Source organism: Rufibacter roseus, from assembly GCF_001647285.1.
Taxonomy (GTDB): Bacteria; Bacteroidota; Bacteroidia; order Cytophagales; family Hymenobacteraceae; genus Nibribacter; species Nibribacter roseus.
In genome coordinates this window covers 1-115,072 of record NZ_LRML01000009.1, presented here as the reverse complement: position 1 = coordinate 115,072, position 115,072 = coordinate 1, and the positions used below count along the sequence as shown (strand labels likewise).

The 115,072-nt window shown below is 46.9% G+C and carries 105 protein-coding genes, 3 tRNA genes and 1 pseudogene (1 of these 109 cut by a window edge); 66 read left to right on the top strand and 43 right to left on the bottom strand.

What is annotated here, in order from left to right; all coding sequences use genetic code 11:
* A protein-coding gene (locus A8O23_RS14435; protein ID WP_066622453.1) for a tetratricopeptide repeat protein crosses the window boundary here: on the top strand, positions 1-601 show its final stretch. 1,223 nt of this gene lie to the left of the window's left edge; the window shows 601 of its 1,824 coding nt (coding positions 1,224-1,824); the start codon falls outside the window, past its left edge; its stop codon occupies positions 599-601.
* 1 nt (position 602) lies between these two features.
* Here A8O23_RS14435 and A8O23_RS14430 read toward each other — a convergent pair whose 3' ends face one another.
* Positions 603-2,150, bottom strand: coding sequence for a PrsW family intramembrane metalloprotease (locus A8O23_RS14430; protein WP_161486745.1), 1,548 nt, complete (start codon positions 2,148-2,150; stop codon positions 603-605).
* Positions 2,151-2,324: 174 nt separating this feature from the next.
* Entirely contained in the window at positions 2,325-2,759 is a 435-nt protein-coding gene (locus A8O23_RS14425) for a PH domain-containing protein (protein ID WP_066622449.1), read from the bottom strand.
* Between the two features lie 352 nt (positions 2,760-3,111).
* On the opposite strand from A8O23_RS14425, the gene recJ reads away from it, so the two are divergent.
* The 3 genes from recJ (at position 3,112) to A8O23_RS14410 (ending at position 8,467) form a co-directional block, all read left to right on the top strand.
* Positions 3,112-4,824, top strand: coding sequence for a single-stranded-DNA-specific exonuclease RecJ (recJ, locus tag A8O23_RS14420; protein ID WP_066622447.1), 1,713 nt, complete (start codon positions 3,112-3,114; stop codon positions 4,822-4,824).
* A gap of 146 nt (positions 4,825-4,970) precedes the next feature.
* Positions 4,971-7,874, top strand: coding sequence for an alpha/beta hydrolase family protein (locus A8O23_RS14415; RefSeq protein WP_066622445.1), 2,904 nt, complete (start codon positions 4,971-4,973; stop codon positions 7,872-7,874).
* A gap of 257 nt (positions 7,875-8,131) precedes the next feature.
* Positions 8,132-8,467 carry a DUF805 domain-containing protein gene (locus A8O23_RS14410; RefSeq protein ID WP_066622444.1) on the top strand — a complete coding sequence of 112 codons (336 nt, stop codon included), beginning with the start codon at positions 8,132-8,134 and terminating at the stop codon, positions 8,465-8,467.
* Between the two features lie 99 nt (positions 8,468-8,566).
* Here the strand turns inward: A8O23_RS14410 and A8O23_RS14405 are convergent, their stop codons facing one another.
* Positions 8,567-9,241 carry a glycoside hydrolase family 25 protein gene (locus A8O23_RS14405; protein ID WP_066622632.1) on the bottom strand — a complete coding sequence of 225 codons (675 nt, stop codon included), beginning with the start codon at positions 9,239-9,241 and terminating at the stop codon, positions 8,567-8,569.
* 339 nt (positions 9,242-9,580) lie between these two features.
* Between A8O23_RS14405 and lptB the strand changes: the two genes are divergently transcribed.
* The 3 genes from lptB to A8O23_RS14390 all read left to right on the top strand — a co-directional run bounded on the left by lptB (position 9,581) and on the right by A8O23_RS14390 (position 12,435).
* Positions 9,581-10,312 (top strand): LPS export ABC transporter ATP-binding protein, encoded by a 732-nt coding sequence (gene lptB, locus A8O23_RS14400; protein WP_066622443.1) that lies wholly within the window; start codon positions 9,581-9,583, stop codon positions 10,310-10,312.
* Between the two features lie 163 nt (positions 10,313-10,475).
* The gene (locus A8O23_RS14395) at positions 10,476-10,829 is read left to right on the top strand and encodes a four helix bundle protein (protein WP_066622442.1); all 354 of its coding nucleotides are present in this window, start codon (positions 10,476-10,478) and stop codon (positions 10,827-10,829) included.
* Between the two features lie 121 nt (positions 10,830-10,950).
* Positions 10,951-12,435: a GH3 auxin-responsive promoter family protein gene (locus A8O23_RS14390; protein WP_066622441.1), complete on the top strand. Its 1,485-nt coding sequence runs from the start codon at positions 10,951-10,953 to the stop codon at positions 12,433-12,435.
* Positions 12,436-12,472: 37 nt separating this feature from the next.
* Here A8O23_RS14390 and A8O23_RS14385 read toward each other — a convergent pair whose 3' ends face one another.
* The 7 genes from A8O23_RS14385 to gltX form a co-directional block, all read right to left on the bottom strand.
* The gene (locus tag A8O23_RS14385) at positions 12,473-13,837 is read right to left on the bottom strand and encodes a GH1 family beta-glucosidase (protein WP_082883075.1); all 1,365 of its coding nucleotides are present in this window, start codon (positions 13,835-13,837) and stop codon (positions 12,473-12,475) included.
* The gene (locus A8O23_RS14380) at positions 13,827-14,882 is read right to left on the bottom strand and encodes a glycosyltransferase family protein (RefSeq protein ID WP_066622439.1); all 1,056 of its coding nucleotides are present in this window, start codon (positions 14,880-14,882) and stop codon (positions 13,827-13,829) included. The genes A8O23_RS14385 and A8O23_RS14380 overlap by 11 nt, the downstream gene beginning before the upstream one ends.
* A complete protein-coding gene (locus A8O23_RS21915) occupies positions 14,879-15,127 on the bottom strand; it encodes a hypothetical protein (protein ID WP_239693411.1) in 249 nt (82 codons plus the stop codon). The genes A8O23_RS14380 and A8O23_RS21915 overlap by 4 nt, the downstream gene beginning before the upstream one ends.
* Positions 15,103-15,774, bottom strand: a complete 672-nt coding sequence (locus A8O23_RS14375; RefSeq protein WP_239693410.1) for a UDP-2,3-diacylglucosamine diphosphatase — start codon at positions 15,772-15,774, stop codon at positions 15,103-15,105. Before A8O23_RS14375 ends, A8O23_RS21915 begins: the two co-directional genes overlap by 25 nt.
* A 302-nt stretch (positions 15,775-16,076) precedes the next feature.
* Positions 16,077-16,838 (bottom strand): TIGR00266 family protein, encoded by a 762-nt coding sequence (locus tag A8O23_RS14370; protein WP_066622437.1) that lies wholly within the window; start codon positions 16,836-16,838, stop codon positions 16,077-16,079.
* A 9-nt stretch (positions 16,839-16,847) separates the two neighbouring features.
* Positions 16,848-17,213 carry a hypothetical protein gene (locus tag A8O23_RS14365; protein ID WP_066622628.1) on the bottom strand — a complete coding sequence of 122 codons (366 nt, stop codon included), beginning with the start codon at positions 17,211-17,213 and terminating at the stop codon, positions 16,848-16,850.
* A gap of 211 nt (positions 17,214-17,424) precedes the next feature.
* Positions 17,425-18,960, bottom strand: coding sequence for a glutamate--tRNA ligase (gene gltX, locus A8O23_RS14360; protein ID WP_066622435.1), 1,536 nt, complete (start codon positions 18,958-18,960; stop codon positions 17,425-17,427).
* Positions 18,961-19,148: 188 nt separating this feature from the next.
* Between gltX and A8O23_RS14355 the strand changes: the two genes are divergently transcribed.
* Positions 19,149-20,108, top strand: coding sequence for a YihY/virulence factor BrkB family protein (locus tag A8O23_RS14355; RefSeq protein ID WP_066622433.1), 960 nt, complete (start codon positions 19,149-19,151; stop codon positions 20,106-20,108).
* A gap of 173 nt (positions 20,109-20,281) precedes the next feature.
* Here A8O23_RS14355 and A8O23_RS14350 read toward each other — a convergent pair whose 3' ends face one another.
* Entirely contained in the window at positions 20,282-20,665 is a 384-nt protein-coding gene (locus A8O23_RS14350) for a RidA family protein (protein WP_066622429.1), read from the bottom strand.
* A gap of 47 nt (positions 20,666-20,712) precedes the next feature.
* Here A8O23_RS14350 and A8O23_RS14345 point away from each other — a divergent pair, with 47 nt between their 5' ends.
* Entirely contained in the window at positions 20,713-21,390 is a 678-nt protein-coding gene (locus A8O23_RS14345; protein ID WP_066622427.1) for a 3-hydroxyacyl-CoA dehydrogenase family protein, read from the top strand.
* 110 nt (positions 21,391-21,500) lie between these two features.
* On the opposite strand, the gene glmS is transcribed toward A8O23_RS14345, so the two are convergent.
* From glmS to A8O23_RS14330, 3 genes are all read right to left on the bottom strand, one after another.
* Positions 21,501-23,339, bottom strand: a complete 1,839-nt coding sequence (gene glmS / locus A8O23_RS14340) for a glutamine--fructose-6-phosphate transaminase (isomerizing) (protein WP_066622426.1) — start codon at positions 23,337-23,339, stop codon at positions 21,501-21,503.
* 361 nt (positions 23,340-23,700) lie between these two features.
* Positions 23,701-25,134: a DUF4270 family protein gene (locus A8O23_RS14335; RefSeq protein WP_066622423.1), complete on the bottom strand. Its 1,434-nt coding sequence runs from the start codon at positions 25,132-25,134 to the stop codon at positions 23,701-23,703.
* Complete coding sequence (locus tag A8O23_RS14330) at positions 25,118-25,921, bottom strand: glycogen/starch synthase (RefSeq protein ID WP_066622421.1); 804 nt, start codon at positions 25,919-25,921, stop codon at positions 25,118-25,120. Before A8O23_RS14330 ends, A8O23_RS14335 begins: the two co-directional genes overlap by 17 nt.
* A gap of 143 nt (positions 25,922-26,064) precedes the next feature.
* On the opposite strand from A8O23_RS14330, the gene panC reads away from it, so the two are divergent.
* The 7 genes from panC (at position 26,065) to A8O23_RS14295 (ending at position 32,311) form a co-directional block, all read left to right on the top strand.
* Positions 26,065-26,922: a pantoate--beta-alanine ligase gene (gene panC, locus A8O23_RS14325; RefSeq protein WP_066622419.1), complete on the top strand. Its 858-nt coding sequence runs from the start codon at positions 26,065-26,067 to the stop codon at positions 26,920-26,922.
* Positions 26,923-27,101: 179 nt separating this feature from the next.
* Complete coding sequence (gene panD, locus A8O23_RS14320) at positions 27,102-27,449, top strand: aspartate 1-decarboxylase (protein ID WP_066622417.1); 348 nt, start codon at positions 27,102-27,104, stop codon at positions 27,447-27,449.
* Between the two features lie 18 nt (positions 27,450-27,467).
* Positions 27,468-28,487: a lysylphosphatidylglycerol synthase transmembrane domain-containing protein gene (locus A8O23_RS14315; RefSeq protein ID WP_066622416.1), complete on the top strand. Its 1,020-nt coding sequence runs from the start codon at positions 27,468-27,470 to the stop codon at positions 28,485-28,487.
* Between the two features lie 198 nt (positions 28,488-28,685).
* Positions 28,686-29,171, top strand: a complete 486-nt coding sequence (gene rfaE2, locus A8O23_RS14310; protein WP_074988388.1) for a D-glycero-beta-D-manno-heptose 1-phosphate adenylyltransferase — start codon at positions 28,686-28,688, stop codon at positions 29,169-29,171.
* Positions 29,172-29,187: 16 nt separating this feature from the next.
* A complete protein-coding gene (locus A8O23_RS14305) occupies positions 29,188-29,862 on the top strand; it encodes a zinc metallopeptidase (protein WP_066622415.1) in 675 nt (224 codons plus the stop codon).
* 221 nt (positions 29,863-30,083) lie between these two features.
* Positions 30,084-31,223 carry an acyl-CoA dehydrogenase gene (locus A8O23_RS14300; protein ID WP_066622414.1) on the top strand — a complete coding sequence of 380 codons (1,140 nt, stop codon included), beginning with the start codon at positions 30,084-30,086 and terminating at the stop codon, positions 31,221-31,223.
* 167 nt (positions 31,224-31,390) lie between these two features.
* Positions 31,391-32,311 (top strand): helix-turn-helix domain-containing protein, encoded by a 921-nt coding sequence (locus A8O23_RS14295; protein WP_066622413.1) that lies wholly within the window; start codon positions 31,391-31,393, stop codon positions 32,309-32,311.
* Positions 32,312-32,727: 416 nt separating this feature from the next.
* On the opposite strand, the gene A8O23_RS14290 is transcribed toward A8O23_RS14295, so the two are convergent.
* From A8O23_RS14290 to A8O23_RS14280, 3 genes are read right to left on the bottom strand one after another with little or no spacing between them, the layout of a single operon-like run.
* Positions 32,728-33,507: a phosphoglycerol geranylgeranyltransferase gene (locus tag A8O23_RS14290; protein ID WP_082883074.1), complete on the bottom strand. Its 780-nt coding sequence runs from the start codon at positions 33,505-33,507 to the stop codon at positions 32,728-32,730.
* The gene (locus A8O23_RS14285) at positions 33,485-34,105 is read right to left on the bottom strand and encodes a hypothetical protein (protein ID WP_066622411.1); all 621 of its coding nucleotides are present in this window, start codon (positions 34,103-34,105) and stop codon (positions 33,485-33,487) included. Before A8O23_RS14285 ends, A8O23_RS14290 begins: the two co-directional genes overlap by 23 nt.
* Before the next feature lie 14 nt (positions 34,106-34,119).
* Entirely contained in the window at positions 34,120-34,491 is a 372-nt protein-coding gene (locus A8O23_RS14280) for a phage holin family protein (protein ID WP_066622406.1), read from the bottom strand.
* A gap of 464 nt (positions 34,492-34,955) precedes the next feature.
* Between A8O23_RS14280 and A8O23_RS14275 the strand changes: the two genes are divergently transcribed.
* From A8O23_RS14275 to A8O23_RS14260, 4 genes are all read left to right on the top strand, one after another.
* A complete protein-coding gene (locus tag A8O23_RS14275; RefSeq protein ID WP_066622404.1) occupies positions 34,956-36,047 on the top strand; it encodes a tetratricopeptide repeat protein in 1,092 nt (363 codons plus the stop codon).
* Between the two features lie 371 nt (positions 36,048-36,418).
* Entirely contained in the window at positions 36,419-37,237 is an 819-nt protein-coding gene (locus tag A8O23_RS14270) for a metallophosphoesterase family protein (RefSeq protein WP_066622402.1), read from the top strand.
* A 1-nt stretch (position 37,238) separates the two neighbouring features.
* Positions 37,239-37,835 (top strand): hypothetical protein, encoded by a 597-nt coding sequence (locus A8O23_RS14265; RefSeq protein WP_066622394.1) that lies wholly within the window; start codon positions 37,239-37,241, stop codon positions 37,833-37,835.
* 121 nt (positions 37,836-37,956) lie between these two features.
* On the top strand, positions 37,957-38,304 hold the full coding sequence (locus A8O23_RS14260) for a hypothetical protein (RefSeq protein WP_082883073.1): 348 nt from the start codon (positions 37,957-37,959) through the stop codon (positions 38,302-38,304).
* 191 nt (positions 38,305-38,495) lie between these two features.
* Here A8O23_RS14260 and A8O23_RS21995 read toward each other — a convergent pair whose 3' ends face one another.
* Entirely contained in the window at positions 38,496-38,627 is a 132-nt protein-coding gene (locus A8O23_RS21995) for a hypothetical protein (RefSeq protein ID WP_262506451.1), read from the bottom strand.
* Positions 38,628-38,856: 229 nt separating this feature from the next.
* Between A8O23_RS21995 and A8O23_RS14255 the strand changes: the two genes are divergently transcribed.
* Complete coding sequence (locus A8O23_RS14255) at positions 38,857-39,999, top strand: putative sensor domain DACNV-containing protein (protein WP_066622392.1); 1,143 nt, start codon at positions 38,857-38,859, stop codon at positions 39,997-39,999.
* A 229-nt stretch (positions 40,000-40,228) separates the two neighbouring features.
* On the opposite strand, the gene A8O23_RS14250 is transcribed toward A8O23_RS14255, so the two are convergent.
* On the bottom strand, positions 40,229-40,636 hold the full coding sequence (locus A8O23_RS14250; RefSeq protein ID WP_153042216.1) for a hypothetical protein: 408 nt from the start codon (positions 40,634-40,636) through the stop codon (positions 40,229-40,231).
* 293 nt (positions 40,637-40,929) lie between these two features.
* Between A8O23_RS14250 and A8O23_RS14245 the strand changes: the two genes are divergently transcribed.
* Entirely contained in the window at positions 40,930-42,234 is a 1,305-nt protein-coding gene (locus tag A8O23_RS14245) for a polysaccharide deacetylase family protein (protein ID WP_066622389.1), read from the top strand.
* 396 nt (positions 42,235-42,630) lie between these two features.
* Positions 42,631-43,389, top strand: a complete 759-nt coding sequence (locus A8O23_RS14240) for a LuxR C-terminal-related transcriptional regulator (protein ID WP_153042215.1) — start codon at positions 42,631-42,633, stop codon at positions 43,387-43,389.
* A 126-nt stretch (positions 43,390-43,515) separates the two neighbouring features.
* Here A8O23_RS14240 and A8O23_RS14235 read toward each other — a convergent pair whose 3' ends face one another.
* A complete protein-coding gene (locus A8O23_RS14235) occupies positions 43,516-44,286 on the bottom strand; it encodes a T9SS type A sorting domain-containing protein (RefSeq protein WP_082883072.1) in 771 nt (256 codons plus the stop codon).
* A gap of 89 nt (positions 44,287-44,375) precedes the next feature.
* Positions 44,376-44,451 (bottom strand) — tRNA-Phe (locus A8O23_RS14230).
* Between the two features lie 182 nt (positions 44,452-44,633).
* On the opposite strand from A8O23_RS14230, the gene A8O23_RS14225 reads away from it, so the two are divergent.
* The 4 genes from A8O23_RS14225 (at position 44,634) to A8O23_RS14210 (ending at position 49,618) form a co-directional block, all read left to right on the top strand.
* Positions 44,634-45,986 (top strand): (Fe-S)-binding protein, encoded by a 1,353-nt coding sequence (locus A8O23_RS14225; protein ID WP_066622379.1) that lies wholly within the window; start codon positions 44,634-44,636, stop codon positions 45,984-45,986.
* 129 nt (positions 45,987-46,115) lie between these two features.
* On the top strand, positions 46,116-46,889 hold the full coding sequence (locus tag A8O23_RS14220) for a (Fe-S)-binding protein (RefSeq protein ID WP_082883086.1): 774 nt from the start codon (positions 46,116-46,118) through the stop codon (positions 46,887-46,889).
* Between the two features lie 277 nt (positions 46,890-47,166).
* Complete coding sequence (locus A8O23_RS14215; RefSeq protein ID WP_066622375.1) at positions 47,167-47,649, top strand: hypothetical protein; 483 nt, start codon at positions 47,167-47,169, stop codon at positions 47,647-47,649.
* 31 nt (positions 47,650-47,680) lie between these two features.
* A complete protein-coding gene (locus tag A8O23_RS14210) occupies positions 47,681-49,618 on the top strand; it encodes an OmpA family protein (RefSeq protein ID WP_066622373.1) in 1,938 nt (645 codons plus the stop codon).
* 184 nt (positions 49,619-49,802) lie between these two features.
* Here the strand turns inward: A8O23_RS14210 and A8O23_RS14205 are convergent, their stop codons facing one another.
* Positions 49,803-50,006: a hypothetical protein gene (locus tag A8O23_RS14205; protein ID WP_066622371.1), complete on the bottom strand. Its 204-nt coding sequence runs from the start codon at positions 50,004-50,006 to the stop codon at positions 49,803-49,805.
* A gap of 340 nt (positions 50,007-50,346) precedes the next feature.
* Here A8O23_RS14205 and A8O23_RS14200 point away from each other — a divergent pair, with 340 nt between their 5' ends.
* The 3 genes from A8O23_RS14200 to A8O23_RS14190 all read left to right on the top strand — a co-directional run bounded on the left by A8O23_RS14200 (position 50,347) and on the right by A8O23_RS14190 (position 52,717).
* Entirely contained in the window at positions 50,347-50,550 is a 204-nt protein-coding gene (locus tag A8O23_RS14200; protein WP_153042214.1) for a hypothetical protein, read from the top strand.
* Positions 50,551-50,698: 148 nt separating this feature from the next.
* A complete protein-coding gene (locus A8O23_RS14195) occupies positions 50,699-51,868 on the top strand; it encodes an AIR synthase related protein (protein ID WP_066622369.1) in 1,170 nt (389 codons plus the stop codon).
* Between the two features lie 153 nt (positions 51,869-52,021).
* Positions 52,022-52,717 (top strand): DUF4476 domain-containing protein, encoded by a 696-nt coding sequence (locus A8O23_RS14190; RefSeq protein WP_066622365.1) that lies wholly within the window; start codon positions 52,022-52,024, stop codon positions 52,715-52,717.
* A gap of 223 nt (positions 52,718-52,940) precedes the next feature.
* On the opposite strand, the gene A8O23_RS14185 is transcribed toward A8O23_RS14190, so the two are convergent.
* Positions 52,941-53,417 (bottom strand): DUF4293 domain-containing protein, encoded by a 477-nt coding sequence (locus A8O23_RS14185; protein WP_066622364.1) that lies wholly within the window; start codon positions 53,415-53,417, stop codon positions 52,941-52,943.
* Positions 53,418-53,486: 69 nt separating this feature from the next.
* On the opposite strand from A8O23_RS14185, the pseudogene A8O23_RS14180 reads away from it, so the two are divergent.
* The 5 genes and pseudogenes from A8O23_RS14180 (at position 53,487) to A8O23_RS14160 (ending at position 59,100) form a co-directional block, all read left to right on the top strand.
* Positions 53,487-54,693: pseudogene (locus A8O23_RS14180) on the top strand (acetyl-CoA C-acyltransferase).
* A gap of 215 nt (positions 54,694-54,908) precedes the next feature.
* The gene (locus tag A8O23_RS14175; RefSeq protein ID WP_066622363.1) at positions 54,909-55,352 is read left to right on the top strand and encodes a hypothetical protein; all 444 of its coding nucleotides are present in this window, start codon (positions 54,909-54,911) and stop codon (positions 55,350-55,352) included.
* A gap of 105 nt (positions 55,353-55,457) precedes the next feature.
* A complete protein-coding gene (truA, locus tag A8O23_RS14170; RefSeq protein ID WP_066622362.1) occupies positions 55,458-56,261 on the top strand; it encodes a tRNA pseudouridine(38-40) synthase TruA in 804 nt (267 codons plus the stop codon).
* A 445-nt stretch (positions 56,262-56,706) separates the two neighbouring features.
* A complete protein-coding gene (locus A8O23_RS14165; RefSeq protein WP_066622361.1) occupies positions 56,707-58,473 on the top strand; it encodes an ABC transporter ATP-binding protein in 1,767 nt (588 codons plus the stop codon).
* A gap of 105 nt (positions 58,474-58,578) precedes the next feature.
* Complete coding sequence (locus tag A8O23_RS14160; protein ID WP_066622359.1) at positions 58,579-59,100, top strand: hypothetical protein; 522 nt, start codon at positions 58,579-58,581, stop codon at positions 59,098-59,100.
* Between the two features lies 1 nt (position 59,101).
* Here A8O23_RS14160 and A8O23_RS14155 read toward each other — a convergent pair whose 3' ends face one another.
* Positions 59,102-60,175, bottom strand: coding sequence for an alkaline phosphatase D family protein (locus A8O23_RS14155; RefSeq protein ID WP_066622357.1), 1,074 nt, complete (start codon positions 60,173-60,175; stop codon positions 59,102-59,104).
* A 101-nt stretch (positions 60,176-60,276) separates the two neighbouring features.
* A complete protein-coding gene (locus A8O23_RS14150) occupies positions 60,277-61,341 on the bottom strand; it encodes an alkaline phosphatase D family protein (RefSeq protein WP_066622355.1) in 1,065 nt (354 codons plus the stop codon).
* 705 nt (positions 61,342-62,046) lie between these two features.
* Here A8O23_RS14150 and A8O23_RS14140 point away from each other — a divergent pair.
* The gene (locus A8O23_RS14140) at positions 62,047-62,562 is read left to right on the top strand and encodes a hypothetical protein (protein WP_066622353.1); all 516 of its coding nucleotides are present in this window, start codon (positions 62,047-62,049) and stop codon (positions 62,560-62,562) included.
* Between the two features lie 138 nt (positions 62,563-62,700).
* On the opposite strand, the gene A8O23_RS21625 is transcribed toward A8O23_RS14140, so the two are convergent.
* Positions 62,701-62,871: a hypothetical protein gene (locus A8O23_RS21625; RefSeq protein ID WP_161486744.1), complete on the bottom strand. Its 171-nt coding sequence runs from the start codon at positions 62,869-62,871 to the stop codon at positions 62,701-62,703.
* A 457-nt stretch (positions 62,872-63,328) separates the two neighbouring features.
* Positions 63,329-63,727 (bottom strand): hypothetical protein, encoded by a 399-nt coding sequence (locus tag A8O23_RS14130; protein ID WP_066622349.1) that lies wholly within the window; start codon positions 63,725-63,727, stop codon positions 63,329-63,331.
* A gap of 470 nt (positions 63,728-64,197) precedes the next feature.
* On the opposite strand from A8O23_RS14130, the gene A8O23_RS14125 reads away from it, so the two are divergent.
* On the top strand, positions 64,198-64,623 hold the full coding sequence (locus A8O23_RS14125) for a response regulator (protein ID WP_066622348.1): 426 nt from the start codon (positions 64,198-64,200) through the stop codon (positions 64,621-64,623).
* Between the two features lie 96 nt (positions 64,624-64,719).
* Here A8O23_RS14125 and A8O23_RS14120 read toward each other — a convergent pair whose 3' ends face one another.
* The 8 genes from A8O23_RS14120 to A8O23_RS14085 form a co-directional block, all read right to left on the bottom strand.
* Positions 64,720-66,060, bottom strand: coding sequence for a sensor histidine kinase (locus tag A8O23_RS14120; protein ID WP_239693409.1), 1,341 nt, complete (start codon positions 66,058-66,060; stop codon positions 64,720-64,722).
* Positions 66,047-67,090 (bottom strand): ATP-binding protein, encoded by a 1,044-nt coding sequence (locus A8O23_RS14115; protein ID WP_066622342.1) that lies wholly within the window; start codon positions 67,088-67,090, stop codon positions 66,047-66,049. The genes A8O23_RS14120 and A8O23_RS14115 overlap by 14 nt, the downstream gene beginning before the upstream one ends.
* Positions 67,080-67,493 (bottom strand): anti-sigma regulatory factor, encoded by a 414-nt coding sequence (locus A8O23_RS14110; protein WP_066622618.1) that lies wholly within the window; start codon positions 67,491-67,493, stop codon positions 67,080-67,082. Before A8O23_RS14110 ends, A8O23_RS14115 begins: the two co-directional genes overlap by 11 nt.
* Positions 67,477-67,875, bottom strand: coding sequence for an STAS domain-containing protein (locus A8O23_RS14105; RefSeq protein ID WP_066622340.1), 399 nt, complete (start codon positions 67,873-67,875; stop codon positions 67,477-67,479). Before A8O23_RS14105 ends, A8O23_RS14110 begins: the two co-directional genes overlap by 17 nt.
* 11 nt (positions 67,876-67,886) lie before the next feature.
* On the bottom strand, positions 67,887-68,771 hold the full coding sequence (locus A8O23_RS14100) for an STAS domain-containing protein (protein WP_066622338.1): 885 nt from the start codon (positions 68,769-68,771) through the stop codon (positions 67,887-67,889).
* 277 nt (positions 68,772-69,048) lie between these two features.
* The gene (locus tag A8O23_RS14095; RefSeq protein WP_066622337.1) at positions 69,049-71,460 is read right to left on the bottom strand and encodes an ABC transporter permease; all 2,412 of its coding nucleotides are present in this window, start codon (positions 71,458-71,460) and stop codon (positions 69,049-69,051) included.
* Between the two features lie 12 nt (positions 71,461-71,472).
* Positions 71,473-72,162, bottom strand: coding sequence for an ABC transporter ATP-binding protein (locus tag A8O23_RS14090; RefSeq protein WP_066622336.1), 690 nt, complete (start codon positions 72,160-72,162; stop codon positions 71,473-71,475).
* A gap of 220 nt (positions 72,163-72,382) precedes the next feature.
* The gene (locus tag A8O23_RS14085; protein ID WP_066622335.1) at positions 72,383-73,633 is read right to left on the bottom strand and encodes an efflux RND transporter periplasmic adaptor subunit; all 1,251 of its coding nucleotides are present in this window, start codon (positions 73,631-73,633) and stop codon (positions 72,383-72,385) included.
* A 771-nt stretch (positions 73,634-74,404) separates the two neighbouring features.
* Between A8O23_RS14085 and A8O23_RS14080 the strand changes: the two genes are divergently transcribed.
* The 13 genes from A8O23_RS14080 to A8O23_RS14025 all read left to right on the top strand — a co-directional run bounded on the left by A8O23_RS14080 (position 74,405) and on the right by A8O23_RS14025 (position 93,068).
* Positions 74,405-75,115, top strand: coding sequence for a pirin family protein (locus tag A8O23_RS14080; protein ID WP_066622334.1), 711 nt, complete (start codon positions 74,405-74,407; stop codon positions 75,113-75,115).
* Between the two features lie 7 nt (positions 75,116-75,122).
* Positions 75,123-76,058, top strand: coding sequence for a ring-cleaving dioxygenase (locus A8O23_RS14075; protein WP_066622332.1), 936 nt, complete (start codon positions 75,123-75,125; stop codon positions 76,056-76,058).
* Between the two features lie 12 nt (positions 76,059-76,070).
* The gene (locus tag A8O23_RS14070; RefSeq protein WP_066622330.1) at positions 76,071-76,697 is read left to right on the top strand and encodes an alpha/beta hydrolase; all 627 of its coding nucleotides are present in this window, start codon (positions 76,071-76,073) and stop codon (positions 76,695-76,697) included.
* Between the two features lie 547 nt (positions 76,698-77,244).
* Positions 77,245-78,624 carry a sigma-54-dependent transcriptional regulator gene (locus tag A8O23_RS14065; RefSeq protein WP_066622616.1) on the top strand — a complete coding sequence of 460 codons (1,380 nt, stop codon included), beginning with the start codon at positions 77,245-77,247 and terminating at the stop codon, positions 78,622-78,624.
* Entirely contained in the window at positions 78,614-79,972 is a 1,359-nt protein-coding gene (locus A8O23_RS14060) for a sensor histidine kinase (RefSeq protein ID WP_066622328.1), read from the top strand. Before A8O23_RS14065 ends, A8O23_RS14060 begins: the two co-directional genes overlap by 11 nt.
* A gap of 88 nt (positions 79,973-80,060) precedes the next feature.
* Entirely contained in the window at positions 80,061-81,335 is a 1,275-nt protein-coding gene (locus tag A8O23_RS14055; protein WP_082883069.1) for a carboxypeptidase-like regulatory domain-containing protein, read from the top strand.
* Positions 81,336-81,893: 558 nt separating this feature from the next.
* Complete coding sequence (locus tag A8O23_RS14050) at positions 81,894-83,864, top strand: DUF3857 domain-containing protein (RefSeq protein WP_066622326.1); 1,971 nt, start codon at positions 81,894-81,896, stop codon at positions 83,862-83,864.
* Positions 83,865-83,894: 30 nt separating this feature from the next.
* Entirely contained in the window at positions 83,895-85,808 is a 1,914-nt protein-coding gene (locus A8O23_RS14045) for a DUF3857 domain-containing protein (protein ID WP_082883068.1), read from the top strand.
* 124 nt (positions 85,809-85,932) lie between these two features.
* Positions 85,933-86,166: a hypothetical protein gene (locus A8O23_RS21620; RefSeq protein WP_161486743.1), complete on the top strand. Its 234-nt coding sequence runs from the start codon at positions 85,933-85,935 to the stop codon at positions 86,164-86,166.
* Entirely contained in the window at positions 86,076-87,938 is a 1,863-nt protein-coding gene (locus tag A8O23_RS14040) for a DUF3857 domain-containing protein (protein WP_066622324.1), read from the top strand. Before A8O23_RS21620 ends, A8O23_RS14040 begins: the two co-directional genes overlap by 91 nt.
* A gap of 100 nt (positions 87,939-88,038) precedes the next feature.
* Complete coding sequence (locus tag A8O23_RS14035; protein ID WP_066622322.1) at positions 88,039-90,072, top strand: DUF3857 domain-containing protein; 2,034 nt, start codon at positions 88,039-88,041, stop codon at positions 90,070-90,072.
* A gap of 112 nt (positions 90,073-90,184) precedes the next feature.
* Entirely contained in the window at positions 90,185-92,191 is a 2,007-nt protein-coding gene (locus A8O23_RS14030; protein WP_066622321.1) for a DUF3858 domain-containing protein, read from the top strand.
* 187 nt (positions 92,192-92,378) lie between these two features.
* The gene (locus A8O23_RS14025) at positions 92,379-93,068 is read left to right on the top strand and encodes a DUF2490 domain-containing protein (protein WP_082883065.1); all 690 of its coding nucleotides are present in this window, start codon (positions 92,379-92,381) and stop codon (positions 93,066-93,068) included.
* A 158-nt stretch (positions 93,069-93,226) separates the two neighbouring features.
* On the opposite strand, the gene A8O23_RS14020 is transcribed toward A8O23_RS14025, so the two are convergent.
* Positions 93,227-93,300 (bottom strand) — tRNA-Pro (locus A8O23_RS14020).
* A gap of 100 nt (positions 93,301-93,400) precedes the next feature.
* Entirely contained in the window at positions 93,401-95,188 is a 1,788-nt protein-coding gene (locus A8O23_RS14015) for an ABC transporter ATP-binding protein (protein WP_066622312.1), read from the bottom strand.
* A gap of 149 nt (positions 95,189-95,337) precedes the next feature.
* On the opposite strand from A8O23_RS14015, the gene A8O23_RS14010 reads away from it, so the two are divergent.
* From A8O23_RS14010 to coaE, 8 genes are all read left to right on the top strand, one after another.
* Positions 95,338-96,438, top strand: coding sequence for a Glu/Leu/Phe/Val dehydrogenase dimerization domain-containing protein (locus tag A8O23_RS14010; RefSeq protein WP_066622310.1), 1,101 nt, complete (start codon positions 95,338-95,340; stop codon positions 96,436-96,438).
* Positions 96,439-97,526: 1,088 nt separating this feature from the next.
* Entirely contained in the window at positions 97,527-98,699 is a 1,173-nt protein-coding gene (gene nusB, locus A8O23_RS14000; protein WP_066622306.1) for a transcription antitermination factor NusB, read from the top strand.
* Between the two features lie 121 nt (positions 98,700-98,820).
* A complete protein-coding gene (locus A8O23_RS13995; RefSeq protein WP_066622304.1) occupies positions 98,821-99,126 on the top strand; it encodes a YtxH domain-containing protein in 306 nt (101 codons plus the stop codon).
* A gap of 11 nt (positions 99,127-99,137) precedes the next feature.
* Entirely contained in the window at positions 99,138-100,136 is a 999-nt protein-coding gene (locus A8O23_RS13990) for an isocitrate/isopropylmalate dehydrogenase family protein (protein ID WP_066622302.1), read from the top strand.
* A 28-nt stretch (positions 100,137-100,164) separates the two neighbouring features.
* Positions 100,165-100,713: a DUF1573 domain-containing protein gene (locus A8O23_RS13985; protein WP_066622614.1), complete on the top strand. Its 549-nt coding sequence runs from the start codon at positions 100,165-100,167 to the stop codon at positions 100,711-100,713.
* A gap of 7 nt (positions 100,714-100,720) precedes the next feature.
* A complete protein-coding gene (gene yajC, locus A8O23_RS13980) occupies positions 100,721-101,056 on the top strand; it encodes a preprotein translocase subunit YajC (protein WP_066622300.1) in 336 nt (111 codons plus the stop codon).
* A gap of 44 nt (positions 101,057-101,100) precedes the next feature.
* Positions 101,101-102,045 carry a YbbR-like domain-containing protein gene (locus A8O23_RS13975; protein ID WP_082883063.1) on the top strand — a complete coding sequence of 315 codons (945 nt, stop codon included), beginning with the start codon at positions 101,101-101,103 and terminating at the stop codon, positions 102,043-102,045.
* Between the two features lie 6 nt (positions 102,046-102,051).
* Positions 102,052-102,660, top strand: coding sequence for a dephospho-CoA kinase (gene coaE, locus A8O23_RS13970; protein ID WP_066622298.1), 609 nt, complete (start codon positions 102,052-102,054; stop codon positions 102,658-102,660).
* Positions 102,661-102,711: 51 nt separating this feature from the next.
* On the opposite strand, the gene A8O23_RS13965 is transcribed toward coaE, so the two are convergent.
* The 4 genes from A8O23_RS13965 to A8O23_RS13950 all read right to left on the bottom strand — a co-directional run bounded on the left by A8O23_RS13965 (position 102,712) and on the right by A8O23_RS13950 (position 104,990).
* Positions 102,712-103,227, bottom strand: a complete 516-nt coding sequence (locus A8O23_RS13965) for a hypothetical protein (RefSeq protein WP_066622296.1) — start codon at positions 103,225-103,227, stop codon at positions 102,712-102,714.
* A gap of 71 nt (positions 103,228-103,298) precedes the next feature.
* A complete protein-coding gene (locus A8O23_RS13960) occupies positions 103,299-104,465 on the bottom strand; it encodes a hypothetical protein (protein ID WP_066622295.1) in 1,167 nt (388 codons plus the stop codon).
* 83 nt (positions 104,466-104,548) lie between these two features.
* Positions 104,549-104,755 carry a hypothetical protein gene (locus A8O23_RS13955; protein WP_066622294.1) on the bottom strand — a complete coding sequence of 69 codons (207 nt, stop codon included), beginning with the start codon at positions 104,753-104,755 and terminating at the stop codon, positions 104,549-104,551.
* A gap of 160 nt (positions 104,756-104,915) precedes the next feature.
* Positions 104,916-104,990, bottom strand: a tRNA-Val gene (locus tag A8O23_RS13950).
* 236 nt (positions 104,991-105,226) lie between these two features.
* Here A8O23_RS13950 and A8O23_RS13945 point away from each other — a divergent pair.
* The 6 genes from A8O23_RS13945 (at position 105,227) to A8O23_RS13920 (ending at position 112,026) form a co-directional block, all read left to right on the top strand.
* The gene (locus tag A8O23_RS13945; RefSeq protein ID WP_161486742.1) at positions 105,227-107,677 is read left to right on the top strand and encodes an AsmA family protein; all 2,451 of its coding nucleotides are present in this window, start codon (positions 105,227-105,229) and stop codon (positions 107,675-107,677) included.
* Between the two features lie 63 nt (positions 107,678-107,740).
* Entirely contained in the window at positions 107,741-108,574 is an 834-nt protein-coding gene (locus A8O23_RS13940; protein ID WP_066622293.1) for a hypothetical protein, read from the top strand.
* A gap of 95 nt (positions 108,575-108,669) precedes the next feature.
* A complete protein-coding gene (gene creD, locus A8O23_RS13935; protein WP_066622291.1) occupies positions 108,670-110,004 on the top strand; it encodes a cell envelope integrity protein CreD in 1,335 nt (444 codons plus the stop codon).
* Between the two features lie 144 nt (positions 110,005-110,148).
* Entirely contained in the window at positions 110,149-110,538 is a 390-nt protein-coding gene (locus tag A8O23_RS13930) for a DoxX-like family protein (protein WP_066622290.1), read from the top strand.
* Between the two features lies 1 nt (position 110,539).
* Positions 110,540-111,280 carry a DUF2071 domain-containing protein gene (locus A8O23_RS13925; RefSeq protein ID WP_066622288.1) on the top strand — a complete coding sequence of 247 codons (741 nt, stop codon included), beginning with the start codon at positions 110,540-110,542 and terminating at the stop codon, positions 111,278-111,280.
* Positions 111,268-112,026: a class I SAM-dependent methyltransferase gene (locus tag A8O23_RS13920; RefSeq protein ID WP_066622287.1), complete on the top strand. Its 759-nt coding sequence runs from the start codon at positions 111,268-111,270 to the stop codon at positions 112,024-112,026. Before A8O23_RS13925 ends, A8O23_RS13920 begins: the two co-directional genes overlap by 13 nt.
* An 85-nt stretch (positions 112,027-112,111) precedes the next feature.
* Here the strand turns inward: A8O23_RS13920 and A8O23_RS21615 are convergent, their stop codons facing one another.
* A complete protein-coding gene (locus A8O23_RS21615; RefSeq protein WP_161486741.1) occupies positions 112,112-112,342 on the bottom strand; it encodes a hypothetical protein in 231 nt (76 codons plus the stop codon).
* A gap of 198 nt (positions 112,343-112,540) precedes the next feature.
* On the opposite strand from A8O23_RS21615, the gene A8O23_RS13910 reads away from it, so the two are divergent.
* Complete coding sequence (locus A8O23_RS13910) at positions 112,541-113,266, top strand: tellurite resistance TerB family protein (protein WP_066622283.1); 726 nt, start codon at positions 112,541-112,543, stop codon at positions 113,264-113,266.
* Between the two features lie 60 nt (positions 113,267-113,326).
* Here the strand turns inward: A8O23_RS13910 and A8O23_RS13905 are convergent, their stop codons facing one another.
* Positions 113,327-114,439: a mechanosensitive ion channel family protein gene (locus A8O23_RS13905; RefSeq protein ID WP_066622282.1), complete on the bottom strand. Its 1,113-nt coding sequence runs from the start codon at positions 114,437-114,439 to the stop codon at positions 113,327-113,329.
* 69 nt (positions 114,440-114,508) lie between these two features.
* On the opposite strand from A8O23_RS13905, the gene A8O23_RS13900 reads away from it, so the two are divergent.
* Positions 114,509-114,877, top strand: coding sequence for a hypothetical protein (locus tag A8O23_RS13900; protein WP_066622280.1), 369 nt, complete (start codon positions 114,509-114,511; stop codon positions 114,875-114,877).
* The last annotated feature ends 195 nt before the right edge of the window (positions 114,878-115,072 follow it).

Here is a 115,072-nt window from a genome sequence, read left to right as displayed (position 1 = left end):
GCTCTACAGTCAGGTTGAGAAATCGCACAAAGAGCAGCCGCTGGGGCACGAGGCGAAATTGCGCAACGCCAAGCTTAGTTACTACAAAGGCGACTTTGAGTTGGCCCAAGCCCACCTTGACATCCTGAAGCTGGCCACCAGCCGTGAAATTGCCAATGATGCCTTAGATTTGAGCCTGCTCATTATTGATAATACCGGACTTGATACTTCTGCTACGGCGTTAAAAGAATACGCGGCCATTGATTTTCTGGTGTTCCAGCACAAAGAAGAAGAAGCCCTTTCTGCCCTAGATAAACTGCTGACCAAATACCCCGGCCACGCCCTCACAGATGAGATCTACTTTCAGAAAGCAGAAATTTTGCAGAAGCTGGGCCGCTTTGAAGAGGCCGCTAAAAACCTCCAGCTAATTATAGACAACCCCAAGTACGACATTCTTTCAGATGATGCTTTGTTCCTGCTGGCCAAATTAAACGAAGAGAACCTGAAGCAGCCCCAAAAAGCACAGGACCTTTATAACCAGCTGCTGGTAAAGCACCCTGGCAGTGTGTTTGTGGCCGAAGCCAGAAAGAGACTGCGGAAGCTGCGGGGAGATAAAGTGTAACTTATACATGAACAAAGGCTGGTAGAGTGGCCAAGCTTAACCGTACATCACCGCAAGATTTACACTGACTATAATCTATTCTATTTCCGTTCATGCTATAGTTCTGCCGGAGGAGCTTTAACTGACACTCTACGTACTCTTCATGAAGCAGTGATTCTGATTTATTTTTCAGCTTCACCAGCACCAGATGCGGGTGATAGTCCGTTGTGTTGATAGCGCCAGCCAATTCTACTAGAAACCAGTCTGGATCTACTTCATAGCCTTCATCTTCTGGCTGCCTAATGCAAATACGATCTATGATTTTCCCCTCAGTTTGAAAAAGACATTGTAGCAGCCAATCATTATAGGGAGAAGCCTTTAAGTTTACATGGTAGTCTACTATGTTCTGGGCTGCCAGAAAATTCATTTTCAATAGTAGTAGGGGGCTATGCTCTCCCGAACCGTACATATCTGAGGGAGGTGGCTCATTGTAATAGTCAAGTTTAATAGGGCGCCAGTAGCCTTTCACTAGGTCAAAATTCATAAGGCTGCTTACATAAAAAAATGCAAAACCTAAGCCTAAGAAAAAGGAAGGAATAAACTCAATGGTAGCGTTGTGCTTGCCCAACTGTACCACGTCAATCAGGTAGTTCAAAACAATCATGGCGCTCAGCATAATAGCTAAAAAATACCGCTGCTTTTCAGTTTGCCACACCACCTGATAAGAGAAGAAAGGACTATTGTTTATAGCGTTATTCACTATAATGGTCCAAGCCAGCACATAGAAAAAGAAGAGAAGGTAAGGAAAAGGCAATAACTCAATAAAGGTTAGAAAATCAAAAAGACCATGTGCCAAGGCGGCTGCCAGATAAGTAAGAACAAAATAACCTGCTACATGATTTCCTGTTTTGTATTTGCCCAACACATAGCCATAGACGGCAAAAGAGGAAAACATAATGTGTCCAAAAACTGACAGCAAAGCCCTGTTTTGGATTACCTGATCTTCTAAGGTGCTGAAATAGGCCAAGTTCTCTATAAAAGCGAAGCCTAAGGCAGAGGCAGCGGCATAGTAAATAATATCATATGGCTCATCTATCTCTCTGGTGAAAGCCAAAATCAAAATAACGGGAAAGAGTTTTACCCCTTCCTCAATCAAGCCAATTCGGGCAAAGCAAAAGACAAAGAAGTCATAGAAGGGCTCATTTCTGTAAGAAATATCAAAAACGAAGGTGGCTGCATCAGCAAAAAAGATACTTAAAAAAGAAAAGGCCATTCCCAGTACCAGAGTGAGAATTGTTATGCTTAGCTTTTCTTTATGAAAAATATCCAGCTTTATGATATACAGGAACCACATAGCTAATATAAGGAAAGCGGCTATGAATGCGACGGTGGAAACATTCTCTAAAAAGACTCTAATAATCAACTTAAAATAGAGATAGAAATTGCCGCTCCAGAGCAGTTCTTTTAAATTGTTAGGCTCGGCAACGTAATGGGTAGAATGGGTGAGTTGGAGAGATACATCCGGTAGTAGAAAATAAATGGCTGCAGGTACCACTACTAAAATGGCCATAACTGCAGAGAAGGCTCTATAGTTGCCCGTTTTAAAGAACAGTTCCTTGCGGGCACATTGTTTATACTTGTGCCAGATATAGTAACAGAATGCGTAAATAATTAAGAAGACGAAGAAGCCTACAATAACCATGTTCCAACAATAAGACAGGAGCAGCTGGTAAGTTACATAAAATTACTCCACCACAATCTTAGGGTTTACCTGTATCAGCAGCTGCACAAAACGCTCTTTTTCTGTAGGGGAAAAGTAGATTTCATCCCACTTGTTGTAATACAAAATGAGTCCGGCTGTGCCCAGTGCAGGCCGCAGCCCCACCCACAGGTATTTGTTCAGCTGGATTTTTCTGATGCTGTTAATGGGAATGGATCCTCTGAGCGGGCCGCTACGGTAGTGGAGTGTGTTACCTGAAATGCGGTAGTGAGTGCCAAACCAAATCCAGAGCAGCAGACCAACAATCAGGAGGGAGAAAATGAATAGGGTAATTTTCACTGCGGTAGGGCCAGATGCCTGTGCCTCAAACGACAGCGCCACCGCAATAACCACAATAGTACCCCAGACGGCCAGCTTGCTAATCCAGTTTCTGGTAGATGGGAAAACTTCATTTATCATATCTCTATGAATTGAAAGTCTGTCCTTTTTAAACGCAGAGGCCTAGGCCAAAGGTTGTGGTGCTGCCGTGTGCGTGTTTTAGGACTGTTTTCTGAAAATCAAGTCTAAAACGCCTAAGCAAAAAACAGGAACAGAAGGGCCAGAAACAGGAAGAACGACAGGTACATGAGCCCATCTACCAAGCCGTAATCTTTGTACTTGTGGTAAAACTCTTTCAATTTTTTCATGAACAGAAAACGCTAATCAAAGCAATTAATAACAGCCGCAACGTCAACCTTAAAAAGGAGTGTCCGGTTGTAACGCTTATTTCGTATTTTTGCGACCTCTTAGCATAACCAAAGCAGCAGAGCCGATGCAGAAACGATGGGTAGTAAAGGAAGCGCCGGACGCCGCAAAAGTACAGATTATAGTTGATAGCCTTGGTATTGGCCGCACGTTGGCGGGCATTCTCTGCCAGCGGGACATCTGTACCTTTGAGGAGGCAAAGGCTTTTTTTCGCCCCTCGTTAGAAAACCTGCACGACCCGTTTCTGCTTAAAGACATGGACAAGGCCGTAGTCCGGTTGGTTAAGGCTCTGCACCAACAGGAACGCATTATCATTTACGGCGATTATGATGTAGACGGCACCACCTCAGTAGCATTGGTGTACAGTTTTCTGCAGCCCTTCTTCCAAGACCGGATAGAGTATTACATCCCCGACCGTTATTCTGAAGGCTACGGCATTTCCTTTCAGGGAATTGACTATGCCAAAGAAAACGGTTACAGTCTCATTATCTCTCTTGACTGCGGTGTAAAATCCATTGATAAGATTGCGTATGCCAATGAGAAAAGCATAGATTTCATTATCTGCGACCACCATTTGCCCGATGATGAATTGCCCCAGGCTGTAGCCGTGCTAGACGCCAAACGCGCCGACTGCCCGTACCCTTATAAAGAATTGGCTGGCTGTGGCGTGGGATTTAAGTTTATGCAGGCCTTTTGCCTTAGCCAGGGCTTTGACCTGGAGCCGCTTTACCAGTTGTTGGATTTGGTGGTAGTGAGCATTGCCGCTGACATTGTGCCTATTACCGGAGAGAACCGTATTCTGGCGTACCATGGGCTACAGCGCATGAACAGCGGTGGTCTGTTGCGGCCGGGGCTGGAGGCGCTGAAAGAATTGGCTGGTATGCGCTCTGAGCTGGACATCACGCAGATTGTATTCGGATTCGCGCCCCGTATCAACGCGGCAGGCCGTATGGGTGATGCGAAGCGCTCTGTGGCCATGTTGTTGGCTAAAACCAAGGAAGAGGCCTTTACCATAACCCAAGACATAAACCTCTCTAACTCGCAGCGCCGCGGGCACGACACCAGCATCACCAAAGAGGCTCTGCAGATGATTGAGGACGATGAGTTCCTGCGTAGCGCCCGCTCAACCGTGCTGTTCAAAGAAACCTGGCATAAAGGTGTGGTGGGCATTGTGGCTTCTCGCTGCATTGAGAAATATTACCGCCCCACCATTATCCTCACCGAGTCTAACGGAAAAGCAACCGGCTCAGCCCGCTCAGTGCACGGGTTTGATGTACACCAGGCTATTTTGGCTTGTTCTGATTTGCTAGACCAATTTGGGGGCCACATGTACGCCGCCGGTTTAACCATGCCAGTGGAAAACGTACCTGCATTTAGAGAACGGTTTGAGCAGATTGTGTCCAGCACCATTCTGGAGGAACAGCTAGTGCCCTTGGTAGAAATTGATGCGCTGCTGGATTTTCACCAAATCACTCAGAAATTCTTCAACATTCTGAAGCAGATGGAGCCTTTTGGGCCAGGCAACATGGCACCGGTGTTCATGAGCCGCTGCGTGTATGACACCGGCTCTGTGCGGGTGGTAGGAGATTCGCACCTGAAGCTTCGCCTTACCCAAGACGGTGACATTTCATTTGATGCCATTGCGTTCGGCATGGCCGATTTCTACCCGCGCATTCAAAAAGGAATTCCGTTTGATGTTTGCTACTGCGTTGAAGAAAATGTGTTCCGGGGCAATATCACGCTGCAGCTGCGCATCAAGGATATCCGCTTTACGGAATAGCTTTTCTTTTAGAGAGAGTAGCTGTTTTTGCCTTGTTTTTCTAAAATAAGGTCAAAAACAGCGGTTCAGTTGTGGGTAATTCGCATCTGTGGCGCAAATGGTGTATTTTCAACCTACACTAAAGCGCAAACTCAACTTTCTAATCTATGAAATACAAAATCCTTTTGGCGGGGCTGCTGTTCTGTGCCAGCGTATGTACGGCGCAGGCGCAGCAAGCTTCTACCAAAAAGCCCCTCACACATGCCGTGTACGACAGCTGGAAGAGCATTGCCGGCGACTCGCTTAGCAACAACGGCCAATACCTGCTCTTTGCTGTTAACCCGCAGGAGGGCGATGGTGTGCTGCATCTCCGCAACCTGAGCCAGAATACCTCAAAGCAGTTCCCTCGGGGCCAAAAGCAAGCCTTCACCGCCGATAATAGATTTGCCATTTTTCAAATTGAGCCTGCGTACGCGTCTGTCCGGCAGGCCAAGCTGAAAAAGAAGAAGCCCGAAGAAATGCCCAAAGATTCCTTGTCCATTCATGAGCTGGCGAGTGGCAAAACAGAATACGTGGACCGGGTGAAGAGCTACAAACTGCCTAGCAAAAGCGGCGAGTGGCTGGCGTACCAGTTAGAGACGCCTCTGCCTCAAAAGGCTGCCAAAGACACCAGCAAAACCAAAACTACCTCCCCAGCCAAACCAGCCGGTAGGGGAGCCGGTAAAAAAGACGATGGAACCGGGCTGGTGCTCCGCCATTTGCCTACCGGCCAAGAATACCGCTTTGACCGCGTCACCGATTACTTGTTCTCTGAGAAAGGCAACACCCTCTATTTTGTAAAGGCCGAGAAAGATTCTCTGCACAAAGCAGGGGTTTTCGCCTTCAATACTTCGGCTCGCCGCGCCATGCCTGTTGATACCGGCCGTGTGAGCTATAAAAACTTGGCAACTGATAAAAGCGGAGAGCAACTGGCTTTTGTAGCCAGCAACGACAGCACCGGCAAAGACCTGCGCTACTTTCAGCTCCTGCACTGGACCGCAAAGAACAACCGCCTTAAAACATTAGCCGATACCGCCAGCAAAGGCATGCCCGCCAAATATATGGTAAGTGAACACGCCCAGCTAGGCTTCAGCGAGAACGGCGATCGCTTATTTTTCGGCACCTTTCCACGCCCCACGCAGTACGAGAAAGACACCACCAAGCTAGACGAGGAGAAGGTAAATGTTGACGTCTGGACCTACCGTGATCCGCTCATTCAGCCCATGCAGCTTAAGCAGCTGGAGCGGGAGCAGAAGCGGTCTTTTCTGGCGGTGTATGACCTGAAACGAAACCGGATAGTACAGTTGGCCACGCCTGAAATTCCGGATGTGAGCCTGAACCCAGACCGAAACGCAGATGTGGCTCTAGGAAGCAGCAACGTCAATTACCTGCTTAGCGTGGGCTACGATTCGCCCTCTCGGTCTGATGCCTGGCTGATTGACCTGAAAGACGGCAGCCGCCGGTTGGCGGTGAAAGACACCCGAGGCCGCCCAAGGTTATCGCCGGAAGGCAAGTTTCTGTATTGGTACGAGCCCTCTGACAGCTCATGGAAAGCCATGAACGTAAAAGCCAAGGTGCCGGTGAATCTGACCCAAAAGCTGAACGTGGCCTTTTACGATGAGCAGAACGATGTTCCGGCGTTGCCCGATGACTACGGCCTCACCGGCTGGACAAAAGACGATGCTTACCTACTGGTGAACGACCGCTATGATATATGGCGCCTAGACCCAAATGGTAAAGCCGCTGCCGTAAACATAACAGACGGCTATGGCCGCAAAAACAACCTTCGGTTCCGTTACCAGGATTTAGACCCCAGAGAGCGTACTGTACCTGTAGACCAAAAGATTCTGCTCCGCACCCTGGACCTCAAGACCAAGGCTTCTGGTTACTTTACAGATTATGTGACCAAAGCTGGGCAGCCGCAGAAACTTGTGCTGGAACCGTACAGCTTTTCCAGCGTTCGGAAAGCCAAAGACAGCGACCGCCTCACGTTCCGGCGCGGCAGTTTTCAAGAGTACCCAGATGTGTGGGTGACCAATACCAGCTTCAGTAACCCGCAGAAAGTGAGCAATGCCAATCCGCAGCAAAGCGGGTACCTGTGGGGAACCGTGGAGCTGGTGGAATGGACTTCAAACGATGCTATTCCGCTGGAAGGCCTTCTTTTCAAACCTGAGAACTTTGACCCGAAGAAGAAGTACCCCATGCTGGTGTATTTCTATGAGCGAAACGCCGAGACCCTGCACAACTACCGCACCCCGGCTCCCAGCGCCTCAACCATTAACATTCCGCTGTTCGTGAGTCAAGGTTATCTGGTGTTCGTGCCAGACATTGTGTACAAAGACGGGTATCCGGGGCAGAGTGCCTACAACAGCATTATTCCGGGGGTACAGATGTTGGCGGCCAAAGGCTTTGTAGATGAGAAGAACATGGCCATTCAGGGCCAGAGCTGGGGTGGTTATCAGGTAGCCTACCTCATTACGCAGAGCAACTTGTTTAAAGCAGCCATGGCTGGTGCGCCCGTGAGCAATATGACGAGCGCCTACGGCGGAATACGCTGGGAGAGCGGTATGAGCCGTCAATTTCAGTATGAGCGCACTCAAAGCCGCATAGGCGGTACCCTGTGGGAGAAGCCCATGCAGTACATCGAGAATTCGCCGCTATTCTACGCGCCTAAGGTAGAAACCCCGCTGCTCATCATGCACAATGACAATGACGGAGCCGTGCCGTGGTACCAGGGTATTGAGCTGTTCATGGCCCTGCGCCGCCTCAATAAACCTGTCTGGATGCTGGTGTACAACGGCGAGGCACATAACCTCATGCAGCGCAAGAACCGCAAAGACCTCTCTGTGCGTATGTCGCAGTTCTTTGACCATTACTTGAAAGGAGCCCCAGAGCCCGCCTGGATGAAAAAAGGAGTGCCATCGTTGGTGAAAGGCAAGGAATACGGGCTAGAGCTGATTGAAGAGCCCGCAGCTACCACGCCCGCACCTGGCCAGGAGCCGGAGACTCATTCAGCCTCTGAGGAAAAGTAAACCTATTTTAAGCCTGTTTTTCTGAAACCAAACCCAAAACGCTCAACTGCATTTCAGCGGTTGGGCGTTTTGCTGTAAGCAGACTGTGTAGGTTTATGTTGGTTCTGCAGTAAGAATGGCTATTACTTAGTAGCGTATTGCCATTGTTTTCGTAACTTCCGCTACCGGTTGAAAGACAGGAGGAAGGCGCATGCAGCAGCAACTGGTTCTACATCTTGTTCGGCTAGGTTCAATACCAAAAACAACCCTTTATCATTATGTTTAAAAACCCATTTTCATTTAATGGCCGGATCAGACGAACTGAATACGGAGTCAGCTTTATCATTTACGCTGTTCTGTACATGCTCATTTCTTGGGTAGGTAGTACAGAAGGGCTGGAGCTAATTTTCATAGCCAGTTTTCCGCTGGTGTGGTTCTTCTGGGCACAAGGAGCCAAGCGCTGCCATGACAGAGGCAACAGCGGTTGGTACCAACTTATTCCGTTCTATTTCTTCTGGTTGCTTTTTGCCGACGGTGAATTCGGTCCCAATGAATATGGTGATAATCCTAAAGGATTGGGTAATGAAGAAGAAGAGTTGCTGTTCGGCCTATAATAACTGAAAGCTTATACCTGCACTTTCACATATAAAGAACGCCTAGCCATACAAATAGCTAGGCTTTTTTGTTTTTAGCCCCTTTTTACAAAAACAGCCTTAAAACAGTTCTTCCTCTGCCTGAGCCAATTGCTCACTTGGTGCATTGGCAGGAACGCAAAGAGTTTCCAAAGCCGCCATGCCACCGTAGAAGTAGTTCATGTCTACGGCACCGTCTATTCCTCTTAGTCTGCCGCGCTCAGAGTACTGCCAGAAATGCATCTTGTCTTCTGGGTGCGTAGTAGGTTTGGTGTGGTGGTATTTGGCAATCCAGAACGGGTAATCGGTGAAATGCCCTTTCAGCTTGCGGTTGTAATAGGTTTGGTTCGTGTAGATGATGGGCTTTACGCCATAATGCTGTTCAGCTAAGGTAAGCCAGGTACGAATGCCTTCGCGTAATTCTTCATCGGTGATATCTGGGGCAAATGTTTCAATATCTAGTACAGGTGCCAAGTCGCCAGGGCTAAGGGAAACTTGGCTGGTAAAATGATCTACCTGAGCTTTCGCATCTACCCAAGGCAAATAAAAGTGATAGGCTCCTCGCTTGATTCCATGTTTTTGACTCTGTACCCAATTGCGTGCGAAATATGAATCCTTTAGGTAAGCCCCTTCCGTTGCTTTTATAAAAGCGAAGCTAATGTTATCATCTTTCATAGTGTCCCAGTTGATCATCAACTGGTATCTAGATACATCTATTCCACGCAGCAGCTCCGTACTATTTGTATTGGCAGCCATCAGAAGAAAGCTGCTTAAAGAGAAAAAGAAAGGAAGAAAGGCCATTCGGATCGGACCCGAATTGGTAAAGAAATTCATATGCTTAATCAGTTGTAATAAAGGTGGTTAAAAGTTAAGCAGAAAGTGTTACTTTAACAAAATTAATAGGAATGATTAAATAATTTGCCAACACAGTACAAATAGTATTGAGGTGTTGTTCATTAAATATGCAGAATGTCACCTGTATAACGTTCTGGTATAAGTGCGCAGTAAAGAGTGCTGTATTCTTAGTTTATACGGTGCTGATGAGCACACGAACAATTTTTATTCATGTGCGGTTAATTCCCTAATTTTAAGGCGATGATACTACGTTCCGAAAGTCTGTTTAAAAAATATAAGTCGCGCACGGTGGTGAACGACGTGAGTGTGGAAGTAAACCAAGGCGAAATTGTGGGCTTGTTAGGCCCTAACGGAGCCGGGAAAACTACTTCGTTCTACATGATTGTGGGTTTGGTGAAACCTAACTCAGGCCGCATCTACCTAGATCAGGAAGACATTACCCAGTTGCCTATGTATCGTCGCGCTAAAAAAGGCGTGGGCTATCTGGCGCAGGAGGCCTCTGTGTTCCGTGATTTGACCGTGGAAGAAAACATAATGGCTGTGCTGGAAATGACAGATAAGACGAAAGAGGAGCGACACCAGAAGGTGGAGGAGCTGTTAGAAGAATTCTCCCTCACGCACGTGCGCAAGAATAAAGGGGTGGTGCTTTCCGGAGGAGAACGCCGCCGTACAGAAATTGCCCGTGCCTTGGCCGTAGATCCCAGTTTCGTGCTGTTAGACGAGCCTTTTGCCGGAGTAGACCCCATTGCGGTAGAGGAAATTCAGACTATCGTGGCCAAGCTCAAAACCAAGAACATCGGCATCCTGATCACTGACCACAACGTAAACGAGACGCTTTCCATCGTAGACCGAGCTTACCTGCTCTTTGAAGGCAAAATTCTGAAAGCCGGCACCGCCGAAGAACTAGCCGCCGACGAGCAAGTACGCCGCGTTTACTTAGGTAAACACTTCGAGCTGAAAAGGAAAATATAAAACAGTAAACAGTGATCAGTAAACAGTAATTAGGTGTTGCCATAAAATACAAGTTTTCGGTAACGTTAAGAATACTGATAGAATGAATACCCCTTCTTGATATTAAAAATTTGTTTACTGATCACTGTTTACTGATCACTGTTTACTATTTGCTGTAAAAACTATGGAAAACAACCTTTACCAGAAGAGTTATGCGTTTGCGGTAGAAATGGTGCGCCTGTACAAACAAATAAGTGCTGAGAAGAAAGAATACATTTTGTCTAAGCAACTTCTGAGAAGCGGTACTTCTATTGGAGCTAACGTGGCCGAAGCAAATGGCGGCATTTCAATGGCAGATTTCTCTGCGAAAATCTCTGTTGCTTATAAAGAAAGCCTAGAAACCAAATATTGGTTAAACCTATTGAAAGATACAGAGTACATTGAACGGTCCTTAGCCGAAAACCTTATCATGAAAGCAGATGAACTCAGTAAAATCATGTTTAGTATCCTTAAAAAAACGAGAATTGATATCAAATGAGCTTTTTTCTCATAATTGTTAACTAGTACTGTTCACTGCTAACTATTCACTATTCACTGTTTACTGCTAACTGTTCACTGATTTCACCGTGGAAATATTAAATTCGATTGTAACGTGGGTCATGAAGAAGAGGATTCACCAGATAGACCTCTTCCGGAAGTACCCGCATGACGTGCAAAACGAATTGTTTTCTAACCTGCTCCAAACGGCCAAAGGCACTGAATGGGGCAAAAAGTACGGTTACGAAGATAAACTGAGCGTAAAAGAGTTTCAGGAGCGGGTGCCTATTTGCACCTATGAAGACCTATACCCTTGCATTGAGCGGGTCATGCGCGGCGAGCAGAATGTGCTGTGGCCAAGCAAAGTGGAGTGGTTTGCCAAATCATCGGGAACCACCAATGCGCGCAGCAAGTTTATTCCAGTCAGTCCCGAGTCATTAGAGGAATGCCATTACAAAGGGGGCAAAGACATGCTCTCTATCTACACCAACAACTACCCTGAAACCAAAGTCTTCTCCGGCAAAGCACTCTCCATAGGTGGCAGCCATCACCCTAACGACTTCAATTCCAATACCCGCTGCGGCGATATTTCAGCTGTCATCATGCAGAACCTGCCTACTTGGGCCGAGATCATGCGTACGCCTCCGCTTAAGGTGGCCCTCATGGACAAGTGGGAGGAGAAAATTGAGAAGATGGTGGAGATAACGGTAAATGAAAACGTGACCGCCCTTTCTGGCGTGCCCACCTGGACGTACGTGCTCCTGAACCGCATTCTGGAGGTAACAGGCAAGAAGAACATTGCTGAAGTATGGCCTAACCTGGAGCTGTTTACCCACGGAGCCGTTGCCTTTGGCCCCTACCGCCAGCTTTTCAAGAACCTGATCCCGACGGATAAGATGAATTACCTGGAGGTGTACAATGCCTCTGAGGGCTTCTTCGGGATTCAGGACGACCCTAGCCTGTTAGACGAAATGCTGCTCATGCTGGACTATGGCGTTTTCTACGAGTTCATTCCTATGGAGCAGGCAGAGGAGGAAAACCCGCGGGTGCTCACGCTAGACCAGGTGGAAGTAGGCAAAAATTACGCGCTCATCATCTCTACCAACGCCGGCCTGTGGCGCTACAAAATCGGAGACACGGTGAAGTTTACTTCGCTTAGCCCGTACCGCATTAAAATTTCAGGGCGCACCAAGCATTTTATCAATGCCTTCGGTGAAGAAGTAGTAGTGGAGAATGCGGAGTCGGCCATCACTGCGGCCTGTGCCCAAACCGGGGCTACCATTACTAATTTTACCGCGGCGCCTATTTATTTTGAAGGGAAAGAGAAAGGCGGGCACCAGTGGGTGATCGAATTCTCACGGGAGCCTAATGATATAGCTAAGTTTACTCATGTGCTAGACCAGACCCTACGGGAAAACAACTCCGACTATGACGCCAAACGGCAGAAAGACTTAGCCCTGCAGGCACCGCTTATTACCGTGGCACCGGAAGGGGCTTTCCTGAAATGGCTGGAACACAAAGGCAAATTAGGAGGTCAGCACAAAGTACCGCGTCTGGCCAACTCAAGAGAATACATAGAGGAAATACTGCAGGTCAACGGGCTTTAGTAGGTGAGGTAGCTTCTGTAGCGGCAAAGGGAATATTCTACTGTTCAGCCAACATATCACGGTACCAGCGCCCCGATGATTTGACGATGCGCTTCTGCGTTTCATAATCTACATACACCAGCCCGAATCTTGGGTCATACCCTTCAGCCCACTCAAAATTGTCCAGGAAAGACCACACAAAGTAACCCTCTACTTTAGCGCCTTCATGCTTTGCTCGGAGTACTTGCTGGAGATAACTCTGTAAATAGGCAACCCGGTCTGGGTCGTGCACTTTTCCATCTACAACCTGATCTGGAAAAGCAGCTCCGTTTTCTGTGACAATCAGCTTCTTTATTTGCGGGTATTGGCTGTATTGGCGCAGCATGTGGTAAATGCTTTCGGGGTATACTTCCCACTTCATGAGCGTGTGGGGTACTTTTCGTTTGGGAGCAGATACCAGCATGGCCTGTAGGATGGGCGTCAGGAGCGAGTATTTTACAACCTCTCTGGTGTAGTTTTGCACGCCTATAAAATCAAAGTCAAAGGGTAGTAGGTCTTCGTCGCCGGGCTGGTAGTATTTTTCCAGTTTCTTGAGGTACGGCAAATCTCGCGTGGGGTACCCAAGGCCTAAGGCAGGCTCTAAGAATAGACGGTTCAGAAGCGCATCCACTCGTTTAACGGCTTTTTTATCACGAGTTAGCTGGCGGTAAGGCGTGAGGTGCGAGCAAGAGAAAGTGGTGCCAATTTGAGCATCAGGGATTTCGCTACGCAACACCCGGCCACCTTCGGCCTGGCAAAGGGTGGCGTGGTGGGTGGCAGAGAGAAAGTTGCGTAAGCCCCAACGGCCCGGCGCGTGTACTCCTAAAGAATATCCGGCCCCCACAAACACCATTGGCTCGTTCAACACCATCCAGTTTTTGACCCTGTCGCCAAACTTGCTGGCGCAGAGGTGGGCATATTCCCTGAACCAACCTACCACGTCTCTGTTTGTCCAGCCGCCGCGCTTTTCCAGGGCAGCGGGTAAGTCCCAATGGTAGAGCGTGACCCAAGGCGTAATGCCCAGCTCCAGGCAATGGTCAATGAGGCGGTTGTAGAAATCTATGCCTTTAGGGTTGGGCGCACCTATGCCCTGCGGAATGAGGCGGGGCCAGGACAAAGACATCCGGAAATTAGGAATGCGCAGTTCTCGCATCAGAGCCAAATCGTCTTGGTAGCGATGGTAAAACTCGCAGGCGTCCTGTGCGTGATGGCCCTGTTTTATTTTCCGGCTGTTCTGGGTGAATTCATCCCAAATAGACGGGCCCTTGTCATCACAGGCAAAAGCCCCTTCTATTTGGTAAGCGGCGGTGGAAGTTCCCCAGATAAAGTCAGGTCCGAAGGCGGCGCGGGTAAGTTCTGGCATTTCTGCCGAATCAGAGTTCATGGGTAAGCGAAAGTGTTTTAGGCGTGTTTTCCAGGATTTGAGGCAAAAACGCCTGTGGCACGGCATGGTGCTGCACAATCTGGTGAACTAGCTCTTGGGTTTGGTCTGGATATTCTACTGCTACAGGGGTACCATACTCCAGCCAATCCTGAATGGTTGGGAAATGTTTTGATTTTAAGCTCTTAATAACTGTTACCCCTAAATATTTCAGGGCAGCCGCGTTACAGGTTTGCTCATACTGGTTTTTCATGGGGATGACCAGTAATTTCTTTCCTAAGAAGAGCGCCTCAGAGGGAGTGCCGAATCCTGCGGCGCAAATCACCCCCGCGCTGGAGGCTATGCTGTGCAAGAAGGCATCGTTCTGAATGGGGAACACCTGTACATTTCCTTTCTGAAACGGAGTCTTGTTGTGCTTAGAGAAAACCTGCCAGTTCACTTGTGGAAAATGGCTGAAGGTATGCACTAAAGTATCGTCATCATGAGCAGGCAAATACACCGTGTAATGGCCTTGGTTTTGCGGCACCAGTTCCCGCACTTGCTGTCTGATGATAGGTGTAAAGGTATCTTGGTCAAAGCGGGCAAAATGGAAGCCGTACTGTGCTGTGACCGGTGCGTAATTCTTCAGGATTAGCCGGCCCAGCAGGTCGTCTCGTTTTGGGCGGGGTGCATGAGGCGACAGCACCGCGCATTGGTTGCTGAGGCCTATGCAGGGTTTCTTGGCGAAGTAGCAGGCCCAAGCGGTGATAGGTTCAAAGTCAGTGAGCACCAAATCATACTCCTGCACCGGTAGCTGCTTTACCTCTTTGTAAAAGCGCTTAGAGTTAAGCTGAGCAAACGTTTTCTTGAAGTTGATGCCGCCTTTTTTGCCGAAGATAAAGCTCATGCCGCCCAACCGGTACTTCACCGGGAAAGGCAACGTTAAGTCTACCTGGCAACCGCTGACCACTATGTCTACCTCTCCGTATTGTTGCAGTGCCGGTATAATGTCCAGTGCGCGAGTCAGGTGGCCATTGCCTGTGCCTTGTACGCCGTATAGAATTCTCAAGCTCTAAGTTTTAATTGGTTAAACTCCGCTAGCAGGTTCTCAAAAAGCTGGTGATTGGTGAGCAAGCCGTGCAGTTCTTCTGCGCTGTCTCCTTCCTCTTCTGTATTGTCTGCAAGTTCCATTTGTGCCAAAGCCAAAGAATGTTGGTATAGGCTCCACTTGCCTGCGTTGTATTCCAAAGCAGTTAGGTTTTCTACCCAATCGCCGGAGTTCAGGTAAGTTACTTTTCCGTTGAAGGTCTCCATTTCCCGAATCTCGGGCTGGTGAATGTGCCACACACCACATAGTCGTAGCCGTTTTCGGCGGCCAGATCAGCGCAGGTGCTTTCAAAGTTGTTGATGAACTTAACTGCGCTCTTTACCCGGTTCTTAACGCTTTTAGAGAAAGACATTCGGGGGCGGTTGAGCTTTTGGCACCCGTAGTTGACCAAGCGGTTCAGGAGGATGAGGGTGTCATAGCCCACGGCGCCCAGGCGGGCGAGCCATTTAGAATGCTGCATGGTAACGTCAAACACATCGCCGTGGAATACCCAGGCCTTTTGACCGTTACTCAGCTCCAGCACCACTTTGTTCTGTATTTGCAAAGAGCCCAGTTTCATGCCCGCAAACCTGCGAAGCATCTCGTCATGATTGCCGGTAATGTAGTAGACTTTTATCCCCTTGCTCATCAAAGAAAGCAGGTGCCTTACGACCTGCATGTGAGCGGCTGGCCAGTAGTTTTTGCTAAACTGCCAGATATCAATAATATCGCCGTTGAGAATGAGCGTTTTGGGCTTTATGCTTTTCAGGTAAGCCAGCAGCTCTTTGGCGTGACAGCCGTAGGTACCCAGGTGGACATCAGAGATGACCACTACCTCTACTCTTCGTTTCTTCTGCGCTGGGTGTTTAGCCATTAGCGATGAAACTTGAGCGGCGAATACAACGAATGCATTCTGCGGAGCGCCATGGTCGCCACTTTGGCGGTGAGCGCCTGAAACAATTGATGCAGTTTAGCTTTCATAACTTTAGCACGGGTGTTGTACCCTAGTTTCTACGCTAAAATTACTGTCCGTTTGTTTCTATTCTGTTAGGGTTGTGTTGCTAAATTGTTAAGTGTCAGAAGAGTTATGGGTAGGTATGGTTTGAAACGAAAGAAAGCTAGAACTAAATAGCCCGGCATTGCCGGGCTGTAATAAGAGTAGAGAAGTATGTAGCTTTATTCCAGAAAGCTGCTTAAGAGACCGCCTTCTTTGTTCGCATTAGCGCCATTAGGCATAAGTGCCTGAATAAGCTTCTTCACAGGCATAGACTGTATCCAGACACGGCCAGTGCCCCTCAAGGTGGCTAGAAATAAACCTTCGCCACCAAAAACCATAGACTTTAACCCGCCCGCCTGCTGAATATCAAAGTCGATTCCGTTTTCATAGGCCACTACGCAGCCGGTGTCTACACGTAGGGTCTCATTGTGTAGGTGACGCTCTACCACGGTGCCGCCTGCGTGTATAAAGGCCAAACCATCACCGGTGAGGCGTTGCATGATAAAGCCTTCGCCCCCGAAGAAACCTGCGCCCAGCCGGCGGTTAAAGTGCATGGCTACTTTAGTGCCCAGCGCGGCGGCCAAGAAACCATCTTTCTGCACAATCAGTCCGTTGGGAAATTCCGCCAGATTGATTGGCATGATAGTGCCAGGGTAAGGCGCTGAAAAGGCAACCTTGGCTTTGCTGTAGCCGCGGTGGGTAAAGTGCGTCATGAACAGTGATTCGCCGGTGATCATGCGGCTGCCCATGGATACCAGTTTGCCCAAAAAGCCTTGGCTGGGGTTAGAGCCATCTCCCATCTTGGTTTCAAACTGAATGCCGTCTTCCATGTACACCATGGCGCCGGCTTCGGCAATAACTGTTTCCTGTGGGTCTAGCTCTACTTCCAGCACCTGAATGTCTGAGCCGTAGATGCGGTAATCGATTTCGTGTGATCTCATAGGGAAGATTTATTTTTTCTTGGGTTTCCGAGCCGGAAGATCCTCGTCCTCATCAGAGGAGGAGTTATCTTCTTCCTCTTCGTCGTCTAATTTAGTACTTCCCTTGAAAAAATCTTCCTCATTTTCTTCTTCGTCTACATTCTCCTCTATCGGGTACTCTTCTTCCTCCTGCACACGTTTTTTCCCCTGATCACCCACTAACTTTTTGTCGGTCACGTTTCGGTCCAGGAACTCGTTTAACTGGTCTATGTTGAAGTTAGAGGAGATATCGCCCAATGGATTGATCTTGATTTCAAAGCCATCTAGCTCTGGGTGTACCCGCGCCTTTTTATCGGCTTTGCTTTCTTTCTTGTTATCTGATTTTTTCTTTGCCATAGTAGTAGTGTTCTGGTAGAATACTAACCCAGCCTGACAGGCAGAGCTTTTACATCTACTAAAACGGGAAAACGGAACCGAAGGATAAGCAAATGAGCAGAATCCGCAGACAAGTCTGTTCAACGGCTGTTGATGGCGCATAAAAAAAGCGTTTTGGCTCTGTTTTTTGAAAAACAGAGCCAAAACGCTCGAAAAATATAAAGCCAAAGAATTACTTGGCGTACTGTGACAGCCTTTCTACGGCTACTTCAATGCGCCGCTGCGTTTCTTCTTTGCCGATAATTTCAATAATAGCCATTAGGTCCGGACCTGCCTCAACACCTGTTAAAGCTATGCGCAGGGCCTGCATTACCTGACCAATTTTAAGACCGTTCTGCTCAAGTACCTGTAACAGTTGGGCTTTCACGGTGTCGGCGTCAAAATCAGGCAAAGAATCTAATTCGTTCTTGAACTGAATAAAGGCATTGGCGCCAGCGGCAGACCATTTCTTCGCCGCTACTTGCTCATTGTATTCAGTAGGGGCCACAAAGAAATAAGCGGCTTCTTTCCAGAAATCCTGCGGAAACGTCACGCGCTCCTTCATGATGCTCACAATCTTTTCGGCGCGCTCTGGGGTGCAGTCAATTCCTTCAGGTAAGGCGGCTAACAGATACTGGGCTAACTCGGCATCTGGCTTGGCTCTTAGGTACTGCTCATTGTACCAACGGGCTTTCTGAATGTCAAAACGAGTTCCAGATTTACCAATACGTTCAATGCTGAAGGCCTCAATCAGTTCGTCCATAGTGAACAGCTCTTGTTGCGTGCCTGGGTTCCAGCCCAAGAAAGCCAGAAAGTTAACGAAGCCGTCGGCTAAATACCCTGCCTCGCGGTAGCCACTCGATTTTTCACCGGAAACAGGGTCTGTCCAGTTTAGCGGGAACACCGGGAATCCTAACTTGTCACCGTCGCGCTTGCTCAGTTTGCCGTTGCCGTCTGGCTTTAACAATAAAGGCAGGTGAGCAAATTCAGGCATGGTGTCTTCCCAGCCCAGGTAACGGTACAGCAGCACGTGCAGAGGTGCACTTGGCAACCATTCCTCGCCCCTGATCACGTGGGTGATTTCCATGAGGTGGTCATCTACAATATTAGCGAGGTGATACGTAGGCATACCGTCGCTTTTCATCAGAACTTTATCATCAATAGCCGAGGAGTGTACCATAACCCAGCCTCTGATCATGTCTTTCAGACGAATCTCTTCCTTGCGAGGCACCTTCAGGCGGATTACGTACGGATCTCCGCTCTCTAACCGGCGCTTCACCTCATCTTCTGGTAAGGTAAGGGAGTTTTTCATGGTGGCGCGGGTGATGGCGTTGTACTGCGGAGTGGCTACCTTGGCGGCTTTCAGGCGCTCGCGCATTTCGTCCAGTTCCTCGGCGGTGTCAAAGGCATAGTAGGCGTGTCCGGCCTCTACCAGTTGCAGCGCGTACTCCATGTACATGGGCTTGCGCTCAGATTGGCGGTAAGGCGCGTGCGGGCCACCGTGCACCGGGCTTTCATCTAACTTAATGCCGCACCACTCTAAACTATCAAAAATGTATTGCTCGGCGCCAGGCACAAAGCGGGTTTGGTCTGTATCTTCTATGCGCAGCAACATTTTACCGCCCATTTTTTTGGCAAACAGGTAATTATATAGTGCCGTGCGCACGCCGCCGATGTGCAAAGGCCCGGTGGGGCTGGGGGCAAAGCGTACTCGTACTTCTCTAGCCATGTTGTCGTGTGTGTTTAAATCAGGGTGCAAAAGTACGGTATTTCAAGGCTTTGGTAAAGCTTTTAGCATTAATTCCTTAAGAGTACGCTTTATATTCACCTATGGCGGGTAATCTAAGAAAGTATTTGTTTATCAAGCTGTTTAAAACCTGTGGCCTCTAATACGTATGAACATGAAAGTTTTAGCCGATGCAGAAGAACATGGTAAAAGAGGCTTGGGTAATGACCAAGGAAGTTTTTATGGATTTCCTGGACAACAACTCTTTCCAGAAGGGGGCGGCGCTGGCATATTACACTATTTTTGCGCTGCCGCCCATTCTCATTATCATGATCAACACCGCCGGGGCCATATTTGGACGAGAGGCGGTGCGTGGGCAAGTATACCAGCAGCTACGGGACCTGCTAGGCCGCAAAGGCGCCACCGACATTCAAACCATGGTGGAAAACATAAACCAATCTTCTGACTTTACTTGGGCTACGCTGGTAGGGGTTTTTACATTGCTAATAGGAGCCACAGGCGTTTTTGTGTCTTTGCAGGAGTCTCTAAACCAGATTTGGGGTGTAAAGCCGAAGCCCCGCAATGAATACCTGAAGCTGCTCCGCGACCGCCTGCTTTCCTTTGCCATGATACTGGCAATTGTGTTCTTGCTGCTAGTCAGTTTACTGGTGCACGCGGTGTTGGTGGCTGTGACCTCTTTTCTAACAGACAAAGTAGATGAATCTATGCTGCTGCTAACCCAGTTGGTAAATCAGGTGGTGTCTACGGGGGTGGTAGCTTTTCTTTTTGCCTTAATCTATAAGTTCCTGCCCGATGCTAAGATTAGGTGGAGTGATGTTTGGACCGGAGCCGTTGTGACTGCATTGCTTTTTGCTTTGGGTAAATCAATTATAGGGCTTTACTTAGGCAACAGTAACTTCTCAGGCATTTACGGGGCGGCGGGCTCGGTGATTGTAGTGCTTACCTGGGTTTTTTACACTTCGCAGATTATTTTCTTGGGCGCGCAGTTCACCTTGGTGTACGCCCGCCGCTACGGGGCCAATATTTATCCGTCAGATTATGCGGTGCGGGTGATTAATAAAGAAGAAGAAGTAGGTCATGCCCCAGTGAATGAAGATAATGGCCCCAACAAAGCCAAGGCAGAGGAATGAGGAAGGCAATGAGTGAATGAGTGAATATAAAAGTTGTAACAGTCTCAGAATGGCTACTTCTATAAAGTTGCTTTTTCGGCCTGTTTTTCAGAAATCTGGCTAAAAATAGATATAGTCATTCCGCAAATCTGATAATTTTCATTCACTCCTTCACCCATTCACTCCTTCACTCATTAGAATTTCACCGCGATGCAGGAAATCTCTACGTTCACGTCTTTGGGCAGGCGGCTTACTTCCACGGTTTCGCGGGCCGGCGGATTGCTGCTGAAGTAGCTGCCGTAGGTTTCATTTATCGCTCCAAAGTTGCCCAAGTCTTTCACGAAAATGCTGCACTTAACCACGTTGCTGAAATCCATGCCGGCTTCAAGTAAAATAAACTGAAGGTTTTTCATGACCTGGTGCGTTTCGGTTTGTATATCGCCTTGTACCAGTTGGCCTGTGGCCTGATCTAAAGCTATTTGACCAGAGATGTACAAGGTGTTGCCAGCCTGTACGGCTTGGCTGTATGGTCCAATAGGAGCGGGGGCTTGCTTGCTTTCAATGATGTTGGTTGCCATAAGGGAGAAGTTTAATCAGTATCTTTATGCGTTAAAGGTACAGAATTATGAATACATTGGTTTTAGCCACGCCTGAACAGGAAGCAGAATTCAGTCTTAAATTTCCGAATCGGGCCTATATTTTTATACAAGATCCTGCCGAGCTGGAGGTGTGGTTGCCTCAGGCCCAGCTGGTGTTTGACTTTCTCCTGCATGAACAACCCGAGCGCCTGAACCAATACAACAGCGCCGGCAGAGGAGAGAAGCTGATTGTTTTCTGCAATGCGGCTAAACTACAGCTGGCGGCTTTGGCGGCGGCGCACGGACCAGTAAATTTTCATTTGTGCGGTGTGAACGCTCTGCCCACCTTCTTCAACCGCGAAGTGATGGAGGTAAGCGTTTTGCGCGAAGACTCAAAGCGGGAGGTAGATAGAACGTTTGTGTTTCTAGCGTCTTTGTATGAATTAGTAGAAGACCGAGTGGGCATGGTAACACCAAGGGTTATCTGCATGATCATCAACGAGGCTTGCTACACCCTGCAGGAAGGCACCGCTACCCAGGAAGACATTGATCAAGCTATGAAATTGGGTACAAACTATCCTTTCGGTCCGTTTGAGTGGGCAAATAAAATAGGCGTCAAAAATGTTTATGAGGTGCTAGAAGCGGTTTATGAAGACACCAAAGACGAACGCTATAAAATTTGTCCGTTGCTCAAAACCAAGTATCTGAAAGGAGAAGAGTTTTAACTTTTATAAATCTATTTTTAGGCTGTTTTTCTAAAAATACCGCTAAAACAGATGTCAAAAAAAGAGGGAGGCAAACGCCTCCCTCTTTTTGTTTTATTCAATCGTGCTGGTTACTCAACCGTTACAGACTTAGCCAAGTTACGTGGCTGGTCTACATTACAACCGCGCATTACCGCAATGTGGTAGCTCAGTAACTGCAACGGAATGACTGACACCAAAGGCATCAAAGCTTCGTGGGTGCTAGGCACTTCAATGACAAACTCAGCCATTTGAGGGATTACGGTGTCTCCCTCTGAAACAATGGCAATAACACGGCCTTTACGGGCTCTTACTTCCTGAATGTTAGAAACAATTTTCTCATAAGAGCTGTCTTTAGTGGCAATGACCACTACTGGCATGTTCTCATCAATCAGCGCAATAGGCCCGTGCTTCATTTCAGCCGCCGGATACCCCTCTGCGTGAATATAAGAGATCTCTTTCAGTTTGAGGGCGCCTTCCAGAGCAACTGGGAAGTTAAATCCACGGCCTAAGTAAATGAAGTTGGTCGCATCTTTGAAGATCTCAGATATAGCCTGAATTTCATCATCAAGTTGCAAAGCCTTTTCAACTCTGGCAGGAATTTGCTCCATTTCCATCATTAATTGGCGCAAGGCAGAGGCTTCCATGGTGCCTCTCATTTCGGCTAGCATCATAGAGATCAGAGTTAGTACCGTTACTTGGGCTGTAAAAGCCTTGGTACTGGCTACTCCAATTTCCGGACCGGCGTGGGTATAAGCGCCTGCATCTGTTGCGCGGGCAATAGAAGAACCCACTACGTTACACACCCCAAAGATCATGGCACCTTTGGATTTTGCCAGCTCAAGAGCGGCAAGCGTATCTGCGGTTTCTCCTGACTGAGAAATAGCCACTACAATGTCTCCTTCTCTTATGATTGGGTTCCGGTACCTGAACTCAGAAGCGTACTCCACCTCTACCGGTATGCGAGCTAATTCTTCAATAAGATATTCCGCTACCAAGCCGGCATGCCAGGAAGTACCGCAGGCCACAATAATGATACGGTCTGCATTCTTGAAGCGAGTAGCGTACTCTCTTATGCTGGACATGGTCAGCTGAGTGTTTTCAGCCACCAAGCGTCCGCGCATGCTATCAAGAATAGAGCGAGGCTGCTCGTAAATCTCTTTCAGCATGAAGTGAGGGTAACCACCTTTCTCAATAGACTCCAGTTCCATCTCCAGCTTTTGAATATAAGGAGTCTGCACTACGTCCTCTTTGCTGCGGATGTCTAGCTTGCCGTCTCTAATAACAGCAATCTCAAAGTCATTGAGATATACTACCTCATTTGTGTATTCAATGATAGGAGTAGCGTCAGAGGCTAAGAAATACTCCTCTTGGCCCACGCCAATTACTAACGGACTGCCTTTACGGGCGGCTACTAACTGCGTAGGTGAATCATGGGAGATAACTACGATAGCATAGGCGCCTACTACCTCATGTAGTGCAAGGCGTACAGCCTCTGCCAAGCTAACTTTGTTGTTTTCTCTGATGTCCTCAATCAAGTTTACAAAAACCTCAGAGTCTGTATCGCTGTGGAATTCGTAGCCTTTGTTCAGCAAGTGCGTCTTAAGGGCGGCATAGTTTTCAATGATACCATTATGTATAATGGCAATCTTTTTTGAGCTTGAGTAATGGGGGTGAGCATTTGCGTCATTTGGCTCACCGTGGGTAGCCCAACGGGTGTGCCCAATACCAATGTGGCTGCTAGTATCTTGATCACCTATATACTCTTCTAAATCAGCAACTTTACCTTTCTTCTTATAAACCTTGAGGTCGCCTTGGGTTAGTAGGGCAACTCCGGCGCTGTCGTATCCACGGTACTCTAATCTTTTAAGCCCCTTCAGGATAATAGGACAAGCATCACGATGACCTACATAAGCAACAATTCCACACATATTCTTTCCTTAAATTGATAAAAGATTCTACAAAAATAATAGGCTCGTACGTGTTTTATAAGTATAAGTAACGAACTGCTGCAATTAAATTTTTTTAATAATGCTATACGTGTGAATTATGCTGTAACTATTGATGATATTTTATATCATGTTGTATGTTAATTCATTGCAAAATATGCGTTGTGGTAATTTTTGGATCCGCAATTAAAATAATTAAATTTTTTAAAGAAGTTGAGATCTTCTGATTTTGGTAATTTGAGAAGTGGCTGCAAGTGAAGACCAACAGAAGAAGCTATAAAACACTAGCGCTGTCCTTACTTGAAGAACAGGCCGCTAGTGCTGTTGATGTTTCTGCTTTAAACTACTTTGCTACAGAATAAAAAACCCTTAACTGAATTTTACGATTAGGGTCAGTTTGGCTCATGGCTTCTAAAATAGCTTTGTTTACAGTCTGAGCAAAGTTAGTAGGTGTAGACAAGCTAGTTGAGATATTAGAAGGTAACAGAATAAGGCCATGGTTTTCCCGCTTGTTATACAGGAGGTTTTGCATATAGCTGGTAATATTAGCCACGTATACGTAGCCATGGGCACTACCTCTGTACTCTAGTGTGGCAAACTGCGATGTTCCTTCTCTAGGCAGAGCGTTCGGGAAACCATTGGTGCGGGCAATACGGTTAGAGGCTGTTGCTTCTACTATTGTAATAATCGGTGGCAATAACAATGTGTCAGCTTGGTTCTCAACTTTAATAGGTATGATCAATTCAGCTTTGTTAACTGCCAGATCACGTAATTGGCCCGCTCTAGGCTCTCCGGTAGGTATTTTTCTAAAATCAGAAATATGAGGGAAAGAAAGTTTTGTCACCAAACCTGTGCCCGCTTGCAAATACGTAAGGCCATTGGTAGAGCTAGAAGGCAGCGCTTGACCATTAGTAGTTAAAGAAGCAATAGGGGTGTTAGCACGATTGCTTTCAATCCGGTTAAAATTTCTCTCGGTTGGGTAAAAGGTGTAAGACTTTGTCTTGCTATCAGTAGTAGAAGTATAAAACAAAGTCATTTGGCTGTTACCTAAATTTACTCCAAGCACAGCCTTGTTCTGGGCGTTAGGCGCTGGCGCAATTACTAATCCTTTTAAAAGGCTGGAGACAAAAGCCTGCTGCGTTTTAAGAGGTGCCTTGTCAGACTGAGCTAATATTTCATTCGCCAAAGCCATGCCTCCCGCTGTTTGGTCTAATCTGATTCTAACCAGTACCGGATTATTCCTGGTGAGGGTGTCACCCGTTTCAGGATTGGTGGTAACATAGGTAGAACGGGGCCGTGGAGTGAAAGACACAGTACCGATTGGCGTTTGGTTATAATCCAGATCGGTGGTGGTGAAATAAGTAGTTTGATCAGTAAAGCCTTCCGTCAGGCGGTAAACGTTCCAGTTGGCCACCTCCAAGGTGTCTCCAAAATAATAGTCGTAGTCTAGTGACAATACCAGCGAATCAGCGCCATTGTTAGGGTCAAAAGCTACGTTCAGAGAAGAAAGACCAATTTCAGCATAGGTTTTCGCAGAAGTAACACCAAAATTGGCGTCTTCTACTCTGCCTACCTGAGCTCGGGCAGCCCCAAGGGTAATAATAGAATCCTTCAGTAAAACGGTAGAAGCATTTACCGTTGTAGTATCTGTAAAGGTTGTTCCAATTAAAGAGCCTGGGCCTTGTAGTTCAAGGCCTAGTGCCGTAGGGTCTTCACAAGAAGCAAAAAGGAAAGAAGAAAAAAGTGCGGCTACCGCGCTACTAATTCGCCAGTTCATTATACAGGTCAAAGTAAGAATCTAGTATGTTTTCGTCAGAGATAATCTGCTTGGTATTTGTATACTCCTGGAAAAGCGCATTCAAATTATCACTGAAATCTTCATTCGACTTAATGATGAGGTCAGAATATTGCATTCCCATTCTGATGAAGGCACCAAAGTCTCCAGCTCTCAGGTTGCTCAACATCTCGTCTTCAATGTCCAGCATTCTGGCTTTCTCCAGCAAGTCGCCCTCAAACTTATGAGTGAACTCATTGTTGTATACAGAGAAAACAGACTTGGCAGTTTTGAAGATAGGGTCGTTTTTGTAAGTGCTTTTCAGATACAACGGAATCAAGCTAGTCATCCAGTCATTGCAATGCACAATATCAGGGGCCCAGCCTAATTTCTTCACAGTTTCCAATACACCCTTGCAGAAGAAGATGGCACGCTCATCATTATCTGCATGGAATTTATTGTCTTTGTCTACCAAAACGGACTTTCTGTGGAAATAGTCTTCGTTGTCAATAAAATATACCTGAAGCTTGGCATTAGGTATAGAAGCCACCTTGATAATCAGGGGTTTCTCTTCTTCGCCAACGGCAATATTAATACCTGAAAGACGCACAACCTCGTGTAAACGGTTCTTGCGCTCGTTGATCAGTCCAAATCTTGGAACAAAAATACGTACTTCCATTCCGCGTTCTTGCATTGCCTGTGGCAACATCCTCAAGAATTCTGCTACTTTTGTGGTCTGCAGAAAGGGGTCAATCTCGGTGGCTGCGTATAAAATTCTCAATTTAGACATAGGTTGAAATGTGTTAAATAGGAAATGGCAATAGTAATTGCGAAACGCAAAATTAAGCAATTATTGGCTCATTTTCAATTTATTTGATTTAAATCATACCTTTGGCCTCTTTTTGTCGTACATAAAAAATTTTTCTGCCTGCCATGCTGCAGCTTTCTTCTTTATCTGATATCCGGCGGCACAGCGAGCAGCTCAGGAAACAGAGCTTTAAAATAGGGTTTGTACCTACCATGGGGGCGCTTCATCAGGGGCACCTATCTCTTATAAAGGCTGCTAAAAGTCAAAACGACGTAGTGGTGTGCAGCATCTTTGTCAATCCTACCCAATTTAACAACGCAGAAGATTATAGGTTGTACCCCCGTCTGCCAGAATCTGACGCGCATATGCTGGAAGAGGCAGGTTGTGATGTATTGTTTATTCCTTCGGCTGAAGAAATGTATCAGCAAAAGCCCAGACTTACCTTCAGTTTTGGCGAATTGGAGCAGGTTATGGAAGGCGCGCACCGGCCAGGGCATTTTAATGGTGTGGCCACCGTAGTTAGTAAGCTGTTCCACTTGGTAAAGCCCCACCAAGCTTATTTTGGTCAGAAAGACCTGCAGCAGTTTGCTATTATTAGGCAGCTGGTAGATGACCTCAGCTTTGACCTGCAGTTGGTATGTTTTCCTATTGTGCGCGAGGAAGACGGTTTGGCCATGTCGTCTAGAAACCGGCGGCTAACGGCCGAGCAGCGGGCCCTGGCGCCGCGGCTATACGAGGCCCTGCAGCTTTTGAAAGATAATCTCAAGAATAAGTCGGTAGCCGAGGCAAAAAAAGAAGCTGAGGAATTTCTGGCCGCTTTCCCGGAAATTAAATTAGAGTATCTGGAGGTAGTAGACGCTCAAACCCTGCAGCCTATAACAGGTGTGAAAAGCGCGCCGCAGGTGGCACTTTGCCTAGCCGCCTTCTTTGGCGAGGTAAGGTTAATTGATAACGTACTGCTGTCTGAGGAGCAACACTCGTAGAGAAACGGTAATGTATTGTTTCTGTTTTAGGTCTGTTTTTCTAAAATAAGGCCTGAAACAGCCACTGTATAATGCCGAACGGTAAAAACAGAGTGCAAGGGCAACAAGTCTGTAGAAATTTCACTGTTTCGTTTGTCTCATAAATAATCTATAACTTTGTATGTTTTTAGATTGTTTTGATGCAGATTGAAGTTCTTAAATCCAAGATACACCGGGCCAAGGTAACGCAGGCGGAGTTGCATTATGTGGGTAGCATTACCATAGACGAGGATCTGTTGGATGCCGCTAACATGGTGCCGAATGAGAAGGTGCAAATAGTAAATGTAAACAACGGCGAGCGCTTTGAGACTTACATCATCAAAGGCGAGCGTGGCACAGGTACTGTTTGCCTCAATGGTCCGGCGGCCAGAAAAGTGCAGGTAGGCGATGTAATCATCATTATCTCTTACGCCCTCATTGATTTCAAAGACGCCCGCGTCCACGAGCCTACCGTTATTTTTCCAGACCAGCACAACCGGCTGGTATAGCCCTTCTGCCTTTACGGAATGAAGAGAGTAGCCAACGTCTTTAAATATCTTTTGCTGTTTGCAGTATCGGTGTTTTTGATGGCGTATGCGCTGCGTAGTATTAACTTTGCGGCGGTAAAGGCAGAATTAGCCCAAGCTAACTATTTCTGGATTGGCGTTACCATTGTGCTTTCAGTGGCGGGCTATGTAAGCCGTGCCATACGGTGGCGTATGCAATTCAGGCCGCTGGGCTGCCACCCGTCTTTCTGGCAAACCTACCATGCTTTAATGATAGGGTATCTGGCAAATGTGGTATTGCCCCGCGCCGGTGAAATTATTCGTTGTACTTTTCTAAAGCGTTCCGCAGATGTGCCAGTGAATACCTCGCTTGGTACAGTTATCACTGAAAGAGTCATTGACTTGCTGATGCTGCTGGTCTGCCTTGGTTTTACTTTGTTGATCGAGTTTGATCGGCTCTTTGATTTTTTCAGGGAGATCTTCTCTGAGAAATTCCAGAACCTGGAGCAGAATTTAAACACACTGCTGCTGCTGTTTGCGGTCTTGTTGGTGGGTACGCCTCTGGTTATCTGGGTTGTTTATAGAAACATAAAGCAACTCCGGCAAAACTCCATCTTTAGAAAAGTAGGAAGCTTCTTGCGGGGGCTTTGGCTGGGAGTGTTCAGCGTCAGGAAAATGGAGCAGAAAGGAGCGTTTGTGTTCCATACCCTCTTCATCTGGTTCACCTATTTTCTAACCAGTTATCTGGCCTTTTTCGCCTTGCCGGGCACCTCAGACTTGACGTGGCAGGCGGGTATGGCTATTTTAGTCGTAGGCGGAATAGGTATGTCGGCGCCGGTGCAAGGGGGAATAGGCGTTTACCATATATTGGTTAGAACTGCCTTGCTGTTGTATGCAGTGCCTTTAGACACAGGTATGGCTTATGCTCTCATTGTGCATACCTCAGGCGCTATACTGGTTGTGCTGATGGGCGTGATAAGCTTGGTGGCAAGCGCGTTCTCTAAAGATAGTTCTGCCGTAGTTTCTGCCCCCAAGGCGTAAGAACCTGTTTTGGCTCTGTTTTTCTTAAAACTGCTCCAAAACAGCAGCCTTGTTCTGCCTCTAAGCCAGTTTGCTACACTGGGTAAAAGTGGCGGCAAAAATCGTTTCTTTGCCCCAATTGCCAATTTTCGGCACAATTCCTGCAATCAATTTCTTGAGTTTTCGTTTTAAAAACATCATTTAACCTCCTGCCAATTTATGTTGCCATCACAGGAAAAGATTGTTTCTCTGCCCCAGTTATTAGAAAGAGTAGAGAAATGGCGTCAAGAAGGGCAAAAAATCGTATTTACCAACGGGTGCTTTGATATAGTGCACGTGGGGCACGTAGATTACCTGGAGCGCGCCCGGCTGCTGGGAGACAAATTGGTGCTGGGGCTGAATACTGACCATTCTGTCAGTACTTTGAAGGGATCAACCAGACCCCTTCAGGACGAAATGTCACGTACTAGGGTAATGGCATCCTTTTGGTTTGTAGATGCAGTAGTACTCTTTAGCCAGGAAACCCCGTATGAACTGATCAAAGCCGTACAACCAGATGTTTTGGTGAAGGGCGATGATTACAGTATTGAAAATATTGTAGGGCATGACGTGGTGCTGGCAAGAGGAGGCGAAGTGAAAACTATTCCGTTGGTGCAGGGGTATTCCACCTCAGCGGTGGTAGAAAAGGTAAAGAAAAGTAACTAACAAAAATAAGAAGACTATGATCTGGATAATAATTATTGGAGCCATGCTTGCCTCGGCTTTGGTTAGCTGGACCCTGAAAAGCAAGTTTGAGAAGTATTCGAAGCTGGGTCTTAGTTCCGGACTGAGTGGCCGGGAGATAGCGGAGCTGATGCTGGCTGATAACGGTATTACTGATGTGCGGGTGATTTCTACTCCGGGTAGGTTAACCGACCATTACAACCCAGCTGATAAAACCGTTAACTTGAGCGAAAGCGTGTATGAAAGCCGTAGCGCCGCAGCCGCAGCCGTGGCGGCGCATGAGTGTGGGCACGCGGTGCAGCATGCTCGGGCGTATTCTTTCCTGAAGTTTCGTTCGGCCATGGTGCCTGCGTTGACCTTTGCTAGCCGGTACATGCAGTGGATTTTACTTATTGGAATTTTTGCGTTGCAGGCAACTCCTCTTCCGTTGGCGGTAGGTGTGGCGCTGTTTGCCTTAACTACCTTGTTCAGTTTCATTACGCTGCCAGTGGAATTCGATGCGAGTAAAAGAGCCTTGGCTTGGATGGATACCCGCGGCGTAGTGACAACTCAGGAGCACGGCATGGCGAAGGATGCTCTGAAATGGGCGGCCATGACCTATGTGGTGGCAGCCATCAGTTCATTGGCTACACTACTATATTATGCATCCCTGCTTTTTGGCAGAAGAGATTAGAAAACCTTGCTATTTGTTTTAAGGTAAAAAGGGCGGTGCAAACCGCCCTTTTTTATTTATAGCCTACTGAAAAATAGGGTAGTGGATCAGAAATTTTCAAAACAAACAAACAATTGTTAGCTTTGAAGAGTAATGAGCTGAAACGCTGCTTACATACTAGAAACAGTCCAAGATTTGTTTTACCCATAGCTAAGCAAAGAAATTAATAACAAAGCCAAACCATGGATTTTAAATTAACTGAAGAGCATCTGGCCGTACAGGAGGCCGCCCGTGATTTTGCCCAAACTGAATTGTTGCCAGGCGTGATTGAGCGCGATGAACACCAGAAATTCCCAGAAGAGCAGGTGAAGAAAATGGGAGAGCTGGGGTTCTTGGGTATGATGGTAGATCCTAAGTACGGCGGAGGCGGAATGGACACCGTTTCTTATGTGCTGGCCATGGAAGAAATCTCTAAAATAGACGCCTCGGCCTCAGTGGTCATGTCGGTGAACAATTCATTGGTGTGCTGGGGGCTTGAGAAATATGGCTCTGAAGAACAAAAGATGAAATACCTGCCAGATCTTACTTCCGGAAGAAAGATTGGAGCCTTCTGCCTTTCAGAGCCAGAGGCCGGTTCAGATGCTACCATGCAGCGCACTACCGCCGAAGACATGGGCGATCATTACTTAATCAACGGAACCAAAAACTGGATTACCAACGGCAGCAGCGCCTCTGTATACTTGGTTATTGCGCAGACTAACCCTGAGCTTCGCCACAAAGGCATTAATGCTATAATTGTAGAGAGAGGAACGCCTGGTTTTGAGATTGGCCCGAAGGAAAATAAACTGGGCATTAGAGGTTCAGATACGCACTCGCTCATGTTTAATGATGTAAAAGTGCCTAAAGAAAACCGGATTGGCGAAGATGGCTTCGGGTTTAAGTTTGCTATGTCTACGCTTAACGGTGGCCGCATAGGTATTGCCTCACAGGCCTTGGGTATTGCCTCCGGAGCCTACGAATTGGCGCTGAAGTATTCAAAAGAACGCAAAGCCTTTGGTGTGCCTATCTCACAGCACCAAGCCATTCAGTTCAAGCTGGCCGACATGGCTACTAACATAGATGCCGCCCGTTTGCTGTGCCTGCAAGCCGCCGCAGACAAAGATGCGCATCGGGATTATTCAAAATCAGGGGCAATGGCCAAGTTGTTTGCCTCAAAGGTAGCCATGGACACCACAGTAGAGGCTGTTCAGATACACGGCGGTTACGGCTTTGTGAAAGAATACCATGTAGAGCGTTTAATGCGCGATGCAAAAATCACCCAAATTTATGAGGGTACTTCTGAAATACAGAAAATAGTAATCTCAAGGGAGATATTAAAATAGAAAGGGGTTATTTTGAGGGTTGTACCTGATAAGTAGACATATAGTGATTATGGTTTTATAAATATTTATCAGTTTAAGTTGATTTATTAAAAGTTAAGTGCTAGTTTTAAGCCGACAGACAACTTAAAAAATCAACAAAAACCACAACTCTAATCCAGTACCCTTACATGGAAGATTACAATAAAATAATTGAGTCGCTGAAAGTGCGGTATATCAAGGCTAAAAACCTGGTATTGCAGCAGCCACTCACCGTCCGTAACTATTATGATGTAGGTAATAATCTTATCTTAGTCCATAATGGTATTGTGGCGTTTGGCGAAGATAAACAGGTGGTGGAAGAAGGTCAGTTGCTCTTTATCCCCGGAGGGCGCAGCACCAAAATCTACTACGGTGACACCGAAAGCCGCGTCATTTCTAATGATGATTATATTACCACTAAAGACAAGTTCTTCCGCAGCAACTCTGACCTTGACCTAATTGGTGAGGACGATGATAGCCACAGCTTCGTGAGCTTTGAGGCGAAGGTGTTTGACTCAGTGAACTTCTTTACCTCTCTGGAGGTGCCCGCCTTCGTGATTTCCAGCAACAAGCTGGCCACGCTGGTAATTAAGGTAGTAGAAGAGAGCATGCAAGACCTGCCTGGCAAAGAGCGCATTATCAGCCTTTACACTGAGCAGATGGTGGTGGAGCTGATCCGTTACATCTTAAAGAACAAGATGTTTGTGGAGCAGCTGGCCACCAACAGCACATACTTCAAAGATCCACGCCTCATTGACCTGTTCAACTACATCAAAGAGAACCTGGGTGGTGACTTGTCAAATAAAGTACTCAGCAACGTGGCCAACGTTTCTGAAGACTACGTGGGGCAGTATTTCAAAATGCTGACTGGTATTAACCCGCAAGATTACATAGAGTACCAGCGCATGGAGCGCGCCGTATTCTTGCTACGCACTACCAAGAAAAGCATTAGAGAAATTGGCAAAGACGTGGGCTACAAAGACACCGCCTATTTCTGCCGCCGTTTCAAAATGATGTTCGGTATTCCGGCCGGTAAAATGCGCCGCCGTGAGTCGTCTATGAACGTTTAAGCTGTAGACAAACAATTTACAATAGGAGAGGCCCGCCAAAAGCGGGTCTTTCTGTTTTTAGGCTGTTTTTGAGAAATGAGGGCAAAAACAGGCTGTTGACACTGGCGCCGCAGACTTTCCGGACACTACGGGGTAAAAGAAAGGACAGGGCTTGACTTGTCCGCTGCGGTGGGGTGCATTGATGCTTGCCAAAAAGCATCTTCGTTAGATCTTTCGGCTAGCGCTCAAAATAACCGAAGTATGTGCAAAGGTTGTGAGAGGGGGAAGGATGTTGTTTATTGCTTACAGGTGACTCAGGGCCAACAGGGCGTATGCGATACGCCCCTACGTGACCGTAAAAGAAGAACTCAGAAATGAGAAGAGTCGGAAAGGGTAAAGCCTCTATTTCTAATTTTTAATTCGGCGCAGCCGAGCAGTTACTCTTGCGGTAAAGCCACGTTGAAGCGTTCTTTGACTTCGCTTACCTCGGCAATAAACGTAGGTTGCTTTTCAATGTGGTTGCCTACCACCAGAATATCAGCACCAGCCTTCCAAGCGGCTTCGGCTTTTTCAGGGGTGTTCACGCCGCCACCCACAATAAGGGGCACCGAAACGGCTTGGCGCACAGCTTGAATCATGGCAGGACTTACCGGGTACATGGCGCCGCTGCCGCCGTCTAAGTAGATCTGTTGCAAGCCCAGCATTTGGCCAGCCAAGGCAGTGCAGGCGGCAATAGAAGGTTTGTCGTGCGGTATAGGAGTGGTGCCGCTCATGTAAGAAGCAGTGGTTTGCCGGCCAGAATCAATGAGCATGTAACCCGTAGGGTAAAGCGGAAGGCCGCTTTGCTTTAGCAAGGGAGCGGCGGCTACGTGCTGGCCAATCAGAAAATCAGGGTTGCGGCCGGAAATGAGCGAAAGCAGGAGCAGGCCGTCTGCGGCGGCGTCTATGTACAGGCCGCTGCTCGGGAACAGCACCACCGGAATGTTGCTGTGTTGCTTAATGTAGCTTACAAACGAAGTTTGGTCTGGGTGCGAAATCAAACTGCCGCCCATAAAAAAGAAGTCCACCCCGTGGCGGTGGCTCAGTGCCAGAATTTCTTGGCAACGAGCCAGCGTGAGGTGGTCAGGGTCCAGCAGCACCGCCAACCGCTTTCGGCGGATAGTGGTATCAGGGGTATCTGTAAGAGAGAATATATTAAAACTGTGGCGGTTGGACATCCGGGGTTTGGTCGGGTTCAATTTGGTATTCTACTTGCGTGACCTCTTCTACCAGCACAGGCTGTTCTTGTGTGCGGCCTGACAGTTTCTCTTCAATCAGCTTGGTCAGGTACACCATGAGCATAGCGGCCAGCTGCTGCTCCACTGCTTTAAATAGATCAGACTTGAAGAAAGCCTTGATCATAGAAGTTTCCTCTTTTGGGGTGTAGCCAGGGGCAGTAAGCGTGCCGGTGCTTGGGTGATACACCGCAGGGTACGTACGCTCAATGGCGCTGTACAACGGCTCGTCATCTTCCACTTCCGGAATAGACGAAATCCAGGCACGGTCTTCGGCACCCTTAAACCTAACAGGGTTTTCCAACCTATTGCCTTTCTTTTTCTTCTTTTTAGAAGAATTGTCAGAGCTGCGGCCAATGGCCCTGCTTAGAAAATAGATGCCCAGCAAGGCGCCGCCAGCAATAGCCACTTGTTTCACTATTGTCTGCGACTGGTCTTTCAGTTCAGCTACATCGCTAAGTAACGCATTTTTATATTCTTCTTTTTGACGTTCCAGAAACTCGCGCCGGTCTTCAAAAAGCGGGTTGTTGAGTTCGCTCATGATTAGAGGTAGTTTTAGATAGTTTGGTCAGATTCGTCTGTTTTATAAATAGTGTTCCGGAAGGCCTTGTCTGCCACGCCCTGGAACACCTTCTTGTCCAGCCCCACCAGTAAAACGATGAGCAAGATAAGATAAAAAAGTGTGACTATTCCGAAGCCCCAGAAACGGCTGTCTAATAAATCGTTCAGAAGCAGGGCAATAAATAAATTCAGGAACAAAAGCACCATAAAAGCCACCAATCCCAGGCAAAGGCCATGAAGGGTACCCACAAAGGCGCTTTTCAGTTTTGTCTGCAAATCCAGCTTGATCAGATCAATGCGGGTGTCTATGTACCCCATTAAGTTGCCAATGATGCTATCTGTTTTGCTTTTGTCTTCGTTTGCCATTCTTTTGTTTTATTGATGGTGATAGGAGCACGGTTCAAACCTGCTGTGGTGCCGTAACCTTCTAAAGCAAGAAATTGCCTATTTGTTTACAAACCCAGCATCTTTAACATGCTCTAAAAAAGGTATACGGAAACTTGTGCGGAAAATATTCCAAAAAATGTATATCCTCAACATTCCTTACGGAAATGTGCCGTAGAAGGATGATTTCTATATAATGTGCTGCATAAACAGCGTTTTTAAGCTGTTTTTCCAAAAGTAGACTAAAAACAGAAAAGAGTCCGCCGCCTTTGCTTGTTTGACTGTATTTTTGAGGCAGGAAAAGAGAGCGCAGAAAATAGCCACTTCTTTTACAGCTCATGCTTATTCATAATTTTAAGCCTTTGACTTCATCAAAGTTTTGGCAGAGTGCACTTTTAACTAACTAACAACAACTGGTGAACCAACGGTAAACCATAACCTCTGGCTTGGCAAAGAACTATTACCATACCCTGGGCTTAAGCCCCAACGCTACAGCTGCTGAAATCAAAGCAGCCTACAAGCGGCTGGCGCTTAAATTCCACCCCGATAAAAACCCGGGGAATGTGCGGGCTGAGGAGCAGTTCAAGCTAGTGAATGAGGCGTATCAGGTGCTGTCAAACCCTCGCCGCCGTGCCACCTATGATTTGCAGCGGCAGTATGAGCAACAGCAACGGCAAGCACAGGCCTACTCCAATCCGCGCTACCACCATACCCGTTCCCCCGCCGGCTATAGGGAGCGGTACTATAGGCAGCGGCCCCAGCAAAAGGCAAATTTTTCAAAACGCGACATACAAATTGTGCTGGGGGTGGTGCTCTTGGCCCTACTGTTGGCGCTAGGGTTAAAATTAGGGTGGGATCATTTAGTTTATAGCCGGGTTGTGGAACAGGCGCAGGAGGCAGAGTTGACAGGCCAATGGGAACAGGCGCAGGAAGCATATTCTACTGTTTTAGAATATAAGCCAGAGCTGCAGGAGATGCGCATAAAGCGGGCGGCGCTTCGGTTACAGCAATTAAACGATGCTCAGGGCGCACTTTCTGACTATTCATGGTTGATTCGCAACACTACTGACCCAAAGGCAGAGTGGTATGCCGCCCGCGGAAAGTGTTATCTGGCGTTGAAAAACCACAATCTAGCCATTCAAGATTTTAATGTGGCGCTTACATTGGCGCCGGCCATGGTGCACCTGTACCAAGACCGTGCAGTTGCCAATCTGCAGGCCGAACAGAATTGGCCAGCCGCGCTTGCAGATCTAACCCACTACTTAAACAGCGAGCATATTTCAGCAGAAGAAAAGACAGAAGCTTTTCTTTACAGGGCATTTGCGCATTACCGCACCCAAGAATGGATATCAGCTTGGATAGACACGGAGCAGGCGCTTACCCAAGATTCAACCAATGCCAAAGCCTATTTTTTGCAGGCGCTTATTGCCCGGGCGCAGCAAGGGGAGGCGGTCAGCTGTGAACTTCTGGCCAAAGCGGCCCAGCTGGGCTTTAGAAATGCGGAGGCCGAGCTAGAGCACCACTGTGCGGAACTTTAAGCTGCTGTGTTTTTGCTACTTACTTCAATGATACCTGCTATCGTTCAGGTTGTTTAGCTTGCATTCCTATCTTTTTAGCCTTCCCTTTGCCTTAAAGTTGCGCGTTTAATTTGCCTCCAATACTCTGAGGTAACAAATTCTATCTTAACCAAGGACATCAATAGGGGTAAACACTATATTATATGTCTTAACTAATAAAGAATTAAACAAATATTAGATTGCCTGCTTTAAAGGAAGAATAAAATTAAGTAAATGCATACCCAATATTAAGTACCAAAGAGGGTAGTGCTGTCACCTAGGTGGCAGTGCTGCTTTCACATCTGCCAGAGGTGTTATATCAGCCAAGGCAGGTGCCGTTACCGTCTACTACTATGAAAAGATTACGCTTATCCTTTTACCTCGGCGCGCTGCTGCTGCTTGTCATCTCAAGTTGTGACGAGATGTTTGAATATCACCCTAACCAAATAAGGTTAAACCGCCACGAGAAAAACCTCACTCAAAAATATCTAAATAAAATAGAGAGCCAGAGCCTCGAAGATACCCTGCGCCTGCTGGTCATGGGCGACACCCAGCGCTTTTATGATGCCACGGTAGACTTTGTGGAAAAAGCCAATAGCTTTCAAAACATAGATTTTGTTATTCACCTAGGCGACATCTCTGATTTTGGCATGAGTCAGGAGTTCAGATGGGTGCATGATATACTTAAAGATCTGCGTTGGCCCTACTTAACGGTAGTAGGTAACCATGACTTGCTGGGCAACGCGCGAAAGGTGTACAGCCAAATGTACGGGCCGCTGAATTACTCCTTCGTATATGGGCACACTAAGTTTGTATTTATTGACACCAATAGCCGTGAGTATGGCTTTGACGGTACAACTCCAGATGTAGAGTGGCTGCAAGCGGAACTCACACCCCAACCAAATGACACCTGGAAACAGGCTATAGTGGCGTCTCATATACCTCCCTTTGATTCAGATTTCGATAAGCAGTTGGAGATGCCTTTCCATCAGGTTTTGGCCCAAAGCAAGGTGGTAACCCTAAGTCTGCACGGGCACAAACATTCATGGCTTTCAGAGGAACGGTACGGAGATAATATTTTGTACCATGTTACCACCACAGTAAAGCGCAAGGGATTTACTTACCTCAAGGTATGGGAGGGCGGCTATTCATTAGAAAAGGTTGAGTACTAATATGAAAAAGCTTTTCTTTTTTCTTTTGATAGGTTTACTGAGCGTACAGACAAATGCCATAGCGCAAAGTCAGGCTGTGCAGGAGGAGGAATATTCTCCGTATTACCTTAAGGGACAATTTGCTGGCAGCATTGGGTTAATATCGGTAGGGGTGGGCAAGCAGTCATTTAACAGGCGCCTAGAGTCAGATATATCGTTCGGGTACTTGCCAAAGAAGTTTGGAGGAGACCGGTTGTACACCGCTGCGTTCAAATCAACCTTCTTCCCGATAAAGCCAATAGAGGTGAAAGCAGTGAACTGGCAGCCCCTTAGTATGGGAATGCAGATTAGCTATACCTTCGGGAGTGATTATTTTGCCTCTGAGCGTTTTTTGGCCCGCTACCCCAACCGCTACTACCGCTTTTCTACCGCTTTCCGGTACTACCTTTTTGCCGGTGGGCAGGTAAACTTTGCCCGGGTAGAGAAGCTGCGTAAGTTTAGAGGCTACTATGAAGTGGGCACCATGGGCGAATACCTCATTTCTTATATCCAAAACCCCAGCTACCTGAGCCCTGGCAAAATATTCAACTTGTCACTGGGCGTTAAAATGCGGCTGTAGCTACAGGTTTGCTGGCTTTCAATTCACTTGCTTGTTCCGGTTGAGAATGGTGCATAACAATTTTTCTGCGCTGTAGCAACTGCACAACTCTCTGCCGCTCTGGTAAGTACCGCTGGCATTTATGGTCGCTGCTAAAAAAATTGCGGCGCGGGTGTACGAAAAATCACTGACAAGTCGTAAAATAGGGGAACAAACGGCCCAAGTGATGATGATGGAAGTGAAGGAGTTTAGCCAATTGCCTCTGAGAGAGCAGCTAATCTATGTGCAGGAAAGCGGACGGTATCTGCATGCCCGCCTGAAAGGATGGTGCCACATTAGCCTCTACCATGTAGGTTCTTTCTACGCCGAGGTGTGGCTACTGGAGCACTGCGGCAGTATTGCCATGGTGCGTACCTTTACGTCGCAACAGCAGCTAGACCCTTATCTGCAAACCACTTCCATGGAAAGCCTTTTAAAGGAGTTGGTATAGCCTAATAATTCTACTCCTACTTTTCTGCCTATTTATTATTAGCTCTTCGTAAAGCGCTTTAATCCCATTAATTGGGTTGGCAAAATATCTTTCTTTGCTATTAGCTATAAACAGAATTGTTCATCTGCTGGTTTATTCCCCGCAAACTCTGCTATTAAAAAATGGCTGACGTGGGACCATGATTCACGAATTTACACGAAATAATCCTGCACCTGCTCTAAGCGCTCACCTCTAAGGGGCAGTACAGTTTTTTTGCGCAGGCTGCTGTTATTCTGCATCTGGTATTCCTGTGAAGAAGCTTTAATTACTGTTCTATTTCTCAAGTATAGAAACACGGTGCATTGCGTCGGTCATATAGTACGCTGTTCTTGCCCTATTTTACAAAAGAGTAATGCTTAAGAAAAGCAGGTGTCTGAAAGGAAACCAAGTAACCTGATGCTGAAAAAGTAGGGAGGGCATTGGTACGGGAAAGCTTATTAACGTAAGTTGAGGAAAAAATAGCAGAGAGTGGTAGTACTCTCTGGTTACAGAAGTAGAAGAAAAGGCTTACGCATGAGTCGTACAATTACATATAGAGCCGCCAAAGAAGTGGCGGTAGCCGTTGAGGCACATTTTGCTGGTTTGGTAGCCGCCGCACAAGAGCGGGGGGAGCAATATTTGGCACCAGCTCCCTCAAAGAAAGTGGTGGAAGCCATTATAGATACTGCTTTTTGGGCCAGTCTGCGGCGCGAGGAGGGCAACTCTCCTAAAATTTCGTTAGCACTTCTGCCGCCCGACCATACAGCAAACCCAATGTTGTTTGAACGACGGTTGCCGCTCGCTTCGAGAGTGCTTACCAAGCTGGCGCCGGGGGTAGAGCGACCAGGGGTGCATTTGGGGGTGTGGTACGAGGGCGATTACATTTATGTCTGGGGAACTACCCATGAAATACAGAGCCTTGGCTTTGTGTTGGATGTCTCAGAGCCGGGGTTGTTGGTTGTAAAACACAGGAGGAAAGACGGTTTCGGCAAGTTCGCCAACGTAGCCGTACTCATTGGTGACCAAGTTAAAATTGTAGATGAACACGGCGCCAGTCTGCCCGATTGCCCTGACTTGCTTACCTCCTTGTTAGGTTTTACTACGCCTTCTGCGCTGAATAAATCAGTAAATGTGTTGGTGCAGCTGGCTACTTCAATGCGCGCGCACAAACACGGTGGCACTTTGCTGGTGGTGCCAACTGGCTCTACGGCCTGGCGGCAGTCTATCATTCACCCTATGCAGTACGAGGTGTCTCCGGCCTATACTGGTTTGGCGAACCTCATGAGAAAAGAAACCGCCGACCGCAGTCAAAGCCCTTGGCAAGGCGCGTTTCGGCACGAGATAGAAACCATGGCCGGACTCACTGCCGTTGACGGCGCCACCGTGATCAGTGACCAGCATGAACTACTGGCCTTTGGCGCCAAGATTGGCAGACCCGAAGGAAGCGCGCTTGTGGAGCAGATTGTAGTAACCGAACCAGTAGTTGGTAATCAGGCGCAAATTGTGCACCCCTCGCAAAGCGGCGGTACCCGCCACCTCTCCGCAGCACAGTTCGTGCACGACCAACGCGACGCCCTGGCCTTGGTAGCCTCTCAAGACGGCCGGTTCACAGTGTTCAGCTGGTCTCCGTGCGAAGGCATGGTGCACGCGCATAGAATTGATACCTTGTTGCTGTAGGGAGCAATGCTTCAGCTGCGCCCAACACATCATAGCCTCTCCTTTCTGTCATACTGAAAAGGTCTTGTGGGAAAGTTAGGGAAGGGGCAGCTCTTTTGCGGCGATTAACTGTTTGGATGGTTTCAGCCTCTTTTCTAAAAAACAGGTCAAAAACACGTAGCTTAAAAATTAACTTGAGCTTCTTTGGGCGTAGATGAGGAGATAAAATCAAATTACTAGTTCTAAATTCCTACCCAATAAGCCATTCAACAGCCTCTGCTTTATTGTTAAAATTTTCCAAAGGAAACGGTAATAAGCCCTGCTGCTTAATGTGCGACACGTTATTAGAGGCTGTGTTTTCAACGGCAACACTCTCTGACTGTAGCCGAGCCAGCTTCTGCATACGGGTTTTGGTTAGTCCGGCAACTAAATAAACCGTGATTTCCCTACTTTCCTCCTGAGAGACCGCAATAGTAGTTCTGGAGGAGTCCAGCAGCATACGTTTTACGTCATAGCTAATCAGAAAATCAACCAACGTGTCAATGCTATTCTTGATTTCCGGCAGCATATAACCAACTAAATCGGGGTAGGCTACTTCCAGAATATCGGTAGCCGGATTATAATCTAGTTTAATAATACCGTTGTCATATAGAATCATGCGGTAAAGGTTTCTTGCTGAAAAACGGTCTTTTATTTCTCCTCCTGTAAAATTGCGAAACAAATGCAAGAGGCAATGGCGCTGAAGAAAGAGAGAAAAGGTGCCATTGCTATGAGTCCCTGCGGTAGCTAAAGGGCTGACACATGGAGTTTACACCAACTGCAATATACCAAATTAACCTTACATTTAGTGAAACATCTGTTCCGCAAACCTTTGGCTTTACCTGGTTTACCTATCATGGCTGCTCAAAAGATATTTACGCTTGAAGGTGCTGACTACAAACCCAATTCTGTATGAAACTTATTTTTTCGGCTTTTACTGGTAAAGCAATTAGAAGGCCTGCTTTTATACTAGGTTTGGCTGCCGTTTCTTGTTTGTTGCCTGGTAATGCCACTGCCCAAATAGCCCCAGGTTATGAAGTTGCCACTTGGCAAGGCTTTAAGGCCGCGGCGGTTTCGTACACCTTTGACGATAACACCAGCAAGCAGCTGACGGTGGCTGTGCCGCTGTTTGACCAGTACCAGTTTAAGACTACTTTATTTACCGTAACCAACTGGGGGCCAAATTGGGCAGCGTTGCGAGCTGCCGCCCAAAACGGACACGAGATAGCCAGCCACACCGTATCGCACTCCAGCTTGAATACCCTCAACGTCTCGAATCAAGACACTGAGCTGCGGCAGTCGCAGGCAACCATAAAAAGCAATATAGCCGGTGCTCAGGTTCTCACGGTGGCTTACCCTAACTGCAACATAGGTGATGTACCCACCATCCAGAAATATTACATAGCCGGTAGGGTCTGCAGCGGACAGATTGTGCCTCGCACACCTTCCAATTTCTACCAGATAAGCTCATTGATTGCAGGCTCGCAGGGTGCGGTAAAAACCGCGGCCGATTTCAACGCTCAGGTTAACTCAGCAAAAAACAGTAATGGATGGGCTGTGTTTCTGATGCACGGCATTGACAACGACGGCGGTTATTCTCCGTTGGCCTCGGCGGTGCTGGCAGATCACCTCGCGTATGTAAACACCCACCGTGCTGACTATTGGGTGGCTACATTTGCCAACGTGGTGAAGTATATAAAACAAAGAAATGCGGTGGCTATTTCAGAAAGCACCATTACCGCAGATTCTCTGCAAGTTACTTTGCAAGACAATCTAGATGACCAAGTATACAACATGCCCGTAACGGTGCGCCGCCAATTGCCCAATGGCTGGCAAGGCGCCAGCGTGTACGTAAATAGGCAGTTAGTGGCTTCTGCCGTGAGTACGGTGAACAATACACAATACATAACCTTTGAGGCGGTGCCCACAGGTGGTGAGGTGCATATAGCCAATAAGAAGGCGGTAGTGGCTGGGGTAAGGTCTTTGAAAGATATTCCGGGGCTGAGCTTTAGTCCAAACCCGTTCTCTGGGAGTTTACATCTTACTGCGCCTGGAGCCTTCCAGTACTCTCTATTTTCTTTGAGCGGCCAACTGCTGGAAAATGGTGAGGCAACCGATTCTGCTACAGTGGGAGCAAAGTTGGCGGCAGGTACCTATCTGCTGAAGGTGCAGCACAAGAAAACGACGGGCATTGGTAGAGTGGTGAAGGTAGATTGAGCTAGTGGCGTTTTAGGCCTGTTTTTAGGAAAATAGCACAAAAACAGAACGTCAGAACAGGGTGCTGTAGAAAATTTTCCTTCAATAAGGGCGTGCATATGCTTATGATAAAAGATCTTGCTGGTGAGGTGGTTGCAGCTTCCAGTCTTCTGCTGGAGATACAGCTGTAGAAGTTTTAGCCCATTTTATAGTTGCTTCTTCAGGCTATAGGTGCAATAGATGCTCGCAGATTTTGTACTTCTGTTTAGTAAACATCACCGCATCTTTACTGGTTATGCTCTAAAAATAAATAGGTTATGAGTGAAAAATACCTAAAAGTGAGGATTTCACTGTGCAGTTTTATTGTCTAATCTTGCAAGTTGGGGAATTCAGTATTACTCAGACAAAGGAAAAGACATGGCACAACCTAATCAGCCTACTATTGAGGTATTTCAGCAGATCTGGCAAAACCAGCCTTTCGATTCTACTTTCAAAGACTTCAAACTAAAAAAATCGCCACCTGAAGAGGCTGTATCTGTTTTTACGCTAGGGTCTCAGTTCCTCTACCTGCACAACTGCCAAACCCTTCGCATTACCTATATAAGCCCGAGTTTTACCGAGATAACCGGATATGCCTTTGAGCCGACAATTGAGTTCATGTATGAGATCATTCACCCCGATGACCGGGAAGCTGTTATAAAAGCGACCTGGCTTTCAATTGACTTCTCTGTTCTCTACAAGAACCTGCGCCCCCTGCAAGATGTCTTTTCCATTGACTATCGGCTAAAAACAGCCAGCGGGCAATATATAAGAGTGCAAAGGCAAGATGCGGTGTGGGAAATGGACCGTTCCGGGAACATAACCAAAACGGTGTCTCTGTTCACCAACATCACCGACAACAAGAAATCTAACGACATCCAGTTCGGGTACAACCTTCCGGCTTTTAATGACTACCTGCAAAACAACAAGGAGATTTTGCAGGTGGTAACGCTAAGCCAACGGGAGAAAGAGATTCTGCGGTTATTGGTGAAAGGCAAAAACAGCCGCGAAATTGCGGAGATGCTGGGTATTAGTGAAATGACCGTAAACACCCACCGCCGGAACATGAAAAGTAAACTGAGCGCTAAAAGTACCGCCAAACTGCTGCTGTATGCGCTGGAGCAGGGCTTAAACTAGAAGCTAGCTCCCGTGGTAAATATCATTGGGCAAAAATGCAGGAAGTGAGCAAGTTCCTGTTTTCCTGTGTCTTATGCTTAGACTGCCTGTCGTTTACGGCCTCTCTTCTTTTTGGGCTGTATAAAATTATCTAATAACTATAAACCGTTTAGAGACAACAGGGGAGTCTGCTGTAACTATTTTATAAAAATAGGTGCCGTTATGGTAGGTAGAAGTATTCAGTAATAGGTTTCCAAAGGTGGCGTCCACGGTAAAGTATTCTACTTCCTTACCAGTAGAATCATAAATATGAATAGAAGCCTTGTCGTTTCCATTGAGGTTATATGGAATATTAATTTGATTTCCTGCGGGGTTTGGAAAAGGGGAAGCGACATTGGAGGTGTTGGCTTCTCCTTTGGCGGATAAGGGGATGCTGCCAGGCAAGGAGTAGACCATGCCGTTTCTGATACCATTGCCAATGGAGCCACTCAAAAAAAGCTTCATTCCGGTAGACGTTTTTATTAATTCTGGAGATTCATCGCCAGATTCAGTTTCAAGTAAAACAGTGCCTGATTCATCAAGTATTCTAAATAGTCCTTTCCCGTTACTTTGGTTGTAATAAAGCATGCAGTACTCAAGGCCAGCGTCCACATCAAAAAGCTTGTCAGACACGAGAAGATGTCTTAAAAATGAGTACTCAGCAACAGCAGGAACTGTTAGCTCTTTTAGTAGGGAATGATTTTCTGAGTAGATTTTTAATAAGCCAGAGGAAGTGTTGAGGCTACTGTAAATAACGTCTCCGTTTGATAAGAAATTATAATCTATTCGATTATCAGAATACGTATGTTCAAGAGTTATCTGTGCCTTAACAATTGTAAAAGAGCAAAAGAGAAGTGCTGAAAGTAAAAGTTTTCTCATAAATGTAAGATTAGAAGGAATAGAGAAGATTTATTGATTTGTAGCAAACAAAAATCCCGCTCCATTTCTGAAGCGGGATTTTTATATGCTGGTGGTGATGATTGGAATCGAACCAACGACACAAGGATTTTCAGTCCTTTGCTCTACCAACTGAGCTACATCACCAGCACCTTTTAGAGACCATTCCGGAGGTATTTCGCTACCGTTCTGGTGAAAAAGTATGCAAAGGTAAGCAGCCAGCGCATATTTGCAAAACATAATCGTAAAAAATCTTTTATACCCTTTTCCGAATACTTTGCTAAATTCGTTCGTATTAGAAGCAATTTAGAACCTTAACGCCCCGTCCTGTGATCAGTAGTATAGCCTTTGTCATTGTCGCTTTGTTAGGTATCGGTCTGTTTATTTGGCAGATACGGAAAATTGCCCAGAACATTAACATGGGCCGCGATAAGGAAATAACAGGTAACGTTTCTGAGCGAATCAAAATACTTTTATTGGTGGCTTTTGGCCAACAAAAAATGTTTAAGCGGCCAATTCCGGCTATTCTACACCTGTTTGTATACATCGGTTTCCTGGTGATTAACGTGGAGCTGATTGAAATTTTGATTGATGGCACCTTTGGCACGCACCGGGTGCTGGGCGTGTTGGGGCCGGTGTACAGTGTGCTTATGGCCATAAATGAGGTGCTGGGTGCGCTGGTGATTATTGCCTGCGTCATCTTTATTGTACGCAGAGCCACCGGCAACGTGCCGCGCCTATCCACGGGACCTGAAATGCGTGCCTGGCCTAAAGTAGATGCCTACACCATTCTGGTGACGGAGATTGTGCTCATGCTGGCGCTGTTTGCGTTTAACATTGCCGACCTGAAACTGACCCAAATGGCGGGGCTGGAGATTAAGGGTGCCTTTCCGGTGAGTTCTAACTTCATTAATTTGTTCGGCAGCGATGAGCAAACTCTCAAAGTAATAGCGGGTATTGGCTGGTGGGTGCACATTGTGGGTATTCTAGCCTTTATGAACTACCTGCCTAGCTCTAAGCACTTCCACATCATCATGGCTTTCCCGAACGTCTATTATACAAAGCTAGAGCCAAAGGGCCAGCTCAGTAACGTAGACAGCATCACTCACGAGATTAAAGCCATGTTAGACCCCAGCTACCAGGTGCCGCCGCTGCCCGAGGGAGCCGATCCGCAGAAGTTTGGGGCCAAAGACGTGGAAGACCTCACTTGGAAACAGCTCATGGACGCCTACACCTGCACCGAGTGCGGCCGCTGTACCAGCGTTTGTCCGGCCAACATTACCGGCAAGCTGCTTTCGCCCCGCAAAATTGTGATGGACACCCGTGATCGCATGGAAGAGAAAGGCCACTCACCAATCATCTTTGCGCCGGCTAATTACAAAGAAGAAAGTGAGCGCGTGCAGGTAACCGAGGAGAAAACACTGCTGCGCGGCTACATTTCGCCAGAGGAACTGTGGGCTTGCACTACCTGCAACGCCTGTGTAGAGTCTTGTCCGGTTAACATAAATCAGCTTTCTTCTATCATTGACATGCGCCGTTATCTGGTGCTGGAAGAATCTGCGGCACCGGCGGCCTTAAATGCCATGTTCAATAACATTGAGAACAACGGCGCACCCTGGGCTTTTTCACCTAGTGACCGCTTTAATTGGGCAGATGATTTGTACATGACATCGAAAAATTAGCCACTACCACTGCGGTTGCCTAACAACCATTAGCAATTGTGCTGCATGCAGTATAAATTAGCACAAGCACATTGTCTTACTAGCACCAAACCTGAAATGTCAGAAAAAAAACAGATACAAGTACCCGTCATGGCCGATATGGCTGCCCGAGGAGAATCTCCGGAAGTGTTGTTTTGGGTAGGCTGCGCCGGCTCTTTTGATGATCGCTACAAGCGCGTTACCCGCGATTTCGTGCGGATTCTGGAGCACGTGGGCATAAGCTATGCGGTCTTAGGCATGGAAGAAAGCTGCACCGGGGAGCCAGCCAAACGAGCCGGAAACGAGTTCCTGTTCCAGATGCAGGCCATGACCAACATTGCTACCTTAGACGGTTACGGCATAGAAACCATTGTAACGGCCTGTCCGCACTGCTTTAACACCATTAAAAATGAGTATCCGGCATTGGGCGGAAACTACGAGGTTATTCACCACAGCACGTTTTTGCAGAACCTGATCAATGAAGGAAAAGTGAAAGTAGCCGGCGGTGAAAGCTTCAAAGGTAAGCGCATCACGTTCCATGACAGCTGCTATCTGGGCCGTGCCAACAATATTTATGAAGCCCCGCGTGAAGTGTTAGCATCTCTTGATGCTGATTTGGTAGAAATGAAGCGCAGCCGCGCCAACGGACTTTGCTGCGGTGCCGGCGGAGCCCAAATGTTCAAAGAGCCTGAACCAGGTTTTAAAGATATTAACGTGGAGCGCGCCGAAGAGGCCGTTGGTACTGGAGCTGCCATTATTGCCAGTGCCTGTCCGTTCTGCATGACCATGCTCTCTGACGGCGTTAAGAGCCAGAACAAAGAAGACAGCGTTCAAGTCTTTGATATAGCCGAACTCATTGCCCAGGCCGAAGGGTTGAACCGATAGCGGTTAACAGTAAGCAGTTAACAGTTATCAGTGTTTAGTTGGGTTTAGCAAACTCACCCATTTGTCCTCCTTAAAGGCCTTGTGGGCGAACTAATGAACCGATGGCTAATACAACGTGAAGCATATAACCCTTGTTGGTGTTATCACCAACAAGTACACCAACAACAACGCGATTTTGGCCTTATTTTCAGAAAACAGGCCTAAAACAGAAGATTAAATAAAGGGAAAAGTCTTAAGTCTTATCTTAATACTTGTGTCCCTAAATAATCACAAGATTATGTACGTACCATTTAATGAGTTACCGCCGCACAGCCGCATATGGGTGTACCAGCTTAGCCGGCCTCTCACGCAAGAGGAAGAAGAGCGCATGAGCCGTAGGTTGGTAGACTTCGTAACGGAGTGGAGCAGCCACGGCAATAATTTACAGGCGTCTTTTGAAATACGCGAGCGCCACTTCCTAATTTTGGCCACCAATGAGCAGGTAGCTACTGCCAGCGGTTGCTCCATTGATAAGTCAGTGGCCTTTCTAAGGCAATTAGAGCAGGAGTTCAACGTTGGATTCTTTGACCGGACACTGGTAGCTTTTCATCAGGAGGGAGTGGTGCATACCGTGCCGCTGCCCCAAATGAAAAAAGAAGTATCTGAGGGTGCATTGTCGCCTGATACTCTATATTTTAATACCTTAGTGGCGACAGTGGGCGATTTGCAGAACCAATGGCTGGTGCCCGCAAAAAATTCATGGCTGGCTCGCTACTTTTAAGTTGTAGCAAGAGCCTTAACCCAAGCAGTGCATGATGCGAAAGTTTAATATTCTCCTGGTTTTAAGTGTAGGTCTGTTATTGGCGGCGACAGCCTGCGGTCCGTTTAAAAGTGCGGTAAAAAAAGGAGATAAAGATTTTGCCCAAGGCGAATACCAGTTAGCCGTTGAACATTACCAGGCGGCGCTAAAAAAAGGCAAAAACCTGGGGGCGGTAAATTTTAAGCTAGCAGAGGCGTACCGCATGTCTAACCGCTTGGGGCAAGCCGAAGAATATTATAAAGCGGCCATTGACAACGGTCTTAAAAACGAAGAAACCTTGTTCCGTTACGGAATGGCTTTAAAAGCCAGCGGCAAGTATAACGAGGCATCCCAGCAACTGCAGAGTTATTTGTCTGTAGCGGCAAACCGCACCTACATTAGTGTTGCTAAGCGCGAAGTGGAAAACCTGAAAATGCTGCCTTCTATCCTGAACACGCCCACTTACCAAGTGGTAAAACCGGTTTCAGCGGTGAACACAGCGGCTTCAGAATTTTCGCCAGTGGTACGGGAGGGACAGCTGTTGTTTACCGCCACCCGTGAACCAGTACAATACAAAGGCAACGGCGAAGGCTTTCAGAACATTTACCAGGTAGCGTTAGCCGATACCGGAGCAGTGGCTGCCGAAGGGGCTGCTTTAGCGCCCTTACCAGGAGCCGCAAACGCCGAAGCCCGTCATGATGCCTCCCCTACCTTTGTAAACCAAGGCCGCACTATGGTGTACGCCCGCAGCAACACTGGAAAAAGGAGCGGCCGTAACAATGTAGATCTTTATATCTCTAATTTTAAAACAGGAGAATGGTCAGAGCCCACCATGCCAACCAGCATCAATGAAGATGATGCCTGGGATGCGACTCCTGCTTTCTCACCAGATGGCCGTACGCTTTACTTCGCCTCAGACCGTAGAGGTGGCCAAGGCGGCAACGATATTTGGAAAACAACATTAGACGCCAGCGGCCGTTTCTCGCGGCCTGTGAATTTGGGTCCTGCCATCAATACTCCCGGCAATGAAAGTTTCCCTTTTGTAGCTGAAGATGGCACTTTATATATCTCTTCAGACGGACATCCGGGGTTAGGCGGTTTAGATATTTTTAAAGTGAGCGGTGATTCTGTCATTAACCTGGGAGTGCCCATTAATTCAGTTGGCGATGATTTTTCAGTATTTTTCACTGGCGAAGACGAAGGCTTCTTTGCCTCAAACCGCAGTGGCGGACAAGGCGGTGATGACGTGTACTCGTTCCGGAAGAGACAACCAAGGTTGGTAGAATTCTATGTAGATGGCCGCGTGCTAGGTCGTAACGAAAAAACCAAGGCCACTTCTCCCATGCCCAATGTTCGGGTAACCCTGCAAACTCCAAATGGGCAAGAAGTAGCGCATACTACTACAGATGCATCCGGTACTTTCAGTTTTAAGTTAGACACCGCCAGCACCTATTCGGTTTTAGCCGAGAGAGACGGTTTCTTCGCTGCCCGGCAGCCTATTGTTACCCAAGGCAAAACTCCGCCGCAGGAGCAGCTGACCAAGCCATTGACAGACATCAGACTCAGCACTACGCTTACCTTAGAACCTATTATCCGGAACAAAGCCATTGTGGTGGAGAACATCTTCTACGACTTTGACAAAGCGGACATTAGGCCAGACGCGGCGCTTGAGCTGAACAAGCTAGTGCAGACTTTGAATGATAACCCAAAAATTACCATAGAGCTCAGCTCCCACACAGACTCACGTGGTAACGACAAATACAACCAAGACCTGTCGCAGCGCCGGGCTCAGAGCGCGGTAGATTACATTATTTCCCAAGGGATTGATGCTAGCCGCATCACTGCCCGTGGTTATGGTGAATCGCAGCCGGTAGTGCGCAATGCCAAAACCGAAGAAGAACACCAGCGCAACCGCCGCACCGAGTTCAAAGTAACCCGGATAGAGGAATAGCCACACTAGAAGTAAACAAAGGAAGAAGGGGCTGTGTACTTAAATACACAGCCCCTTCTTAATTAGCGCCTGCCTGCGAATGTCAACATTTCAGTTTGTAGGTTAACGACTTTTACTTTTAGTTAAGGCTTTATACCTCAAAAAGAAAAGGAGATGGCGCAGCGCGGATGTCTTTACCCAAGCACTACAGAAGCAGAAAACCAGCAGCAGTAGCCTTACCAGCCATGGGGATGAGCGCCTCGCTTTGAGCGGTGCCGCGCCAGCGGCAAGACCGAAGGTTTAGTGAAAAGGGCAGTGCGAATCCACAGGGCGAGGCCTCGCGGCCGTGAGCGTACGGAGCCAGAGCAACGGAGAAGGCCGTCCTTTGGGGCTTTGGATCAGCCGCCATCACGCCAGCTCGGCAGCGGGAAAGAATGTACGGGCAGGTCGCGACCTGTCCGCCGCAGTGGCCAATGCGTTACTGACAGCTACGAAACTTCCTCGTTAGATCCCTCGGCGAGTTCGGGATGACCGCAAAAGAGAAGAATCAGGATACGTGGACCGGCAGATGTAAACATCCCCCTTCGCCCCCTTCAAAGGGGGAGTATCAGCAATATTTAGTTCAGGAATATGTCTGCACAGGGGCTATAAGCAGCAGAAAGAAGATGGCAGAGCCTGTAAGTTATTCTCCATCTCTTCGACTAATTTTAAAACTGACTTCAGAATCAAATCGAATCAAAACAGAAACCATGTACAGCAGAATCATCTTTACACTGGCCATTGTCCTGACTACGTTAGGGGTGGCAACTGTTTTCTTTGAAATACCAGTGCTGGAAGAGTACCCGCCGTTCAGTATGGGATTTTTTAAAGGATTTTTGTTTGGGCTGGGTCCAACTTTGTTTGTGTCTGGTTGGGTGCGCCGTCAAAAAGAGCGAGAAGAAACTGCCCGATAAATGGTAGCGTGTAAAATGAAATAGAAAAAGCCTCTCAGAACCGAGAGGCTTTCTTATTTTTGCCCTTCGGAAAGGCAGGTGCGTTTTACCCCTGTTTTCTGAAAATTAGCCCTAAAACGGCTTCTACTTTTTTTATCCTCAGCCTACCATGAAAAACCGGTATTTGCAGCGCGGCGTTTCGGCGTCTAAAGAAGATGTACACAACGCCATCAAAAACATTGATAAAGGCCTTTTTCCGCAGGCTTTCTGCAAAATTATACCAGACTTATTGGTAGGCGACCCAGAGTACTGCAACATCATGCACGCCGACGGGGCCGGCACCAAATCTGCGCTGGCGTATCTATACTGGAGAGAGACAGGTGATATTTCCGTCTGGAAAGGTATTGCCCAGGACGCCATTGTCATGAATACCGATGACCTGCTGTGCGTGGGCGCCACCGAGAACATTCTGCTTTCCAGCACCATCGGGCGTAACAAAAACCTGGTGCCCGGTGAGGTAATTGCCGCCATTATAAACGGTACCGAAGAAGTGCTGCAGATGCTGAGAGACAACGGCATTGGTATTTACAGCACCGGTGGCGAGACCGCCGATGTGGGGGATCTGGTACGTACTATTATTGTGGACAGCACCGTCACCGCCCGCATGAAACGCAGCTATGTGATCTCGAACCACACCATTCAGGCTGGCGATGTGATTGTGGGTTTTGCTTCTTACGGACAGGCTACCTATGAAAGCGAGTACAACGGCGGCATGGGCAGCAACGGTCTTACCAGCGCCCGCCACGATGTTTTCGCCAATTACCTGGCCCAAGCCTATCCCGAAAGCTTTGACCCAGCCGTGCCTTCTGATTTGGTTTATTCCGGCAGCTGCAAACTCACCGATGTAAATGAAGAAACGGGCTTAACGGTGGGCAAGCTGGTGCTGTCGCCAACCAGAACCTACGCGCCGTTGGTGCAGGCAATCTTAAAAGACTACCGCAGCCAATTGCACGGCATGGTGCATTGCAGTGGCGGCGCCCAAACCAAAGTGCTGCACTTCACCAAGAATGTACACATTATTAAAGACAACCTGTTGCCGGTGCCGCCACTATTCAGGCTCATACAGGAGCAGAGCAACACCAGCTGGCAGGAAATGTACAAGGTCTTCAACATGGGCCACCGTCTGGAGCTGTATGTGCCGCAGGAAATTGCACAAGACCTCATCAGCATCAGCCAATCTTTTAACATTGACGCGCAAATAATTGGTAGAGTAGAAGCCAGCCAGAAGAACGAGCTTACCATCAAGAGCCCATACGGCGAGTTCTACTATGAAGGCTAGCAGATAAAAGAATAGGAGTTTGAAAGAGAGGCCTGTTTTTGCGCTGTTTTGCAAAAAGTAGCGTAAAAACAGAGTAAGTGCATTATGCTGAATATAGGTTTGGCATAATACTTGGATATGCGCTTTCATAGATAACTCTCAAATTCTATCGCCATGAAACGCCTTTACTTTTCTTTAATCGCTTTTCTTTTTGTTTCTCTGGCTTGGGCTGGCTCCAGACATGATGCCGCTATTCTGGTAGAAAGCCAGCGTGGTGAATTATTTCAGCTTGCCATTGGCGGGCGTATGATCAACCCGGTAGCGCAAAGAAGAGTAGCCGTAGGCGATTTACCAGCCGGAAGGCACTTAGTAGATGTGCGTGTGCTAGTCCCCGGCTTCAGACCACAGCGCATTAGGGCAGAAGTAATTTTGCGTGATGGCTACGAAGCTGTTTTTGTGCTGACGCCTGTAAGGTACGGAAGAAGGTTGTTGTTGCAGAAGGTGGAAGAGCTGCCCCTGCACCGTCCGGCACTGCCCGCACCGGCCCCAGATCCGGCTACCAATCCAGATATTTGCCGCTACATCATGAACGAAGAGGACATTAACCGCACCCTCCGTTTCATGAAAGAAGAAGGCTTTGACGACCGCCGGCTGGAAATAGCCAAAGGCGAAATCAGGCTAGCAGGCGGTATTTTAACCGATGACCTGTACCTGCTCCTGAAAGAAATCAGGTTTGAAGACCGACGTATTGCCTTGGCCAAATATGCCTACACCTATGTGTGCGACCAGCCCAAGTTCAGCCGCGTGTTTGACGCCTTCGAGTTCCCCAGCAGCCGCCGCGAAATGCAGGATTTCCTGTATAGCAGGTAAACTTTAGACACAAGACACAGGACGTAAGACACAAGATTTTAATCTGCGGGACTAGTTGGAGTTTAACTCAAGAAAAAATCCTAAACAAGTTAAGCCTGTTTTCAGCTTGATTTTTAAAAATCAAGCTGAAAACAGGCTTTGCAATTCAGGATAAAAAGCTCTAAAAGGTTTGGAGCTACAAGAAAATCTTGTGTCTTACGTCCTGTGTCTTATGTCTAACAAATTACCGCAGACGATCCATTGACCGTACCAAATCCTCATCACGCTTGATGAAGCGGTTGGCTAGCACGTTGCAAAGCAAACCTACGGCCGGAATGTAGAAACCAGCTAAATAATCTCCTTCGGATTGAGTTTTCACCAGGTCTTCGCCTACGTAAGAAGAGAAGTAGAAAATGCAGCCCATCAGGCCAGCCATCACCAAAGAATTAAGCATACCCAATTTCATTTGGGTAAGGCGGTTCTTGTACTGGAAAATCTCGTACAAGGCAATGGCTGCGGCGGCTACGGCTAAAATAGCAATGAAAATGGTGTTGGTGGTGGCCGCTCCTTCAGCTGCGTCTACCGGACCTAACTGATATGCGTTGAGCACATATTCCTGACCCGAGGCAGGATCGGTTTTGGCCCACATTGGTAAGTACAGCAGGCTAATCATAGCCAATACTATCAAAAACAGAAACACGCTTTGGACTCTTTGGATCATATAAGGGTTTTTTAACTTGCAGAGAATTGTAAAATTGGTGTTGCAAAGCTACACAAAACTTGGAAAAACATGGCGCAAGAAGCATATATCATAGACATAGTACGCACACCGGTAGGTAAATACGGAGGTTCCCTCAGCACCGTTCGGCCAGATGATCTGGTTGCGCACGTGATCAAAGAGTTGATGGCTCGTAATGCTGAAGTCAATCCGGAAGAGGTGGAAGAAGTCATTTTAGGCGCCGCAAACCAGGCCGGCGAGGACAACCGTAACGTAGCCCGCATGGCCGCTTTGCTGGCTGGTTTGCCCGCGGAAGTAGGCGGAGTAACCGTGAACCGGTTGTGTGCATCGGGCTTGCAGTCTATCGCCGATGCCGCCCGTGCCATCAAAGCCGGCGAGGGCGACGTGTTCATTGCCGGAGGTGTAGAAAGCATGACCCGAGCGCCTTTTGTGATGGCTAAGTCAGAGTCAGCTTGGGGGCGCACGCCCGAAATCTACGACACTACCATTGGCTGGCGCTTCACCAATCCGGTATTGTCTAAACTGTACCACCCATTCGCTATGGGGGAGACCGCCGAGAATGTAGCCAAGAAATGGAACATTTCCAGAGAAGCGCAAGACGCCTTTGCTCACCAATCGCAGACCCGTTACCAAGCAGCAGCCCAAGCGGGCAAATTTCAAGATGAGATTGTACCGGTACCGGTGCCTCAGAAGAAGGGAGAGCCGATTATGTTTGATTCGGATGAACATCCGCGCCTGTCGCCTATAGAGAAGCTGGCGGAGCTGAAACCTGCCTTCACCAAAGAAAATGGGACGGTGACTGCTGGGAATTCCTCTGGCATAAATGATGGTGCTGCTGCCGCCTTAATAGTAAGCGGTGATTTTCTGCGCAAGCATAATTTAAAGCCTATGGCTAGAATAGTGGCATCGGCGGTGGCTGGGGTAGATCCTGGGTGCATGGGCATTGGGGCCTGTGCCGGCTACGCAAAAGGTGCTGCAGCGTGCGGGGCTGGAAGTAAAAGACCTTGACCTGATTGAGTTGAATGAAGCATTTGCGGCGCAGGCCGTGGCTTGTATGCAGGAACTTGGGTTAGAAGAAGAGAAAGTAAACGTGAACGGTGGTTCTATTGCCATCGGGCACCCGCTGGGAGCCAGCGGCACACGTATCACGGCTACCCTTCTTCATGAAATGAAGCGTCGTCCCGAGGCTAAATACGGCTTGGCCACCATGTGCGTAGGCGTGGGGCAGGGGCTGGCGGTGCTGTACGAGAAATGCTAGGCTTAAGCAATAACTGAGACTATAGCAGTAAAGGCTGCAAAATAAGGTAGCTGCAGCCCCAGAACCTACCTAAGTTAATCCCGTTTATTTAAGATAGACGGGATTTTTATATCTGTCTGTCAATAGGTTAAAAGCAAGCGTCATAAAGGTTTTAACTATTGACTTGGTCTGGCACGGGTGTTGCAAAGACTGAGTCATATTTAAATCTTAGAAAAATGAAACAGCTTGTCTTTATCTGGATACTAGGTTTGTTCTTGCTTGGGAGCGAGGAAACCTTCGCACAAAATAAACTCTACCAACGTGATGCCGCCAAAAGAGCAAAACAGTTAGAAAAGGTTGAACGGCAGCGCGCCAAAGCAATTGCCAAGGCAAACAAGGCAGATGCGAAGTACCAGCGGCAGTTTGCCAAGGCCAAGGAAAAATATGAGCACGACTTGGAGAACCTGAGGCTCCGTTACAACCGCAAACAGCATCAGCTGGTCAACAAATATGAAAGAACTGGAGCTGCCCCGCTTGAGTTGGAGCGTAAGATGCAGGCATTGAAGTCTGATTATGAAGCTGACCGGGCTACACTGCGAGACCGCTATGAACGCGACCGTAACAAACGGCAACTGGCGTGGGAAGCCTCAAGGCCAAAGATTTCACTTATTACACCGTAAGTTTTAAAATTACTACCATAGCTGGGGCGGCTTCTGAAAAGAGCCGCCCTTTTTTTGTGTGCGCTTGTAGGAAAGTTGCTTGCCACGGAATCTGTATCTTTGTGCATGCGGTATTTTTTAGACGTGGCGTATGACGGAACTCGTTTCCATGGTTGGCAGGTGCAGCCCAATGCCCTAACGGTACAAGAGGTGCTAGATGATTGCCTGCGCAAGGTGTACCGACTGGAAGAAGTAGAGACCATAGGCAGTGGCCGTACCGATACCGGCGTGCATGCGCGCCAGCAGTGGGTGCACGTAGACCTTCCCCAAGTGCTAAATACTGAGGAAATAAAGTACAAGCTCAACCGGATTCTGCCTCCAGACATAGCCATTCAAACAGTTTGTGGGGTAGGGCCAGAAGCACATACCCGCTTTGACGCCGTCAGCCGGACGTATAAATACCACATCACCTTAGAGAAAAATCCGTTTCTGGTGCATCAGGCTTATTATTTGTCCAGAACGCCAGATGTTAGCTTATTGAACGAGGCTGCCCAAGTACTGCTGGAACTGGAAGATTTTACCACTTTCTCAAAAGTAAAAGGAGATACCAAACACTACCGCTGTACTATCATGCATGCTCAATGGCAGCAAGAGGAGGGGCAACTGGTCTTCACCATCAAAGCTAACCGGTTTCTGCGCGGCATGGTGCGGTTAGTAGTGGGTACACTGTTAGATGTGGGCAAAGGCAAACTGACGGTGGCGCAGTTTAGAGAAGCCATAGAAAAACAAGACCGTAGCCTGGCCAGTGGGGCCGCTCCTGCCCAAGGACTTTACCTGCACCGCGTTGAGTACCCTGAGCAATACTTTGCCGTGCAGCAAGTACTCTTCGAAAAAGTGGCAGCAGAAGAAGCAACTAAAGAAAAGGAGTAAAATTATCTTCTGTTTTCGGACTGTTTTTGAAAAATCACGCCAAAAACGGTAGCTCAAAAGACCTAGCAGTGTCTTTCAGACCTGCTAGTGTCTGTGCCAGTAGGCGCTGCCTAAGGGCTTTCACTACCTACGCAGCAACGCCAATCAGGAGATTGGCTGTCCAATGGTGCGTAGAGCGCTGCGCTAACTCTGCGCACAACAACAACAACAACAAATCCCACAGCTAATCTATTGCCAGCTTTAGTAATTGGTTGGTATAATAGGGGAGACGAGGTCACCGGTAAATTGCGTGGTTTATTATGTACTTTTGCAGTGGAAGTTGATCTGTTTTTGAGTTGAAATTGGAAAAATAGCCTCAAAACCCGCACATCTTCCTGTTTGCTGTACCTGCAGCCAAACGTTCTGCGTTAGCAGGAACAGCTATATTCTATAAGAGATTCTATACATGAGTGAAATAGGCGGTGCCAAAACCGGAAGTGCTTTTGATTGGGAGGTGTTGCGGAAGATTTTCCGTTTCGTGACGCCGTACCGCAAGGTGTTCTGGTTTGTGGTGTTTTTAACGGTGGCCTCGGCAGTGTTGGCCACCATCAGACCATTCCTGATCCAGGAAATGGTGGACAAGGAAATTCTGCAGTACGATTGGCAGGGCGTGAACAAGATGTTTATCTGGCTTATTGTGCTGCTGGTGTTTCATACGGGCGTGTCTTACCTGCACACCTACTTTGCGGGTTGGCTAGGCCAGCACGTGGTGCGTGACATACGGGTGAAACTGTATGAACACATCCTCAAGCTTCGGCTGAAGTTCTATGACCGCACGCCCATTGGCACCCTGGTGACCCGCAACGTGAGCGATGTGGAAACGCTCTCTGATGTGTTCTCAGAAGGTTTGGCCGCCATGATTGGTGATGTGCTGCAGCTGATCTTCATCTTGATTTACATGTTCTGGATTGACTGGAAGCTGACGCTGGTGAGCCTTTCCATGTTCCCGCTGCTCATCATCAGTACCTATATTTTCAAGGAGAAAGTAAAAGCTTCTTTCCAGGAAGTGCGGGGCGCGGTGGCCAAACTCAACGCCTTCGTGCAGGAACACCTGACGGGCATGATGGTGGTGCAGATCTTCAACAACGAAGCCCGCGAGATGAAAAAGTTCGAGGCCATCAACAAAGAGCACACCAAGGCCAACATCAAATCGGTGCTGTATTACTCGGTGTACTTTCCGGTGGCCGAGGTGATTGGTGCGGCAGGTACTGGTTTGCTGGTGTGGTACGGAGCCAAAGGCGTGATTCAGGATACGGTGACCTTGGGTTCGCTCATTGCCTTTATCATGTACATTTCCATGTTCTTCCGGCCCATCCGGCAAATTGCCGATCGGTTCAATACGCTACAGCTGGGTGTGGTAAGCTCAGAGCGCATCATGAAGCTGCTGGAAAGCCAGGAAATGATTTCTGATTCAGGTTCCCACAAGCCTGAAACCATCAAAGGCAACGTCTCTTTTGAGAATGTGTGGTTTGCGTATAATGAAGAAGACTGGGTCTTGCGCGGAATTTCATTTGATGTAAAGGCAGGACAAACAGTAGCATTGGTAGGTGCCACGGGCGCGGGTAAAACTTCCATCATCAACCTACTCAGCCGCTTTTATGAGATAAATAAAGGCGTTATACAGGTAGACGGCCACAACATCAAAGACTTTGACTTAGATACTTTGCGAAGCCACATTGGAGTGGTGCTGCAAGATGTCTTCCTGTTCTCGGGTACCATTGCCGACAACATTAGCTTGGGCAACAAAGAAATTACCGAAGAACAGATGTGGCATGCCGCCAGGTTGGTAGGAGCCGACAAGTTTATTGAGCGTTTGCCCGGAGGCTTACAGTACAACGTGATGGAACGCGGAGCTACGCTCTCTGTAGGGCAGCGGCAGCTGATTTCGTTTGTACGGGCTATGGTGTACAACCCCAAAATCATCATTCTTGATGAGGCTACTTCCAGCGTTGACTCTGAAACCGAAGAACTGATTCAGTTTGCAATTGCGCAGCTTATGCAGGGCCGTACCTCTATTGTGATTGCGCACCGCCTGAGCACCATTCAGAAAGCAGATAACATCATTGTGCTGGACCGCGGCGAGATAAAAGAAAGTGGCCGCCATGAAGAACTGCTGCAGACTGGTGGCTACTATGCCCAACTGCACGAGATGCAATACAAGAATTTCGTTTAGAGTACCTTGCTGTTTTAGGTCTGTTTTTTTAAAAAAGTAGCCCTAAAACAAAAATCAGGGGCATCTTTATTCATTCATACACCCACTCATTCACTCATTAATTTCATGAACAAGAAGTTTCTCATCTACATGGTTATAGTAGCCGCCGTAGCGGTAGGTATTTATGCGTATGTAGGTGGCTTTACAGAAGTGAAAATAACCCAGACCGCCACTTCAGAGATTGTTATGGCCGGTAAACCTTTTGAGGGCGACCCTGAATCTGAGAAGTTGGGAGACATTTATCTGGAAGTAGGCAAAGCGGTAGAGCAGAAACAGCTCCCTGGTGACTTAGGAGGCATTTTCTACAATAACCCTACTAAGGAAACCAAAAAGGTAAAAGCATTTATTGGTGTGATAGTGCCTGATTCATCGGTAACATTACCCGCTGGTTTTGAATTAAGGAGAGTGGCCGCCGGCGAACCAGTGCTACAAGGCACTATAGACGCCAGTATGATGATTGCGCCCAAAAAGCTATACTCTGCCTTGTTTGACTATTCAGAAGAGCATGATGTGAAACTGCAAGAGTTTTACATTGAGCGCTACCCAGAAAACAAGCCATCTGTTATTCAGATCAAGATACAGAAGTAGGCTAGAAAGCTACGGTTTGGCTTAAATAGGTACGGTTGCGGTCCCCTTGTATTTGAAGGGCTACTTCTCTTTTTTCCCAATCAACCTGTATCAAGCCGAAATTTATCTTGGCAACTACCTCGCCTACTCTATGTTTGTTGGCGCCGGGCGCATAGTCTCTGCTAACGGTGTGGGTGAGGCCGCTGCTGGTTACCTCATAAACCGGCTGTGTTCTACCGTCCACTTCCAGCTGAGAAATTTCTGCCATGTGTCTGTCGCCAGACAGCAGAATGACACCCTCTGAATTAGTGCGGGAAATAAGCTTTAAGAGCCGTTCGCGACTTTTTGGGTAATCTGCCCATTTTTCTTCTGCGTGTTCTTCTGGTATAATTTGGGTGCTGTTGCCAATAATGGTAAGCTGCGCAGGGTTGCTTCTAAGTTCTTTCTCCAGCCATTTCCACTGTGCTTCTCCTAATATGTCGGCGGTAGGGGCTTTACTTTTCTTCTGTTTTTTCTTCTTACTGTTCTTTTGTGCCGGTACTGGTTTTTCAGGGGCATCGCGGTGATAGCGGGTGTCTAATAAGATTACTTTTACCTGCTGCCCTTTTGGCCCGTAGGTGTGGGCGCTATAAATGCCTTCTTGCTGCCGCAGCGGGCTATCTTCGGCTTCTCCAATAAAATCACAGAACAAGCTCTGACTCTCTGCTTTGTCTTGGAACTCTTTGCCGGCACTTCCTTTGCCGTAGTCATTGTGATCCCAAGTGCCAATGATAGTTGTAGACTCGCGCAAAGCATTGTAGCCAGGTTCTTGTAGTTGTTGGTTATAGTTTGCCTTGAGAGCTTTTAGATCAGAGGCTTCTGTATCTACGTTACCGCCTAGCCATATCCAGAGCTGCGGACGGTTCATGAGAATGTCAGCCCAGAGTGGCTGAGGCAGATCACTGCGGTTGCAAGACCCGAAGGCAATGGTGGTAAGAGGTTTTGCCACAGGAGCCTTCTTCTTGTTAGGTTTATCTTTTTCTGGTGCTACAGCTACACCGGGAATCAAGCTCAGCCAAATCAATATCAGAGAGAGAGAATTTAATATTAAAGCCATACTATATATATAATAGATTTATATGGCTAAGGTAAAAATTTAGAGATCATCTTGTATAGAAAGCATAAGTAAATCTACTATTTATTGAAAAGTTAATACTCTTAATTGGTTGATGTTGTAGTAAGAAATTCTACTTTAAAAGACTGGTGTAGCTTATTACGACGTCCCCTAAATTGAAAGTCAACTACAGCCGAAGTGGGTTTCCAGGCAATGTGCAGAACCCCAAAGTTTAATTTATCATGCATTTCACCTATGCGGTTTTGGTTAGGTTCAAATACTAGCCCTCCTTTCCAGGTGTGGGTAAGGCCGCTTGTGGTAAAATCATATAATGGGTAGGGGAGATCCGGTAGGTTTAGCTTAGACAACTCTGCAAAATGCCGATCGCCGGACAATAGAATAACATTGGAAGCTTTGGTTTCGGCAATAAGGTTAAACAGTCGCTGCCGGGCTTTAGGAAAATTGCCCCAACGCTCTAAGCCGTGATCATTGGCAATGATCTGAATACCGCTGCCAATAAAGTGCAGCTGGGCTTTGCTGTTTCTAAGCTCGTGCTCCAGCCATCGCCACTGCTGCTCGCCTAAAATATCGCCGGTCTCATTGGGGGTGCGGTTAGGCTCTGGGGCGGGCAAAGAATCACGGAAGGTTCGTACATCTAATAACAGTATTTTAACCTGCTGCCCGGGTGGACCATAAGTATGGGCGCTGTACACTCCTTGTTGCTTCCGGCGAGGGCTGTTTACTGGCTCGCCCATAAAATTCCAGAATAGCTGCGCACTTTCAAAGCGTTGCGGATACTCTTTGCCTTCGTTGTTTTGTCCGTAGTCGTGGTCATCCCAAGTACCTATGACTGGTATTTGCTGGTATAATAGCTGATAATCAGGGTTATTTAACTGTTTCTGGTATTTTGCCTTCATTACGGCCATGTCATTGGTGTTGGCGTAAATATTGTCTCCTAACCAAATCCAGAGCTGTGGCTGGTTTTTAAGCACCTCTTGCCAGAGTGGTTGTTTGCGGTCTTGTGAATTGCAGGAACCTAAGGCAATAACTGAAAGCGGCGTATGAGCACTGGCAGCTGGTAAGGCTTCATAATGCCTGTCTGTATCTGCAGAAGAGCAGGAGGTCAGGAACAGATAGATTAGAATTAACCAAAGTCTAAGTTGCTGCATAGGAACGGGTACGTCAGACTAATAAGGGAAGATGCGTTGCGCGGGAACAACAAGAGAGAACTTTCTCTGGCCTATAAATAGAGCAAAAAAAGAAGGGCCAGCTTTTCAAGGCTGGCCCTTTCGGGTAATTGGCTTGCGCCGGCTATATATAAATCCCCGGCAGGGGTACAGTTTTATTTTCTTGTGTTAATAATCCTAAAAGCTTCCTCTCGCGAAATTTCTCTTTCCAGCAGTAACATATCGTTTCTACCCACTAATAGTAATCTAAAGGCTTCTTTCAAATCATGGTAATATATGAGCATGGTAATATCCTCATATCCCCTCATAAAGATTTTTCGAGCTCTAGTTTTCAAATTATATAATTCCAGTTTAATGCGTTTCAACTTCTCCATCATTACGGTATGGGCATCATGCATATGATTTATTTATAGGGGTTTATACTTAAAAAGAATAGCCTAAGTTACTGTAATAATAAAGGATATGAATTGTACTTTTTAAAATATTATGTCTTGAGGTGATGTAAAAAGCCTTATTGTTAGTTTCTATTATAGAACAATTGCCTCATTGACATAAGCATAAAATGTATAGTATGTAATAATAGCTATGTTGTTATATAAATTTTCTTAGGTTAGTATGCTATCTATAAAAGGAGGATTACGTATGAATAGGTAGGCGCTATTGCTTAACTATGAAGGAATTTTAAAAATGAAAAACGTATTCAATCCCCTAAAAAAGATGTTGGCAGCCTTTGCCTTTATGCTGGCTGTGGCACACATGGCGCAGGCGCAACACCTGAGCGTAAATGAACTGATTGACCTTAGGGCTAAGTCTCTAGAGGAACTGCAAACTGTACTAGGAAAAAAAGGATGGGTATACCGCGGCCAATGCGGTACCGGTGAAGACGGTGAGCGCTATTGCTTTAAAATTGGCGATAAAAAAGGAGATGGGCTTGCCTCTGTGCTGTATGTAGTGAAGAACGGCGACGACCAGTCCTTAGAGTACACCGTTTACCGGCCAGGGCTAATTACCCAAATACAGAACAACATTAGAAACGCTGCTTTTAAGTTGGTGGGCCAAAAACCAATAAATGAGCAAATTAAGCTGAGGGTGTATGAGAAAGGACAAGATGTACTGGTAGCCCGCGGAGGCGTTGACCGTAAGTACTATAGCTTAGAAATTCACCAGAAACCATCTTACAGGCGTATGCAGGCCTCAAGATAGTTTTTAAAGTAACAGAAGAGCTGTGTTTCCGGGCTGTTTTTGCTAAAACAGCCCTGAAACACAGCTCTTCTGTTTAAATACAATAAGGTATTTCCTGGGGAAAAGATATTACGGGCTTACCCCAGGCAAGTAGTTCTCTTAATTCTCTGAGAAAGTATAACCGCAAAAATTATAAATCTCAGCCAGTGGGGCAACTGGTGGCAAAGTCTGTTGCAACACCAGTGGTGGGTTGTCTTGCGATACAAAACCCCATCGGTTCCGGTTGCAGTAACGCAGTTCTTCCGGCAATTTCAGCTTTCGGTGTTTCATATTGGTGCCTCCTCTAACAGTTAGACTGAAATTCCATGGCGCTACCCCTACGTAGACGCTTAACTTTACAAAAATAATCTGAAACCGCAGGCATAATGTTGTTCTTTTCTTGCTCTTCCGCATGCGGCGCACTCAAATACAACTGAAAATTTGATAAGGGGGATGCCTGAAGGCTATCCTGTAATTGGAAGTAGCGGTAATTTGTACGCGCTCCTTTACTAATTATGGTAGCCACGTAACATTTTGCCAGTGGCTGCCTCTAAACCAGTAGGTTTTTTTGCTAACCATATAATTGACAAAAACGTGTGCTACTGCTTTAAATACTCGGCAAAACTTATTTAGGTTGCCTCAGCTTCTCAATTTTACGAAATAAAAAGATGTTGGACAGGGGGCTGTACATTGTATGGATGCACGGCGTTTCCGGCGGGTTTTGCTTAAAACAGGCCGGAAACGCTGCTTATATATGCTTGGTTAATTCCCTGATTCTTCCGCGCAGTTGATCTAAGTTGCTTTGCTGCTGCCTTTGCTTCTCAATATCATCTAATTCTTGCAGCAGGTTTTGCATTTCTGCTAAATAAGCGGCCCGGTCTTTTTTCAGGTGTCCCTCAGGATTTTGGTTTTGTTCGCTTGACTTGAAAACATTGCCCTCTCCATAAATTACCCATCTTGAGTTAAGATCTGGCAGCTGCTTGAGCAGCGCCAGCAGGTCATCCATAGAATACTCTTCGCCTTGCACTATACAGCCTACCAAAGCAGGCTCAGTTTGAGTTAATACGCTTAGTTGGTATACGTCCAGCTCTTTTATTCTCATATAGAATTTAAGGCGGGCGCTTATCTGCTGCAGGTTAATGGCCATAGCTTATTATTGTTAAAGTAGAGTAAGCGGTTCGTCCAAAGCTCTGAGCAAGTGGGGGCGTAGATCAGGGCGTGGTCAATCCTCTCACCCTAATACGCAAGTAGGGCATGCAGTGTTAATGTGGTAAAAATTTGGCTTTAGGAATAGGTGAACTAAATGAATCAAGACTAGGGTAGATTTTGTGCTTCAGGAAAATATAGAAGATGAAGTTTTTGAAACTAAGTAAATAGGCGGCCGTAATAAGCCGATTAGCTCTGCCAGAGGGGTGTTTGGGTTGAGTGAGAAATTAACAAGTGGCTAAACAACAGCTTTAAATCAAATGTTGCCGCAATGGCAATGTTCAGAAATTGTGTTGTTTTTGCATGATCCAATTTTATAAAATGTGAAAACATTGAACTTTGTTTTTGCTATATTTGTGAAGTATATATAAGGTCCAGAATTTGCTTCCCCCCTGTTAAAAGTTAAATTATATGAAGACTCAGTACGAGCCGTTGGATTTAGTAATGTTGGTAGATGATGATGATACTACTAATTTCGTCAACAAGCGATTGCTGTCTAAGTTAGGAGTAGCTAATGAAATCATTATAAAGAAGAACGGCGCTGAAGCATTAGAGTATTTGGTGCAAGCGGGAGCAGATGGGGCTACTGTAAAGTATCCTGATCTTATTTTCCTGGACATTAAAATGCCGGTTATGGATGGCTTCAGTTTCTTAGATGAGTATCATAAGCAAGATCTGGGGCAAAAAGGCGGCATGATCATCTTAATGCTTACCTCTTCTGCCAGTTTTTATGATTTAGAGCGGTTGAAGACATATGAGCACGTGAAGAAGCATTTCTCTAAAGCACTTACTGAATCTGACGTAAGAGACATTATGTCTCAGTATTACGTGAAATAGAGTTACGATAGGTTTTATATAAAAGCAGAAGTGCGCAATTGCGGCACCTTCTGCTTTTATAGGCTATAGAGACAAATTACCTGAAGAAATAGTATCTTAATATGGCCAGGTAAAGTGCATGGCAGTTCCCCGGCCTTTGGAATGTACCCACAGGCGACCTGCTTTTTCCTGCACAATCTTCCGGACTAATGCCAGCCCAATACCCGTGCTGTCAGGGTGGTTCACGTCGCTAGTGGTTTCAAACAACTCAAATATTTTTCCATGGTCTTCTGCGGGTATGCCGGGGCCATCATCAACTACCGCAAATTCCCAACAGGCTGGGTGCTGAAAGGCTTTGATCCAGATTTGCCCGTTAGGCAAGTCATGATATTTAATGGCGTTGCTAAGAAGGTTGCTGAAAATCTGCTGCAGAAATATTTCCTCGGTCTCTAAAACTGGTAGTTCATCTGGCACATACACCTGCAGGCCCTGGGGTATGGCCAGGGTGGTAAGCACATTATAAAGCAACTCGCCCACTGCCACTTTCTTTTTCTGTATTTGCTGCCTGCCTGTAAGTGAATAAGCCAGTACATCTCTAATGAGATGGTCCATGCGCTTAATCTGTAGCTGAATCATGGGCATTACCGCCTGTGCTTCTTCTTTGCTGTCTTCTTGCAGAAAATCAGTGACAGCCTCAGACAACCCTCTAATGTTGTGCAGCGGCGCCTTTAAGTCATGGGTTACTGTTTGAGCAAATTCATCAAGCGTTTTATTTACCTGCTCCAACTCCTGGTTCTTGACATCACGCTCCTGCAGCAGTGCATTGATTTCATGGTTAGAGGTTTGGAGCTCTTGGTTTAGGTGCTGGATTTCCTGCAGTTGGTACTCAGCCTCAATGGTGCGTACCCGCAGCTGCTCCATCAGCTCAATGAGCTGCATGTTCTGGCGCTTTATCTCTGCGTAAGGTGATATTTCAGACTCATTGTTGAAATAGTCTGACCAACCTTGAATGATGGCGGCATTGATTGGCGGGTGGTTGTGCGGGACACGCTTCTGCAGTCGTACACGGGTTCCTTTTTCAAAATCACTTTCTAGCTGAAAATGATCTACCAGTTTTCGGGAACTGTATATGCCCTGGCCCTTGCCGCCCACGGGAGCGTACTTGCGATCTAGTATTTCCTGCACATTGGGTATACCCCGGCCCCTGTCTGTCACAAATGCTTCTAAAGACAGAAAATTGCGGCTTTCTACCATACTGAACCGAATGGTGCCTTCGCCTACGTGCTCCAGTACATTACGGCAAATCTCAGAAACAGCCGTCGCGAATTTTGTTTGGGCGGCAACGGGTAAACCTGAAAATTCAGAAAGCTGCATGGCGCGCTTATACGCCAGCACTACGTCCAGTTCGTTCTGCAGCTTAATGGTGGTGATAGGGTGGTCCATATTAATCAGTAGCACGTACCACTACCACCAAGGTGTCGTCGGTGGTGCGGGTATTGTCTTTATAGAGTACTGCCGCTATCAACGTTGGGTCATGCTTCGTCAGTTCCGGGTACTTCTGAAAATCCCAGCGACTTTTTAAGCCGTCAGAGTGTAAAACAATAATATTGCCCCGCTCCCAGGTCAGGTGTTGGTCATTAATGGTGTTGGGCATGCTCATGCCAAGGGTGCCGTTGTAAGAAAGCAGGTTTTTGGCACGGTCATGCAAAAGCAGTCTGCCGCCTATGTTGCCTACCCCGCAGAAACGCAGGGTGCCAGCATCAGCGGTCCAGTGGGCAATGGCGCCTACGGCGCCTCTGGTTCTTTTAATGGCACTGTGTACCCCGCGTAGCATGTCAGAAGGGCTGCCTTTTGGCTGTTGCTGAAAGGCTTGCAGTGCGGCGGTGGCCGCCTCGTGCGCATGCTCTCCATGGCCCAGACCATCCAGGGTAAACAAGTAGGCGCCCTGGTGCGCCAGGCGTATGCCCCAGCCATCGCCGCTGACATGCTCCCCTTGCTTAGGCACCATTACTGCGCCTATCTCAAATTTATTTTCATTGCGGGCGCCGGATTTGGGCGCGTTCCCTTTCCGGTACACCCTAGACAGGATAACGGTGCCAATACCGCGCTGAGAGTAGATGTCAAAGAAGTCAGATTGCCGTTTTATAGATCCTAGCCCCTGGCCCATGCTGCCAAAGGTAGAAACACCGTCTTCCATCATGCGCAATGGATCACTCATGCCGGGGCCGTTGTCCAGGCAGAGCAATTCAATTCCGCAGGTTTTGCCGTTCAATTGGCAAATAGGCTTCACCAGCAGTTCGCCGCCGTGGGTGCCGGTGTGCTTGAGCAGGTTGGTGGCCATTTCAGTTACTACCAAGCTGACTCTGCCCACCTCCGCTTCAGTAAAGTTGTGGGCTTCGGCAATTTTACTAATGTCCCGCCTTATAATGTTCAGGAAGCTCCTGTCTATAAGGGGGAACTGGTGGTACGCATCAAAATTAAAGTCCATTTTTCCACCGGATTATGGTAACTGTGGTGCCTTTGCCGGATTCGCTCTTAATATCGAACTCATTCACGAGTCGTTTAGCTCCCGGCAGCCCCAGCCCTAAACTCTTTCCAGTAGAATAACCATCTTTCATGGCTAAGGTTACATCTTTTATACCTGGCCCCTCATCTACAAAGATTAAGCGTACGCCTGGTATGCTGTTTCTGCTGACAATCTCTAAATGCGTAATGCCGCCGCCGCCGTAGCGTAGCATATTCCTGACCAATTCACTGGCAGCCGTTATGAGCTTGGTCTGGTTTACCAGACTCATGCCTATCTTGGTAGCTAGTTCTTTGATCCGGTTCCGGAACAAAACTACGTCTTGCTCTCTCTGAATAGGAAGCTTCTCTTTAGATAAAACTATCATAGAGGCCTTCCTCATCCTTGTCTAATTGGCCAATCTTATCGCGCAACAGTTCCATGCCCTGTTCTACGTCAAGGGCGGTATGTACGCCGGAAAGAGTAAGACCCAGTTCTACCAGGGTAATGGCTACCGCTGGCTGCATGCCTACCACTACAGTGGTGGCATCCATTATTTTAGACATTGAGGCAATATTGCCCAAAATGCGCCCCATAAAGGAGTCTACAATGCTTACGGCGGAAATATCTATCAACACGCCTTTGGCTTCGGTCTTGCTCACCATGTTGATGAGGTCGTTCTCTAAGGTAAGGGCCAGCCGGTCATACAGATCCACTTGTATAGTCACCAGCAGGAAGGGGCCCATTTTTAAAATTGGGATTCTTTCCATGGTAGTGCTGCTTAAAACCCGAAGTTCTGCTTATTGTTCTGTGAGGTGCCGGTTGCTCTGGTAACCTGAATGTTCAGCATAGAAAACGACATTTTCAAAGCACTGGCTAAGGTGGCTTTGGTGTAGATGTTGGTGAGGTCAATGCCTAAGTGCACAATGGTCTGGGCTATTTCGGCCCTGATGCCGCTAATGATACACTCAGCTCCCATAAGGCGGGCGGCGCTCACGGTCTTTATTAAATGCTGGGCTACCAATGAGTCTACGGTAGGCACACCAGAGATGTCAAGAATGGCAATGCGACTACCGGTGGCTACAATTTCTTCTAACAAGGCCTCCATTACCACCTGGGTGCGGGCGCTGTCTAGGGTGCCAATAATAGGCAGGGCCAAAATTCCTTCCCATACGCGTATAACCGGAGTGGAAATTTCGCTCATCTCATTAGTTTGGCGCAGAATTACTTCCTCACGACCTTTGATGTACGTTTCCATGGTGACCATGCTCAGGCTATCCATGATTTTGTTCATGGAGATGATCTCGCGGTACAACGTGGCCGGGTCTTCTTTGAACCTGTCTTCTAACACGTTGCTCAGCACTTCTTTCAGGCTCAGAATGTAAGAGCTGGTTTCACGGGGCGAGAAGCCTTGGCGGGCGCGTGAAATAGATATTTCGTTCAGAATATCTCTAATAGGCTCATACCCCTCTGAGTCAGTGTCTTCCGCGGATGAGGTGCCAAAAGCTTTGATCAGCGCTGTTAAAAACTCTTCAGACTGCTGCTGAAGCTCAGCCACGCTCATTAAATCATCCCGCAGAGCGGCGTCCTGTAATTGATTGCTCAACCAGTTTTCCAGAATCTGCTTTTTCTTACTTTTCAGGGCAGCAGCGCTTTCTTTGTTCATATAGCGGTTAGGGTTTGGGGAGGGTATAGGTTTTTGTTTTTTACCTCTTTTCTAAAAAACAGCTCAAAACCATTATAGAAAAGGCAGGTGTAAATGTAACGATTTCTACTGCTAAACCTGAATATATTGGCTTATGTTTTGAAGGGGCTAAAGGAAACAGAATAAACACTTCTAAAAATAGAACCCCCGCCTACTACAGGAGGGGGTAGAAAAGAAGAGGACCTAGTGCTGTTTTAGCCCTCTTTTTTGGAAAACAGATTTAAAACAGGAGGATCGCCTATTCAGTTTTGAGGGCAATAACCGGATTAGAGAAAGCAGCCCGCAAAGCTTGTACACTTACGGTGGTTAAGGCAATAAGCAGCGTAAGTGCCCCCGCCACAAAAAACACCCAGTAACTTATGTCAATGCGGTAGGTGAAGTCTTGTAGCCACTTGTTCATGAAGTAATAAGAAACAGGTACGGCCAGCACAAAAGCCACCAGCACCAGCTTGGCAAAATCTTTAGAGAACAACACTAATATACTGCCAGAGGAGGCTCCCAGCACTTTACGCACGCCCACTTCTTTGGTGCGTTGTGTTACCATAAAAGACACCAGCCCATATAAACCCAAGCAGCCAATCAGAATGGCAATGAAGGAGAAAATCTTGAACAGGTGCGCCTGCCGCTGCTCATCCTCATAAAATCGGGCAAGGGTGTCGTCTAAAAATTCATAATAGAAAACATCATCTGGGTAAGCAGAGGTCCATATTTTTTTTAGGTGGGCCAGGGCGGCGGTGGCATCCTTCTGCTCAATTTTGGCATTTACGGTAAAATACAACGAGCTCCACGTGGAAATAACCACGGGTTCAATTTTGTTGCGCAAAGAGCCCACATGGAAATCTTTTACCACCCCCACAATAGGGCCTTCTGAATTTCCGCCGTTCACCAGCAGCTTTTTACCCAGCGCCTCCTCCGGGTTTGTAATGCCCACGTTTCTAAGAAATGTTTCGTTTACCAGAAACTCACGCATGGTGTCGCTTTTCTCGTAAATGCGCCCGGCCAGCAGGTCAATGCCAAAGGTCTCTACAAAATGTTCATCGGCTACTTTAAAGTTTAGGTTGAAATTGTGGTTAATGGAATAGTCATCGAACCTGAAAGACATAGAAAAGTTAGAGTTGGAAGAAGGCGCGGCAAAGGCAAAGGTGACGTTCTTAACGGCCGAATGTGCCTCTAGCTGAGGCCGCAGCGCCATTAGCTTCTTGGCCTGCCCAGATGGGAAAGGAATAGTGACGATGGCTTCTTTGTCAAAACCCAGGGAGGCGCTACGGAAATACTCCATTTGGTTGTGCACAATAATGGTGCAGATAATGAGCACCTGGCAAATAGTAAACTGCACCACCACCAGCGCCTGCCGGAGTGAAATACCCGCCGTACGGGCCGTAGCCACTTTGCTTTTTAAGGCGGAGATGGGCTGGAAGCCTGACAGAACCAGCGCCGGATAAAAACCCGCAAAAAAAGTAACCGTGAGCAGTTCGGCCAGCAGGAAGAGCAGCGCTGCAGGGCTGTTTAAAATGGAAAAGGTAATCTGCAGGTCTAGCAATTTGTTCAGGAAAGGCAGCAGCAACTCTGCTAATACTACCGATAAAAGCACCGCAACCAGTGTAATCAGGCCGGTCTCACAAAGGAACTGCACCATTAGCTGCGTTTTGTTGGCACCCAGCACCTTTCGCATGCCTACTTCTTTGGCTCTCCGGAGGGCTTGGGCCGTGGCCAGGTTCACAAAGTTGATGGAGGCTACCAATACCAAGAACAAGCCTACCAATGCCATAGCCCAAAGGGTAGTGGTGCTGATGGTGCGGTCTCCAAAATTGCTGTAGCGGTCGTCAAAATGCACCTTGCTCAGCGCTTGGAACGTATATCGTTCCTTTTCTCCGGGAGAAAGCCTACGGAGTTCAGAGGTTATTTTATTAAGCCGATCTTCTGACTGCTGCACCGAGGCACTCGGGGCTAAGGCGAAATACACCTGATGGTTGCTGCTGGTGCTGTTCCAGGTATCATTCGAGAATAAATTTATTTTTTTAGAGTTCTCGTAATTGACCAGCATAATGAAGGGCAAATCTGTATTGGCGGGAGCATCTGGTATAACACCGGTTACCTTCAGGTTTACCTCGTTGTTCAGACGGAGCATTCGTCCCTCTGGGTTTTGCCCCGGAAAATACTTCTCGGCAATGGTGCTGGTCAGCAAGAGGCTGTTGGGGGCCGCTATGGCCTGTTTGGCGTTGACATTACCTGTTTCAAAATCGAACAAGTCAAAGAACTCCGGCTCAATGAACAAAATATTGTTCTCTTCCCTGAATCTTTGGGGAGCGACTTTGTCATTTGTTGAAAGCACCGTGATGGTTCCTTCGTCTAGGTTGAAAATGTGCGTGGCTGGCGTTAATTCCGGCAAAGAGGCTTTAATGGTGGCCAGCATAGGGTAAGGCGTTCCCGCTGAATAGCTAGGGCCATGCTGGGTTACTTTGTCTACATTAATGCGGTAGATGCGGTCTGCCTTGCTATGGAAAGTGTCAAAGCTGAGCTCGTGCTGAATTACCAGAAACAGGAGCAAACTACAGGTGATACCTAAAGCCAAGCCTACCACATTGAGTGTAGTATACCCAAGGTGCCGGCGCAAGGTGCGTACCGCCACTAAAAAATAGTTCTTCAACATATTAGGTAGGATTTAGAGTGTGGCGAGTTCTTTCACGTTTTCAGAGATGATTTGCCCGTCAAATAAGTTGACAATGCGGTGGGCATAATCAGCGTCAGTAGGGGAGTGGGTCACCATGACAATGGTGGTGCCTTGCTCGTTCAGGGTGCTTAGGAGCTGCATCACTTCCTGGCCGTGGGCAGAATCAAGGTTACCAGTAGGTTCATCAGCCAGAAGCAACTTTGGTTTTGACACTACGGCTCTAGAAATAGCCACCCGTTGCTGCTGACCACCAGATAGTTGCTGCGGGAAGTGGTTTCGGCGGTGTGCAATCTGCATTTGCTCCAGCACCTGCTCTACGCGCTGCTTTCGCTCGGCACTACCCACGTTCAGGTAAATAAGTGGCAGTTCCACGTTTTCATACACAGTCAGTTCATCAATCAGGTTAAAGCTTTGGAACACAAACCCTAAATACTCTTTGCGAAGATTCGCCCGCTGCCGTTCACTGAATTTTGATATCTCCTGCTCCAGAAAATAGAACTCACCGCCACTGGGGTTGTCCAGAAGTCCGATGATGTTGAGCAGCGTAGACTTACCGCAGCCCGATGGCCCCATGATAGCCAGAAACTCGCCCTGTTTCACGTGGAGGTTTACATTGACCAAAGCGGTAGTTTCCACCTCATCGGTGGTATATTTCTTCTGAAGGTTGACAGTTTTTATCATTGCTTTATTTCGTTACTCGTTGTTTGTTATCCGTTCCTCGTATCTGGTAGCGTGTATCAGGTAGCACGACTATTTTCTTTTTTTGTCCCCCGTCCTTGTCATCCCCCTACCCCCTTCAAAGGGGGACGAAATGCTTTCATTTTCCGGACTCAAGGCTCAGGACTTGGAGCTGAAGTAGGCTGTTTTAGGGCTGTTTTCGCCAAAACAGCCCTAAAACAGCCTACTTCAGCTCCAGCTTGTCTTTTTCGTTAAAAGAGTCATAGGAAGAGGTAATTACTTGGTCGCCGGGTTTCAGGCCTTCCAGTACCTCATAATATTCAGGGTTTTGGCGGCCTAGTCTAATGCTGCGTTTAGTGGCTACTTTGCTGCCTTCGTCCAGCACGTAAGCCCAGGCACCGCCGGTACTTTGGTAGAAGCCGCCGCGAGGCAGCAGAACGGCAGGCGCAGGGTCAGAAAGCTGAAGCCTTATCTGTAGGGTTTGGCCCCGCCGGATACCTTTGGGTACATCGCCAATAAAGATCATGTCCACCGGAAAGCGACCGTTCAACACCTCAGAATACACCAAGGAAATCTCCAGCGGATAGGTTTTGCCGTTGTAGGTGAACTCACCGCGTTGGCTGGCAAACACCCGGCTCACGTAGTGCTGGTCTAAATCAGCTTTCACTTTGAACCCGCTCAAATCATCTATCTGACCAATTACCTGACCAGCTTGCACGGGGGCGCCCAATTCCACTTGTATCGAAGATAATTGACCAGAGATGGGCGCTTTGATGTACAGGTTCTTGAGGTTGTCTTCCATCATGTTCAGGTTGCGGCTGGTGCGGTCAATAGTGGTTTGCAGCTGGGCAATCTGCTGCTTGGCGTTGGCCTCTTCAAACCGCTGCGATTCCTGCTCAATTTCATATTCAGCCTTTAGGCGCTCGTATTCCCGCTTCATGTTAAAGAATTCCTGCTGAGAAACAGCCTTTGCCTCATATAGCGCCACGTTACGCTCATAAGCATCTTTGGCGGCGTCTACCTGAGCATGAAGTGTTGCCAAACGGCGGCGCAGGTTAAACTTATTCTGCTGTAAGCTGAGCTTAGAATTCTGCAAGTTGTTGATCAGGTCGTTCATGAGCGTTTCCTGGTTCATGAAATCCAGTACCAGACGGTTGTTGGTCAGTTTCAGAATGGGATCACCTTGTTTCACCGGTTTGCCGCCCTCTAAGAACTTCTGCTCTACAGTGCCACCTTCTACGGCCGGAATCACAATGGTTTTAATAGGGTGCACCGTGCCGTCAACGGGAATAAATTCTTGGAAAGAACCTTGGCTAACGGTAGACATGGTAATTTTCTGGCTCTCAACGTTCAGCTTAGAACTATTATCTGCGAAGGCAATAAAGTAGGTGACAAAGCCCAAAAGAGCTACTATGGCAGTATATCCGAAAATCTTCTTGGCTGTCCACCGTTTTTTCTCAATGATTCTGTCCATGCAGGGTGTGCGGTTTTTAATTATGCTATTAATGCCAATAGCTGTGCCAGTTTCATAAACTGTTGATCATCAGTAGAAATAGATGTAGGTTGGATTTGAAAGTGTTCGCTGGCGAACATTTTTTGTTCAAGCCCGCACACGTAGCTGCTTGGCTGATGTAGAAGAAAGCCTTTCTTATTCAGCCGCCAACCACAATTACTCTAACAGCTGGAAATTCCTTTTCCGGCTTTGGTTAACTTAGCCAAGCGTAGGAATGCCAATGGTAGACAGGTCCTGTCACTTTAATTAAGGAAGTGCAGATTCTGGTTGTTTGCGGTAAAGCCGCCTCTGCCAAAGTCACTGCCGTTTGAAGATTGACTATATGCATCCGGTAAAGGGAAACAGTAAATGGATGATGCTGATGTTCTTTGGCAGGCATTGTCAGAGAACAACAAAAAAGCCGAATTCCTGCTCGTTACTCCCTGCCGCTAAGATAAACTTCTATTGAGCAGCAGAGTTATTATGCCCTTCATTTTTATGTTTTGGGGCTATTTTTTAGAAAATAGCTCCAAAAAAGGTTGCGTTTTAGTTCTTAGCCACAGATGCGGCTTGCCATCTGCAAATGATGGAGGAAACTTTTTGATTAGAATAAATGTACATACATTAAATGTTTATACATTTGTGTTCAACTTTCTGGTTCAGCTTTCTGAATGAAACAAAAGGGAAAGCTTAAAATGAGAATAGTGCCGCTAAATAGGCGCCGTTGCCGTACAAATATCTAACAAGACAAATATGCAATTCGAAAGATATAATCCTAAAGACAGAGGCCTGAAAGATTTGGGGTGGCTACAGAGCAACTTCATTTTCAGTTTTTCCGGCCATTACAATCCGGTTCGAGCCGGTTTTGGGTTGCTGCGCGTTTTTAATGATGATTATGTTCAGCCGGAGAATGGCTTTGGCATACACCCGCACGCCAACATGGAAATTATCTCTATTATGCTGGCAGGCTCTATGAACCATATAGATTCTTTAGGGTACAAAGAGGTGGTGCACAAAGACTGGGTGCAGATTATGAGTGCTGGCAGCGGCCTTCGGCACGAAGAGCACAATGTGGGGCAAGACGAGGTGAATTTCCTGCAGATCTGGATTGAACCGAAGCTGCAGAACATAACGCCTCGCTACCAACGCCGGTACTTTCCGGAGGAGAAACGGGTAAACCAACTTACCACCATTGTAAGCAATGAAGAGGGGCAGAGCCACTGCTGGATAAACCAAAACGCGAAACTCTCACTTGGGTACTTTGAGCAGGGCCAGTCGCACACATATGAGTTCAAGCCGCTGAACAAGGCCATATTTGTGTTCAATATCAGCGGGGCACTACAAGTAAATGGCCAAATACTGCAGCAGCGCGAGGCCATTGGTATTTGGGAAACAGAACAACTTAACTTCACTTTTGAATCAGATAGCAGGTTTCTCTTAATTGAGGTGCCTATCAACCATTAAACAAACCATGGAAAATCAAATCTTAGGCCTGCACCATATTACGGCTATTGCCAATATGGCCAAAAAGAACGTAGATTTCTATACCAATGTACTGGGCCTGCGCCTGCTCAAAAAGACCGTCAACTTTGATGACCCCGGTACTTACCATTTGTACTACGGCGATGAAAAAGGTAGCGCGGGCACCATTCTCACGTTTTTCCCTTATGAGGGAGCCCGCAGAGGCAGCGCTGGTACCGGCATGGCCACCAACATTGCGTACGCCGTGCCCGAAGGCAGCTTCGATTTCTGGATTGACCGCTTTGAGAAGCATAACGTCATTTACAACAAGCCCTCTGAGAAGTTCGGAGAAAAGTACCTCACCTTTCTGGACCCTGACGGGCTGAAGCTGGAGCTGGTGGTGCCTAAAAACTTAGACAGCCGCACTCCTTGGGAAACCGAGGAGGTGAAAGCCGAAGTAGCTACAAAAGGTTTTCATGGAGTCACACTCACACTTCGGGATATAAAGCCCACTGCCGCTGTTTTAACCAATGTTTTAGGCTATAAACTGCTGGAGCAAAGCGGAAACCGCTACCGCTACATTACAGATGCCGTAGACGCTGCCGCCATTATTGATTTGGTGGAACTGCCAAATGAAGCACGTGGCATAGGCGGAGCCGGTACAAACCACCACATCGCGTTCCGGGTGAAGAACGAAGAGGTGCTCATGTATTTTCAGGAGAAAGTGCAGCGCAGCGGCCTGAGCATCACAAACAAGATTGACCGTAACTACTTTTATTCACTCTATTTCCGGGAGCCGGGTGGGGTGCTGTTTGAGATAGCCACTGACAACCCAGGCTTCGGGATTGATGAGCCGTGGGACCAACTGGGCCAAATGCTGTTGCTGCCCCCGCAGTACGAATCTCGCAGAGCAGATATTGAGGCCGTGTTGCCTAAACTTGACTAACGTTGTAGCGCTATGTATACGCATCAGAAAAATATTATTACCCAAGGAAAAACTGTCTCCGAGACCAGAAAGGCGCTGGTTATGATTCATGGCCGGGGCGCCACTGCAGAGAGTATTCTTTCATTGGCTGAGTACCTGCCGGTAGAGGAGTTTTCTCTGTATGCCCCGCAGGCTACTAATCACAGTTGGTACCCGTACAGTTTTATGGCACCCGCAGCCCAAAATCAGCCAGCCCTTGATTCAGCCTTGGAGATGATTGACGGGGTTGTGCAGAGTATTCTTGACCAGGGAGTTAAGAGCCAGAATATTTATTTACTGGGTTTCTCGCAGGGGGCTTGCCTTACCTCTGAATATGCTACCCGCAATGCCCAAAAATATGGAGGGTTACTCCTGTTTACCGGCGGGCTAGTTGGGCAAGAATTGGAGAAAGCTAACTATAAGGGCGATTTTGCGGGTACTCCTGTTCTAATTACAACCGGTGACCCAGACCCGCACGTGCCGGTGAGCAGAGTAGAAGAGACGCAAGCTATCATGGAAGAACTGGGCGCAGTGGTAACGAAAAAAATCTACAAAGGCAGACCGCACACCATTTTGCAGGAAGAGATAGAACTGGCCAAGGAAATTTTGGAAAGAGTCTAAGAGGAGAAATGAGGAAGAGTCAGCTGAAGCAATGTTTTAGAAGTTGTGCAGCTTCTCGTGTTTGCATCATTCTGTTTTAGCCTCGTTTTTCAAAAATTAGAGCTAAAACGGAGTTTTTCTTGTTGAGCTTAGGCATTCCTATCAGATAATCTTCTTAATGGAGATACTGCGTTTGCAAGGATTAATGGGCACAGACATTCGCAGGTCTTAAAGACACTGCCTGATCTTTTGAACCACCGCCTATTTAATTATTAGCAAAGCCCTCACAGCCATAAACTCTGTGAGGGCTTTGCGTTTTTGAGCAGTTTTAAGAAAAACAGACCTAAAACAGAATCTACCGCTCTTATTCTTCTACAACAACCAACAACCAACAACCAACAATCAACAATCAACAATTGAGCTGTTCACTAGCGGACACTTTTTGTTCAGCGGCGGACATGGTAGTGTCCGCTGTTTTTGTAAATTCACCTCGCCAGCTGTTGAAATAGGTTTTTCCTATGTTTGGCACAGTTTAGGTGTTCTGACTGACAAAAAACCAAACCGCGCCGTGGAACAGAACCTAGGAAAGATCCTGATCATAGACGACAACGAAGATATTCTCTTCTCTGCTAAAATGCTGCTGAAAAAGCACGCCCAGCAGGTAATCATTGAAAAAGACCCGCGCAAAATTCCGTTCCTGCTCAACCACGACACCTACGATCTTATTCTGCTGGACATGAACTTCAGCCAGGACACCACCAGCGGCAACGAAGGCTTCTATTGGCTAAAGGAGATTCTGTCGCGCGACCCTAGTGCGGTGGTGATTATGATTACCGCTTTTGGCGATGTGGAGATGGCGGTGCGGGCGCTCAAAGAAGGGGCTACTGATTTCGTGCTCAAGCCTTGGCAGAACGAAAAATTGATTGCCACGCTCTCGGCGGCGGCTAAATTGAAGTCGTCTTATAAAGAGATCTCCACGCTTAAGAAAACAAATTCGGCACTGGCTTCGCAAATAAATCAGCACGTGAGTTTGGTAACTGGGCAGAGCCCCGCCATGCAACAGCTGCTGCACCTCATGAACCGCGTGGCCAAAACCGATGCCGATGTGCTGCTACTAGGCGAGAACGGCACCGGAAAAGAGGTCATTGCCCGCACGCTGCATCAGCAATCGGCCCGCGCAGATAAAGTGTTTATTTCCGTTGACATGGGCTCGCTCACGGAAAGTCTTTTTGAGAGCGAGCTGTTCGGGCACAAGAAAGGAGCCTTTACCGATGCCAAGGAAGACCGTGTGGGGCGGTTTGAAATGGCCAGCGGCGGCACGTTGTTCTTAGATGAAATTGGCAATCTTTCCTTGGCCATGCAGGCTAAATTACTCACGGTGCTCCAACGGCGCGAGGTGATCAGGGTGGGTACGGGGCAGCCAATTCCTATAAACGTACGGCTGATTTGTGCTACCAATATGCCGCTGCAGCAAATGGTGCAACAGGGCAAGTTCCGGCAAGATTTGCTGTACCGCATCAATACCATTGAGTTGCACCTGCCCCCACTGCGTGAGCGTCTGGAGGATTTGCCGCTGCTCACCGACCATTTCCTGAAGCGGTCTGCCCACAAATACAAACAGTCAGCCAAATCGCTTTCTGCGGCTGCACTGGAACGGCTGCGGCGCTATGACTGGCCGGGCAATATTAGAGAGCTGGAGCATGTGCTGGAGCGGGCTACCATTATCTCAGAAAACCAGGTGCTGCAGCCCCAAGACTTCTTCTTTTTGCAATTACAGCAACCTTCATCAGCAGAACCAATGCCGCAAACCCATAATCTGGACGAAATGGAGCGCGTGACGGTAATCAAAGCCATGGGCAAGCACGACGGCAATATTTCCAAAGCCGCCAAAGAACTGGGCTTGTCTCGGGCATCGCTCTACAGACGCTTAGAAAAGTATGGGCTTTAAGAACTTTCGGTTTCAGGTGGTGCTGCGGGTGGCGCTGCTAGTGGTTTCTATTTTCCTTTTCTTCCGGCTCGATTTTAAGTCTCAGTACGTGGGCACCCAACTAGCGCTGGGTATTCTTATTGCCGTGCAAACTGTGTGGCTTATTGTTTTTATTGAACGCACTACCGAGCGGCTCATCAAATTCCTAAACACCATTAAGTATGATGATTTCTCTGAAAACTTCAGCAGCAGGGGCGAGGGCAAAATATTTGATGAACTCTACCAGCGTTACAACGAGGTAATCCGGAAGTTCAGAGATGTGCGTTCAGAGAAAGAAGCCACTGCCCAATATTTTCAGTCGGTGGTGCAGCATATAGGTATTGGCATTATCACTTTTAAAAAGAGCGGTGAAGTACAGTTAATTAATAACGCTGCTAAGCGGCTCATACAAGTGCCGAGCCTTTCGCGCGTAGACCACCTTTCTGCAGAAGCGCCGGAACTAGCCAAACAGTTACTGGCATTGCCGGCGGGGCAAAGTACAGTGATAAAGTTGTGGCAAGGCAAAGAACGCATTCCGGTGGCGCTGTACGTGGTGGACCTGGTGTTGCGAGGCGAAGATTTCCGGCTGGCCAGTATTCAGAACATTCAGCGGGAATTGGAAGAAAAGGAGATGGAGGCCTGGCAAAACCTGATCAGGGTGCTGACGCACGAGATCATGAATTCGGTAACGCCAATTTCCTCACTGGCCGGCAGCGTAGCCGCCGATGTACAAGATTACCTGGAGGCGCAGCCTGGGGAGCAGATTGTATTACAACGCGAGGAAACAGAAGACATGTGCATGGCGCTGCAAACCATTGAGAAACGGAGCCAGGGCTTAGTGCGGTTTGTACATGATTTCCGCAGCATGGCCAGTGTGCCTACCCCTAAAAAGCAGCTGTTTGAAGTGCAGGAAATGTTCAGGCAATTGCAAATGCTGTTTCAGGAAGAGCTCTTGCAGGCCAACATCCTTTTCCTCATTGACTGCCGCCCCGAAGGGCTTAAGGTGCTGGCCGACCGTCAGCTGCTGGAGCAAGTCATGATCAACCTCATCCGGAATGCCATTCATGCCTTGGCCGACCAACCAAACAAAACGCTGCAGCTAGATGCTTTCTCTGACCCAGACAGCAGGGTTGTAATTCAGGTGTCAGATAATGGCACGGGCATTGCCGAAGAAGCGCAGGAGCAGATTTTCCTGCCGTTTTATACTACCAAGGCCACTGGGTCTGGTATTGGGCTTAGTCTATCAAAGCAAATTGTGCGGGCGCACAAAGGCACCTTGACTGTAAGTTCTGAATTGGGCAAAGGCACTGCCTTCACGCTGCGTTTTTGACCTGTTTTTGTTAAAATATGTTAAAAACAGAGGCGAAACGGGCAAAAATGCGACAAGGGCCTTACCTTAGAAAGGTAAATTGTTGCCCATGCGCTTTTGTTCTTGCTTGCCTCTTCTACGGTTTTTCTTTCTTCTTTATGTTATAAGCCTTGTTTCAGGTAAGCAAACGCAGGCGCAAACAACTGGCTACGGTGGTGTTTCAGGAACCGTCATAGATGCGCAGACAGGGCAGCCGTTAGGGTTTGCTACGGTCTTTATTGCTCAAACCACATATGGAACCAATGCCGAAGAAAACGGCACTTTCAAACTTCCCGCTTTGCCCGCCGGAAGCCATGAGCTGGTGGTGTCCTTTCTGGGGTATGAAACGTTAACGCATCATTTTAAAATTGAAGACGGGCAGCAACTGCGGTTTCGGCTGCAGCTTACACCCAAGGCCAATGCCCTGCAGGAAGTGGTTATTAGGCCTGACACTAACTGGCGGCATAATTACGAGGTGTTTTTGAAAAGCTTTATTGGGCAAACCCCTAATGCCGCTCAAACCAAAATTATAAACCCAGAGGTACTGCACTTTAATTTTGATCCGCAGGCCAATGTTTTAACCGCCGATGCCTCTGAGCCATTGGTTATTGAGAGCAAAGCCCTAGGCTACCGGCTGCACTTCCTGTTAGAAACCTTTGAGGCAGATTTCAAGAGCAAACGGGTGTTTCATGCGGGATATCCGCGATATGAAGAATTGAAGTCCCGCAGTAAAGCACAGCGCAATCGTTGGGAAAAAGCACGCCTGAAAGCGTATAATGGCTCACTCATGCACTTTGCAAGGGCACTGCGTGCACAGAGCCTGGAGCAGGAAGGTTTTAATGTGCGGCGTCTTCAGCGTTTACCTAACCCGCATAGGCCAGCGGAGGAGGATATTCAGAGAGGGCTCAAAACCTGGCGCGGAAAATCAAACACCATTGTCATTGGAGGTAATGGTGTGAAAGACGATAGCCTTCAATATTGGCTCCGGATGTCCCGGCTGTCACGTACCGTAGAATACCTGCACAAAGACCCTGTGCCCTATGATCAATTGGTGCAGCCAGATTCAGTCACAAACATGCTGCGGCTTCAGTTTTCTGATTTTTTAAATGTGGTGTATGTGCATGAGTTTGAAGAAGAGGCTTTCCTGCGCCAACAACCTTTTAGTAAGCCGCGCGATCCTACCTACCAGACTTCTGTGCTGGGTCTTACCCAGCCCTATACCTTTCTTGACCCTAGCGGCATGATTGTAGACCCAAACTCACACTTAGTAGAAGGCTACTGGGCATGGGAAAAACTTGCCGAAATGCTACCGCTAGACTACCAGCCACCTTTGTCTGAAAAATAAGTATGTATCATCAATCTGATAGATTGCTTTGTGATCTATGCTTGCAAATACTTCTTCACCTACTCTATAGCCAATCAGACTGGACAAATAAAATTTATGGGAATAGTAAATCACTATCCCATACTCCAGACACCTTTGGTGTTGTGGTAGCGCCTCCTGATCTCTTATAATACATTCTGTAAAAGCAGCTCCTATAAGAGTTTTCTATTAAAAAATATCCTTATTCAGCTGCCTATTTTAAGTGGCATGATGCTGCTGGTAAAGAATAGATATATTAACAGAAGGTTAAGTTATTGTCTATCAGCTAATATATTTTCTATATTTTATAAGGAACTGAATAAAGAAAAATGTAATTTGTGCTGATTTGATTCCAGTCTGTTAGGAATCTGCCTGCTCAAGGCACACCCAAAAAAGAACAGATATAGGCGATAAATAGGGTTGGTGTTCTTTAATATTTGATTGATTATAAATAAGTTATTGAATATTTTATTTTGAATAGGAAAAGTAGGTTGGCTTGTTCCACACAAGCTTTCTGCTGTTCCATAACTTTTATTGCCTATGCTATTTTCTACCACCCCTCTGTTTAAGTCAGTGTTGTTGCTGACGTTCTCCTTGCTATGCTTTACCGCACAAGGGCAAGATGCTCCGGTGAAGTACGGAAAAGTGTCAGACGAAGAAGTAAAGATGAAAGTCTATGCTCCTGACACTAGTGCCGCTGCCGTTATTTTGGTAGACTACGGCCGTTCTTATTTTACCTATACCAATGATTTTAAGCTCGTGTATGAGCGGGTTATGCGCATTAAAATCCTGAAAAAAGGAGGCTATGACTGGGCTAACGTGGAGGTGCCCTATTATTATAGTAATTCTGATAATAAAGAATTTGTCTCCGGCATAAAGGCTACCACTTACAATTGGGAAGGCGGTAAGGTAGAAAAAGTAAAAATGGAAAATAAAGCCATTTTTGAAGAGAAGAAGAGCGATAACTGGTATATGAAGAAGTTTACGCTGCCAGCTGTAAAAGAGGGATCCGTCTTGGATATCACCTATACCGTTACCTCAGATTTCTTCATGAACTTCCAAGACTGGACATTTCAGCACTCCATTCCGGTGGCGCACAGTGAATACAGAGCCTCTTTCCCAGAGTTCTTTGACTACAAGCATTATTCCCAAGGGTATGAGCGTATGAAAATAAGTGAGTCAAAGGCAGGCAATATGGCAGGGGTAAGTGCTTCTACTCAAGAGTATAGGTGGGTAATGGAGAATGTGCCTGCCATTACCTCTGAAGCTTATATTACCACCATCAATGATTATGTGTCCAGAATAGAATTTGAGTTAGAGTGGATTCGATTTCCAGGGCAGATACATAGACGAATGTCGCCTACCTGGGGTGGGTTGACCAAGGGTTTAATGGAAGAAGAAAACTTTGGCGGGCAGTTAAGCAAAACCGGGTTCTTCAAAAAAGAAGTGGCTGCCTTTGAAACCATTAAAGATACCTTAGAGCGGGTAAACACCATCTACAATTTTGTAAAAGACAATGTGAAGTGGAATGAGCGAGGGGGCGTTGTTACCTCCAGCAATCTGCGTAAGATATTTGAAGGTAAAACAGGTAGTGCCGCTGACATCAACTTGCTGCTGGTGGCGTTGCTCAGAGATGCCGGATTAGAAGCGAATCCGGTGATCATCAGTACCCGAGAGCATGGCCGTATTCCGCAGCACTCTCCTTTGTTGAGCAAATTCAACTATGTGGTAGGCTACATGCAAATAGGCGGCAAAGACGTTTTGTTAGACGCTACAGACCCCATGCGGCCAATGGGCTTATTGCCTAAGCGCTGCATGAACGGCCAGGGCTGGTTGGTAACCAAAGAGGGAGGGGCATGGGTGCCCTTGTTATCTGAGGACAGAACCACAGAACTGGTAAACGCTGATTTGCAGGTGTTGCCTTCCGGTAGAATGACAGGAAAAGTCACTACTTCTACCAATGGCATTTGGGCGCTTAACTGGAGGCACAGTGTGCTGGCAGACGGTGAGGAGAAGTTTATGAAGACGCTGGTAAATAACCAGAACCAGCTAGAGCGGAAGAAACCTGTTTTTGAAAACCTGAAAGAGATCAACAAACCGTTCGGGCTGCAGTATGAGGTAGCTAGTACAGGAGATGAAGAGGCAAAAGAAATCATTTATCTGAACCCAATGCTTCTAAAAGGAGCCAAGGAAAATCCTTTTAAACAGATCGCCCGCAAATATCCGGTTGACTTTGGGCATGGCTCAGAAGAAGTGTACATGTGCAGCTTTACTATTCCAGACGGGTATATGGTGGAAGAAATGCCTAAAAGCATTGTGGTAGCCCTGCCCGAAAACGGAGGCAAATTCACCTACATGCTGCAGGCAAACGGAAACAAGATACAGGTGCTGAGCAAACTCACCATCTCCAAGCCTATCTTCTATGCCAATGAGTACGAGTACCTGAAGCAGTTCTACACCCAGGTAGTGGCTAAGCACGCCGAGCAAATTGTGTTGAGAAAGAAAGGGTAATTGAGTTTTTAGCTTATTTTTTACAAAACCATGAAAAACTGGATATCAGCACTCATGTTGGCCTGTGTGGCTAGTGTGGGTGCCTGGGCCGGAGGCGGGCCAGAATACTCAGCCCTCACTATCAAATCAGCCCTTTCTAAAGGAGCAGATGCCGTCATTCGCCAGGAAGAGGTGCAGTTTACGGTACTCTCTGCCAAATCAGCAACCGAGAAGGTACGTCAGGTCGTTACGGTTCTGAATGCTGACGGGAAAGAACATGCCACCTTGGTGGTGCACTATGATAAACTCAACAAGGTAGACTACATCAGGGGCACCGTTTATGACATGACGGGTAAAAAGGTGCGCAGCATCAAGAACTCAGACATAAGAGACTACAGCGCCAACGGCGATGGAACGCTCTACGGTGACAACCGAGTAAAGGTAGTAGAGCCTACTCACTCTACGTACCCGTACACAATAGAGTATGAGTACCAGACTACCTCGTCTAACCTGCTGTTTTACACCACTTGGGCGCCCATAAGCGGCAAGAAAGTATCTTTAGAAAAAGCCTCTTTCACAGTACAGATGCCCGCTGGAATAGATTTAAGATATCATGAGCAGCAGCTGCCGGAAAAAGCAAGCATCAGTGAGGTAAACAGCAAAAAAACATATTCCTGGCAACTCAAGAATGTGGTGCCAATAGAGACGGAACAGTACGGGCCGCCTTTTTATGAACTAATACCCATGGTACGCACGGCGCCAACCACTTTTGAAGTAGAGGGTTTTGCCGGTAGCATGGAGTCTTGGAAGGCCCTAGGCGAATGGCAGAACAAGCTTAACGCGGGTCGTAGTCAGTTGCCAGACGCCACCAAGCAGCAAGTTTTAACACTGACGCAGGGGCTTGCCACGCCTGAAGAAAAGATAAAAGCGGTTTACCAGTTCATGCAGAACAGAACCCGCTATGTTTCTATACAATTAGGTATTGGGGGTTGGCAGCCTTTTGAGGCCTCTATGGTAGATAGCAAAGGCTACGGCGACTGCAAAGCTCTGAGTAATTACACAAAGGCTTTACTAGAGGTGGCGGGCATTCAGAGCCATTACGCCATTATATATGGTGGAGATGATAACCGGCCAGTGATCAAAGACTTCCCTAGCAGTCAATTCAACCACGTGGTGCTTTGCGTGCCTACTCCCAAAGACACTATCTGGCTGGAGTGCACCAATCAAATGGCAGATGCAGGCTACACCGGCTCCTTCACCGGCGACCGTTACTCTTTGCTCGTTACTCCTGAGGGAGGTAAGCTGGTGTCAACTCCTAAGTTCACGGCGCAGGACAATACTCAAAAAAGGTTGGTGAAGGTGAAGTTAAACTCCCAAGGGGGCGGTGTAGGAGAAGCAGTGACGGTTTTCACAGGTCGCCAGCATGAAGACAGAACCGAAGTACTGAACAGGCTGAAGCCTGACGAGCAGCTAAAGTGGTTGTACAAAGCAACGGATATTCCTTCTTTTGAGATCAAAAAATTCACTCTTGAGAAAGTAAAAGGAGTGCCGCAGGTAAATGAGAACCTGCAGTTAGAGCTGCCTCGGGTGGCCTCAGTGAGCGGAAGGCGCATGTTTATCACGCCTAACCTCATGAACCGCCGCCAAAGCGTGCCGCTCACCACTGAAACCCGCAAGCATGATGTGGTGCTCACCTACCCTTACTATGACGTAGACAGCGTTGAATTTGAAATACCGGCAGGTTTCAAGCCTGAAAGCGTACCGCAGCCGGTTAAAATTTCTTCGGTTTTTGGAGAGTATGAGGCTAAAGTAAACATGAAAGACGGCAAGTTAGTGTACCAGCGCCAGCTGACTATGCACAAAGGCCGTTTCGCCCCAGACAGATATGCCGAGTTGGTGGAGTTCCTGAAGAAAGTTTCCAGAGCTGATCAGCAACAAGTAGTATTAGCGGCTGATTCTATATAGGCACTCCTTTTGGGGCCGGTTTTTTAAAATCGGCCCCAAAACGTTTAATACGGCAGCTGGTGCTAAAGTCAGCTGGTATATTTTATTTACCCCCATTAAAAATTTCTTGAACATGCTTAAAGTGATGAAGAATTGGGTTGCCTTGGTGCTGCTGCTAGCCGGAATGCCAATAGCCGGTTGGTGCGGGCAAGATCCCTTAAAATTGGGGCAGGTAACTATTGATGAGCTAAAGATGAAGGTGTATGAGAAGGACTCTACGGCAGCTGCGTGGTGCTCTATGATTACGGTGAGTCTGCATTTGAATTCACCAAAGGTACTCAGGTGGTCTTTAAGCGCACTACCCGCATCAAGATATTAAAGAAAAATGGGTTAGATCAGGCAGATATTTTTATTCCTTTTTACCAAAAAGACTTTCAGAACAGAGAAGAGGTGAAAGACGTGAAAGGCTTTACCTACAATTTGGAGAACGGTAAGGTGGTAAAGGTAAAACTAGATGAGAAATCTATTTTTGAGGAAAAACAAGACGCGAACTGGCACCAGAAAAAGCTGACTATGCCTAACGCCAAAGTAGGTTCTGTCATTGAAATATCTTATACCATCAAGTCTGATTTTATTGAGAACCTGCGCGAGTGGGAGTTCCAGAATACCATACCAGTAATGTGGAGTGAGTATCGTGTAGAAATGGTGCCTTTCTTTGAGTACACCCACTTGTTGAGCGGTTTTAATTCTTTTCATATAAAAGATGCACAGGTGCTGCACCAAACCAAAGGGATTACTTATGAAGAAAAGGTTGGCTATCAAACCGTGCAGCAGCGGAGCTCCATGAGTATGCAAATTCTGCAGTACCGCTTTGTTATGAAAGATCTGCCCGCTTTTACAGAAGAGCCCTATCTCACCAGCATAGACGATTATAAGTCTAAAATGGAGTTTATGCTCACCAAAATACAATACCCAAACCAAGAACCCAGGTACATGGCCAGTAATTGGGATGGTTTTGCCAAAGAATTACTGAAAGAAGAAAACTTTGGAGGGCAGCTAGTAAGCTCAAATTTCACTAAAAAGATAGCCGAAGAACTGAATGTGGCCTCTGCTGACTCACTTGCTAAAGTAAAGAAGGTGTTGGCGTATGTGCAGAAGCAAATGAGTTGGGATGGAAAGAACCGGGTATACTCAGAGAACATCAAAAAAGCACATGATAGCCGCAAGGGCTCCTCTGCAGATATCAATTTGCTGCTTACGGCCCTACTGCGTGAGGTTGGCATTGAGGCAAGCCCCATGTTGATAAGTACCCGGCAACATGGCAAGCCGGTTACAGAAATGCCCATGCTCAGCAAGTTTAATTATGTGGTGGCGCATGTAAAAATTGGCAAAAATACGTACCTGTTAGATGCTACTGAGCCAGACGTGCCGTTTGGTATGTTGCCTTTCCGCTGCCTCAACGGGAAGGGTTGGGTGGCTGAACTGCCATCGGGCAGGTGGGTGCCTATCAAAAACAGCGAGCGGAACGTGCAGATGGTATCAGCTGATTTGCAAATTATGCCTACCGGTGAAGTAGTGGGTACCATGGAAGAAACCTTTCAGGGGATTTCAGCGCTGCGTGCCCGGTCTTATATCAGAACCAAAGGGCAGGAAGAGTTTATAAAGAACTTCTCAGACAAAGGGCAGGAGTGGGTGCGGCAAGAGGTGAAAATCCAGAACATGGAGAAACTGCAGGAGCCGCTTAAAACGCAGTACAAACTCACCAAGGCCGGGGACCTGCAGCCTGTTCAGCTATTATATGTAACACCTATGTTGAACCATGCCGAAACAGAGAATCCCTTCAAAATAGCTGAGCGGCTTTACCCAATTGACTTCGCCACGCCAAGTGATGAGGTGTATGTGTTCACTTTCACCATACCAGAGGGATATGAGGTGGAAGAACTGCCACAGGGTAAGAATCTGTCTCTGCCTAATAATACGGCACGGTTTATCTACGCTGCCCAGATTGTAAATGGCAAGCTTCAGGTCATGAGCCGGCTTAACATCAACAAGGAAGTGTTTGGCCCGGAAGAATACGCGAACCTACGTGAGCTGTACAATCAACTGGTAGCCAAGCACGCAGAAAAAATTGTGCTCCGGAAGAAATCATAGGTCTTCTTAAGTTAAGATTGATTGTTGAAATTAAATGAATTGCTCTCTTTTGCCTTTGCCAGGGGGAGCAATTCATTTTAAATTAAATTCACTCAGTACAATGAAGAGAGTATTTAAAATGGCGGCCAAGTGGGTTTTATGGTTGTTTTTATTAGGAGCTCCATTAGTTGCCTGGTGCGGACAAGATCCCCTGAAACTGGGGCAGGTTACTGACAACGAGCTAAAGATGATGGTTTATGATAAAGACACAGCCGCCGCTGCAGTTGTTTTGTATGATTACGGAGAGTCCTCATTCCAATTTACTAAAGGCACACAATTAATTTTTAAGAGAACCACCCGAATAAAGGTTTTAAAGAAAGCAGGGCTGGAGCAAGCAGATATTTTTATTCCGTTTTACCAGAAAGGCATGGGGAGCAGTGAAAAAATATCCGGCGTCAAAGGCTTTACCTATAATCTGGAAGATGGAAAGGTTTCTAAAGAGAAGCTAGAGGATTCGGATATTTTTGAGGAGAAAGAAGCCGCCAATTGGTATCAGAAAAAACTGACAATGCCTAACGTAAGGGTTGGTTCAGTAATTGAATTCTCCTATACCATAGAGTCAGACTTTGTCGAAAACCTGAGGGAGTGGGAGTTTCAAAAAGATATTCCTGTTGTTTGGAGCGAATACCGGGTAGAAATGGTGCCGTATTTTGAGTATACTCATGTTATGCATGGGTTTCATCCTTTCCATACTCAAGACTCCAAATCTTATAGAAAGACAATGGCGGCCAGCTACAAAGAAAATTTGTTGCGTGGTAGTTCTCAAGCTGCGGAGCAAATGGGGGCCTTAATGCTGAGGGTGCAGCAGTATAGATGGGTAATGAAAGATGTTCCTGCCTTTATGGAAGAGCCCTACTTGGCCAGTGCAGATGACTACAAGTCTAAGATGGAGTTCATGCTGACCAAGGTTCAGTACCCAGGTCAGAAGCCCAGCTATATGGCCAGCAACTGGGATGGCTTTGTAAAAGAAATGCTTAAAGAGGAGCAGTTTGGCGGCCAACTGGCCAGAGGCTCTTTTTTGAAGAACATGGCAGAAGGGCTACATCTAAACAATACTGATTCATTGGCTAGGGTAAAAGCCGTGCTGGCTTATGTGCAAAGGCAATTGAAATGGAATGGGGAGTACAGGCTTTACTCCAAAAGCATCAAAACGGCCCATGAAAAACGAACAGGTTCGGTGGCAGACATCAACCTCCTGCTGGTTGCACTTTTGCGTGAAGTAGCCATAGATGCTCACCCTATGCTCATCAGCACCCGGCAGCATGGCAGGCCCTTAACTAATTTGCCCATGCTCAGCAAGTTCAACTATGTCATTGCTCATGTTAAAATTGGTAAAAACTCATATTTGTTAGACGCCACTGAACCAAGTGTGCCTTTTGGCATGCTGCCCTACCGGTGCTTGAACGGACAAGGTTGGGTAGTAAGCCAACCATCTGGGGAGTGGGTACCTCTCAAAAATCAGGAACGTGATGTGCAAGTGGTAATGGCCCAACTAGAGGTAAAGCCAACCGGTGAAATGTTGGGCACGGTGGAAGAAACTTTAAGGGGCATACCAGCATTACAAATGCGCTCTTCCATTATGGCCAAGGGGAAAGAAAATTTCATGAAAGGTTTTTCTGACAAAGGACAGGAATGGTTGCGTCAGGAAGTGGAAATGAAAAACTTAGAAAATCTGGAAGAGCCGCTTAAAACCAACTACAAATTAAGTAAAGCCGGGGAATTGCAACCCCTGCAGCTAATGTACCTCTCGCCCATGCTCCATCATGCCACGGCAGAGAATCCTTTCAAAGTGGCGGAACGGAATTACCCAATTGATTTTGCCACCCCCAGTGACAAAGTCTATATATTCAACTTTACGCTGCCTGAAGGTTATGAAATAGAGGAAATGCCCAAAGAAGTAAATTTGTCACTCGCTGACAACAGCGTTAGGTTCAGTTATATGGCTCAGATGATGGACGGAAAGCTTAGGGTCATGAGCCGCCTGAATATTAATAAAGAGGTTTTTGGTCCGGAGGAGTATGCCAGTCTGCGCGAATTGTACAACCAATTAGTAGCCAAGCACTCAGAAAAGATTGTGCTTCGGAAGAAAGGCTAAATCTTAAAATAATAGTTTATTTATAAACAAATCATCTGAAAATAGAGGTGCAGGCTGGCAATATGCTGTTGTTTCTGCCATGCCTCAATGGGATAGTTTTATTAGTGTGAGAATGAAATTTAAGTTAATTAAGAAGTCGGTGGGGGTGGCTTTGTGGTTTCTGTTAATCATTCCTGCTATTAGCGTTGCCCAGCAAGATCCTTTTCAATTGGGTAAGGTATCGCCAGAAGAAGTAAAAATGAAGGTGTATGCCCTAGACACTACTGCTACTGCTTTGGTCTTGTATGACTACGCTGAGTCTTCTTTTCTGTTTGATGATAATACCCAAGGCCAATTCAAGCGAATTATCCGCATAAAAGTTTTGAAAAAGACTGGGCTTGATGAAGCCAATATTGAAATTCCATTTTACAAACAACATCTTAACAGAAAAGAGGAAGTGTTGGATGTTCAGGGCTTTACCTACAACCTAGAGAATGACCAGGTGGTGAAAACAAAACTGGAAAACAATGGAATATTTGAAGATGACCTAGACGGAAACCGGATGCTGAAAAAGATTACCATGCCAAATGTGAAAGTAGGTTCTGTGGTAGAGGTGTCTTATGTGATTATTTCAGACTTTTTCCATTATCTGCGTGAGTGGAAGTTTCAACGTGCCATACCCACCGCATGGAGCGAGTATCGCGCGAATATGGTGCCTTTTTTTGGCTTTAAGCAGGTGTTTTCAGGGCAGCCCTTTCCTTTTCACATTCAAGAGTCAAAAGAATTTGTGCACTCAGCGGGAATAAATAAATCTATAACTCGGCGAGACTACGTTGATGTAAATGTAACTCAGTTCAGGTGGGTTATGAAAGATGTGCCGGCGCTGACTCTTGAACCGTTTATGACCAACATGTACAATCATGTGCCCACCTTAGAATTCGATTTAGCTTTGATTCAGTTTCCTGAGCAAAAGCCAAATTACATTACCGTGAGCTGGCAAGACTTTACCAAAGAAAGGCTTACCGACAGTAGGTTTGGGCGTCAACTTATAAATGCGGGCTATTTAAAGAAAACTGCTCAGGAAGTTATTTCAGGAAAAACTGACACCTTAGAGAAGGTAAAGGCCCTTTGGGATCACGTGAAAAACACCATGGAGTGGAACGGGAAACAAACCATGTTATCAGAGAACATAAAAAAAGCTTTTGAAAACAGAACAGGTTCATCTTCAGATATAAACTTACTCTTGGTCGCTTTTCTGCAGGAATCAGGCATAATGGCTAGTCCCATGTTAGTAAGTACGCGCCAGCATGGTCTGCCTCATACTAAATCACCCATGCTTAACAAATTCAATTATGTTCTTGCTTATGTGAAGGTTGGAGGGAAAGAGTATTTGTTAGATGCCACCAATAAAGACCTGCCTTTTGGAATGCTGCCTTATAAATGCCGAAACGGCCAAGGATGGGTGGCCGTGTCTCCTGCTGGTAAATGGGTGCCATTGATAGGAACAGAAAAGAACCTGCAGCTGGTTACCGGCAAATTTGAAATACTGCCTAGCGGTGTACTACACGGAGCCATTGAAGAAAATTATTTGGGCATGTCTGCTTTAAACAAACGCGCCGTTATTAGAGAACTTGGTGAAGAAAAGTATCTTCAGCAGCAGAGCTTACGACAGGCAGAATGGGAAACAACAAGCTATCAGCTTAGTAATGTGCAAATGCTGCAGCAGCCTTTGCAAACGAAGTATCAGGCGAAAAGAATAGGAGAGACACAGCCCGCCTCTGTGTTGTATATTTCACCCATGTTCACACATGGCGTCTCTGAAAATCCATTTAAGTTGACCGCTAGACAACACCCGGTTGATTTCGTGTACCCAGAGGAGAAAACTTTCACCTTTACATATCAGCTCCCGGAAGGGTATGAGGTAGAGTCGCTACCGCAGAACATGTCTGTCAGTCTGCCAGAAAGTGCCATTAAATTTAGTTATGTAGTGCAGATGGTGGGCAAGAATCTGCAGGTCATGAGCCGTCTGCAAATAAATAAAGCTATTTTTAATCCGGAAGAATATGCTAGTCTACGTGAATTGTACAACCAATTAGTAGCCAAGCACTCTGAAAAAATTGTGCTTCGGAAGAAGAGTTGATAAAAGCTGCCCTGTAGTTCAAAGCCTAACCTATAATTGTGCTGCACAGAAAAGCCCCGTCTATAAGTGACGGGGCTTTTCTATTAAAAAATCAGGAGTAGCGGCATAACGTATGTGACAATTGCGTTACTTCGTCTCGCTTTGCAGAAACGAAAAAGGACATCGGCCCAAGTGCGGAAAAGGTAAAATGAAGAAGATTTTTTTAGGGATAGTGCTGTGGTGGTTAATGCCTTTCACAGGAGCATTGGCTCAGCGTGACAACATCAACAATTGGATGCAGTATACGGGCACGTACCGTTTTTCCCCAAGCTGGAGCTTAAGTTCTACGGTGCAGTACCGAACGTATAATGCCGTATCAGATTTACGAACATTCTTTGGGGGAACCGAGGCGCAGTTTAACCTACAGAAAGCACCAGTGTCTTTGGTGGGCGGCTTTGCATATCTGGTTAACCGGCGGTACAATGCGGCTGAAGAGAAAAGCTACGACCATGAGAGACGGCTTTACCAACAAATATCTCATAGAGACGATATAGGTAGAGTAAATGTAACTCACCGTTACCAAATAGAAGAGCGCTGGTTAGATCAGGAGTTTCACGTGCGGTTTAGGTATTCTGTGGCGCTTAGAATACCGTTTGGCCCGGCAGAGCAGGAAAGAAAACCCGTTTATGGTATTCTGCGCAATGAAATAAGAGTAATTGTGCGGGATCAACCTTTTGACAGCAACCGTATTTCTGGCGGATTGGGCTTTCTCTTGCATAAGGGAGTTGCTCTGGAAGGAACCTGGATGTCGCAGTTAGGGGCCAGGAACAATCACCAACATTTTACAATGTTTGTCTTGCGGCAAGAATTTGGCCAAAGAAGTAGCGGCGGCAAATAAATGTTTTGTCGTTTTGGGGCTTATTTCTCAAAAACAGCCTATAACAAATCAAACACAAATATGAAGACGTGCTGCCGAAGCGCCAGACATAGGCAGCTGAAGTTTCAAAGCAGAAACAATAAAAAAACGGCCTGAATTTATTTTCAGGCCGTTTCTTGTCGGAATGGCAGGATTCGAACCTGCGACCTCCAGCACCCCATGCTGGCGCGATACCAGGCTACGCTACATCCCGAACGGTATCTAATGCGTGCAAATATATAGCTTTAGAGTTTCTGAGGAAATACTTTCCTGAACCAGAGGCGCAAATTTATCTATATCTTCTCAAACCCAGCTTACTCTAGTTCCTCGCCCTGCAGCTGACGTTCGTACAGGGCGCGGTACAGTCCATCGTGATCAGTCATCAGTTCCTCATGCGTGCCGTGCTGTACCAACACCCCATCATCTAACACCAGAATACGGTTGGCTAATTTCACGGAGCTGACGCGGTGAGAGATAATGATAGAGGTGCGATTAGCCATGACGCGGTGCATGCTGTTCAAGATGGCATTCTCAGTTTTGGTGTCAACCGCCGAAAGTGAATCGTCCAGAATCAGGATCTTGGGTTCGCGGGCCAGGGCGCGGGCAATAGAAACACGTTGCTTCTGTCCGCCAGATAAGGTAATGCCCCGCTCGCCCAGCACGGTATCAAACTGCTTGGGGAAATGCATGATGTTTTCGTAGACATCAGCGTCTTTGGCGGCCTGTAGCATTTTTTCCTCGGGCAAATTATCTACCCCAAACCCAATGTTATTCCGGATAGAATCTGAGAACAGAAATACGTCCTGAGGCACGTACCCAATCTGGCTTCGCAGGCTGGAAAGGCTGTAGTGCCGTATATCCTCGCCATCTATTAAAATCTTTCCGCCAGTGGCGTCATACAAGCGGCAGACCAAAGCGGCGATAGTGCTCTTGCCTGAACCGGTGTTGCCAATCACTGCCAGCGTTTCACCGGGGCTTATCTGGAAAGACAGCTTCTTGAGCGCATGAATACCGGTATCTGGGTACACAAAGTCAACCTGATCAAACACAATGGCCCCTTTGATATCTTTCTCCAGATTCTTTTGGGACACAATGTCTGTTTTTGTATGCAGGAATTCATTGATACGGTGCTGAGAGGCGGCCGCGCGTTGTACCAAGCTGGTAGTCCAGCCTAAGGCGGTTACAGGCCAGGTGAGCATGTTCACGTAAATCAGGAATTCAGCAATCACCCCGGGCGTAATGCTGCCGTTGATTACCTCTTTTCCGCCCAGCCACACCGTGATAATGGTGCTCAGGCCTATCAGGAACAGAATAAGCGGGAAGAACAATGAGTTCACGAAGTTCAGCTCCAGTGATTTGTCTTTGTATGTGTCACTGGCTCTGGTGAAATTCTGATGCGAATCCTGTTCCCGCACAAATGACTTTAGGACCCTGATGCCTGAAAAAGCCTCCTGCACAAACGTGGTAATGCCGCTGAGGCTTTTCTGTATCTCATCAGATTTGCGCTCAATAATGTTGTTCACATAGTATATACTGATGGATAAGATAGGCAATGGCAACAGCGTGTACAGCGTCAGTTTCACGTTAACGGTGAGCATGTACGGTATCACCATCAGAAAGAGCACCACCAGGTTCACCCCATACATAATAGCCGGACCTAAATACATGCGCACGCGGCTCACGTCTTCAGATATACGCGACATTAGATCTCCGGTGTTGTTCTTGCGATAAAAGCTGAGCGGCAACGTCTGATAATGCGCGAAGATTTCGTTTTTGAGGTCGTTCTCAATGAGGCGGCTCATGACAATGATGGTCTGCCGCATAAAGAACAGGAAAATACCCCGCAGCAAAGCCATAAGTACAATGACCGCTCCGTAAAATAAGGTGCTCCGGGCGAAGCTTTCATACACCTCCTCTTGCTGGGCAAATCCTTCGTGCAACTGGTACACCGTTATACCCTCGCGTACCAAATCAAAGGCATGCCGTACCACCTGCGCCGGTATAATGGCGAAGATGTTTGACACGGCCACAAACACAATGCCCCAAAAGAACCGGAACTTGTACTTGAGTAAGTATTTATTAAGATATCGGAGCGATTTCACTAATCAAAAAATTATTTTATACGTACTAACAGTTGTTAGTTTTTTTCTTGCTGCGGCCAAAAAAATGGCTTAGTTTTGCGGCAAAAGTACCAATTCTGCGTCCCTTTCTAATATAAAACACGACGTAACGTAAAATTTATCTTTACAACATGGTAGAAGTAAAAGAGTTAGCCACTGAAAAAGAGGCTTCGGTTTTTAGCCAGATCAGCGAGTATGGCCACGAGCAAGTAGTATTCTGCCATGACCATGACACCGGTCTAAAAGCCATCATAGGTGTACATAATACGGTTTTAGGTCCTGCTTTAGGCGGTACCCGCATGTGGACATACGCAAGTGAGGCAGAAGCGCTGCATGATGTGCTTCGTCTTTCCCGCGGCATGACTTTTAAATCGGCTATTTCAGGTTTGAATTTAGGCGGTGGCAAGGCCGTGATTATCGGTGATTCCAAAAAAGACAAGACAGAGGCCATGATGCGCAAGTTCGGGCGGTTCGTGAACAACCTGAACGGCAAGTACATTACTGCCGAAGATATGGGCATGACCACCCAAGACATGGCCTACATTGGCATGGAAACGAAATACGTAGCCGGCTTGCCGGAGAGTCAAGGCGGGAGCGGAGACCCTTCGCCAGTGACTGCCTACGGAACCTATATGGGCATGAAAGCCGCTGCCAAAAAAGCCTGGGGCAATGATAGCTTGGCCGGTAAGCGTATTTCAGTACAAGGAACTGGCCACGTAGGCGGTTACCTGATTGATTATCTGGCCAAAGAGGGAGCAAAGCTGTACATCACTGATATCGATCAGGACCGCCTGGCTCGTATTGCCGCCAGCACCGGTGCCACGGTAGTAGGCCTAGATGAAATCTATGACGTAGACGTAGATATTTATTCGCCTTGCGCCATGGGAGCCACCATTAATGATAATACACTTAGCCGCCTGAAGTGCCAGATCATTGCCGGTTGTGCCAATAATCAGCTGAAAGACGAAAATATACACGGACCTGCATTAGTAGACATGGGCATTGTGTACGCGCCAGACTTTTTAATCAACGCCGGCGGTATCATCAACGTGTATTCAGAAGTGAAAAAACTGAACCGTGAATGGGCCATGCAGCAGACCGAGCAGATCTACAGCACCACCCTGAACATCTTCGCGAAAGCCGAGGCAGATGGTACCCACACCCAGCATGCCGCCACGCAACTGGCCCAAAAGCGAATTGATGACATGGCCAAAGTAAAGCAGACATACTAGTGCTTCAAATAATTTAGAATTAGAAATTAGAAAATTAGTAATGGGCAATGCTCATTGCTCGTTTCCGACAAAAGCCGACCTCAATTTTTGATTCCCTGAAGGAGCATTAGATAAAAATATCCTTAGTAGAGTGAGGAAGTGTTAAGTGTTTTGGAGCCGTTTTTCATAAAACAGCTCCAAAACACTTTTTTTGTGAATGTGCAGAATGAATAAGTGGAAGAGGCGAAGCAGTTGAAACAGGAGCAGGTATTTTTATGCTGTTCATTGCGCTGTCGGCACAGACACTAGCAGGTCTGAAAGACACTGCTAGGTCTCTTGAGTAGGCAGTATTGCGGGGCAACTACATAGAAACCACTCCTTCCAAATAAGTCCTGAGTCCTGAGTCGCGAGTCCTGAGTCAAAAAGTAGCAACTAAAGACTATACCCTCCTTAGCGTTCCCTGCGGGAGCGGGCAACGCAGTGCCAAGGGCACGCAGGCGCTTAGCGGGAGCAAGTAGTGCAGCTACAAGTCAGTAGTAGCCGCTGAAGCTATGAAACAGCGCACATCGGCCAGGTGATAAATTAATTGAAGCCCCTTTTGTCTGAGCGGCAGCGAGTCAGGGGCTTCTTGATTCTTTTGGTTACTTTTCTCATCAAGGAGAAAAGTGACAAACCTCAGCAGGGAGAGAGGCAGGTTGAGATTAAGCAACCGCAGTGGTGGGAGCAAAAGCCGTAGAGGTTGTTGGTGAAAACACGCAACAACGGCGGGGGGTAAAGCGGTGGCAGGAGTAAAAGTGCTAGTAGAAGATGTGTCTTCGTCAGATCCTTCGGCTAGCGCTCAGGATGACCAAGAAATTACCGTTTACTTAAGATCGACTTCGGTAGGTTCGCTAGTTCTTTTCTCCTCTTGCCTTCAGTATGTTCAGGAAAACTGCTCTGGTAGTAAACCCATAATAATTCCCTAACAACAGTTTGCTTCTGGGGTCACAAATCCCGACCTTTGCGGCAGAATTGAGCCAAGGCGCGTATGTAAAGAAAAACACATACTACCCCAGCTCAACATTTATCGATTTTTACACGTTCACCACGTTCTTTCCTTATTATAATTTATGCTCAACCGCAGAATACTACGTATCAAAGCCATGCAAGCCATTTATGCCTACGTACAGGCAGAAGGCGCTAACTATCAGTTGGCTTTGGACCGCATTGCGGAAACCTTCGCTCCGGATTTGATGGCCATTGAAGTGCAAGACCGGAAAAAACTGGAAGGCCAGAAACAGATTGCCTCTCTCTTGTTCAAAGAGTGGTATGAAAGCCGCCAGTTCGACACTGAAGAGAAAGACCGTGAAATCTTAGACGCCGCCCAGGCCGCCGTAAATTTTTACCAAAATTCGCTTAAGAAAGACCTCAAGTTCTTCGGGAACCAAATGCTTACTGCCGTAGAGGAGATCTACGACCGCTATTTGCTGACGTTAATGGTGCTGCAAGAGCTGGTGCACCTGATTGAGAGCGAAGAGCAGAAAGCCGCCACCCGTTTCACGGAGCGTACCGACGTGAACCTGCGTCCGTTACTGCAAAACAAGCCTTTGCAAAAACTGCTGAACAATAAGTTTTTGGAACAACGTGTCATACGCCGGAACCTTAGCTGGGCTGGTGATTTAGATGTAATCCAGAAAATTTACCGCAACAACCTCAAAAAAGACGAGGAGGTGCTGGCATGGCTACAGCTAGAGGAGCCTACGTATGCCCAAGATCATGAGCTGCTGAAACACATCTTCAAAAACGTTATATTTAAAGACGAGAACCTGCAGGGTCTGTTTGAAGAGCGCGACCTGAACTGGGTAGAAAACAAATCAGTGGTGAAAAACCTGGTGAACAAATCCATTAAAATGCTGGAGGAAGACACCGATGAAAACCTGCCGCTGCTGGACCTGTCGCCGAGTTGGGAAGATGACAAAGCCTTTTTTGAGGAGCTTTATTTTGAGACCCTCAAAGACGATGAGAAGTACGAGGCCCTGATTTCTGAGAGCGTGAAAAACTGGGATGTGGAGCGCGTGGCCCAGCTAGACAAGATAATCTTGAAGATGGCCCTGTGTGAAATGCACATTTTCCGCAGTATTCCCGTAAAAGTATCTATCAACGAGTACATTGATATTTCAAAAGTTTACAGCACACCAAAGAGCAAGCAGTTTGTGAATGGTGTCTTAGATAAACTGTCGCAAGACTTGACTAACAGCGGCGATATCCGTAAATCTGGAAGAGGCTTGCTGGATAACAAATAATAAACGGAAGTTTTCGTTTGTACTTACAGTAAGGCATACTATCTTGTTTTGGGCCTGTTTTTAGAAAAGCAGGCCTAAAACAGAATTGCCGCTTCTAAACTATATAACACTACCAAGAACTATGGGCAAAAAAACAAATGCAATCCTTGCCTTTTCTACCGGAATAGCCACTGGTGCTGTTCTAGGGGTATTATTTGCACCTGAAAAAGGCCGCGAAACCCGTGACAAGCTAAGCTTTCAGCTAGAAAAGTACCGTGCCAGATTACTGGATTTAACCAATGATTTAATTGCCGGGCGTGAAGAGCAGGGCTCTGCCGCTAAAACTGAGGGGCAGCGTGTTATTAAAGATGCGCGTGACAAAGCCGAACGTCTTCTAGTGGACGTAGACTCCCTCATCAACCAAATAAACAGTAAAAAAGAAATATAAGCCCCAGTCCTATGACAACCGTTACCCTAATTCCCGGCGACGGGATAGGTCCTGAGATCACGGAAGCCGTTAAGGCGATCTTTGAAGCCGCACAAGTGCCCATTACCTGGGAAGAAGAGAACGCAGGCCAAACTACTTTTGACGCCATGGGCGAGCTGATTCCAGCTTCGCTTATAGCCTCTTTAGAGCGTAACTGCATTGCCTTGAAAGGCCCGATCACTACTCCGGTGGGCAAAGGGTTCAAGAGTGTCAATGTACAGCTTCGGCAGAAATTTGATTTATACTCAAACGTGCGCCCGGCCAAAACCACGGCTGGCGTGAAAACCCGTTTTGAGAACGTAGACCTGGTGCTGTTCCGTGAGAACACAGAAGGCCTTTACGCCGGTCTGGAGCTGTGGGACGAGCGCCTGGGTATAGCAGATTCTATTGCGCGGGTAACCGTTGACGGTTGCTATAAAATTGTACGCGCCGCATTCCAGTATGCCCAGAAGCACAACCGCAAAAAAGTAACGGTAGCCCACAAAGCCAATATTTTAAAACAGGCGGGCCGCTTAATCTTAGAGGCTGCCGCACAGGTGTCAAAAGAATTCCCGGAAGTAGTGTGGGAAGACAAAATCATTGACAACATGTGCATGCAGCTGGTAAGCAAGCCAGAGCAGTTTGACGTAGTGGTGACCACTAACTTGTTCGGCGATATCTTATCTGACCTGTGTGCCGGTTTAGTAGGTGGCTTAGGCGTGGTATCTGGTGCTAACATTGGTGATGATATGGCCATATTTGAAGCCGTGCATGGTTCGGCACCTGATATTGCTGGTCAAGGCTTGGCTAACCCTACTGCGCTGCTACGCTCTGCCCTCATGATGCTGGAGCACATGGGCTTGCATGATAAAGCAAAGCTGATTGAAAATGCTCTGGAGAAAACCTTGCAAGACAAAGACTGCTGCACCCGTGATTTAGGCGGAAAAGCCTCTACCTCAGAATTTGCGCAGCATATCATTTCAAATTTGTAACTTGACCTTTTTAAAAGGGAAACCTAATATGAAAAAGCAATTTGTAATCGGATTACTAGTAGCCGGAGGCCTATGGTCTTCAGGCTGTGAGAAAAAAGAAAGCACTGCTGAAGAGGTAACCGCCACTGAGCAGAATGCTTCTGCCGGTAACGCAGTACCAGCCAATGACCCAGCTACCAACCCAAATGTAACTAGTCAGGAAGCGGTGAATACTAATGCTGCCAAGCCAGCCATGACCTTCAAAAAAACAGAGCATGACTTTGGTACCATTAACCAAGACAAGAGAGTACAGCATACATTTTCTTTTACCAATACCGGCCAGGCTCCGTTAGTAATTCAAGATGCTACTGCTACTTGCGGCTGTACAGTGCCAGAATGGCCTAAAGAGCCGGTAATGCCAGGTGAAACGGGTACCATCAAGGTTGAGTTTGATCCAGCCGGTAAACTAGGACAGCAGTCAAAGCAAATTACTATTCGTGCTAACACTGAGCCTGCAGAAAATTACCTAACCATCAAAACCAACATTGTTGGTTCAGTTCCGCAGGCTGGTGCCGCTGGTCCTGTTCGTTTAAACTAAACCATTCATGCAAACTGTTTTATTACAAGCCGCCGCAGAGGGGGCAGGCGCTTACTCTAACCTAATATTTATTGGGTTGATTATTATTGTGTTCTACTTTTTTATGCTGCGTCCGCAGCAAAAGAAAGCAAAAGAGCAGAAGAAGTTTAGAGATGAACTGAAAAGAGGCATGAATGTAGTGACCATTGGTGGCATGCACGGTCGTTTGCTGAGCATTGATGATGATACCGTGTGGGTAGAGGTAGACAAAGGCTTAAAGCTGAAGTTTGACAAATCTGCCATTGCGGTAGAAGCCACTGCCCGGGTGAATGCTAACACTACTACTGAGACCACTAACGCTTAGATAATCCTTTGCCGTTTAATAAAACAAAGCAGGCTGTCCTTTGGTTGCTGAGACCGTTTTCACCCAAACAGAAGAAGTACTGGAGGGTGGTGCTGCTTTGTTTTTTAACAGCGGGTACTTTTTGGCTGCTTAATGCACTCAATAAGAACTATACCACCGTTGTTTCTTACCCTATCAAGTTTGTTTTTGACCAAGAGCAGTTAGTTCCGGTAAAGCCCTTGCCAGAAGAGGTGACCATTAGCGTAACCGGCAAAGGGTGGAAGCTGCTCCGTAACAATCTAAAATTTCAAGTGCAGCCCGCTGAGCTAACCATACGGGGCTTGCCTTTTGTGAAGCGCTTGCCCGGTTCAGCCCTGCGCCCCGCCATTTCAAATGTGCTGGATGGGTTAAATCTAAACTTTGTGGTAACCGATACCGTCAGTTTTGATTTTGACCACCTCGTTTCCCGAAAGGTACCTCTAGGCATTGACACCACCTTGGTGAAGACTGAGGCAGGGTTTGTCTTCGATGGGCAGGTACAGATACAGCCAGATTCAGTTACTTTTACTGGTCCTGAGCAAATTATCAATCAATTTCCGAATCCCTTTTTGTTGCCTGCGCCTACCAAAATCCTTAGATCCTCTTTTAAGGGTAGTCTTCCTGTGGCGCATGATTACACATCTTTGGTAAAAGCAGACGTAAAAGATGCTGAGGTAACCTTTGGTGTAGTGCAACTGGAAAAGCAAGAGGTGGTAGTGCAGCCTACTTTGCAAAACTTTCCGCCAGGCTACGTGCTGCGCTTAATCAATGGACCTGTAAAAATACAGTACTCCTATCTGCCCAGACAGAAAGGAAGCATTCAATCAGAACAATTTAAAGTAGCCTTAGACTACCAGAAGTTTAACCCCGCAGACTCAACCATTGTACCTACGCTTCTACAGAAACCAGCGCTTACGCGGCAAGTAACGGTACAACCGGCGCGGGTACAGGTTTCCCTGATTCCACAGTAAGACATCATGCTAAAAATTGGCATAACAGGCGGTATAGGGTCAGGTAAAAGTATTGTATGCCGGTGCTTTCAGCTTTTGGGCGTACCGGTATATGACTCCGACTCCAGGGCTAAATGGGTTATGAACCACGACCCAGAGCTAAGGGAAAGCCTTATCCAAACTTTCGGTCCTGATACTTTTGATGGCAATCAGCATTTAAACCGCGCGTATCTGGCGCAAAAGGTGTTCCATAATGCCGAGGAACTGGCTAAACTAAATGGTTTGGTGCATCCGCAGGTGCGGAAAGATTTTTATAAATGGCTTGAAAGGCATACTGCTGCTCCGTACGTGCTCAAAGAGGCAGCGCTTATGTTTGAATCAAATGCCTATAAGCAGGTAGACTATGTGCTAACTGTTTCCGCGCCAATACAGCTACGCTTAACCCGCACCCTCCAGCGTGATACCCACCGAACAACGGCTGACATAGAGGCCATCATGGCCAAGCAGCTCTCGGAAGAAGAGCGTACAAGTCGTGCTCAGTTTGTTCTTTACAACAATGATGAGCAACTGGTGTTGCCCCAGGTAGAGGCGTTACACCAAACCTTTTTAGACCTGATTTCTGAAAAAGTGGCCTAAAACACTTGAGCCTTTTGCCCTTTCCTGTTATTTGGTCATGCATCATTAGCTCTAGCAAGGTGACCAGTAAGTTGCTTCTATTAGATGATCATCTTTGAAACTGAAGATCATGCCGTCATCAGAATTGTTGAAAAACATCAAAATCTCCGTCACGCCATTTTTGCGGTCAGTAAAACTATCTAATTCAGATATTCCAAAGATTTGAACAAAGGCTGTTTTTGTGAGCTTGCTGTTCAGCTTCCAATGGCCGTATTCTAATGAAAGACTGCTGTTGAGGTGGAACTTAATGTTCTCTAATATGTACTTCTCCTCGTCATTACCAATAAAGTTTAAATGCTTATACCATAACTGAAAATATTGGATGCTATCGTGGGAATAGAAGCCGCATTCATAGTTGGGCTGATCTACTTTTAAAGGGCGACCGTAGGTCTTGACAATAGAGCTTTTATCAGCAATCAATGGCAAGCCTTTTAGGCGGAGCAGCTTGGAGTCAATGGTGGTATCTTGGGCAAAAGTATTGCCTGTTGCTATAAAGAAACTGAAGATAAGGCAAAACGCTGCTCTCATAGTATTGATAACAAGCCAAAGACGTAAAAGGTGTTTTTGCCCTGATTTCTGAAAAACAGGCTTAAAACATTCTATTTTATAATAGGGTACCGAGTGAACGGTTTGGTTGGGTCAAAGATTTTGCGGTACGTAACGTGGGTTTTGCTGATGGAGGCACCCAGCATACGGGTCACCAGCATCATTTTAGGGTTAAAGTCACCTATCCAGTTCATCTCCAGATTAGGGGCGCCGTAGTCAATAATAGGCTGGTGCGACCACTTCATAATGAATGATTCCACGCCCTTGCCCTGAAACTCAGGAACCACCCCAAAAATAAGCCCAAACACTTTTTTGTCGCGGCGTTTGCTGTAGCGCCACTTGTGGTACAGAAACTTCAGCTTTGCCACCAGATTGAACTTTCCGTTCAGGTGCTTGAATATTTGGTTTAGCTCAGGTAAAATGATAAAGAAGGCAATGGGCTGCTCTTTGTAGTAGGCAAAATTGATAAGCGTTTCTTCCACCACGGGTTTCATGGTTTTCATGAGCTTTAGCGCTTTCTCGAACGGAATTTCGCTTGCCCCTGAGTGTCCGGCCCAAGCCTTGTTGTACACCTCAATAAAATCCTGCGCCACCTTTTTCAGGTTTTTCATGGAAGCGTGCCTCACCACATAATTTGGGTCTTGCTCCACCACGGCCGCTCTGTCCATGATCTTAGGGTTGAGCGGTAAGAAAGAATTCATCTGGTAAGTGTACTGCTTAAAATACACCTGAAAGCCATAGGCCTCGAATAATTGCTGGTAGTACGGCGGGTGATAGAACATGCCGTAATTAGGTTCAGTAAAGCCGTCTACCAACAAACCCCACCAACGGTCGCGCTCCCCGAAGTTGATGGGACCGTCCATTGCCTCCATGCCTTGCGCCATGAGCCAGTCTTTGCAGGCATCAAAAAGAGTAAAGGCGGCAGTCTGGTCTTCAACGCACTCAAAGAATCCCATGCCGCCCGTTACATATTCAGAGGCGTTTTTGGTTTTATTGTTCACGAAAGCCGCTACCCGGCCAATAGTTTTGCCTTGGCTGTCTTGCAATATCCACCTGATGGCGGAGCCATTTTTAAAATTTGGGTTGAGATTTTGGTCAAAGACCTGTTCAATGTCTTTGTCCAGCGGCCTTATCCAATTGGGGTGCTGCTGGTAAATAGTGGAGGGGAAATCTAAAAATGCCCGAACGGTGGCGGGAGAGGTCACTTCAACAAGGTGCATTTCAGCTGGTAGGTTGGCTCAACGTGTAAAGGTACACAATTGTGCCACTCCTAGCGAGTACAGCCTGGGTTTAGAGGCAGAGGTTAAGCCGCGCGGCGTAAAGCTTCTACTTCTGGGTGGTAAGGGGCTTCGCGGCGCATGGCATCGTCGAAAGAATAGGCTCTGTGGTCATAGGGGCTAATAAAGACTTCTTTCATGACCAACCAGGAAATATCAAACCCCAGAAAGTAGGTAGGGGCGAAGCTCATTTTCCAGCCAGCTTCTCTTAAAATATCTATAAAACGTCTCATGGTAAATTCTCCTTTTGGTAAACGTACTTGGCATACAAAACACAAATGGTACAATCATAGAAACGCAGGAGGGGCAAATGGGTTTAGTACTTTCAGGAGAAAGACACAGTAGGATAAAAACAAAAAAAAGCCTCACCGGGTAGGTGAGGCTTTTAAGGAGTGGGACGTGCTGGATTCGAACCAGCGACCCTCTGCTTGTAAGGCAGATGCTCTGAACCAGCTGAGCTAACATCCCTTTTTTTCGTTCCGAAGACCTGTTGTCCCCGTTTGATGATGCAAATATGGGGGATGTTTTTTTATCTGCCAAATCTCTTTTCTAAAAAAGTTTAAAAAATTTCTCTTAATGCCTTGGCCGTTGGAGGGCTGCCCGATGCGCTGTATATTTATCATCTGAAAATCAGAATGTTTGTGGGGAGAAGAAAAAAGTTAGTCCAATATTTTTTTTTAGCGGCAAGTGGCGTCTTTTTACTGATGACCTTGGCGGTGGGCGTGATTTACCTGTATCAGGATAAAATTATCCAGCTTTTTGTGGCCGAGGGCAACAAGCACATTAAAACCAAAATTGCCGTTGAAAAGATGGAGGTGAGCCTGTGGGAGAAGTTTCCGCAGGTGGCCATTAGTCTGCACAACGTAGAGGTAACTGAAGCGGTGGAAGGCAGCACGGCTCCTTTGGCTAAACTGGAGAGGGTGCACAGCACCTTCAGCCTGTGGGACATTGTAAAAGGAACCTACCGCATACGCGAAATTTATCTTGAAGAAGGGGAGTTGATGGTAAAGGTATTGCCCAACGGGCAGGTGAATTACCTTTTCTTTCAGAACGCAGACACAGTGCAAACTGGAAAGATGCGTTATGATCTGCAGCACATCGGGCTTAAGAAGGTGAAAGTAATTTACCAGGATGCCCCGGGCAAACAACACTATGAATTACAGGCCCACTTGCTCTCTGCGGCGTTGGCTGTGGATGATCCTGTTATTACAATACAGACAGAAGGTACTGCACTGGTACATTCGGTAAGAGTAGCTGGGCACGAGTTTATCCGGCAGAAAGAAATACAGCTAAACAGCCAGCTAGCAATCAACACCGCCACAAAGCAAATTACGTTAGAGCCTTCTGACTTGCAGATAGAAAAAGCGCTGTATCAGTTTGGGGGCCAGATTGCTTATAAAGACAAAACATATATAGATCTGGCGGTGCAGGGGAAAAACACGAATGTTCAGTCTTTGCTGGCGTTAATTCCTCAGAAGTACACAAAGCAACTGGCCCAGTACCAAAGTCAGGGCGATGTCTATTTCAAAGGAAAAGTAAAAGGGGAGGTGTCAGCCAATAAAAGCCCATTCTTTGATGTGGCCTTCGGGTGCAAGCGGGCTTCTTTTTACCACCCTGACTATAAAGAAAAAGTAGAGGGTGTTACTTTAGAGGGGCGGTTCACCAACGGAGCTCAGCGTAACAGCCAGACATCAATGCTGGAGCTACGTAATGTGCGGGGCAACCTGCGTGGAAAGCCTTTCTCCGGGGAGTTTGCTTACCAGAACTTCTCTGACCCATACATTCAAGCGCAACTAAAAGCCGATGTGGACGTGGCCCATGTGCTGGGGGCTTTTCCGGTGGAGGAGATCAGCAAGGGAAGTGGGCAGGCGCAGGTGCAATTCTCGTTTGCTGGTAACCTGAACACGTTCAAAACCAACCCCGGCAGTTCTAAGATCAAAACCAGTGGCGACATTCAGCTTCGCAACGTGAGTTTGCTGTTTCGCCAGCACCCGCAGTATTTGAACGGCCTCACGGGCACTTTTCTGTTCCGTAAGAATGATGTGGCAGTCACCAATTTCAAAGGCAAGGTGGGTGACTCAGATTTTCTGCTGAACGGCTACTTCAAGAACGTGCTGCCCTGGGTTTTTCTGAAAGGTCAGAAGCTGCGTATTGAAGCCGATTTTGAGTCTGCGTTCCTGAACCTGGACCAGTTATTGGCAGCGGCTAATTCTGCAGATGGTGCGGCGCCAAAGAGTAACAAAAAGCCCTCTACTGATTATGCTTTCAATATGCCCGCTAACCTGGAGCTGGACTTGAATGCCGCTGTGCGCCATCTGCAGTTCCGGAGGTTTAAGGCAAAGCAACTGCAGGGGCAGGTGCGGCTACAGAATCAGGTAATCACTACGCCTAACATTGCCTTGCAGGCGGTGGGCGGGAAATTCAGGGTGCGCGGCACCATGGATGCCCGCCATCCGCTCATTAAAATTACCTCCACGGCCAATATTGACCACATAAAGGTTGATAGCCTCATGTATGCGTTCGAAAACTTTGGTCAGGCTTTTATAACGCAGCGGCACCTGAACGGTGAGCTTACCGCCCAAATTGACTCTGACCTGTTCTTTGACCACCAGCTGAACGCGCGCACAGATTTAATGCAGGCCGAGATAAAGACATCAATCCAGAACGGGCAACTGCTGTACTTTGAGCCTCTGCAGAAGCTCAGCGCTTTTGTAGATCGCCGCGAGCTCGCCAACTTGCGCTTCTCTGAACTCAAGAATAACTTCTTCATCCAGAGCCGCACCATTTATATACCTGAAATGGAAATACAGACCAGCGCCAGTCGTTTTTCTTCCATCACCGTTTCGGGTACCCACACCTTTGACCAAGACATGGATTACCGCCTGCGCATTCCGCTGGCTATCACCACCGCAAAGCGCGACAAAGACGAGCGATTTGGCGTGATAGAGACTAGCTCGGCCCCTAACCCCATGCTGTTTCTAACCATAAAAGGGAAAGAGGGCAACTTTAAAGTAGCCTACGACCAAGAAAAGGTCAAAGATAAAATTGCCTCTGACCTGCAACGCGAGAAACAAGAGCTCAAAGATGTGCTCAAGGGCAAGAAGAAGGAAGAGAAATCTGTTAAGCCCGCCACAGAGTTTTTTGAGTTTGAATAACCCGTTTTTGAGCTGTTTTGAAAAATAAGGCCTAAAACAGAAAGACTAACCTTATAAATAACTATGAATCAGGAAGTCTCAGTTGATCAAGCCATCAACCGTGGCCAAAGAATGATCAACTGGCCGGCTGTTGTTATCATGTTTGGAACAATAGGCGGATGCGTTTATTTAGCTGTCCATCAAAAGCTATCCTTCTGGTTTGTTCCTCTAAGTTTTGTGTTAGGCCTTGCTTTAGCTTGGCTGTACTGGAGCTTTATGATTACCAAATGGCGCATCTGGGCTTTTGAAAACGTAAGAAACGTACATGAGTTAAAGAAGAAAGCGATCAAAGAAAAGCTGATTTGGCCCGATGAGAGTGCTTACAGTAAAACGGAAATTAGAACTGCGGCAGATAAAGAGCGGTTGCTGCGGCTGCAAGAAAAATTTGCGCAGGAAGACGTCTTTCACGAGGATTTTTCTATCCTCAACGAAACCATCATTTATTTCTCGAAATGGAAAAGTATAGTGGAAGTACTTTTCATGGTAATAAGTCTGGTGGTGGGAATTTATCTAATCATCGATGAGAATTATTGGGTTGGAGGTGCGCTTGCAGGAATCGGCGTGTACTTTAGCTTTACCGGTATAAAGAAAGCTGGAAACAAAAGTCCTCAGATTACGCTGTCTGAAAAAGGTATAGAAACAGCCTCTTCAGAATTTTACAGTTGGCGCGCCATCAGAAATGAAGATGTAGTGCGGGAGGGATACGGGAAAGACACCAAGTATTATCTGGTGTACGAACATCCGGAGGGTGCTGAGAAAATACCAATTGCAGATTTCGACATCAATCACCGTGAATTGGAAAATCTATTGGTGCAATACAGAGGTCGCTATAAACGGAATATGCATTTTTATAGCTGATTTTGAGAAAACACGCCTAAAACAGAAAATTTAATTTCCTCAGTTTCCTGAGCATTCGTGTTTCCTTCTATCTTTAAGCAATTTAACGGCCGCTCATGAAATCACCCAAGAACAATATTTACTTCAAAATTGGGACTATTGTCACCATTGCGCTTCTGTTGTTGATACCCACCTCCATGATAAAGGGCTTGATTAATGAGCGGGAGTTAACGCAGGTAGAAACCATCAGTGAGGTTAGTTCTAAGTGGGGGGAGCAGCAAACTATTTCGGGGCCGTTTATTACTATACCTTATGTGCGGTATATAAAAGAATTCTCTAAGAAAGACTCGGTAGAGAAAACGGTGCAGATAAAAGAGTACCTGCACATTTTGCCATCTGAACTTGACATTTCGGGCAACATACACCCTGAACTCAGGTACAGGGGGATTTATGAAATTGTGGTGTATAATTCCAAAATCAACTTAACGGGAAAGTTCTCTAGCCTCAACTTCTCAGAAATAGACGTTCCTTTAAATAACATTCAGTTTGATAAAGCCCGTTTGACCTTGGGCATTAGTGATTTGCGAGGCATTGAAGAGCAAATTAACCTGGGCTGGAACAGCAAGCAGTTTTCTTTTAACCCAGGTGTTACTACCAATGATGTAGTAAGCAGCGGCATTAATTCTGAAATATCAGTTTCGCCCAATGATAGCTCTAGTTACACCTTCTCCTTGAGCATTAACCTAAAAGGAAGCCAGCTGTTATATTTTACTCCAGTAGGAAAGGTAACAGACATCAAAATTTCTTCTGCCTGGAAGAACCCTAGTTTTAATGGCGCTTTCCTGCCAGACAGAAGAAGTGTCTCAGACAGTGGGTTTGTGGCCAACTGGAACGTGCTGCACCTGAACCGGAATTACCCGCAGGCATGGATTGGCAGCAAACATTCCATCAGCGAATCTGCCTTCGGCATTGATCTGTTACTGCCCGTAGACAATTACCAGAAAACGTATAGGTCTATTAGGTATGCTATCTTGTTTATTGGCTTCACCTTTTTAGTGTTCTTTTTTATTGAGGTACTGAACAAGGTGTTTATTCACCCTATACAGTACATTTTGGTGGGCATTGCTCTGGTAGTTTTCTACACGCTCTTGCTCTCCATTTCTGAACACCTCACGTTCAACCTAGCCTTTATTCTTTCAGCGGTAGCCACGCTGGCGCTTATTGCAGGGTATGTAAAAGCAATTCTGAAATCTACCAAGCTGACATACCTCATCAGTGGTATTCTGCTGGTTTTGTACTCGTTTATTTTCGTGATCATTCAGTTGCAAGACTTCGCGCTGCTCATTGGCAGCATTGGTATCTTCATTATTCTTGGCTTGGTGATGTACTACTCCAGAAAGATTGACTGGTATAACCTGAATCTGGAGGAGGAGAAGGTGGAGGCGGTATAGGTAGCTGCAGGGGATATTAGCCAAACAGCGAAGTTTTCGGGCGGCTTTTTGTTTTAGGTTTATTTTAACAAAAGCAGCCCGAAAACAGAAAGCCAATATCCTATTGAAGTATTTCTAAACCCAATAGATACATCCGTCTTCAGTATGGCCAACAGAGAAATTTATAGAATACTAACTTATTTTCTGGCGGTAATTTGGTTCGTCAATGGGTTGTTTTGCAAGGTGTTGAATCTGGTGAGCAGGCATGAGCAGATTGTAGCTAGAATCTTAGGCGATGATTTTTCCAGACCTCTTACTGTGTTGATTGGACTTGCGGAAGTGGGAATGACTGTCTGGATTTTGAGTGGCATAAAATCTCGTCTTAATGCGTTAGTCCAAATTGCAGTAGTGGCCACCATGAATATTTTGGAAGTTGTACTCGTGCCTGACCTGCTGCTGTGGGGAAGGCTAAATGCTTTCTTTGCCCTTTTATTTATTCTGGTGGTATATTATAAGGAGTTCGAGCTAAATAAAGAGTTGACCCAGCAAGCGTAGCATGTTATCTTTTCTTAAAAATCATCCGTTTGCAGTAGAGGCTTATTTTGAAAGTTCGCTTGTGCTCACGTTTGCTCTGCCCAAAGAACAATTGCAGCCGCTTATTCCAGAATCTTTGCAGTTAGACACCTACAAAGACCAGTTTGCCTTTTTGGCCGTGGCCATGGTGCAAACAGAGGGACTCAGACCCAGAGGCTTCCCGAAGTTCATGGGCAATAGCTTCTTCTTGATTGGTTATAGGGTGTTTGTGCGGTACAGGAATAATAAAGGAAAGAACCTGCGGGGCTTGTACATCCTGAAATCTGAGACAGACAAAAAGAAAATGGAGTGGATGGGCAATCTCTTTACCCATTATAATTACACCACTACAGACATACATCATACTGAGCAAAACGGAAGAAGTGAGATAAGCTCAAATCAGTCTGATTTCAAGGTGGTGCTTGACACTACCTCAAATGAGGTTCCTTTACCATTCAATTCACCTTTTACAGATTGGAAAGAAGCCAGACGATTTGCCGGGCCTCTGCCTTTTACTTTTAGTTATAACCCAGCCACAAAAGAAGTCTTGATCATTGAAGGGGTTCGGGAAAATTGGGTTCCCACTCAGGTCAAAGTGAATGATTACCGGTTTTCTTTCCTTTCTTCTTTGGGGTTAAAAGATGCTTTTTTGGCAAATGCTTTTATTATCAGGAACATACCCTACTACTGGAAGAAGGGCAGAAAAGAAGTGTGGAAGAAATAAGAAAACCATTTCAGGGGGTAAAGAACATTATTCGTTTCAATTGGCATTTCTATGCCATGGCAATTGGGCTGGTGTTGTTTTTGGCCTTTGTAGCCATTATTGTACAAGACCCGCTACGTGTATTGTTAATTATCTCTGCTGCCGTGGTGTTAGCCTCCACTATAATATCTTTACTGGTGTCTCTCTACATCTATGACCTGTCGGGGCTGTATAAGTTTAAGTGGATAGACTCACTGCCTACCGACCAGCTTATTTTAAACATACATGCCGGATTTGATGAGACTAGTGCTTTGTTGCAAAGCAGATTTAAAAGTGCTGAACTTGTTGCAATGGATTTCTATGATTCAGACAAACATACTGAAGTATCTATCAAACGAGCCAGAGCAGCGTATCCGCCTTACCCCAATACCAAACATGCAAAAACGAACGCATTGAACTTGCCAAACGAATCTGTTGACAAAATTTTTGTTTTATTAGCAGCGCATGAAATAAGAGATGAAGCCGAGAGGGTGTTGTTTTTTAAAGAACTCGCACGGATCTTGAAGCCTGCTGGGCTAATATATGTAACTGAACATTTGCGGGACATACCTAATTTTCTGGCATTCAACCTCGGCTTTTTCCACTTTTATTCCAAAAGTGCCTGGCTCAGAACATTCCGACAGGCGAATATTTGTTTGCAGCAGGAAATAAAGCTCACGCCTTTCCTGTCTACGTTTACTCTTCACAAAAATGGAACTGCACCTTAAACTAATCGGGCTCCTCCTGATTATGCTAGCTTTCATACATGCTTTTTTCCCAAGGTACTTCAATTGGGAGGTAGAGCTTAAACCGTTAAGCCTGATTAACCGGCAGATGATGGCTGTACATACCTTCTTCATTGCCGTCACCGTTTTTTTGATGGGTGTACTTTGCCTGACCTCCGCCCAAGAACTTGTTTCTACCAGCCTTGGTAAAAAGATTTCTCTTGGGCTTGGCGTGTTTTGGGGAATCAGGCTTTTCATCCAAATTTTCGTCTACTCCGCACACCTTTGGAAAGGCAAGCGGTTTGAAACGACAGTTCATGTTTTATTCATTGCTCTCTGGTCATATATAAGCCTCGTCTTTTTGGCAACTTATTTTAGTTGATAATGATTGATTCTTCTAGCCGAGTTGCCTAATCTAAATTAGGTGTTTCCGGGCCCTTTTCTCAAAATCACCTCCAAAACACCAACTCGTTTTTAAAGCCCTCGTTATTCTTATTCTGTACAAAAGAATGAAACCATGGCTGAAGAAACCACTTTACTGAAAGACTATACAAACGAAGAAAAAGGCGCTTATTTGGGTGCCCTGGCTACCATTGCTTCTGCCGATGGACATGTGTCTGACGAGGAACTACAGTTTTTGCAGCTAATGGCTGAGGCCTCTGAGCTTCCGGAGAACGTGCACCATGAAATAGTTTCTATTGCCAGAAACCCGTCACAGATAAGCTTGCAGCGTTGCTTGGATGTGCTAAAAGGCAGCAACCTCCGCTTCTCCTTTATCACCGACATCATCAGTTTTGCCAAGGCAGACGGGGAGTACTCGCCTGAAGAGCAGAAAAGTATTGCCGAAATGGGGCAGTACCTGGGCATTGACCAGAAGCAGTTCAGTATCTTAGATCAGTTTGTAGACAAAGCCAACGAAGCCCAAAAGCAGGGCGAAGACCCTACTTCCAAATCTTTCATGGATAAAAGCGGTTTCGGGAGCATGTTTCAGAATGCAGGTATTTCACCAGGCATGGTCACTGGTATGTTAGGCGTACTGGCTCCAATAGTTATTGGCGGCATGATGAGCCGACGCAGAGGCTACGGCTACGGTGGCGGCCGAATGGGTGGCCTAGGCTCTATGGCCTCTATTTTGGGAGGCCTAGGCGGGCGCAGCCGCTACGGCAGCATGCGCTCCGGTGGTTTGGGCGGTTTGCTGGGTGGCATCTTGGGTGGCGGCCGCAGAGGCGGCTCAATGTGGTAAAAGAAAGTTCTGTTTTCGGGCTGCTTTTCGGTAAACAGCCCGAAAACAGGAATATCTTTACTACTGCTGCTGTGGCAAATAATAAGCGGCCGGCGGGTGGGCAAAGGTAGCTCCGTGCCGGGCTATAATAGCTTCAATCTCGAAGTTGATTTCCTCCCTTATTTTCATGTACTCCTCCCACTCAATGGTGTTGATGAAGTAAAAAATTCGGATATCTTTAGAATGGGGGCCTAAGCGGTAAAAACGTACCTGACCATCTTCGTTGGTGCGGGGGTGCTGGTCTATGTACGCTTGAATTTCCTGACAAATCAGGCGCATTTGCTCCGGCGTGGTGCTGTAGGTGAGCATAACCTCAAAGGTGACCCTTCTGAACGTGCGAAGCGTTAAGTTGTCCAGGGGCTTGTCAATCATGTGCTTGTTGGGCAGCGTCACGTAGCTTTTCTCAATGGTACGTATGCGCGTGCTCCTGAAACCAATTTTCTCTACTGTACCCGTAATATCGCCCACCTGCACCAGGTCACCCACTACAAAGGGGTGGTCCAGGAAAATGGTGAACGAAGCCAGCAGGTTCTCCAGGCTTTCTTTGGCGGCGAATGCTATGGCCAAACCACCCACTCCCAGACCGGCTACTAAACCTGCCACATTCACGTCAAACACGGTGCCTAGTATAATGAAGAACCCAATGATGACCACAATCACCTTAGAGAAATCAACAAAGAAAGGTACCAGCTGGTCGTCTAGCTTCGAGTGGGTTTTGGCGGCACGCTTAGAGAAAATAAGCCCGAAGAAATCGAGTAGGCGCATGACTACCCACGTAAGCGAGGCAATGAGGAAGATTGAATAAATGCGCTGCAAAATGCGCTTGAGGCCTATTTCGTCTTGGGCGGGTAAGCCTAGCTCGGGCGGATAAGTCAGTTGGTCGAAGGCGATGTACAGGAATACCAAAAACGTGAGGTTGCCCAGCGGGGTGACCAGCAGGCGCTTGAACTCGTCTTTAGAAACATCGGTGTTGAACCGCTTGACCACCACCCCAAACAAAATTTCTGAGAGCAGCCGTGACAGCACTGTTTTAAACAGGTAGCCCACCAGCATTATGCCCATGAAAATGAGGATCTGCTGTACTGTGTTGCCTAAGAATACTAACTCTAAAATGTCTGATACTTGCTTTTGCATAGTAAATTTATAGGCCTTGCAACCATTGGCCTCACAATGGGGTCATAAAGGTAAAAAAGGAAACTATCTATGAAACTAAAAATCTTCTCTCAGATTTTTGCGCTGGGGCTACTGCTTCAGCTGGTAGCATGCCAAATTCCTGAAGCCGACATGCTGGAAGGTGAAAAGCAGCTCTCAAGCGAAGGCGTGTGGTTAGCCTATCATGAAACCCAATGTGCTGACCCTTGGGGCTACTGTAATAAAAATCCTGATAAATTGGTGTGTGTGAAAGAGCACTTAGCCAATATAGATGTTACCGTGTTTGAAGCGACTGTTACTGGTACCACCGGCGGGCCAGTTTGTATGGCATGCCAATGCGGCACCGGCCGCTCGTTTAAGGTGAGGGTAAAATCCGAAGATGTAGACAAAGTGCTGGCAATTGGGTTTAAGAAGATATAAGAAAGAAGAATAAAGCAAGCTTACTCTATTCTGTCATCCTAGGGTCTTTTGGACGTACTATTTATGCCTTTAGATAGCGAATGCAGCTTGCCCACAAGGTCCTTTCAGGATGAAAAAGTTCAGCTATACAGATGAGGGCAGGCGGTTATACGCGCCCTATCTGTATAGCTGAAAAGTATCCAACACCTACAAACC

What these genes read in the sequence shown, in the direction of transcription:
- A8O23_RS14430 (WP_161486745.1), bottom strand. Translation starts at nt 2,150, where the DNA reads ATGGCCATTTTAGTAGTGGTACCTGCAGCCATTTATTTTCTACTACCG.
- A8O23_RS14425 (WP_066622449.1), bottom strand. Translation starts at nt 2,759, where the DNA reads ATGATAAATGAAGTTTTCCCATCTACCAGAAACTGGATTAGCAAGCTG.
- recJ (WP_066622447.1), top strand. Translation starts at nt 3,112, where the DNA reads ATGCAGAAACGATGGGTAGTAAAGGAAGCGCCGGACGCCGCAAAAGTA.
- A8O23_RS14415 (WP_066622445.1), top strand. Translation starts at nt 4,971, where the DNA reads ATGAAATACAAAATCCTTTTGGCGGGGCTGCTGTTCTGTGCCAGCGTA.
- A8O23_RS14410 (WP_066622444.1), top strand. Translation starts at nt 8,132, where the DNA reads ATGTTTAAAAACCCATTTTCATTTAATGGCCGGATCAGACGAACTGAA.
- A8O23_RS14405 (WP_066622632.1), bottom strand. Translation starts at nt 9,241, where the DNA reads ATGGCTGCCAATACAAATAGTACGGAGCTGCTGCGTGGAATAGATGTA.
- lptB (WP_066622443.1), top strand. Translation starts at nt 9,581, where the DNA reads ATGATACTACGTTCCGAAAGTCTGTTTAAAAAATATAAGTCGCGCACG.
- A8O23_RS14395 (WP_066622442.1), top strand. Translation starts at nt 10,476, where the DNA reads ATGGAAAACAACCTTTACCAGAAGAGTTATGCGTTTGCGGTAGAAATG.
- A8O23_RS14390 (WP_066622441.1), top strand. Translation starts at nt 10,951, where the DNA reads ATGAAGAAGAGGATTCACCAGATAGACCTCTTCCGGAAGTACCCGCAT.
- A8O23_RS14385 (WP_082883075.1), bottom strand. Translation starts at nt 13,837, where the DNA reads ATGAACTCTGATTCGGCAGAAATGCCAGAACTTACCCGCGCCGCCTTC.
- A8O23_RS21915 (WP_239693411.1), bottom strand. Translation starts at nt 15,127, where the DNA reads ATGGAGACCTTCAACGGAAAAGTAACTTACCTGAACTCCGGCGATTGG.
- A8O23_RS14375 (WP_239693410.1), bottom strand. Translation starts at nt 15,774, where the DNA reads ATGGCTAAACACCCAGCGCAGAAGAAACGAAGAGTAGAGGTAGTGGTC.
- A8O23_RS14370 (WP_066622437.1), bottom strand. Translation starts at nt 16,838, where the DNA reads ATGAGATCACACGAAATCGATTACCGCATCTACGGCTCAGACATTCAG.
- A8O23_RS14365 (WP_066622628.1), bottom strand. Translation starts at nt 17,213, where the DNA reads ATGGCAAAGAAAAAATCAGATAACAAGAAAGAAAGCAAAGCCGATAAA.
- gltX (WP_066622435.1), bottom strand. Translation starts at nt 18,960, where the DNA reads ATGGCTAGAGAAGTACGAGTACGCTTTGCCCCCAGCCCCACCGGGCCT.
- A8O23_RS14355 (WP_066622433.1), top strand. Translation starts at nt 19,149, where the DNA reads ATGCAGAAGAACATGGTAAAAGAGGCTTGGGTAATGACCAAGGAAGTT.
- A8O23_RS14350 (WP_066622429.1), bottom strand. Translation starts at nt 20,665, where the DNA reads ATGGCAACCAACATCATTGAAAGCAAGCAAGCCCCCGCTCCTATTGGA.
- A8O23_RS14345 (WP_066622427.1), top strand. Translation starts at nt 20,713, where the DNA reads ATGAATACATTGGTTTTAGCCACGCCTGAACAGGAAGCAGAATTCAGT.
- glmS (WP_066622426.1), bottom strand. Translation starts at nt 23,339, where the DNA reads ATGTGTGGAATTGTTGCTTATGTAGGTCATCGTGATGCTTGTCCTATT.
- A8O23_RS14335 (WP_066622423.1), bottom strand. Translation starts at nt 25,134, where the DNA reads ATGAACTGGCGAATTAGTAGCGCGGTAGCCGCACTTTTTTCTTCTTTC.
- A8O23_RS14330 (WP_066622421.1), bottom strand. Translation starts at nt 25,921, where the DNA reads ATGTCTAAATTGAGAATTTTATACGCAGCCACCGAGATTGACCCCTTT.
- panC (WP_066622419.1), top strand. Translation starts at nt 26,065, where the DNA reads ATGCTGCAGCTTTCTTCTTTATCTGATATCCGGCGGCACAGCGAGCAG.
- panD (WP_066622417.1), top strand. Translation starts at nt 27,102, where the DNA reads ATGCAGATTGAAGTTCTTAAATCCAAGATACACCGGGCCAAGGTAACG.
- A8O23_RS14315 (WP_066622416.1), top strand. Translation starts at nt 27,468, where the DNA reads ATGAAGAGAGTAGCCAACGTCTTTAAATATCTTTTGCTGTTTGCAGTA.
- rfaE2 (WP_074988388.1), top strand. Translation starts at nt 28,686, where the DNA reads ATGTTGCCATCACAGGAAAAGATTGTTTCTCTGCCCCAGTTATTAGAA.
- A8O23_RS14305 (WP_066622415.1), top strand. Translation starts at nt 29,188, where the DNA reads ATGATCTGGATAATAATTATTGGAGCCATGCTTGCCTCGGCTTTGGTT.
- A8O23_RS14300 (WP_066622414.1), top strand. Translation starts at nt 30,084, where the DNA reads ATGGATTTTAAATTAACTGAAGAGCATCTGGCCGTACAGGAGGCCGCC.
- A8O23_RS14295 (WP_066622413.1), top strand. Translation starts at nt 31,391, where the DNA reads ATGGAAGATTACAATAAAATAATTGAGTCGCTGAAAGTGCGGTATATC.
- A8O23_RS14290 (WP_082883074.1), bottom strand. Translation starts at nt 33,507, where the DNA reads ATGTCCAACCGCCACAGTTTTAATATATTCTCTCTTACAGATACCCCT.
- A8O23_RS14285 (WP_066622411.1), bottom strand. Translation starts at nt 34,105, where the DNA reads ATGAGCGAACTCAACAACCCGCTTTTTGAAGACCGGCGCGAGTTTCTG.
- A8O23_RS14280 (WP_066622406.1), bottom strand. Translation starts at nt 34,491, where the DNA reads ATGGCAAACGAAGACAAAAGCAAAACAGATAGCATCATTGGCAACTTA.
- A8O23_RS14270 (WP_066622402.1), top strand. Translation starts at nt 36,419, where the DNA reads ATGAAAAGATTACGCTTATCCTTTTACCTCGGCGCGCTGCTGCTGCTT.
- A8O23_RS14265 (WP_066622394.1), top strand. Translation starts at nt 37,239, where the DNA reads ATGAAAAAGCTTTTCTTTTTTCTTTTGATAGGTTTACTGAGCGTACAG.
- A8O23_RS14260 (WP_082883073.1), top strand. Translation starts at nt 37,957, where the DNA reads ATGGTCGCTGCTAAAAAAATTGCGGCGCGGGTGTACGAAAAATCACTG.
- A8O23_RS14255 (WP_066622392.1), top strand. Translation starts at nt 38,857, where the DNA reads ATGAGTCGTACAATTACATATAGAGCCGCCAAAGAAGTGGCGGTAGCC.
- A8O23_RS14250 (WP_153042216.1), bottom strand. Translation starts at nt 40,636, where the DNA reads ATGATTCTATATGACAACGGTATTATTAAACTAGATTATAATCCGGCT.
- A8O23_RS14245 (WP_066622389.1), top strand. Translation starts at nt 40,930, where the DNA reads ATGAAACTTATTTTTTCGGCTTTTACTGGTAAAGCAATTAGAAGGCCT.
- A8O23_RS14240 (WP_153042215.1), top strand. Translation starts at nt 42,631, where the DNA reads ATGGCACAACCTAATCAGCCTACTATTGAGGTATTTCAGCAGATCTGG.
- A8O23_RS14235 (WP_082883072.1), bottom strand. Translation starts at nt 44,286, where the DNA reads ATGAGAAAACTTTTACTTTCAGCACTTCTCTTTTGCTCTTTTACAATT.
- A8O23_RS14220 (WP_082883086.1), top strand. Translation starts at nt 46,116, where the DNA reads ATGGCCGATATGGCTGCCCGAGGAGAATCTCCGGAAGTGTTGTTTTGG.
- A8O23_RS14215 (WP_066622375.1), top strand. Translation starts at nt 47,167, where the DNA reads ATGTACGTACCATTTAATGAGTTACCGCCGCACAGCCGCATATGGGTG.
- A8O23_RS14210 (WP_066622373.1), top strand. Translation starts at nt 47,681, where the DNA reads ATGATGCGAAAGTTTAATATTCTCCTGGTTTTAAGTGTAGGTCTGTTA.
- A8O23_RS14205 (WP_066622371.1), bottom strand. Translation starts at nt 50,006, where the DNA reads ATGGCGGCTGATCCAAAGCCCCAAAGGACGGCCTTCTCCGTTGCTCTG.
- A8O23_RS14200 (WP_153042214.1), top strand. Translation starts at nt 50,347, where the DNA reads ATGTACAGCAGAATCATCTTTACACTGGCCATTGTCCTGACTACGTTA.
- A8O23_RS14195 (WP_066622369.1), top strand. Translation starts at nt 50,699, where the DNA reads ATGAAAAACCGGTATTTGCAGCGCGGCGTTTCGGCGTCTAAAGAAGAT.
- A8O23_RS14190 (WP_066622365.1), top strand. Translation starts at nt 52,022, where the DNA reads ATGAAACGCCTTTACTTTTCTTTAATCGCTTTTCTTTTTGTTTCTCTG.
- A8O23_RS14185 (WP_066622364.1), bottom strand. Translation starts at nt 53,417, where the DNA reads ATGATCCAAAGAGTCCAAAGCGTGTTTCTGTTTTTGATAGTATTGGCT.
- A8O23_RS14175 (WP_066622363.1), top strand. Translation starts at nt 54,909, where the DNA reads ATGAAACAGCTTGTCTTTATCTGGATACTAGGTTTGTTCTTGCTTGGG.
- truA (WP_066622362.1), top strand. Translation starts at nt 55,458, where the DNA reads ATGCGGTATTTTTTAGACGTGGCGTATGACGGAACTCGTTTCCATGGT.
- A8O23_RS14165 (WP_066622361.1), top strand. Translation starts at nt 56,707, where the DNA reads ATGAGTGAAATAGGCGGTGCCAAAACCGGAAGTGCTTTTGATTGGGAG.
- A8O23_RS14160 (WP_066622359.1), top strand. Translation starts at nt 58,579, where the DNA reads ATGAACAAGAAGTTTCTCATCTACATGGTTATAGTAGCCGCCGTAGCG.
- A8O23_RS14155 (WP_066622357.1), bottom strand. Translation starts at nt 60,175, where the DNA reads ATGGCTTTAATATTAAATTCTCTCTCTCTGATATTGATTTGGCTGAGC.
- A8O23_RS14150 (WP_066622355.1), bottom strand. Translation starts at nt 61,341, where the DNA reads ATGCAGCAACTTAGACTTTGGTTAATTCTAATCTATCTGTTCCTGACC.
- A8O23_RS14140 (WP_066622353.1), top strand. Translation starts at nt 62,047, where the DNA reads ATGAAAAACGTATTCAATCCCCTAAAAAAGATGTTGGCAGCCTTTGCC.
- A8O23_RS21625 (WP_161486744.1), bottom strand. Translation starts at nt 62,871, where the DNA reads ATGAAACACCGAAAGCTGAAATTGCCGGAAGAACTGCGTTACTGCAAC.
- A8O23_RS14130 (WP_066622349.1), bottom strand. Translation starts at nt 63,727, where the DNA reads ATGGCCATTAACCTGCAGCAGATAAGCGCCCGCCTTAAATTCTATATG.
- A8O23_RS14125 (WP_066622348.1), top strand. Translation starts at nt 64,198, where the DNA reads ATGAAGACTCAGTACGAGCCGTTGGATTTAGTAATGTTGGTAGATGAT.
- A8O23_RS14115 (WP_066622342.1), bottom strand. Translation starts at nt 67,090, where the DNA reads ATGGACTTTAATTTTGATGCGTACCACCAGTTCCCCCTTATAGACAGG.
- A8O23_RS14110 (WP_066622618.1), bottom strand. Translation starts at nt 67,493, where the DNA reads ATGATAGTTTTATCTAAAGAGAAGCTTCCTATTCAGAGAGAGCAAGAC.
- A8O23_RS14105 (WP_066622340.1), bottom strand. Translation starts at nt 67,875, where the DNA reads ATGGAAAGAATCCCAATTTTAAAAATGGGCCCCTTCCTGCTGGTGACT.
- A8O23_RS14100 (WP_066622338.1), bottom strand. Translation starts at nt 68,771, where the DNA reads ATGAACAAAGAAAGCGCTGCTGCCCTGAAAAGTAAGAAAAAGCAGATT.
- A8O23_RS14095 (WP_066622337.1), bottom strand. Translation starts at nt 71,460, where the DNA reads ATGTTGAAGAACTATTTTTTAGTGGCGGTACGCACCTTGCGCCGGCAC.
- A8O23_RS14090 (WP_066622336.1), bottom strand. Translation starts at nt 72,162, where the DNA reads ATGATAAAAACTGTCAACCTTCAGAAGAAATATACCACCGATGAGGTG.
- A8O23_RS14085 (WP_066622335.1), bottom strand. Translation starts at nt 73,633, where the DNA reads ATGGACAGAATCATTGAGAAAAAACGGTGGACAGCCAAGAAGATTTTC.
- A8O23_RS14080 (WP_066622334.1), top strand. Translation starts at nt 74,405, where the DNA reads ATGCAATTCGAAAGATATAATCCTAAAGACAGAGGCCTGAAAGATTTG.
- A8O23_RS14075 (WP_066622332.1), top strand. Translation starts at nt 75,123, where the DNA reads ATGGAAAATCAAATCTTAGGCCTGCACCATATTACGGCTATTGCCAAT.
- A8O23_RS14070 (WP_066622330.1), top strand. Translation starts at nt 76,071, where the DNA reads ATGTATACGCATCAGAAAAATATTATTACCCAAGGAAAAACTGTCTCC.
- A8O23_RS14060 (WP_066622328.1), top strand. Translation starts at nt 78,614, where the DNA reads ATGGGCTTTAAGAACTTTCGGTTTCAGGTGGTGCTGCGGGTGGCGCTG.
- A8O23_RS14055 (WP_082883069.1), top strand. Translation starts at nt 80,061, where the DNA reads ATGCGCTTTTGTTCTTGCTTGCCTCTTCTACGGTTTTTCTTTCTTCTT.
- A8O23_RS14050 (WP_066622326.1), top strand. Translation starts at nt 81,894, where the DNA reads ATGCTATTTTCTACCACCCCTCTGTTTAAGTCAGTGTTGTTGCTGACG.
- A8O23_RS14045 (WP_082883068.1), top strand. Translation starts at nt 83,895, where the DNA reads ATGAAAAACTGGATATCAGCACTCATGTTGGCCTGTGTGGCTAGTGTG.
- A8O23_RS21620 (WP_161486743.1), top strand. Translation starts at nt 85,933, where the DNA reads ATGAAGAATTGGGTTGCCTTGGTGCTGCTGCTAGCCGGAATGCCAATA.
- A8O23_RS14035 (WP_066622322.1), top strand. Translation starts at nt 88,039, where the DNA reads ATGAAGAGAGTATTTAAAATGGCGGCCAAGTGGGTTTTATGGTTGTTT.
- A8O23_RS14030 (WP_066622321.1), top strand. Translation starts at nt 90,185, where the DNA reads ATGAAATTTAAGTTAATTAAGAAGTCGGTGGGGGTGGCTTTGTGGTTT.
- A8O23_RS14025 (WP_082883065.1), top strand. Translation starts at nt 92,379, where the DNA reads ATGAAGAAGATTTTTTTAGGGATAGTGCTGTGGTGGTTAATGCCTTTC.
- A8O23_RS14010 (WP_066622310.1), top strand. Translation starts at nt 95,338, where the DNA reads ATGGTAGAAGTAAAAGAGTTAGCCACTGAAAAAGAGGCTTCGGTTTTT.
- nusB (WP_066622306.1), top strand. Translation starts at nt 97,527, where the DNA reads ATGCTCAACCGCAGAATACTACGTATCAAAGCCATGCAAGCCATTTAT.
- A8O23_RS13995 (WP_066622304.1), top strand. Translation starts at nt 98,821, where the DNA reads ATGGGCAAAAAAACAAATGCAATCCTTGCCTTTTCTACCGGAATAGCC.
- A8O23_RS13990 (WP_066622302.1), top strand. Translation starts at nt 99,138, where the DNA reads ATGACAACCGTTACCCTAATTCCCGGCGACGGGATAGGTCCTGAGATC.
- A8O23_RS13985 (WP_066622614.1), top strand. Translation starts at nt 100,165, where the DNA reads ATGAAAAAGCAATTTGTAATCGGATTACTAGTAGCCGGAGGCCTATGG.
- yajC (WP_066622300.1), top strand. Translation starts at nt 100,721, where the DNA reads ATGCAAACTGTTTTATTACAAGCCGCCGCAGAGGGGGCAGGCGCTTAC.
- coaE (WP_066622298.1), top strand. Translation starts at nt 102,052, where the DNA reads ATGCTAAAAATTGGCATAACAGGCGGTATAGGGTCAGGTAAAAGTATT.
- A8O23_RS13965 (WP_066622296.1), bottom strand. Translation starts at nt 103,227, where the DNA reads ATGAGAGCAGCGTTTTGCCTTATCTTCAGTTTCTTTATAGCAACAGGC.
- A8O23_RS13960 (WP_066622295.1), bottom strand. Translation starts at nt 104,465, where the DNA reads ATGCACCTTGTTGAAGTGACCTCTCCCGCCACCGTTCGGGCATTTTTA.
- A8O23_RS13955 (WP_066622294.1), bottom strand. Translation starts at nt 104,755, where the DNA reads ATGAGACGTTTTATAGATATTTTAAGAGAAGCTGGCTGGAAAATGAGC.
- A8O23_RS13945 (WP_161486742.1), top strand. Translation starts at nt 105,227, where the DNA reads ATGACCTTGGCGGTGGGCGTGATTTACCTGTATCAGGATAAAATTATC.
- A8O23_RS13940 (WP_066622293.1), top strand. Translation starts at nt 107,741, where the DNA reads ATGAATCAGGAAGTCTCAGTTGATCAAGCCATCAACCGTGGCCAAAGA.
- creD (WP_066622291.1), top strand. Translation starts at nt 108,670, where the DNA reads ATGAAATCACCCAAGAACAATATTTACTTCAAAATTGGGACTATTGTC.
- A8O23_RS13930 (WP_066622290.1), top strand. Translation starts at nt 110,149, where the DNA reads ATGGCCAACAGAGAAATTTATAGAATACTAACTTATTTTCTGGCGGTA.
- A8O23_RS13925 (WP_066622288.1), top strand. Translation starts at nt 110,540, where the DNA reads ATGTTATCTTTTCTTAAAAATCATCCGTTTGCAGTAGAGGCTTATTTT.
- A8O23_RS21615 (WP_161486741.1), bottom strand. Translation starts at nt 112,342, where the DNA reads ATGAACTGTCGTTTCAAACCGCTTGCCTTTCCAAAGGTGTGCGGAGTA.
- A8O23_RS13910 (WP_066622283.1), top strand. Translation starts at nt 112,541, where the DNA reads ATGGCTGAAGAAACCACTTTACTGAAAGACTATACAAACGAAGAAAAA.
- A8O23_RS13905 (WP_066622282.1), bottom strand. Translation starts at nt 114,439, where the DNA reads ATGCAAAAGCAAGTATCAGACATTTTAGAGTTAGTATTCTTAGGCAAC.
- A8O23_RS13900 (WP_066622280.1), top strand. Translation starts at nt 114,509, where the DNA reads ATGAAACTAAAAATCTTCTCTCAGATTTTTGCGCTGGGGCTACTGCTT.